Source organism: Mucilaginibacter sp. (assembly GCF_025362475.1).
GTDB lineage: Bacteria > Bacteroidota > Bacteroidia > Sphingobacteriales > Sphingobacteriaceae > Mucilaginibacter.
This window is the reverse complement of sequence record NZ_JANYGH010000072.1, coordinates 1-115,343: the sequence shown is the minus strand read 5'-3', so window position 1 is coordinate 115,343 and position 115,343 is coordinate 1. Positions and strand designations below refer to the sequence as shown.

The 115,343-nt window shown below is 41.2% G+C and carries 73 protein-coding genes (1 of these 73 running past the window's edge); 42 read left to right on the top strand and 31 right to left on the bottom strand.

Translation table 11 applies throughout. The features are described 5' to 3' along the window. The 4 genes in view from Q0R88_RS25145 to Q0R88_RS25130 are tightly spaced (at most 52 nt apart) and all read left to right on the top strand, a layout consistent with a single transcriptional unit that may run on beyond the window. Positions 1 to 419: the 3' portion of a hypothetical protein gene (locus Q0R88_RS25145; RefSeq protein ID WP_295721189.1), read on the top strand. It extends 325 nt beyond the left edge of the window; the window shows 419 of its 744 coding nt (coding positions 326-744); its start codon lies beyond the left edge, outside the window; the stop codon is at positions 417 to 419. A 1-nt stretch (position 420) separates the two neighbouring features. Continuing rightward, positions 421 to 3,192: a TonB-dependent receptor gene (locus tag Q0R88_RS25140; protein ID WP_295721188.1), complete on the top strand. Its 2,772-nt coding sequence runs from the start codon at positions 421 to 423 to the stop codon at positions 3,190 to 3,192. A 52-nt stretch (positions 3,193 to 3,244) separates the two neighbouring features. Further along, the gene (locus Q0R88_RS25135) at positions 3,245 to 4,429 is read left to right on the top strand and encodes a DUF4249 domain-containing protein (protein WP_295721187.1); all 1,185 of its coding nucleotides are present in this window, start codon (positions 3,245 to 3,247) and stop codon (positions 4,427 to 4,429) included. A gap of 13 nt (positions 4,430 to 4,442) precedes the next feature. Then, entirely contained in the window at positions 4,443 to 6,836 is a 2,394-nt protein-coding gene (locus Q0R88_RS25130) for a hypothetical protein (RefSeq protein ID WP_295721186.1), read from the top strand. A 57-nt stretch (positions 6,837 to 6,893) separates the two neighbouring features. Here Q0R88_RS25130 and Q0R88_RS25125 read toward each other — a convergent pair whose 3' ends face one another. Next, positions 6,894 to 10,457, bottom strand: a complete 3,564-nt coding sequence (locus Q0R88_RS25125; RefSeq protein WP_295721185.1) for a VCBS repeat-containing protein — start codon at positions 10,455 to 10,457, stop codon at positions 6,894 to 6,896. A 235-nt stretch (positions 10,458 to 10,692) separates the two neighbouring features. Between Q0R88_RS25125 and Q0R88_RS25120 the strand changes: the two genes are divergently transcribed. Next, a complete protein-coding gene (locus tag Q0R88_RS25120) occupies positions 10,693 to 12,015 on the top strand; it encodes a vanadium-dependent haloperoxidase (protein WP_295721184.1) in 1,323 nt (440 codons plus the stop codon). 4 nt (positions 12,016 to 12,019) lie between these two features. Here Q0R88_RS25120 and Q0R88_RS25115 read toward each other — a convergent pair whose 3' ends face one another. Continuing rightward, on the bottom strand, positions 12,020 to 16,006 hold the full coding sequence (locus Q0R88_RS25115) for a two-component regulator propeller domain-containing protein (RefSeq protein ID WP_295721183.1): 3,987 nt from the start codon (positions 16,004 to 16,006) through the stop codon (positions 12,020 to 12,022). A gap of 194 nt (positions 16,007 to 16,200) precedes the next feature. Between Q0R88_RS25115 and Q0R88_RS25110 the strand changes: the two genes are divergently transcribed. From Q0R88_RS25110 to Q0R88_RS25030, 17 genes are all read left to right on the top strand, one after another. Further along, positions 16,201 to 19,407: a TonB-dependent receptor gene (locus Q0R88_RS25110; RefSeq protein ID WP_295721182.1), complete on the top strand. Its 3,207-nt coding sequence runs from the start codon at positions 16,201 to 16,203 to the stop codon at positions 19,405 to 19,407. 23 nt (positions 19,408 to 19,430) lie between these two features. After that, entirely contained in the window at positions 19,431 to 21,326 is a 1,896-nt protein-coding gene (locus Q0R88_RS25105; protein ID WP_295721181.1) for a RagB/SusD family nutrient uptake outer membrane protein, read from the top strand. 19 nt (positions 21,327 to 21,345) lie between these two features. Continuing rightward, on the top strand, positions 21,346 to 22,044 hold the full coding sequence (locus Q0R88_RS25100; protein WP_295721180.1) for a DUF3823 domain-containing protein: 699 nt from the start codon (positions 21,346 to 21,348) through the stop codon (positions 22,042 to 22,044). An 83-nt stretch (positions 22,045 to 22,127) separates the two neighbouring features. Next, entirely contained in the window at positions 22,128 to 23,969 is a 1,842-nt protein-coding gene (locus tag Q0R88_RS25095; RefSeq protein WP_295721179.1) for a sugar-binding domain-containing protein, read from the top strand. Between the two features lie 8 nt (positions 23,970 to 23,977). Continuing rightward, positions 23,978 to 26,038 carry a beta-L-arabinofuranosidase domain-containing protein gene (locus Q0R88_RS25090; RefSeq protein WP_295721178.1) on the top strand — a complete coding sequence of 687 codons (2,061 nt, stop codon included), beginning with the start codon at positions 23,978 to 23,980 and terminating at the stop codon, positions 26,036 to 26,038. 101 nt (positions 26,039 to 26,139) lie between these two features. Next, positions 26,140 to 27,186, top strand: a complete 1,047-nt coding sequence (locus tag Q0R88_RS25085; RefSeq protein WP_295721177.1) for a glycosyl hydrolase — start codon at positions 26,140 to 26,142, stop codon at positions 27,184 to 27,186. Positions 27,187 to 27,216: 30 nt separating this feature from the next. Continuing rightward, positions 27,217 to 29,685, top strand: coding sequence for a glutaminase family protein (locus Q0R88_RS25080; RefSeq protein ID WP_295721176.1), 2,469 nt, complete (start codon positions 27,217 to 27,219; stop codon positions 29,683 to 29,685). Between the two features lie 24 nt (positions 29,686 to 29,709). After that, a complete protein-coding gene (locus Q0R88_RS25075; protein WP_295721175.1) occupies positions 29,710 to 30,867 on the top strand; it encodes a sialidase family protein in 1,158 nt (385 codons plus the stop codon). 18 nt (positions 30,868 to 30,885) lie between these two features. Then, positions 30,886 to 31,962, top strand: a complete 1,077-nt coding sequence (locus Q0R88_RS25070; protein WP_295721174.1) for a cellulase family glycosylhydrolase — start codon at positions 30,886 to 30,888, stop codon at positions 31,960 to 31,962. 171 nt (positions 31,963 to 32,133) lie between these two features. Then, positions 32,134 to 33,135, top strand: coding sequence for a glycoside hydrolase family 43 protein (locus Q0R88_RS25065; RefSeq protein ID WP_295721173.1), 1,002 nt, complete (start codon positions 32,134 to 32,136; stop codon positions 33,133 to 33,135). A gap of 11 nt (positions 33,136 to 33,146) precedes the next feature. Next, positions 33,147 to 35,252, top strand: coding sequence for a hypothetical protein (locus Q0R88_RS25060; protein ID WP_295721172.1), 2,106 nt, complete (start codon positions 33,147 to 33,149; stop codon positions 35,250 to 35,252). A 92-nt stretch (positions 35,253 to 35,344) separates the two neighbouring features. Then, positions 35,345 to 36,559 (top strand): N-acetylglucosamine-6-phosphate deacetylase, encoded by a 1,215-nt coding sequence (gene nagA, locus Q0R88_RS25055; RefSeq protein WP_295721171.1) that lies wholly within the window; start codon positions 35,345 to 35,347, stop codon positions 36,557 to 36,559. A 3-nt stretch (positions 36,560 to 36,562) separates the two neighbouring features. Next, positions 36,563 to 37,318, top strand: a complete 756-nt coding sequence (locus Q0R88_RS25050) for a glucosamine-6-phosphate deaminase (RefSeq protein WP_295721170.1) — start codon at positions 36,563 to 36,565, stop codon at positions 37,316 to 37,318. Between the two features lie 11 nt (positions 37,319 to 37,329). Beyond that, positions 37,330 to 38,877, top strand: coding sequence for a beta-N-acetylhexosaminidase (locus tag Q0R88_RS25045; protein WP_295721169.1), 1,548 nt, complete (start codon positions 37,330 to 37,332; stop codon positions 38,875 to 38,877). Positions 38,878 to 39,161: 284 nt separating this feature from the next. Continuing rightward, positions 39,162 to 39,482, top strand: coding sequence for a hypothetical protein (locus tag Q0R88_RS25040; protein WP_295721168.1), 321 nt, complete (start codon positions 39,162 to 39,164; stop codon positions 39,480 to 39,482). Next, entirely contained in the window at positions 39,472 to 39,867 is a 396-nt protein-coding gene (locus Q0R88_RS25035) for a hypothetical protein (RefSeq protein ID WP_295721167.1), read from the top strand. Before Q0R88_RS25040 ends, Q0R88_RS25035 begins: the two co-directional genes overlap by 11 nt. Before the next feature lie 211 nt (positions 39,868 to 40,078). Further along, entirely contained in the window at positions 40,079 to 41,860 is a 1,782-nt protein-coding gene (locus Q0R88_RS25030) for a DUF885 domain-containing protein (protein ID WP_295721166.1), read from the top strand. A 5-nt stretch (positions 41,861 to 41,865) separates the two neighbouring features. Here the strand turns inward: Q0R88_RS25030 and Q0R88_RS25025 are convergent, their stop codons facing one another. Both Q0R88_RS25025 and Q0R88_RS25020 read right to left on the bottom strand, forming a co-directional pair. Beyond that, positions 41,866 to 42,945 carry an aminoglycoside phosphotransferase family protein gene (locus tag Q0R88_RS25025; protein ID WP_295721165.1) on the bottom strand — a complete coding sequence of 360 codons (1,080 nt, stop codon included), beginning with the start codon at positions 42,943 to 42,945 and terminating at the stop codon, positions 41,866 to 41,868. A gap of 81 nt (positions 42,946 to 43,026) precedes the next feature. After that, entirely contained in the window at positions 43,027 to 44,052 is a 1,026-nt protein-coding gene (locus tag Q0R88_RS25020) for a LacI family DNA-binding transcriptional regulator (RefSeq protein ID WP_295721164.1), read from the bottom strand. 204 nt (positions 44,053 to 44,256) lie between these two features. Between Q0R88_RS25020 and Q0R88_RS25015 the strand changes: the two genes are divergently transcribed. The 9 genes from Q0R88_RS25015 (at position 44,257) to Q0R88_RS24975 (ending at position 62,025) form a co-directional block, all read left to right on the top strand. Next, positions 44,257 to 45,330 (top strand): aldose epimerase family protein, encoded by a 1,074-nt coding sequence (locus tag Q0R88_RS25015; RefSeq protein ID WP_295721163.1) that lies wholly within the window; start codon positions 44,257 to 44,259, stop codon positions 45,328 to 45,330. A gap of 122 nt (positions 45,331 to 45,452) precedes the next feature. Then, positions 45,453 to 46,763, top strand: a complete 1,311-nt coding sequence (locus Q0R88_RS25010; protein ID WP_295721161.1) for a DUF3472 domain-containing protein — start codon at positions 45,453 to 45,455, stop codon at positions 46,761 to 46,763. Positions 46,764 to 46,802: 39 nt separating this feature from the next. Further along, positions 46,803 to 48,155: a Gfo/Idh/MocA family oxidoreductase gene (locus Q0R88_RS25005; protein ID WP_295721160.1), complete on the top strand. Its 1,353-nt coding sequence runs from the start codon at positions 46,803 to 46,805 to the stop codon at positions 48,153 to 48,155. A gap of 462 nt (positions 48,156 to 48,617) precedes the next feature. After that, positions 48,618 to 51,671: a TonB-dependent receptor gene (locus Q0R88_RS25000; protein ID WP_295721159.1), complete on the top strand. Its 3,054-nt coding sequence runs from the start codon at positions 48,618 to 48,620 to the stop codon at positions 51,669 to 51,671. Positions 51,672 to 51,713: 42 nt separating this feature from the next. Next, the gene (locus Q0R88_RS24995; RefSeq protein WP_295721158.1) at positions 51,714 to 53,228 is read left to right on the top strand and encodes a RagB/SusD family nutrient uptake outer membrane protein; all 1,515 of its coding nucleotides are present in this window, start codon (positions 51,714 to 51,716) and stop codon (positions 53,226 to 53,228) included. A gap of 98 nt (positions 53,229 to 53,326) precedes the next feature. Continuing rightward, entirely contained in the window at positions 53,327 to 54,724 is a 1,398-nt protein-coding gene (locus tag Q0R88_RS24990) for an aryl-sulfate sulfotransferase (protein WP_295721157.1), read from the top strand. Positions 54,725 to 54,733: 9 nt separating this feature from the next. After that, positions 54,734 to 55,756 carry a c-type cytochrome gene (locus Q0R88_RS24985; protein WP_295721155.1) on the top strand — a complete coding sequence of 341 codons (1,023 nt, stop codon included), beginning with the start codon at positions 54,734 to 54,736 and terminating at the stop codon, positions 55,754 to 55,756. A gap of 155 nt (positions 55,757 to 55,911) precedes the next feature. Continuing rightward, a complete protein-coding gene (locus Q0R88_RS24980) occupies positions 55,912 to 58,899 on the top strand; it encodes a glycoside hydrolase domain-containing protein (RefSeq protein WP_295721154.1) in 2,988 nt (995 codons plus the stop codon). Positions 58,900 to 58,911: 12 nt separating this feature from the next. Next, positions 58,912 to 62,025 (top strand): DUF5107 domain-containing protein, encoded by a 3,114-nt coding sequence (locus tag Q0R88_RS24975; RefSeq protein ID WP_295721153.1) that lies wholly within the window; start codon positions 58,912 to 58,914, stop codon positions 62,023 to 62,025. Positions 62,026 to 62,107: 82 nt separating this feature from the next. Here Q0R88_RS24975 and Q0R88_RS24970 read toward each other — a convergent pair whose 3' ends face one another. The 7 genes from Q0R88_RS24970 to Q0R88_RS24940 form a co-directional block, all read right to left on the bottom strand. Continuing rightward, a complete protein-coding gene (locus Q0R88_RS24970; protein ID WP_295721152.1) occupies positions 62,108 to 64,297 on the bottom strand; it encodes a glycoside hydrolase family 3 N-terminal domain-containing protein in 2,190 nt (729 codons plus the stop codon). A 33-nt stretch (positions 64,298 to 64,330) separates the two neighbouring features. Further along, the gene (locus Q0R88_RS24965; protein WP_295721151.1) at positions 64,331 to 65,674 is read right to left on the bottom strand and encodes a vanadium-dependent haloperoxidase; all 1,344 of its coding nucleotides are present in this window, start codon (positions 65,672 to 65,674) and stop codon (positions 64,331 to 64,333) included. Further along, complete coding sequence (locus Q0R88_RS24960; RefSeq protein ID WP_295721150.1) at positions 65,674 to 68,988, bottom strand: VCBS repeat-containing protein; 3,315 nt, start codon at positions 68,986 to 68,988, stop codon at positions 65,674 to 65,676. The genes Q0R88_RS24965 and Q0R88_RS24960 overlap by 1 nt, the downstream gene beginning before the upstream one ends. A 121-nt stretch (positions 68,989 to 69,109) precedes the next feature. After that, complete coding sequence (locus tag Q0R88_RS24955; protein WP_295721149.1) at positions 69,110 to 70,696, bottom strand: SusD/RagB family nutrient-binding outer membrane lipoprotein; 1,587 nt, start codon at positions 70,694 to 70,696, stop codon at positions 69,110 to 69,112. Positions 70,697 to 70,702: 6 nt separating this feature from the next. Continuing rightward, entirely contained in the window at positions 70,703 to 74,086 is a 3,384-nt protein-coding gene (locus Q0R88_RS24950) for a SusC/RagA family TonB-linked outer membrane protein (RefSeq protein ID WP_295721148.1), read from the bottom strand. A gap of 172 nt (positions 74,087 to 74,258) precedes the next feature. Continuing rightward, positions 74,259 to 75,350: a FecR family protein gene (locus Q0R88_RS24945; RefSeq protein WP_295721147.1), complete on the bottom strand. Its 1,092-nt coding sequence runs from the start codon at positions 75,348 to 75,350 to the stop codon at positions 74,259 to 74,261. A 179-nt stretch (positions 75,351 to 75,529) separates the two neighbouring features. After that, positions 75,530 to 76,150 (bottom strand): RNA polymerase sigma-70 factor, encoded by a 621-nt coding sequence (locus tag Q0R88_RS24940; protein ID WP_295721146.1) that lies wholly within the window; start codon positions 76,148 to 76,150, stop codon positions 75,530 to 75,532. A gap of 463 nt (positions 76,151 to 76,613) precedes the next feature. Between Q0R88_RS24940 and Q0R88_RS24935 the strand changes: the two genes are divergently transcribed. The 3 genes from Q0R88_RS24935 to Q0R88_RS24925 are packed head-to-tail and all read left to right on the top strand — an operon-like array spanning position 76,614 to position 82,349. After that, entirely contained in the window at positions 76,614 to 78,050 is a 1,437-nt protein-coding gene (locus Q0R88_RS24935) for an alpha-L-fucosidase (protein WP_295721145.1), read from the top strand. Between the two features lie 51 nt (positions 78,051 to 78,101). Continuing rightward, positions 78,102 to 80,771, top strand: coding sequence for a glycoside hydrolase family 2 TIM barrel-domain containing protein (locus Q0R88_RS24930; RefSeq protein ID WP_295721144.1), 2,670 nt, complete (start codon positions 78,102 to 78,104; stop codon positions 80,769 to 80,771). 9 nt (positions 80,772 to 80,780) lie between these two features. Next, positions 80,781 to 82,349, top strand: a complete 1,569-nt coding sequence (locus tag Q0R88_RS24925) for a VCBS repeat-containing protein (RefSeq protein ID WP_295721143.1) — start codon at positions 80,781 to 80,783, stop codon at positions 82,347 to 82,349. An 86-nt stretch (positions 82,350 to 82,435) separates the two neighbouring features. Here Q0R88_RS24925 and Q0R88_RS24920 read toward each other — a convergent pair whose 3' ends face one another. The 12 genes from Q0R88_RS24920 to Q0R88_RS24865 form a co-directional block, all read right to left on the bottom strand. Continuing rightward, positions 82,436 to 83,341, bottom strand: coding sequence for a PepSY-like domain-containing protein (locus Q0R88_RS24920; RefSeq protein ID WP_295721142.1), 906 nt, complete (start codon positions 83,339 to 83,341; stop codon positions 82,436 to 82,438). A 138-nt stretch (positions 83,342 to 83,479) separates the two neighbouring features. Beyond that, complete coding sequence (locus Q0R88_RS24915; protein ID WP_295721141.1) at positions 83,480 to 84,568, bottom strand: hypothetical protein; 1,089 nt, start codon at positions 84,566 to 84,568, stop codon at positions 83,480 to 83,482. 144 nt (positions 84,569 to 84,712) lie between these two features. Next, positions 84,713 to 85,333: a tetratricopeptide repeat protein gene (locus Q0R88_RS24910; RefSeq protein ID WP_295721140.1), complete on the bottom strand. Its 621-nt coding sequence runs from the start codon at positions 85,331 to 85,333 to the stop codon at positions 84,713 to 84,715. Next, complete coding sequence (locus tag Q0R88_RS24905; RefSeq protein ID WP_295721139.1) at positions 85,321 to 86,508, bottom strand: hypothetical protein; 1,188 nt, start codon at positions 86,506 to 86,508, stop codon at positions 85,321 to 85,323. The genes Q0R88_RS24910 and Q0R88_RS24905 overlap by 13 nt, the downstream gene beginning before the upstream one ends. Continuing rightward, a complete protein-coding gene (locus Q0R88_RS24900; RefSeq protein WP_295721138.1) occupies positions 86,490 to 88,646 on the bottom strand; it encodes an urea transporter in 2,157 nt (718 codons plus the stop codon). Before Q0R88_RS24900 ends, Q0R88_RS24905 begins: the two co-directional genes overlap by 19 nt. Next, entirely contained in the window at positions 88,643 to 89,998 is a 1,356-nt protein-coding gene (locus Q0R88_RS24895; RefSeq protein WP_295721137.1) for a hypothetical protein, read from the bottom strand. Before Q0R88_RS24895 ends, Q0R88_RS24900 begins: the two co-directional genes overlap by 4 nt. Positions 89,999 to 90,008: 10 nt before the next feature. Continuing rightward, the gene (locus tag Q0R88_RS24890; protein ID WP_295721136.1) at positions 90,009 to 91,061 is read right to left on the bottom strand and encodes an ATP-grasp domain-containing protein; all 1,053 of its coding nucleotides are present in this window, start codon (positions 91,059 to 91,061) and stop codon (positions 90,009 to 90,011) included. Further along, the gene (locus Q0R88_RS24885; protein WP_295721135.1) at positions 91,061 to 91,309 is read right to left on the bottom strand and encodes a PqqD family protein; all 249 of its coding nucleotides are present in this window, start codon (positions 91,307 to 91,309) and stop codon (positions 91,061 to 91,063) included. The genes Q0R88_RS24890 and Q0R88_RS24885 overlap by 1 nt, the downstream gene beginning before the upstream one ends. 102 nt (positions 91,310 to 91,411) lie before the next feature. Then, positions 91,412 to 91,789 (bottom strand): response regulator, encoded by a 378-nt coding sequence (locus Q0R88_RS24880; protein ID WP_295721134.1) that lies wholly within the window; start codon positions 91,787 to 91,789, stop codon positions 91,412 to 91,414. A gap of 177 nt (positions 91,790 to 91,966) precedes the next feature. Beyond that, positions 91,967 to 92,665, bottom strand: a complete 699-nt coding sequence (locus Q0R88_RS24875; protein ID WP_295721133.1) for a LytTR family DNA-binding domain-containing protein — start codon at positions 92,663 to 92,665, stop codon at positions 91,967 to 91,969. An 8-nt stretch (positions 92,666 to 92,673) separates the two neighbouring features. Next, a complete protein-coding gene (locus Q0R88_RS24870) occupies positions 92,674 to 93,852 on the bottom strand; it encodes a sensor histidine kinase (RefSeq protein ID WP_295721132.1) in 1,179 nt (392 codons plus the stop codon). A 361-nt stretch (positions 93,853 to 94,213) separates the two neighbouring features. Beyond that, on the bottom strand, positions 94,214 to 94,675 hold the full coding sequence (locus Q0R88_RS24865; RefSeq protein ID WP_295721131.1) for an ester cyclase: 462 nt from the start codon (positions 94,673 to 94,675) through the stop codon (positions 94,214 to 94,216). 233 nt (positions 94,676 to 94,908) lie between these two features. Here Q0R88_RS24865 and Q0R88_RS24860 point away from each other — a divergent pair, with 233 nt between their 5' ends. Further along, positions 94,909 to 97,047, top strand: a complete 2,139-nt coding sequence (locus Q0R88_RS24860; protein WP_295721130.1) for a prolyl oligopeptidase family serine peptidase — start codon at positions 94,909 to 94,911, stop codon at positions 97,045 to 97,047. An 82-nt stretch (positions 97,048 to 97,129) separates the two neighbouring features. Here Q0R88_RS24860 and Q0R88_RS24855 read toward each other — a convergent pair whose 3' ends face one another. The 6 genes from Q0R88_RS24855 to Q0R88_RS24830 are packed head-to-tail and all read right to left on the bottom strand — an operon-like array spanning position 97,130 to position 102,348. Beyond that, positions 97,130 to 97,888, bottom strand: coding sequence for a 6-phosphogluconolactonase (locus Q0R88_RS24855; RefSeq protein WP_295721129.1), 759 nt, complete (start codon positions 97,886 to 97,888; stop codon positions 97,130 to 97,132). Further along, a complete protein-coding gene (locus tag Q0R88_RS24850; RefSeq protein ID WP_295721128.1) occupies positions 97,888 to 98,154 on the bottom strand; it encodes an HPr family phosphocarrier protein in 267 nt (88 codons plus the stop codon). Before Q0R88_RS24850 ends, Q0R88_RS24855 begins: the two co-directional genes overlap by 1 nt. Next, the gene (gene ptsP / locus Q0R88_RS24845) at positions 98,151 to 99,869 is read right to left on the bottom strand and encodes a phosphoenolpyruvate--protein phosphotransferase (RefSeq protein ID WP_295721127.1); all 1,719 of its coding nucleotides are present in this window, start codon (positions 99,867 to 99,869) and stop codon (positions 98,151 to 98,153) included. Before ptsP ends, Q0R88_RS24850 begins: the two co-directional genes overlap by 4 nt. Continuing rightward, positions 99,866 to 101,458, bottom strand: coding sequence for a PTS system mannose/fructose/sorbose family transporter subunit IID (locus Q0R88_RS24840; RefSeq protein WP_295721126.1), 1,593 nt, complete (start codon positions 101,456 to 101,458; stop codon positions 99,866 to 99,868). The genes ptsP and Q0R88_RS24840 overlap by 4 nt, the downstream gene beginning before the upstream one ends. 1 nt (position 101,459) lies before the next feature. Beyond that, positions 101,460 to 101,936 carry a PTS sugar transporter subunit IIB gene (locus tag Q0R88_RS24835; RefSeq protein ID WP_295721125.1) on the bottom strand — a complete coding sequence of 159 codons (477 nt, stop codon included), beginning with the start codon at positions 101,934 to 101,936 and terminating at the stop codon, positions 101,460 to 101,462. Continuing rightward, positions 101,929 to 102,348, bottom strand: a complete 420-nt coding sequence (locus Q0R88_RS24830; RefSeq protein WP_295721124.1) for a hypothetical protein — start codon at positions 102,346 to 102,348, stop codon at positions 101,929 to 101,931. Before Q0R88_RS24830 ends, Q0R88_RS24835 begins: the two co-directional genes overlap by 8 nt. A 459-nt stretch (positions 102,349 to 102,807) precedes the next feature. Here Q0R88_RS24830 and Q0R88_RS24825 point away from each other — a divergent pair, with 459 nt between their 5' ends. The 4 genes from Q0R88_RS24825 to Q0R88_RS24810 all read left to right on the top strand — a co-directional run bounded on the left by Q0R88_RS24825 (position 102,808) and on the right by Q0R88_RS24810 (position 108,875). After that, positions 102,808 to 105,786, top strand: coding sequence for a glycosyl hydrolase family 28-related protein (locus Q0R88_RS24825; RefSeq protein WP_295721123.1), 2,979 nt, complete (start codon positions 102,808 to 102,810; stop codon positions 105,784 to 105,786). Positions 105,787 to 105,905: 119 nt separating this feature from the next. Next, positions 105,906 to 107,732, top strand: coding sequence for a glycoside hydrolase family 9 protein (locus Q0R88_RS24820; RefSeq protein ID WP_295721122.1), 1,827 nt, complete (start codon positions 105,906 to 105,908; stop codon positions 107,730 to 107,732). A gap of 15 nt (positions 107,733 to 107,747) precedes the next feature. Next, positions 107,748 to 108,443, top strand: a complete 696-nt coding sequence (locus Q0R88_RS24815) for a thioredoxin family protein (RefSeq protein WP_295721121.1) — start codon at positions 107,748 to 107,750, stop codon at positions 108,441 to 108,443. 24 nt (positions 108,444 to 108,467) lie between these two features. Further along, on the top strand, positions 108,468 to 108,875 hold the full coding sequence (locus Q0R88_RS24810; protein WP_295721120.1) for a TlpA disulfide reductase family protein: 408 nt from the start codon (positions 108,468 to 108,470) through the stop codon (positions 108,873 to 108,875). 94 nt (positions 108,876 to 108,969) lie between these two features. On the opposite strand, the gene Q0R88_RS24805 is transcribed toward Q0R88_RS24810, so the two are convergent. Next, complete coding sequence (locus Q0R88_RS24805) at positions 108,970 to 111,885, bottom strand: triple tyrosine motif-containing protein (protein ID WP_295721119.1); 2,916 nt, start codon at positions 111,883 to 111,885, stop codon at positions 108,970 to 108,972. A 197-nt stretch (positions 111,886 to 112,082) separates the two neighbouring features. Next, complete coding sequence (locus Q0R88_RS24800) at positions 112,083 to 112,850, bottom strand: ThuA domain-containing protein (RefSeq protein WP_295721118.1); 768 nt, start codon at positions 112,848 to 112,850, stop codon at positions 112,083 to 112,085. A gap of 173 nt (positions 112,851 to 113,023) precedes the next feature. Here Q0R88_RS24800 and Q0R88_RS24795 point away from each other — a divergent pair, with 173 nt between their 5' ends. The 3 genes from Q0R88_RS24795 to Q0R88_RS24785 are packed head-to-tail and all read left to right on the top strand — an operon-like array spanning position 113,024 to position 115,105. Next, complete coding sequence (locus Q0R88_RS24795) at positions 113,024 to 113,566, top strand: DUF4468 domain-containing protein (RefSeq protein WP_295721117.1); 543 nt, start codon at positions 113,024 to 113,026, stop codon at positions 113,564 to 113,566. 15 nt (positions 113,567 to 113,581) lie between these two features. Next, positions 113,582 to 114,331, top strand: coding sequence for a ThuA domain-containing protein (locus Q0R88_RS24790; RefSeq protein WP_295721116.1), 750 nt, complete (start codon positions 113,582 to 113,584; stop codon positions 114,329 to 114,331). A gap of 21 nt (positions 114,332 to 114,352) precedes the next feature. Continuing rightward, the gene (locus tag Q0R88_RS24785; protein ID WP_295721115.1) at positions 114,353 to 115,105 is read left to right on the top strand and encodes a ThuA domain-containing protein; all 753 of its coding nucleotides are present in this window, start codon (positions 114,353 to 114,355) and stop codon (positions 115,103 to 115,105) included. Positions 115,106 to 115,343 lie beyond the last annotated feature (238 nt).

The window sequence follows — 115,343 nt, the reverse complement described above, 5'->3', positions numbered from 1 at the left end:
TATATAATCATGCTTCTCCATTCGCTTTAATACCCAATAAAGTTTCCAGCTTTGATCTTCACGCACGTCATTTTATTAGAGTGGCAGGCACCAATACCGGTATTAAAAGCGGTTTTTATGAACAGTTATATGGCGGCCGGTCGCAGGCTTTGAAAAAAGTAGAAAAAGTGATTAAATCCACTTCGGCGTCAACTGGAAGGGAGCGGTATTTTACCTTATTAAATGAAACTCCTGATTACTTTATTAAAAAAGGCAATACTTATTATAAGGTGAATAGCCAGGGCGCTGTGTTGAATTTGTTTGTTGATAAAAAGAAAGAACTTAAGCAATATATTAAGGATAAGCATATACAGTTTGATGGTCTTTTTGAGTTAGCGCTCACCTCAGTTGCAAAGTATTATGATAGCTTAACCAATTAATATGAAAAAAATCTACTTTACTATTATTCTTTTCTTAACGGTTAAATTATTACATGCACAGGGTATTTCAAAAACCATAAGCGTTAACTTTCAGCAGGCCACGGTTGAACAATTTGCAACTGAGCTTGAAGTAAAAAGCGACTACCATTTTTATTATGACCGTACACAATTTGATAGCTTAAAAATAACATTGCAGGCAAATGATCAGCCTTTAAATAATATACTCAGCCTGGCATTCCACAATACTGTTTATCATTATGCAATAGTCGCATCCAAAATGCAGGTTTTTTTAACCCGCGAAAAGGAGATCCTGACGCAACCGGCTGCCGGCTATTTTAATATTAAACCAGGGCAGGCACAGCCGGTTGTTTCATCGCCGGTAATTGACTTTACAACAACTCCTGTTAAAAAACCGGTAATTGAATCAACATTAGAAAATAAGTTATATGAAATAGGTATAAAAACCAATGATATAAAAGCCGGTAAGGCAACTATATCGGGGTATGTAAAAAGCGGTAAATCTGGCGGGGCTATAGCCGGGGCAAGCATTTATGTAAGCAATTCAAGCCTGGGTGTAACAACGGATCAGTTTGGCTATTATACCCTTGCATTACCTCGCGGCAAGCAACTTTTAATAGTTAAAGGGATAGGCATGAAAGATGCCCGGCGGCAAATTATGTTGTATACCGATGGGGAGCTTAATATTGAATTACAAGACCAGGTAACCAGCTTAAAGGAGGTAAAAATATCGGCCGATAAAGTAGCTAACGTGCGCAGTACCGAAATGGCGGTGAGCCGGCTGGATATTAAAAGCATAAAGCAGGTACCCGCGGTTTTTGGGGAAGCCGATGTTTTACGTATTGTATTAACCCTGCCGGGAGTGCAAACAGTAGGCGAGGCCACTACAGGCTTCAACGTTAGAGGAGGCGCTGCCGATCAAAACCTCATATTGCTTGATGATAAAACAATTTATAACCCTGCCCACTTTTTTGGTTTCTTTGCGGCCTTTAACCCCGATATTGTAAAGGGGATTGAGTTGTATAAAAGCACCATACCGGAAAAGTTTGGCGGTCGCTTATCGTCGGTGCTTGAGGTAACCAATAGGGAGGGCAACAAAAAAGTGTTTACCGGTTCGGCAGGCATAGGCTTGCTTACCAGCAGGCTTAATGTTGAAGGACCAATTGTAAAGGATAAAACATCATTCATATTTGGCGGCCGTACCAGCTATTCAGATTGGTTGCTGAAGTTATTACCCCAGGCGTATAAACATAGTCATGCTTCATTTTATGATCTTAACCTTGATCTTAGCCACCAGGTAAATAAGGATAATAACATTTATGTATCCACTTATATCAGCAGTGATAATTTCAGGTTAAACAGTGATACTACTTACAGCTATAGTAATAGAAATGCCAACATAAAATGGAAGCACAACTTTAACAGTAAGCTGTACAGTTTGTTAACCGTAGGTTACGATGGTTATAAATATGATATTGCAAGCAGTGCAAACCCAGTAAATGCCTACAAACTTAAATTTGGCATCAACCAAACCAATTTAAAAGCCGATTTTACCTATTACCTTAACAGGAATAATACCCTTGATTTTGGTTTAAGCTCCATTTATTATAAGCTAAACCCCGGCAGCGAAACGCCAAATAACGCATCCTCATTAATAGTGCCCGATAAGGTGGCTGATGAACAGGCTCTGGAAAGCGCTATTTACCTGGGCGATAAATATGATATAACACCAGATTTTACGATAAGCGCGGGCATCAGGTATTCGCTGTTTAATTACCTTGGCGCGCAAACCATTCGTAATTACGCGCCGGGCCTGCCGCGCACTCCTTTAAATGTGGTTGATAGTACAAACTATGGCGGTGGTAAGGTAATTAAAACCTATTCGCGGCCCGAAATCAGGATATCAGCGCGCTATAATATAGATGATAACCTGTCGTTAAAGGCCAGTTATAACACACTTGCGCAATATATTCACCAGCTATCAAACACAACTGCCATATCGCCCATTGACATTTATAAACTGAGCGACCCTAATATCAAACCCCAATATGGCAGCCAGGTATCATTTGGCGTATTTAAAAATGCGAAGCAAAATACCATTGAAACATCGGTTGAGGTATACTATAAGCATATTGACAATTACCTTGATTATAAAAGCGGTGCCAAGTTGATAATGAGCCATGCTGTTGAGCAGGAGGTATTAAACACCCAGGGAAAAGCTTATGGTGTTGAACTTTCTGTACGTAAAACAACCGGTAAGTTAAACGGATGGATTAATTATACCTACTCGCGCACATTTTTAAAGCAGGATGATGCTATTGCCGGCCAATTAATAAATGGAGGTGCATACTACCCGGCTAATTACGATAAGCCCCATAGCTTTAACTTTACGGGTAATTACCGCATTACGCACCGTTACAGCGTTTCGCTGGATGTAACTTATAGTACAGGCCGGCCTATTACGCTGCCTATTGCCAAGTATTACTCAAACGGCGCCGAGCGTGTTTTTTACTCAGGCAGGAACGAATACCGGATCCCTGATTATTTCAGGTCCGATTTTTCTATCAATATAGATGGCAATCATAAAGTTCATCAAACTTTCCATAACTCATGGACGGTGGGTGTGTACAATTTAACCGGACGGCAAAACGCGTATTCAACATTTTTTCAGCAGCAGGGCGGAGTTATCAATTCATACCAACTCTCCATTTTTGCCCGGCCGATACCGTTTATAAATTATAATATCCGGTTTTAATGTTGATACTAAAATATAAAAACTGATAAAAAAAGGATTTTGAATGAGTGCGATGAAGAAAATATTATACATTTTATTTGTGCTGGCAGGAGCAACAGCTTGTAAAAAGCAGCTCAACATTGCGCCTTCGGCTAAAGTAACCAGTTACCTGGTTGTTGATGGCAATATCTCGTCTGGCGATTCTACTACTATAACCCTGCGCCGTACGGTAAACCTGGATAGTAATTCAAGGGCTAACCCCGAGCTGGGCGCTACAGTAGCAGTTGAAAGTGCTGGCGGTGCAAGTTATAAGTTGAATAGTAAAGGCGGTGGAGTTTATGTATCTGCACCTTTAAACTTATCGTCCGGCGAAAAATACAGTCTTAAAATTACCACGTCAAATGGTGGTAAATATGCTTCGGATTTTGTACAGGTAAAAAATTCGCCCCCAATTGATAGTGTAAGGACTGCTATAAAGAATGATGGTCTGCAAATAAGTGTTGATACCCATGATGCGAGTAATAATAGCAAATATTACAGGTGGGAGTATACGGAAACCTACCAGATCCAAAGTGCATTTGAATCGCAGATTATTGTAGTTAAAAACGATTCACCGCCACCACCAGATATTCAGACTCCCAGAACTCCCGAAAAAAAAGTATACAATTGCTGGGTAAGCGATACATCTAACTCCATAATTACAGGGTCATCGGCAAAGCTTGCCGCGGATAAAATAAGCGATGCACCTATGGCGCTAATTACAGCCAATTCAGAAAAGCTTCGCCTCAGGTATAGCATATTGGTAAAGCAGTATGTAATCACGGCCGAGGCCTTTAATTATTTTGAGCTTTTAAAGAAAAACACCGAGCAGATAGGAGGGATTTTCGATCCCCAACCATCGGAGTTAACAGGTAACCTGCATTGCCTTAGTAACCCTAATGAGCCTGTTATCGGTTTTGTGACCGTGGGCCAGGTGGCGCAAAAAAGAATTTTTGTTGATAAGGCTAATCTTCCCGGAAACTGGGTGCCCGAAACTCCATATGGCAGCTGTCAGTTAAATACACTGCTATACGCGCGCAAGGTAACAAGTACTATTCCAACAATTCCACCAATATATGTCAATGAAGTAAATGATCTGATTTATGGGGGCTTTCAGTTAGCGGTTGATTATGCTCCGGGAGGGTACCTGGCATCAACACCATTATGTGTGGATTGTACATTACGGGGAACAAATAAAAAACCATCGTTTTGGAAATAAAAAATTATAAGCTATGAGAAAAATCAGTGTTGTTTTTTTCGCATTCGCGATGTTGACCTTAACCAAATCGTTTGGACAGGTATTGCCCGATGTGCAGAATAGCTTTAAAGAGTATACCTCAAATACCCTGCAGGAAAAGCTGTATGTACATACCGATAAAAACGGCTATACCGCAGGTGAATTGCTGTGGTTTAAGGTATACAACGTAGATGGCATTTTTATGAAGCCGCTTAACCTAAGTAAAGTTGTGTATGTAGAGGTGCTTGACGAAAAACAGAACCCTGTTTTGCAAACTAAAATAGCCATGAAGGATGGTGCCGGAAGTGGCTCTTTATATATCCCGGTTAACTTATCAACAGGTAATTTTGTGTTGAGGGCTTATACCAGCTGGATGAAAAATTTTACTCCCGATTACTATTATTCAAAAAAACTAATCATCATCAACCCGCTGAAAAGTCCGGATAAAGCAGATAAGAAAGCATTGCCAGCCTATGATGTTCAGTTTTTTCCGGAAGGTGGTAATTTGGTTAACGGTATTACAAGTATAATAGGCGTAAAGGCCGCAGACCAATGGGGTAAAAGTGTAGATTTTAAAGGAGCGATTTTAAATCAGAGGAACGACACCTTAGTGAGGTTTCAACCTCTTAAATTTGGTATTGGCCATTTTACTTTCAAGCCCGAAAATGGTGTGGCATACCATACTATTATAAACATTGCCGGTAAAGTAATCCAAAAAGAGCTGCCGCCGGTTTACGCCAATGGTTACGTAATGAATTTAAAAGATAATGGCAATGGTCAGTTAGCGGTTACAGTGCGTACAAACTTGCCATCAAAAAGTATTTACTTGTTTGCCCATACCCGGAACGTGATCAAGCTTGTTGAAACCGAGGTTAATGATAATGGCACAGCTACATTCACCATTGATAAGAATAAACTGGGCGAGGGTATATCACAAATTACCATTTTTGATGCCGATAAAAAGCCTGTTTGCGAACGCCTATATTTCAAGCGCCCAACTAAAAATATGGCTATTGAAGCCAATACGGACGCGCTGCAATATACTATCCGCAAAAAAGTTGCTGTTGCTATAAGTGCAAAGGATCAGGGCAATAAGCCTGTGGCTGCTGATTTGTCATTATCAGTCTATAGGCTGGATTCTTTACAACATAATGATCAGGAAAATATACTAAGCTATTTATGGCTAAGATCTGATCTGAAAGGAAATATTGAATTGCCCGGGTACTATTTTAAAAACACCAATGCCACGGCAGATGAGGCTTTAGATAACCTGATGCTTACACAAGGCTGGAGAAATTTTGCCTGGAATGATGTATTGAGTAAAAAAGCGCCGGTATTTAACTTTTTACCAGAGCTTAACGGGCCCATTATTACGGCTAAGATCACTAATAAATTAAATGAGCAACCAGGAAAAGATATTGTTGCTTATTTGGGTATACCGGGCAAACATATACAACTATACTCGGCAAAAAGCGATGCCCGTGGCCGGCTGATCTTTAACATGAAAGAGTTTTATGGGCAAAATGAGGTTGTTGCTGAAACCAATACTACTATTGACACCAATTACAGGATTGATATTTTAACTCCATTTTCTGAACGGTTTGCTCCTATAGCATTACCGCGCCTGGATGTGACCCCTGCTATGCAAACAACATTTGAAGATCAAACCATAGCCATGCAGGTGCAGAATATTTACAACGGTCCGCGGATGAAACAGTTTAACGAGCCATATGTAGATACCAGCGCATTTTATGGCCCACCGTTTAAAACTTATCTTTTAGATAATTACACCCGATTTACAACTATTGAAGAGGTAATGCGCGAGTATATCAGGGAAGTTAACGTATTTTATACGCGTAACCAGTTTAGGGTAAGGGTAGTTAGCGGGATTGGTTTCCTGGGCGAAGAAGACCCCATGGTGCTGATTGATGGTGTGCCATTTTTTAATATGAATAAAGTATTTGCTGTTGATCCGCTTAAAATTCGTAAGCTGGAGGATGTGCCTTTTAATTACTCCCTGGGTGCATCTTATGAAAAAGGGATACTAAGCCTCACAAGCTATAAAGGCGACCTTGGTGGTGCCGAAATAGACCCGCACGCGGTGGTGTTGGATTATGAAGGATTGCAGCAGCAGCGCCAATTTTATTCACCTGCGTATGATACCGATGAGCAAGCTGCAAGTCATATGCCCGATTTTAGGAACGTGTTGTATTGGGCTCCATCGGTAAATACAAGTGCTGCCGGTAAAAAGCAGGTGTCGTTTTATACTTCAGATCAACCGGGTAAATATATTGGCGTGATAGAAGGTATAAGCTCTAACGGCGAAGCCGGCAGCCAAACCTTTAGTTTTGAGGTTACACCCGGTTATTCAACACAGGTAAATAAATAAAATTGTTTTGATAAGATATTTAAATGGCGGAATTTTAATAAAACTCCGCCATTTGTATTAATTAGTCAAATCTCTTTTTTTGCCAGTATAGCCGGTTATGGTGATCTTTGCAACATCGGCATCAACCTCCAAATTACGTGAGGACTGCGATAGATAAGTAGAACCATAGTAAAACTCCACCCGTTTTTTGCTGTTGTTTTTATAAGTAATATCAGCATAAAAATCATCCGGTTTAAGTTTAATTAATTTCTTCGGCTTGGAGATATTTCCTGTTTGTTTATAAACTTTCAGGCTGTCCTGGTTTTGTGTAGCAACAAAAACCTCACCTCCATTTGCCGATTGCACTGAAGCTAATCCTTTAGCATCTCCATTAATAAATAAACCGCTTTGGGCTATGGATAGGGGGGCAAAGCCGCCTTTACCATTACCTTTCATATACAAGCCCATAAAGGCGTCATGGCGGCCGGTAAAAGGCTCCATGCCGAAATCATTGCCAACCATTATCAAGTCGAGGTTACCATCCTGGTCAACATCTTTAGCTACCATACCGTAAACCGGGGCCATTTGGGTAGCCAAAGGCATCGCGCTTATTTGGAATTTTCCGTTTCCTTTATTTTCGATAAAGCTGGTGTTCATATCGGTAGCTTTCATGATCACCGCGTTTTCTTTATCCTTATCGCTCCAAAGGTCATCCATGGTGGCGTGACCAAAGCCCCGGTAGCTCGGGTATTTTTTACGGATAGAAATAAGCTGACTAATTAAATCATCGCGGGTGTGCATCGGGAATGGTTTTTGCGAACCATCTTCGGCTTTCATATAGCAAAATATCATGGCATCAAATGAGCCGTTACCATCAAGGTCTTTCCCCATAATGGTCATAGGTTGCGTAAATGATGCTTTATAGTTGGAGTTTTGACCCAGGTTTCCCGCTATGTAGTCAATATTGCCATCATTATTAAAATCGCCGGCCACTATACTATTCCACCAGCCCACATGAGTGTCAATACCCGATTTTATTTTTTTAAAGCCGCTTCCATCGCCTTTGTAGAAGGTGATCGGCATCCACTCGCCAACTACAATCAAATCAACCTTGCCGTCCTTATCAAAATCTGTCCATAAAGCATCAGTGATCATTCCGCCGTGTACCAGGTCGGGGCAAAGCTGTGCCGTTACATCTGTAAATTTACCGCCATCGTTCCTGTATAAATGGCTCGCCGGTGATGATGGATATGCGCCAGAAACTGAACGCCCGCCAACAAACAGGTCGAGGTCGCCATCATGGTCAAAATCTGCAGCGCGAACGCAGGAACCGTTATCATACTCTACTGGTACAGCTCCAAAGCTTTTGCTAAACTGCCCTTTGCCGTTGTTAATGTACAAGCGGTCCTGTGCTGATGTATGGTCTTTGGGGAATTCATAACTACCACTCACCACATACAGGTCAAGGAAACCATCGTTATTGGCATCAAACAGAAGTGCGCCCATATCTTCTTCTTCCTTAAAGCTATCGTTTAAAAAACGCTTGCCGTCCATAGTAAATTTGCCATCACTACCCTGCATAAAAAATACACCCTTGTTGCCGGCAGATCCACCGATGTAAAAATCATCATAACCGTTATTATCAATATCGCCTACAGCAACCGATGGCCCGTACTGGCTTAGTTTATGAGGTAAAGTTGGCTGAATGTTGTAGTCAATCGCATCTTTTTCCTGGTGTATATATTTTATACCGAGTTGATTTTCAGCTGATTTAAAAACAGGTTTGGCATTAACCGGTATCCCCGCCGGGTAGCTGCCCGTGCTGTTTTTATATTGCAAAGTAAGGGTTTGGTTGACCTTAATGTTTTCAATTAATTGTGTTTTACCATCGGCCCAGCGGATGCGCAGCGAATCAACTTTATTTGCAGTGCCAATACCAAAATGTGCTTTGGCATCGTCGGTACTCATATACCCCCGGCAGGGCTGCTGGTCATAAAACTGCTGCTTACCCTGGTAATATACCCTAATAGTAGCACCTATGCCTCCAATATTTTTGGTATCGCCCTGTAAGGCAACTGTTAAGTAATTATGGGCTTGGGCTACCTGTGTTTTACTGTTCAGGGTATTTTCGTAAATAAAGGCATCGTCGTCAATATTGTTGATCATTAGGTCAAGATCGCCGTCGTTATCCAGATCGGCATAAACACCGCCTGTTGAAAAGGTTGGCTTAACTATGCCCCAGTCTTTTGACTGATCTGCAAACATATAACCACCCTGATTTTTAAAAGCGTAGCTGGCTGTTTTAACAACGGGAAATGAATCGGCAGCGGCCAATGTTCTGTTTTCCTTAACCGTGCGGCCCTGGTCATTGCTGTAAAGTGCGTGGTCAAGGTCGGTAACATCGCGTGGGTATCCATTTGTGATCACCATATCCCGGTAGCCATCGTTATCAAAATCAGCTACCAACGGTGTCCAGCTCCAATCGGTTTGATAAACGCCTGCCATGTAGGCAACATCGCTAAATTGAGGATGACCTAAAGGCGTTTGTCCCTGGTTTAATTGCAGCACATTACGAATGTATTGGTGCTCATATTTAAATTTTGTATTGTTGATGTAGGTGATATAGTTATCACCCATCAGCATTGTTTTTTTGCGCACGTTTTCTTCAGGAAGCATCTCTAATGATACCAGGTCGGGGAGGCCATCGTTGTTGATATCTACCATATCTGACCCCATTACCGACCAACCCGTATGCTTAAAATATTCGCCTGCGCGGTTGGTAAATGTTCCGTTTTTGTTGTTGATATATAACAGATCGTTCGATATAAAATCGTTACCCACATAAATATCCGGCCAGCCATCGTTGTTGATATCAGTAATAGATACAGAGTTGCCAAAACCTTCCATCAAAATGCCAGCCTCTTTGGTAACATTGGTAAATGTGCCATTGCCATTGTTGCGGTATAGCCGATCGTTGTTCTCGGCGCTGCCATCACTTAGTTTGGGGCGATAGGCAACCGGTGTTGTTTTACCCAAAAAGTTGGTAAGCAGGTACATATCCAGGTCGCCATCATGGTCGTAGTCAAAAAATATGGCCTGTGTGCTGTAACCATCGTCATCCAGGCCGTAAGCCTTTGCTTCATCCTTAAAAGTTGGAATGCCGTCTTTATTATTTCCCTGGTTTATATAAAGCATATTGCGGCGCTGTTCGGGGTTCGATTTGAAAGATGCGCACACATAAATATCCTGTTTTCCATCGTTGTTGATATCTATTACCGATACGCCTGCGCTCCATTTACCTTCGCCATTTACCCCTGCAATATCAGTAACATCGTTAAATTTCAGGTCGCCTTTGTTAATGTATAATTTGTTGGCAACCATATTACCGGCAAAATAAACATCGGGCAGGCCATCATTATTAAAATCACCTATTCCTACACCTGCACCATTGTATAAATAAGGATGATTCAGGATGTTGATACTGTCACTGGGGGTTAAAGTGTTTTTGAATTTGATGCCGGTTTGAGATGGATCCAACAGTTTAAAAAGGGTAGAGCCGCCCTGTTTGCGCGAACAACCCTGGGCCAAAAAAAGGAATAGTATTATAAACAGTTTAAACTGGATTGGTAAACTTTTTATCATGAAATTATCGCTACTAATTGAATATTGGTTTATGCTATGGTTAAGCTTTAACTTACTGGTGATTAAACAGTAAGCGTACGTAAAGAAAATGGATTTTGACATAAAGGATTCTGCAAATCATATCAATATTTCGTCAAATAGTATCGTGTAATGTTTGTTTATGTATTTACTATTAGCTTTGATTATTAACCCGTTAGTGCCAATTAACCTCAATTGAATTATTGTTATCCGTTATATGAAGAAATTTTACTTTGTTTTATTTATTGCCTCGCTATTAATTTCCTGTTCATCCAAACAAAAGGGATGGCAAAAATTAGCCGAAGATCCTAATTATATCCATCGGTCTGTTAGGGAGGTTACAGAAGTAATGCTGCATGATATTTATTCGCCCCCCGTTGCCAGTCGCATTTATGCTTATATCACCGTTGCCGGATATGAAGCGGCGGTTAATGGAAACAAAAATTACATCTCACTTGCAGGACAATTAAAAGGGCTCGATTCTATCCCCAAACCCCAAGCCGGTAAACAATACTGCTACTCTTTAGCTGCGTCACACGCTATTTTAACGGTTGGTAAGATACTGGTCATGTCGGAAGGTAGGATAGAGGGTTTTCATACTACGTTGATGGATGAATACAAAAATACAGGCATGCCCGATGATGTATACCAAAATTCCATTGCATACGGAAAGCTTATTGCGGATAGGATACTTAAATGGGCTGGGAAGGATAATTATAAGCACACAAGATCATTATCTAAATACGATGTGCAAACTGATGATGCAACCTGGAAACCTACCCCACCAGCCTACATGAAAGGCGTTGAGCCGCATTGGAACGAAATAAGGCTTTTTATTCTCGATTCGGCACAGCAGTTTAAACCGGCAAAAGCGGTTGATTTCTCTTTAAAGCCCGACAGTTATTTTTATAAACTGGCTGTAGCTGTACGCGAAGCAGGACTGCATTTAACTCCTGAACAAACAACGATAGCTAATTATTGGGACGATAACCCGTTTAAGGTGAATACCAACGGACATACCATGTTTGCCTCAAAGAAAATATCGCCGGGAGGGCACTGGATAAATATTACCGGCATTGTTTGTAGAAAGGTGAACGCAGATTATGTGCGCACTTCAGAAGCCTACGCCTGCATGGCGGTTGTAATTGCCGATAGCTTTATCAATTGCTGGGACGAAAAGTATAAAAGCAAAGTGATACGGCCCGAAACCTACATTAATCAATACATTGACCAAAACTGGATGCCCCTGCTGCAAACACCACCTTTCCCGGAGTATACCAGCGGGCACAGCGTAGTTTCAAATGCGTCGGCTATAGTGCTTGGCAAATTATTTGGCAGCAATTTGGCTTTTACCGATTCTACAGAAGTAGAATTTAGCATTCCGGCACGCCAGTTTAAATCATTTAAAGCAGCGGCTGATGAGGCTGCCATGAGCCGCTTTTACGGGGGCATTCATTATATGCCATCCATAGTTAACGGGGTTGATGAAGGCGTAAGGATTGGTGAGTTTGCCCTTACCAAATTAAAAACCCGCAGGTAGGTACTTAAAATGTTTTAATCTTACTGTTTCTCTTATTTTGCTGATACTCCGTTGGGGTAGTGCCAAATTGTTTTAAAAAGTTACGGCCCAGGTGCGATTGTGAGCTGTAACCAACCATATTGGCCACTTCATAAACTTTATAATCACCATCCTCCAGCAGTTTTGCGGCGGCTTTTAAGCGGGTAATATTGATAAGCTCGTTGATGGTAAGGTTTGATATAGCTTTAACTTTACGGTATAAAGTTGGCTTGCTCATATTCATCAAATTGGCAATGTGCTCCACATCCAGGTCCGGGTTTTGGATGTTGTGGTTAATAACCGCGTTTAGTTTATCCAAAAAGCTTTCATCAGGTTTGGAGTAAGCCATGGTTTTAATATTGGCCAGCGGCGAACTTGCGAAATGATCTTTTATTTTATTACGGTTGATAAGCAGATTGGCTATTTGCACCTGTAAATGCTCGGGCGAAAATGGTTTTTCGATATAGGCATCGGCACCAACTTCCAAACCTTCAATTTTACTTTGCAGGGTGTTTTTGGCAGTGAGTAGTATGATGGGGATATGGCTGTAATCAAAATTGGTTTTTATTCGTTTACACAGTTCAAATCCATCAATAACCGGCATCATTACATCACTGATGATAAGCTGAATGTTTTCAATTTCTATCATATCCAGGGCCTCCTGACCGTTGAAGGCTTTTATAACAGCATATTTATCGCTCAGGTCATCCGAAATAAAATCAAGGATCTCGGGATTGTCATCCACTAAAAGTATAATCGGCTTCATAAAATCAAAATTATCTTCTTTAACAGTATCGGTTAGTTCGTAATTGTCTGGAGTGTTGTGCAGGTCAAATTCTTTTTCCTGGTGTATGGGTAATGTGAGGTTAAAAATATTAAAATCATTAATTGATTTGTTTAAAACCAATAAGCCCTTGTGTAATTCGGCCAGCGAGCGTGAAAGCGAAAGCCCTATGCCTGTACCTATCTGCTTCTCCGATTCCTTCATCCTGAAAAAAGGTTCGAATATTTTTTCCCGCATTTCGTAGGGTACTATATATCCGTTATTCCTGATTTCGACGGTAAATGTACAATCGTTCGGTTCGCTCTTCAGTAGTTCAATCTCTACTGCTGATGTGCCGTACTTTATGGCGTTGTTGATAAGATTACTTATGATTTTGGTAAAAGCCTCTATATCCACGTAAGCATACAAGTTTTTGTCAACATGTTTTAGCGAATAACTTTGGTTTTTTTGCTCCGCCATCGGTTTAAATCTCGAAAACACCTCCTCAAGCAATTCGGCAATATCGGTTTTAACAAAACTCAGGCTAAATCCGTTGGTTTCGGTCTTCCTGAAATCCAGCAACTGGTTAGTGAGATCGAGCAAACGGTTGGTGTTTTTTTCCATTATTTTAAGATTGTTCTGGATATCCGGAACATGCTCGGCCCGTTTAATAACTTTCTCCATTGGCCCCTTTATCAAAGTTAACGGAGTGCGTATTTCATGGGCAACATTGGTAAAAAACTCAATTTTGGCATTGTAAATCTGCCTCTCTTTATCGCTTTCGAGTATTTCAATCAGCCTGTTATTTCTTAGTCGGTTGCGGGTATGATATTGATTCAGCAGGTAATAAATAGTCAAAATAATGAGTAAAGCATACAGTATATAGGCCCACACACTTTCCCAAAACGGAGGGGCAATATTTATTTGCAGTATGGTTTCTTTTGTAAGCCAGGCACCATTGTTGTTTGCGGCTTTAACTATAAAAGTATAACGGCCGGGTAATAATTGAGTAAAATAAACTTTCCGGTTCCGGTTCAGATCTGTCCACCCTTTATCAAGCCCTTTCATCATGTATTTATACCGGGTCATTTCGGGCGATGGAAAGCTTAGGGCTGCAAAATCAATGCTGAAAGATGACTGGTTATAATTTAAATTGATTTTTTTTGTGTAGATGATAGAGCTGTTGATTAATGAATCGCTGCCCTTAACCAAAATCTCCTGGTTATGTACCTGGAAACCGGTAATGTATACCGGGGCCACAAAATTATTTTCTTTAAATGCGGATGGATTAAAACTTACCATGCCTTTTACACAGCCAAAGTACATGGTGCCATCGGTATCTTTAAACGCCGAGTTGTAGTTAAACTGATCGCTTAGCAACCCACTTGCCTTGGTGTAAATTTTTATACCATCGTTTATAATGTTTAAACAAACCAGGCCACGGGTAGTGCTCACCCATATGTTTTTCTTGTCATCTTCCAGAATTCTGAAAACGTAGTTGCTGGGAAAGCCGTTGCTCAGGTCAAAAAATTTATAAGCTCCTGTATGCAGATTGTATTTCCATAACCCAAGTCCTTCGGTTGCAAACCATAGGTTATTGTTGCTATCTTCAAATAAACCATTTACCGTGGTGTTATTGAGGGTATTTTTTACAGTGTACCTGTAATTAAATTTACTGCCGGTGTTTTTATCCGGATCATAACAGTAAATACCATCATGTACAGTACCAACCCACACTTTGCCGTTATGATCTTCGAGCAGGGAGTAAACAAAATCGTGCTCGGGTACCCGGTCAATAAGTGTAAAATCCTTTTTCTCCGTATTATACCGGTACAGGCCTTGAGTTGTCCCTATCAAAATTGCGCCAGACCGTGTTTTGATGAAACAGATGATGAAATTACTTTTCAGATCATTTTTTCCCTTGCCTGCCAGGTAATAGCGTACTACCTTGCCGGTAGGTATATTCAGAATATCCAAACCGCGTTCAAACGTGCCTATAAACAGCTCATTACCATTGGCAAGTAAACCATGTATGTTGGTATTGGTAATACCGTTTTTTACCCCCGGAAAGTAATGTGTCCAGGTGGTTTTATCGGGGCTTAGCTTATTAAGTCCGTTATCTTCGGTTCCTAACCAAAGATTACCATATATATCTTTACAAATTTCGCGTACAACGTTACCATTCAGCGAATTTTCGGGACCCGGATAATACTTGTTAAAAGTAGAGTATTGTTTTGGATAGTAATTAAGCCCGCCAAAAAAGGTGCCTACCCAAATGCCGCCCTCCACATCCTTATAAAGTGTATATACCGCATTGTCGGAAATAGAATAGGGGTCGTTATACTTTTTTTTGAGATTAGTGAAAGTGCCTTTTGCTACGTCATATATAAATACCCCCGATTCTGTTGCTATCCAGAATTCGTTTTCGGTATATTTTACAAAATCCCTTACATAAACAGCCGTTTTATTGGTGTTATAGGTTAAAAGATCTTTATAAGTACCGTTACTGCAATCAAACTCCTTGAGTCCCTGGCTGGTGGTGCCAATAAATATTTTGTTGTTGCCAACTGCAAATATCTTTTCGATAAAGGTTGAGGTAACCCATTGAGAATTTTTAAATACATTAAAGCCTGTAAACGCGTGGGCAACGGTATCCAATTTATTTAACGTACCGGTTGTTGATGATACCCATATATCGCCATTGTTAATAGCTATTGAACTTGCTTCAAAATGCTGGTATGATTTATAATCGATTATTTTACCTGTTCTTTTCTCATACTTCATTAAGCTACCTCTTGATACAAACCAGCAGTTGCCATAGCGGTCGTTTACAATATATCTTATGGCGTTATTGTTTGTGGTAATGTGGGTGAACTTTTCGGTTTTTGGGGTGTAATTATCAAGGCCCTGGTCGGTAGCTACCCAAAAGCTGCCGTCTTTATCAATTGATAAAGCATGCACCATGTTACTGATGATGCTGTTTTTATCTTTTGGATTATGCCTGAAAACTTTAAAAGTATAGCCATCAAAACGGTTTAATCCATCTTTGGTACCAAACCATAAAAATCCCTGTTTATCCTGCAGGCTGCAGTAAACTGTATTGTTTGACAGGCCGTTTTCTACCTGGTAATGCCTGAAGTAATAAGGCTGCGCATTACAGATATTAAACGGAACAAGGAGTAATAAATAAAATAAATATATCGGTCTCAAAATGGTTCGCTTAGACAAATATAACCATTCTGATTAACGGTTTTCGTCTGAATAAAAATTGATACTTTTTGACTAATTATTGATATGATTTGGTTAATAAGGAGCACCCAAAATCCTCTTTCTTTACATCGTAATTTAAATATGTCATCCCTACATTTTTAAAAACAACAATTAACCAATAAATAAATAACTTTATGAGAAAATTTTTACTACTCAGGTATGAGGGGTTCTCCCACATGCAATGGCCGCCCAGTAAATGGCGCCAAAAAGTAACATTAGTTGTATTTTCCATCATGAGCTTCCTGCTTTTTTCGCTTGGTGCATCTGCACAGGTGAAGGTAAGCGGAACCGTATCTGATACTACGGGCGAGGCGCTTACGGGCGTGGGTGTACGGATACGCGGAGCGCAGGGAGGAACAACAACAGATGTAAAAGGACACTTCAGTATCACCGTACCTGATGCTAACAGCGTTTTGGTATTAAGCTACATTGGTTTTACAACTATCGATGTACCTTTAAACGGTAGAACCGTAATAACGGTACGTATGAAATCAAGTAACGCATCCTTACAGGAGATTGTGGTAACTGGTTACGGTTCGCAAAAAAAGGAATCTATTACGGGTGCAATCTCCAGCGTAACCAGTAAAGATCTTGATCGGGTGCATGCCGGTTCAACGGTAAGTACAGGTTTAGCGGGTAAAATTCCGGGTGTTACCTTCAGAATGTCAGAAGGTCGGCCGGGAGCAAGCGCCAACATCCAGATTCGTAACATGGGCTCGCCTTTATATGTAATTGATGGCATCCAGCAAGATGAAGGTCAGTTTAATAACCTTTCACCAAATGATGTAGAGAGCATTACTGTTTTAAAGGATGGTTCGGCGGCTATTTACGGGGTGCGTGCTGCAAATGGGGTTGTGGTGGTAACCACAAAGAAGGGTAGTGGTGACGCCCGCATCAATATTGATGCTTATACAGGCTATCAAAATTGGTTTAGGTTTCCCAATGTGCTTACCAACTCCTATGATTACATGCGCTATCGGGCCGAGGCAGAGGTAAATGACAATGGTTCAACAAGTATTACTCAGGCCGAACTTGATAAGTACAAAGCAGGTACTGATCCGGCTTACCGTAGTTTTAACTGGCGCGATTATGTTTTGAAAAGCAATAATAATGCCCCTCAAAACTCAGTAAATGCCAATTTTACAGGTGGAACAGATAGAGTTAACTATTATGTATCGGCAACAAATTTATATCAGAACTCACAATTGGGTAAAGAGTATAAATTTAACCGCTCAAATATCCAATCAAATGTTTCTGTTAAAGTGGCTGCCGGATTAAAAGTTAGCCTGGATATCAATGGGCGTATAGAAACCCGCGAAAATCCAGGTGTACCGGGAGGGGACGATTATTTCCTGGCCAAGTTTGCTGTATTAAGGAATACGCCGCTGGAGCGTCCTTTTGCAAATGACAATCCTGCTTATTTAAATGATATTGGTCACACCGAATCAAATTACGCGTTTTTGAACGATAAACTTTCAGGTGTATATCATAGCGATTGGCGTGTATTACAAACCAATTTTGGTGCAGAGTATCAGATACCAGGCATCAAAGGGTTAACGTTAAAAGGTTTATACTCCTATTATATTGCCGATTATTTACTAAACAACCAGGAGTATACCTACAATGCATATACTTACAGGCCTGCAACAAACACCTATGATATAACAGGCGGGAGCACCAATCCATGGAGAGAACGTGAACAACGTAAAGAATTTGCCAAGACTTTACAATGGCAGTTAAACTATAATAATACATTTGGCAAGCATACCGTAGGTGCTACATTTGTATCTGAGCGCATTGAGCTGCAGCACTTAAGGAACTGGATTCATGCATCACCGGTTTCAAATAACCTGCCGCTTATTTATTTCCCTACTGCCGATAGATATGAGGATAGCGATAACAAAGAGGCCCGTATTGGCTACATCGGCAGAGTCAATTACAATTACGATAACAAATATTACTTAGAAGCATCGGCAAGACGTGATGCATCATACCTTTTTGCACCAGATAAACGTGTTGGTTATTTCCCCGGTGTATCTGCCGGCTGGAGAATTACCCAGGAAGGATTTATGAAAAACCTGCTGGGAGATCACAGCGTACTTAATGATTTGAAAATTCGTGGTTCATATGGTGTATTAGGAGATGATAGAAATCCTAATAACTCAAGTCAGCCGATTATTGGTGCTTATTCTTATCTGCCTGGTTACAACTACAATACAGGTACTGCCATAATTGATGGTAATGCCGTTGTAACATCCAGAGATAAAGGTATAGTAACTACTAATATATCATGGTTAAAAAGTAAGATAACTGATGTTGGGATGGATTTTAGTTTCCTAAATAGCAGTCTTACAGGTACCGTTGATTATTTTTACAGGAAACGTACTGGTTTGCTTGGTACAAAAAATGACGTGATCTTACCTATAGAGGTAGGTTATGGATTGCCTCAGGAAAATACCAGCAGCGATTCGCAGCGAGGAGGAGAAATCGCACTTAATTATAATGGTAAAGTTGGCAATTTTACTTTTAATGTAGGTGGTAATTTTTCATACAGCCGCCAAAAGAATTTACAGTCATACAACCCATTGTTTTATAATTCATGGGATCAATACCGAAACTCAACAGAAAACAGGTACTCGCATATAGATTGGGGTTACCAGGTGATAGGTCAGTTCACGTCACAGGCTCAGATTAATAACTATACTGTTAACATTGATGGTAAAGGCAACCGTAGCTTACTACCCGGGGATTTGATATACAAAGATCAAAACGGAGATGGTAAAATTGACCAATACGATGATCGTCCGATTGGGTTTGGTTATGGCACACAACCTAATATTAACTTTGGGTTTACTTTGGGAGGAGCATACAAAGGGTTTGATTTTCATGCAGATTTCTCTGGTGGTGCAGGTTATACCTGGTTCCAGAACTGGGAAACAAGATGGGCTTTCCAAAACAACGGTAACTTAAATACAATATTTGAAGATAGGTATCATCATTCAGATCCATTTGATGTAAACAGCACATGGATTCCTGGTAAATATCCCGCAAACAGGGTAAATCCGGGCACCGGTCACAGCGATTACTCACATAATTCAACCTTCTGGTTACACAGTGTAAAGTATCTTAGAGCAAGAACTCTTGAATTGGGTTATTCATTACCTGCTAATTTATTGGCAAAGGTTAAGATCAGGAAAGCTAGATTTTATGTTAACGCGTATAATATGTTTTCATTTGATAACTTGAAGCAATACTCGGTTGATCCCGAAACAACGGACGATAACGGGCTTCAGTTTCCTCAAAGTAAGGTCCTTAACTTCGGTGTTAATTTAACCTTTTAATTAATCCCTTAAGTTTAAATTCAATGAAAAAAATAACAATAATAACTACGTTTGCTGCCCTGTTAATTACGGGATCATGCAAAAAAGATAGCGAGTTTTTAAACGTGCCGCCTAAACAGATTGTAACCGCCGATCTGGCGTTTTCAGATCCTAACCTGGTGCTTTCAATCCTGGGCGACCTATACAACCGAACAGTCGATTTTTCTGGTCTTGATAACGGCTGGTCTTCCTTTGCTGATTTTAGTGAGTCATTCCCTTCAGAAAATGGCAGCTCATTCTTTGTACAAAGAACCGGTTGGGGTTATGGCGAATGGGGTACCTGGGATTACACCTATGTTAGGGACCTGAACCTTTTTATTAAGCGCGCAACAACAGCAACTAAACTTACCGCAGCAGATAAAAATCAATTTATTGCCGAAGGCAGATTTCTGCGGGCCAATTATTATTTTGAACTGGTGAAGAGGATGGGTGGTGTACCACTGATTACCGAACCGCTTGATTATGATTTTTCGGGCAATGTTATTCCTTTGCAAATACCACGTTCAAAAGAATCTGATGTATATGATTTCATAATCAGTGAAGCTGAGGCTATTAAAGGATTATTACCGCCAAAACCTGAAGAAAAATCAAGAGCAACACCCGGTGCTATATTAGCTATGGAAGCAAGAGCGGCTTTATATGCAGCATCAATTGCTAAATATGGCGCTACAACTCCACAGGTTACTCTACCAGGCAACGAGGTGGGTATCCCTGCAAGCATGGCAACCGGCTACTATACTAAAGCTTTGGCAGCAGCACAGGCTATAATTAATGGCAGTGCCGGTAATTATTCATTGTACAAACAACTGCCTGATCCAAGTGACAACTTTGCCAATCTATTTTTAGATAAAGCCAGTTCAGAGTCGATATTTGTGGAGGATTTTAAAGCTAACGGAGGCAAAACCCATGGCTTTACTACCAACGATCAGCCTTATTCTATATCTGACGAAGGTTTAGATGCCGGCCGCTTAAATCCTTCATTAAACCTGGTTGAAGCTTTTGAAAAACTGGATAATACTTATGCGCCTTTGGCAACTAAAGATGGCTCTGGCAATCCAATTTATTATACAGATCAGCTTGATATTTTTGCCAACAGAGACGCAAGACTGGCGGGTACCGTACTTTTACCCAATGGTTTATTTAAAGGTAAACGTACTGATGTATGGGCAGGCTACCAGTTGGCCGATGGAAGCATACTTACCAGCGGTGATGCCGTTCAGTTAAAACCATTGCCGGGTACAACTACTCCCGTACAGGTGGTAGGTAAGGATGGACCGGTAAATGGTTTGGAATTCCGTACTCAAACCGGTTTTTATATTCGTAAGTATCTTGATCCAACTGTAGGTTCTGGTCGTCGTGGCCGTGGTAGCGATGTTAACTTTATTCGTTATCGTTATGCCGAGGTTTTATTAAACGGAGCTGAAGCAGCCTTTGAATTAGGCCAGGCAGGTGTAGCAGCTGGATATATGAATCAGGTGAGGGCCCGCGCAGGTTTAACCATACCATTAACAGCAGCCAACATTACATTTGACAGGATAGTTCATGAGCGCCGTATTGAACTTGCCTTTGAAGGGCATACATTATTTGATATGAAACGGTGGAGACTTGCTCACATAGTTTGGGATGGTAACCAGATGACAGTTGCTGATCTTGTTAGTAATATTGGCAAGGCTTCCAAACACAATACCCAGCCTTACGGATTATGGCCATACAAATATTATAATCCTGGTAATGCTAACAATGGTAAGTGGTTATTTAAGGAAGTTAAGCCAAGCTCGGTAACTGGCACCAACAGGTTTCAATTGGGTAATTATTACTCACAAATTGGGGATGATATATTGTCAGCAAACCCTAAAATTGTTAAACAACCAAATCAATAGTATTAATTAAATTACGATCATGAAAATAAAATTTCATCATATAATTATAGCGCTTTTACTTGCAACCACGGGTTGTAAGAAAGATAATTATGATGCGCCATCATCAACGTTTAGCGGGCGTTTAACTTACAAAGGCGATGCAATAAATGTGGAATATAACCAGGTGCCTTTTGAGCTTTATCAGCCGGGATTTGGTAAAACAGGCGCTATTGTGGGCACATTTGGCCAGGATGGAGTTTATTCAACACTTTTGTTTAATGGTAAATATAAGTTTACTATACCGCCAAATCAGGGTCCTTTCATGTGGAAGGAACTGAGTGCAGGTAAAAGGGATAGTTTGGCCATTACCATAAGCGGCAGCCAGAAAATGGATATTGAGGTAACTCCCTACTATATGGTACGCAATGCTAATATAACCGCTGGCAGTAACAAGGTAACAGCTGTTTTTAGTATAGAAAAGGTAATTACCGATGCTAATGCCAAAGGTATTGACAGGGTGAACCTTTATATCAATAAAACTCAGTTTGTGTCTAACGGAGATAATATAGCTAACTCGGAATTAGCGGGCTCGGCAATTACAAGCCTGAATAACATCACTATGAATGTTAGTATTCCTGGTATATCACCTACCCAGAACTATGTTTTTGCCCGTGTAGGTATTAAAATAAGTGGGGTTGAGGATATGATTTTCTCTCCTTTAGTAAAAGTGTCCTTCTAAGTTAATAATTGGTTGGGGTCATGCTATTCAGTATGGCCCCTTTTTTCTTTCCAATAATTTTATTGATCCTGCTAATCATACGAATGAAAAAACTGAATTTTTGCCTGTCTGTTTTAGTCTCTGCCTGTTTATCGGCCAATGCCCAGCAAGCTGGCTGGCATCTCATAAAAGATAAAATAACTACTCCCTGGGCCGAAAAGGTGGACCCTAAAGCACCGCTTCCGGAATATCCGCGGCCTCAGCTTGTTAGGGGAAACTGGCAAAATTTAAATGGTTTATGGAACTATGCTATCGTTCCAAAAACACAAACCAATCCATCGGCTTACACCGGTAAAATCCTGGTTCCTTTCGCTGTTGAATCTGCGCTGTCTGGCGTGGGTAAAACAGTTGGTAAGGATAGTATGCTATGGTATAAAACCACTATCACATTAAATAAAACTTTAAAAGGCAAAGATGTTTTGCTGCACTTTGGCGCTGTTGACTGGCGGACCGAAGTTTTTGTGAACGGCATAAGTGCCGGTAAACACGAAGGCGGCTTTGATCCTTTTACATTTAACATTACCCCTTACTTAAAAGGTGGTTCAAAACAAGAAATTAAAGTTAGCGTGTGGGATCCAACTGATGATGGTCCGCAGCCACGCGGTAAACAGGTTAAAACGCCCGAAGGTATCTGGTATACCCCTGTTACCGGGATATGGCAAACAGTTTGGCTGGAAGGTGTGGCTAAAACGCACATAGAAGCAACCAAACAAACCCCCGATATTGACAATCACACACTTACAGTTTCGGCTGAAGTTATAAATAGCCAGCCTGGCGATAAATTGAAAATAACCGCCTGGGACGGTAAAACCCTGGTTGATGAAAAAACTATAGAGGCAGGTGCAACTGCTGTTTTGGATATTAAAGACGAAAAATTATGGTCGACAACTGATCCTTTTTTGTATGACCTGCAGGTAGCTGTGATCAGGAATGGTAAGCCGGTTGATGAGGTGAAAAGCTACTTCGCTATGCGTAAGATCTCGCTTGGCGCCGATGCAAACGGCATACAACGCATGTTGCTAAACAATAAGTTTGTATTTGAATATGGACCGCTTGACCAGGGTTGGTGGCCGGATGGCTTGTACACTCCGCCAACTTATGAGGCTATGAGCTTTGATATTGATAAGTTAAAGGCAATGGGCTTTAACATGATCCGTAAGCACATTAAAGTTGAACCCGCCCGTTACTATAATTATTGCGATAAAATGGGAATGCTGCTATGGCAGGATATGCCAAGCGGCGATTTGGGTAACCATTGGGAAAATCGTCCCGGTGTTTTAGATAAGGCTACCGATCAACAGCGTACTCCAGAGTCTGAAGGTTATTACCGTAAGGAATGGAACGCCATCATGAACTCGCTTTATAACTATCCCTGCATTGTGGTTTGGACACCATTTAACGAGGCCTGGGGCCAATTCAAAACTGTTGAAATTACAGAGTGGACGATGAAAAAAGATCCATCACGCCTGGTTAACAGTGCCAGTGGGGGTAATTTTTATGATACAGGCAACATGGTTGATCTGCATAACTATCCTCATCCGGCAATGCCCCGTCCAGAAATATTTGGAAAAACCAAAGCTGTTGTTTTAGGCGAATTTGGAGGCTTAGGCTGGCCGGTTGATGGCCATACCTGGCAGGCCAACAAAAACTGGGGTTACCAGAATTTTAAAAACGGAGATGATTTACTTAAGCGATATATCACTTTTACTAATAGGCTACAGGAATTAATTAAGCTGGGCTTATCGGCAGCTGTGTATACGCAAACAACCGATGTTGAAGGCGAAGTAAACGGTTTCATGACCTATGATCGTAAAGTGATTAAAATGCCGGTGGAATTGTTACATAAAGAAAATGTAAAATTGTATGATCCGGCCTTAGCAAAATAATATATTTAATGATGAATAACTGGAATAGAATAGGTAAAGGGGCTTGCCTTATAAATGCATTCATATGTTTAGGCATTTACACCGTATCGGCACAAGTAAAAGGTACAATTGTAAAGGTTAATAATCAGCAGGTAAATGCCAATTACGTGAGTAACCGCGCCCCGTTACAAAGGGAATACTTTGAAAAGCTACCTGTAGGCAGCATAAAGGCCGGTGGCTGGTTAAAAAAAGTATTGGAATTACAGCGCGATGGCCTTACCGGCAACCTGGGCGAAATAAGTGTTTGGCTTTCAAAAACCAATAACGCCTGGCTTAATAAAGAAGGAAAAGGCGAATATGGGTGGGAGGAATTGCCTTACTGGCTAAAAGGTTACGCCAATATAGGTTACATGCTGGGTGATAAAAAAATAATTGCCGAAGCTAAGTTCTGGATCGATGCTGTGCTGAACAATCAGCGTGATAATGGCGATTTTGGGCCCGCCCGCACCAACAAAGGCAACCGCGACCTTTGGACAAATATGCCAATGCTTTGGTGCCTGCAATCGTACTACGAGTATTCAAAAGATCCAAGGGTTATCCCATTCATGACCAAATATTTTAAGTATGAGTTATCGGTACCTGATGATCAGTTTTTAGAGGATTATTGGGAAAATAGCCGTGGCGGCGATAACATGCTAAGTGTTTACTGGCTTTACAACCGTACAGGCGACAAATTTCTGCTTGATCTGGCTGCCAAACTTGATAAAAATACCGCCAACTGGCGCCAGGCCAATAATTTGCCCAATTGGCATAATGTAAACGTAGCGCAATGCTTTAGGGAGCCCGCTACTTTTTATCTGCAAAGCCACGATCCTAAAGATCTGGCAGCAACCTATAACGACTACAAACTAATTCGTGCTATATACGGTCAGGTTCCCGGTGGGATGTTTGGTGCCGATGAAAATGCCCGCAAAGGCTATGATGATCCGCGCCAGGCGGTAGAAACCTGCGGCATGGTAGAGCAAATGACATCAGACCAAATGCTGCTGGGTTCTACAGGAGATACATTTTGGGCCGAAAACTGTGAGGATGTTGCCTTCAATACCTTCCCGGCAGCCTTTATGCCCGATTACAGATCGCTTCGTTACTTAACCGCTCCAAACATGGTAGTAAGCGATGGTAAAAATCATAGCCCGGGTATTGCCAACGAAGGTCCGTTTTTAATGATGAACCCTTTTAGTAGCCGCTGTTGCCAGCATAACCACGCTGCAGGCTGGGTATACTATGCCGAGAACAGCTGGATGGCTACCCCCGATAATGGTTTAGCAGCACAGTTATTTACGCAAGGACAAGTATCAGCCAAAGTAGCCAACGGCACAGCGGTAAGCATAATTGAAACCACTAAATACCCTTTTGAAGATCAAATCAATTTTACTGTTAATACTTCAAAGACAGTAAATTTTCCACTATACCTGCGTATTCCCGAATGGTGTAAGGATGCAACTGTAAAAGTGAACGGTATTGCTGTGAAACTGGGCAGCACAACCGGCGACTATATAAAACTGGCTAAAACCTGGAAAAATGGCGATAAAATAACCCTGCATCTACCTATGCAATTAAAGGTTCGCCAGTGGGAGCAAAATAAGAATAGCGTGAGCGTAAATTACGGTCCGCTTACTTATTCCCTTAAAATTGATGAGCAATATACTAAAGAAGACAGCAGGGCTTTTACCCAGGGCGATTCGCACTGGCAAGCTACCGCCGATCCGCAAAAATGGCCCGCATATGAAATTCATGCAGCTTCGCCATGGAACTATGGTCTTATCATCGATGAAAAGCATCCGGAGAAATCAATAGAAATAATTCATCGTGCATGGCCAAAGGATAATAATCCTTTTACCAATGCCAACGCGCCTATCGAGTTAAAGGCAAAAGGTAAAAAGATTCCAGGATGGGCAATTGATCAGTATGGCCTTTGCGGCGTACTACCTCAAAGCCCGGTTAAAACCGACGAGCCGGTAGCTAATTTAACCTTGGTGCCGATGGGCGGCGCAAGATTAAGGATCTCATCATTCCCGGTAGCAGAATAAAAATTGCAGCATAGGTTATTGCAAACTGTGTGTTCCAGGTGTTCCTGAACACACAGTTTGTACATTATACAGGCTTTGTACTAACCAATAACAAAATATTGATGAAGGTTAAAAATCTAATAAATGGGGTTTTAGGATTGCTTTTGATGGGGCTAAATGCCGCAGCCCAGCCTAAGGATGGTGCTATAAATCAGCAACCGCCATCGCCACTTTATCGCGACCCCATTTATGATGGTGCCGCCGACCCTGTTTTGGTTTATAACCATACCCAAAAGGAGTGGACGATGCTTTATACCCAGCGCAGGGCAAATGTGCAATCGCCGGGCGTAGCTTTTTGTTATGGTACTGCAATAGGTGTCGCTATCTCCAAAGACCACGGCCATAGCTGGACGTATAAAGGCGCAATCAACCTGGAGCATGAGCAAGGCCAGAATACTTTTTGGGCACCCGATGTTGTTTACGAAAAAGGTGTGTACCACATGTTTGTGGTGTACATAAAAGGCGTATATAGCCAATGGGGAGGCGATGCCCACCTGGTTCATTACACCAGTAAAAACCTTTGGGACTGGAAGTATGAAGGGCCATTAAATTTGCCCGATCATAACATCATTGACCCAACATTAATGAAATTGCCCGATGGCAAATGGCACATGTGGTACAAAGATCAAAAATTGCAAAGCATCACCATGACAGCCGAAAGTACCGATTTCATTAATTGGAAAGTTGCAGATAAACCCGCAATTGGCGGTCAGGCGCATGAAGGGCCAAAAATATTCTGGTTTAAAAATTATTACTGGATGATAACCGATGAATGGCATGGGCAGCGGGTTTACCGCTCAAAGGATGCCCAAACCTGGGAGCGTCAGGGCCTTATACTGGATAAACCCGGCCATCGCCCCGAAGACACTCCAACCGGCGCACATGCCGATGTGGTGGTAAGCGGCGGGCACGCTTATATCATTTACTTTACGCATCCCGGCCGTAAAACACACCAGGATGATGGTGGTTTGGATAAGGATGGCACTTATTCATACTCAACTAAACGCACCTCCATACACGCTGCCGAACTGGAATTTGAAAACGGTACATTGCTTTGCGATAGAGATAAACCATTCAACTTTTGGCTTGATGATATTAATGACAAATAATTGCAGCATAGTTAACAACCAAAACAAGGAATGAAATTGAAAATTATTACAATCATGTTAATAGCAGGCCTGCAATATCTTTATGCTGCCGCGCAAAACTTTAGGGCACCTGCTTACCCGCTTATTACACATGATAGCTATTTCAGTATCTGGTCAACATCAGATAAGCTTACCGATTCACCTACCAAACATTGGACGGGAGCTAATCAATCCCTAACTGGTTTGATAAAGGTAGATGGCACTACTTATCGTTTTATGGGCAGCGAGGATAAAAACTATATTGATATTGTGCCTACCGCTAATTTGGCAAACTATAACTTTCAATATGTAGAAACTAAACCTGCTTACGGATGGGAGGGTACTAATTTTAATGATAACTCATGGAAAACCGGTGCTGCTCCTTTTGGCGATAATAAAGGGCAGGATAAAACCTATTGGAAGAGCGATAATATATGGGCCAGGAGAACTTTCTATCTTAAAAATCTCAATTTTAAAAAACTTTATCTTAAGATCAATCATGATGATAACATCCAGGTTTATTTAAACGGAGAGAAAATTTATAATAAAACGGGTTGGCTAAGCAAATTTGCCTGGTTTGAAATAAGCGGAGATATCATCAAAAAATTAAAAATTGGTAAAAATGTATTGGCTATGCATTGCGCCAACACTGCAGGCGGCACACACCTTGATGCAGGTTTATCCACCGATCCCCCCGAACCCAAGCGTAAAACTCCCATTTATGTTGCCGACCAAAAAAGTGTGGATATGAATGCCATACAAACCATTTATAATTTCACTGCTGGTAAAATCGATTTGACATTAACTTTTACCTCGCCTTTATTATTGAAGGATCTTAACCTGCTTTCGCGCCCTGTTTCTTATATAGCCTATAAGGTTAAAGCGAACGATGGCAAGGCACATAACGTGCAGGTATATTTTGGTGCATCTACCGATATTGCCGTTAATGAGCCGGCCCAGCCAGTAACCACAAAAAAATATGTTACCAGTTCTTTATCCATATTAAAGGCCGGCACTGTTGAGCAACCCATATTGCAAAAAAGAGGCGATGACTTGCGTATCGACTGGGGGTATATGTATGTAGCGGTACCTAAAAGCTATGGCAGCAGCCAGTATATAACTTCGGCAATAGATGCAATGAACAGCTTTTCGGCAATGTTGCCGATTGAAAATACAAAGGATGGAACCCATTTGGTATTGAATACTATTATCCCACTTGGCAATGTAAGCAGTGTGCCCAAAGAGCAATTTATTATGCTGGGTTATGATGATATTTATGCCATCCAATACTTTAACAAAAACCTGAAGGCCTGGTGGAAACTTGGTCAATCGAAAACTATGGAGACGGAGATGGCAGCCGCTGCAAGAGATTATAAAGCTATTATACAAAAGTGTAAATTATTAAATACCGGCATGGAAAGGGCAGCCGTAAAAGCGGGTGGTGTAAATTATGCAAAGCTTTGTGTTTTAGGTTACAGGCAAAGTATCGCTGCTCATAAACTTGTAAAAAGTCCGCAGGGAGATGTGTTGTTCCTTTCTAAAGAGAACTTTAGCAATGGCTGTATCAATACGGTGGACGTAACTTATCCTTCGGCGCCGCTTTATCTTACCTATAACCCTAAATTAATGGAGGGGATGCTTAACGGGATCTTCTACTTTAGCGAGAGTGGTAAATACAACAAGCCCTTTGCAGCACATGATCTGGGTACCTATCCCCAGGCTAACGGCGAGGTTTATGGTGAAGGGATGCCAGTTGAAGAATCAGGCAATATGCTGATCCTTACCGCTGCGATATGCAAAGCCGAGAGAAGCGCGGCTTATGCCAAAAAACATTGGAAAACTTTAACTACCTGGGCCGAATATTTAAACAAATCTGGGTTTGATCCTGAAAATCAGCTTTGTACGGATGATTTTGCCGGTCATTTGGCGCGCAATACCAATTTATCTGTTAAGGCTATAGTTGCCCTTGGCAGCTATGCTTTGCTTGCCGAGCAATTAGGCGATAAAGAAACCGCCGCGAGATATCGTGAAAGTGTTAAGGCGATGGTGCCTAAATGGATGAAACTGGCAGATGCGGGTGATCATTACGCGCTCACGTTTGACAATAAGAATAGTTGGAGCCAGAAATATAATATGGTTTGGGATAAAGTACTTGGTCTTAACCTGTTCCCAAAATCTGTTTATCAAAAAGAGGTTAAATATTATTTATCCAAACAGAATAACTACGGTTTACCACTGGATAGCAGGAAAACTTACACCAAAGCTGATTGGGTATTATGGACAGCAGGGTTGGCCGATAACCAGGCAGATTTTAAAGCCCTGACCGATCCGGTACTTAAATATTCGCAGGAAACAAGTTCAAGAGTACCGATGAGTGATTGGTATGAAACCACTACAGGTAAACAGGTAAGCGGTATGCAGGCGCGGAGTGTAGTCGGCGGATATTTTATGAAAATGCTTGAGGATAAGTTAACAAATTAATAAATACACTATTATAGATTATAGATGAGTAAGATAAGGATCTGGTTAATTTGCTTGTTTGCTCCACAGCTTTTATGGGGTCAGGGTAAAACTCCTGTTCAACAAAGTTCAGCTGCCATCAATATAGTATGGGATCAGTCATCTTTAAAACAGGTATCGGCCGGTGGTGGTGCCTATGCCCGTGCCATACAGCTAAAGGATGGTAGCCTGGTATGTGTTTATGAAGGCGATGGCGGTATTCAATGCACCCGGAGTACAAACCTGGGTAAAACATGGCTTGCACCTGTAAAAGTGGCATCATCGGTTAAGGGTGTTAATATGGCTGTTCCGGAGATACTTGAATTGAAAGATCATTCCTTATTGGTGTCATATAATCCTCGACCATATAAGATCAATGGTGTTTTGGATACTTCCAAACACTTTGCTATTGTTGTTAAAAAAAGCGATGACCAGGGTAAAACCTGGAAAAATGAACAGCTGATATACCAGGCCAGTTCAAAATTTGAAGATGGGTGCTGGGAACCAGCGCAGATACAATTACCATCGGGTGAGATTCAGCTATATTACTCAGACGAGGGTGTTTATACACATTCCAACGAGCAAAATATATCCATTTTCAGGTCGAACGATAACGGTTTGACGTGGACTAAAAAACCAGAGATAGTATCATTTACACCTGGCCACAGGGATGGGATGCCGGTGCCGATTATTCTTCACGGAACAAAAGAGATCCTGTTTTCTATCGAAGATAATGCAAACGGTCAGTTTAAGCCATCCATCGTCCGTAATAGTTTTAGTCAAAACTGGCAAAAAACGGTTGGCCCAAAAGATGCTGAACGAACTTACGCTTTAACACCCAGTTTGCCTGATACGGTTTATGCCGGCGCGCCGTATTTGCGTCAGCTGCATAGTGGCCAAACCATTTTATCGTACCAAAGCACTGAAAATAGGGGGAATAACTGGGAGCTGGCCTGCATGCGGGTGGCTGTAGGTAGTAACAAAGGGCAAGATTTTGTAAATGTAAACACACCTTTTACTGTGCCGGTAAATAAACATGGCTTATGGAATTCATTGTGTGTATTAAATGATGATACCATCGTAGCATTAACATCAACCGATGCGTATGGTTACAATGCCGTGTGGATGATAAAAGGGCACCTGGTAAATAAAAAATTGAAATAAACTATTAAACTCTTATACATGCAAACTAAATTAAAAGTATTGGCCGTGGCTTTATTAATGCCATTGAGCATGAGGCTGGCCGCCCAGCAAAAAGCAACAGCACAGGTATGGTCACAACAAAAGGCCAATACATGGTACGCTAAAAATCAATGGCTGGTAGGCAGCGATTTTATACCAAGCAACGCCATTAACCAGTTGGAAATGTGGCAGGCTGATACCTTTGATCCTAAAACTATCGATAGGGAACTTGGCTATGCACAAGGCATTGGCATGAATGTAATGCGTGTGTTTTTACATCATGTGGCCTGGCAGCAGGATCCGGAAGGATTTAAAAAACGGATGGATCAATATCTTGCAATTTCCAGTAAACACGGTATCAAAACCATGTTTGTGTTTTTTGATGATTGCTGGAACAAGGTACCTAAAGCGGGCAAGCAGCCAGAGCCAAAACCGGGCATTCACAACTCGGGCTGGATGCAGGATCCCGGGCAACCGGCTTCTGAAGAAATGGCCAATTCACCTGTTTTAGAAAAATATGTTAAGGACGTATTAAAGCATTTTGCCAATGATAAACGTATTTTACTTTGGGACTTGTATAATGAGCCGGGTAACTCTGGCAAAGAGAATAAGAGTTTGCCGCTTTTAAAAAATATATTTAAATGGGGTAGGCAAATAAACCCAAGCCAACCGCTAAGTGCAGGTGTATGGTCATGGAATTTGGAAGATTTGAACCGTTTCCAGATTGCTAATTCGGATGTGGTTACTTACCATGATTACTCGCCCGAGGCTGATCATTTAAAAACTGTGCAGTTCCTTAAAATGATAGGTCGCCCGCTGATTTGTACAGAGTATATGGCCCGCCCGCGCAATAGCCTGTTCGGTACGGTATTACCTATGTTGAAGAAAGAAAATGTAGGTGCCATCAATTGGGGCTTTGTATCTGGTAAAACCAATACCATTTATGCCTGGGATGCACCAATGCCCGATGGCAGCGAACCTAAATTATGGTTCCATGACATTTTTCGCCAGGATGGCACTCCTTACAAAACTGAGGAAACTGATTTGATTAAAAGTCTGACAGGTAGAGGGAAATAATTTAAAATACGCAGGTGCAGGTTAATACCAGCACTTGCCACGTTACGGGTTGTAAAAATCCTAACGCCGAAGATGAAATAACAAAGCGGTGAAAGATTTACGAAGTTTTAAAAACTTCGTAAATCTTGGCTTCTACAACTTGCAATGGCGGTTATTTATATTGATCTATCTATGAAAAACAAATTAAGATATTTAATGCTATTTGTAACTTTCGGCACTGCTGCATGCAGTCATGCACAGCCAAAGCCCGAAAAGCAGACCCAAACAAAACCGGGTGTTATCAGCGTTGTGCTTGATCGTGATTTTCCCGATCCTACCGTTATCCGGGTTGGTGCTAAGTATTACGCCTATGCTACCCAAGCTTCAAGTAATGGCCGGATGATTAATATCCAGGTGGCATCATCAACAGATCATGTGCAATGGACTTATGAGGGCGATGCCTTGCCGCAAAAGCCAACCTGGGCTTCCAATACTCAGAATTTTTGGGCTCCTGATGTTTTCTTTGATGCTAAGCTTAACAAGTTTGTGATGTTTTTTTCTGCCGATCCTAATGAGCTTACCGGTAAATGGATGGGAGTAGCTTATGCAGATAATCCGTTGGGGCCGTTTATTGATAAGGGTACCCCGCTAATGAAAGGCCCGGATTTTCACTGTATCGATCCCAAAGGCTTTGTTGACCCAAAAACGGGTAAGCATTTGTTGTACTGGGGATCAGATTTTCAACCATTGCGGGTAAGGGAAATGAAGGACGATTGGTCGGACTTTAAAGATGGCTCCGAAGCTACCGCGGTGGTATTTCCGGGAAAGGATAAAACTTACAGCAACCTTATTGAAGGATCGTGGCTTGATTACCAGGATGGTACCTATTACCTGTATTACTCAGGTGATAACTGCTGCGGCGACAATGCCAATTACGCGGTGATGATAGCCAAAGCAAGTGACCCATTTGGGCCGTTTGTACGATTGGGCGAAAGTGACCACACTTTAAATAGCACGATACTGGTAAAAGATGCTGCTTATACCGCTCCCGGGCACAACTCAATATTCGATGATGGAAATGGCAATAAATTTATAGCTTATCATGCAATCGAAATTTTGCATAAAGAAAAAGGGAGGGTAATGTGTATCAGCCCCATTCAATATAAAAATGGATGGCCGGTTGTCACCAGGTAATAAACAAAGGTATGAGTGTTAAAAAATGTGATTATTTATCAATAAAATCCGTTTTACTGATAATGCTGGCTGGCCTAAACAATAGCTTTGCCCAAAGTATCATTACCACAGATAAATTTAACACTAAGCCGGGTGTAACCGTTAGTGTAGCTGATACCCGGTTTACAATAACCTGGCCTGCGGGCAAAGCTGTTAAAGGCCGTCTGGTTTTAAATTTGAAAAACAACGAACCTTTATTTAGCAATATCCAGCTAAGTAAACATGGCATTTTTCAATCCATCATTCAAAATGTTGACCCACAGTTTATTCTTACCGAAGGAAAGCGCGACCTCATATCTCAGAATGGATGGAACATATTTTTTGATAAAGTACCGCTGAAACCACATCAATCCTACAAGGTAGATTTTCATAAAAAAGATATTAAAGTGAGTAGTTCAGGTTCAAGAACCCTGATCACACTTAGCGGGGTAGAAGCCCCGGGTTTTAAAGGCGAGCTACAGATAACGTTATATGATGGGCAGCCGCTTTTTAATGTGGCTGCAGTAATATCAACCCAAATTGATTCGACAGCTATTTTGTATGATGCCGGTTTGGTAGGCAAACAGAAGCCGGTTGAAAATATAAGTTACGCCGATGTATATGATCATTTGCAAACAGCCAAAATAAGTCAAGCCGATACGGCCCAAAATATCGCGGTAAAATACAGAACCATAACAGGCATAAATGATCAAGGCAGCATTGCCGTTTTTCCTGCGCCGCACCAATATTTTTATCCGCTGGATGAAGCATTTAACCTCAAATTTGTTTGGTGCGGTAACAACTACCGCCAAATGCTTAATGGTTATGGCCTGGGCATAAGGCAGGAGTTAAATGGCGATAAACGCTATGTACCCTGGTTTAACGCGCCGCCGGGAACAAAACAACGCCTTAATTTTTTCTGTTTGCTAAGTACCGATGGCGCAGCCGTATTGCTGAATAATGTTAAACGCTTCACGCATAACGATAGCTATAAGCCACTGCCCGGTTACAAAACCATGGCAAGCCATTTTCATAATGAATTTATCATGAACGTGGTACTTAAGGGAAAACCGGTACCCGATAGTCCAAGCTTTGTTAAAGTGTTCAAAAAGCTGGGTGTAAATATTGTTCACCTTGCCGAGTTTCATTATACCGCTCATCCCAAAGGACCGGATGAACAACGTTTACTGGAACTAAAAACTTTATTTGAACAATGTAGCCGCCTGTCGTCATCAAATTTCCTGCTTTTACCGGGCGAAGAACCTAACGAGTTTTTTGGTGGCCATTGGTTGGAGTTTTTCCCAAGACCTGTTTACTGGGTAATGTCGCGTAAGGCGGGCTCTCCATTTGTAAGTACTGATGCTGAACACGGTAAGGTTTACCATATTGGGGATAAAAATGATATGCTGGCCCTGCTTAAAGCCGAGAACGGTTTGGCCTGGACCGCTCATGCCCGCACGAAAGGCTCAACGGGTTTCCCGGATGCTTATAGGAATGAGGAGTTTTACCTGTCGGATAGGTTTTTGGGTGCCGCCTGGAAGGCAATGCCTGCAGATCTTTCACAGCCCCGGTTGGGTAAACGTGTGCTTGATTTGATGGATGATATGAACAACTGGGGGCTGAAAAAGAAGGTGCTTTCAGAAGCCGACCTGTTTAGTATTGAACCGGAAAACGAAATGTACGCCCACATGAATGTAAATTACCTAAAGCTGGATAAACAACCGAAATTTAAGGATGGCTGGCAATCAGTGTTAAATGTAATACAACAGGGGAAATTCTTCTCCACTACCGGCGAAGTTTTGATTAACGATTTTACGGTAAATGGCCACTCCACAGGCGAAACCATCGCTCTACCTTTCAATGGTCAATGTAATATTACCTTTAAAGCAGATTGGACCTTCCCACTGAATTTTGCAGAGATTATTTCGGGTGATGGTAAACAAGTTTACCGCAAACACATCAATCTTGATGCGACCGGGGCTTTCGGCACCCAAATATTTACCGTTAATACCAACCTGAAAGGCCGCAAATGGGCACGCTTAGAGGTTTGGGATGTAGCCGCCAATGGTGCTTACACGCAAACGGTATGGTTTAAATAGGATATCGGGCTTGCCCAAAGTAGCTGAGGCGGCTAATTTATTTGTCTTTTAAATGTTGATGCTCAAAGTTTAGCCAAAACAGCTTAACTTGTATGCCATATCAGCAAATGGATCAACAAATAAAAATCATAAACGGCCGTATTATTACACCATATCGAATTGTAAATGGTGGTACCGTGCTTGTAAGCGGCAATAAAATTAAAGCCGTAAGCGAGTGTGATATTGATGCACCAGGTGCCACTGTTATTGATGCTGCGGGTAAATACGTTTCGCCCGGATTTATTGATATTCATGTGCATGGCGGCGGCGGTCATGATTTTATGGATTGCAGCGAAGAAGCTTTTTTGGAGATAGCCCGTACACATGCCCGATATGGTACAACATCCATGGTACCAACAACACTTACTGCCGAAAAAGTAGACTTGTTAAAAACGCTTGATCTATATTCTCTTGCTGATGCTAAAAACACCATGGGCGCGCAATTTTTAGGGATGCACCTGGAAGGGCCCTATTTTGCCATGAGTCAGCGTGGAGCACAGGATCCCCGTTATATCCGTAACCCGGATGAAGACGAATACAAGGAGATCATCGCTTACTCAAAAGTGATTAAACGTTGGAGCGCAGCGCCCGAGCTACCGGGGGCGATTAAATTTGCCAAATATCTGCAGGCCAATGGTATCAAGGCCGCTTTAGCGCATACAGACGCCATTTATGAGGAAGTTGTTGAAGCTTTTGAAAACGGGTATACATTGGCCACGCATTTGTACTCGTGCATGTCTGGTGTTAGCAGGCGCAATGCATACCGCTATGCAGGTGTTATCGAGAGCACTTTTTTAATTGATAATATGGATGTGGAGGTAATAGCCGATGGCATCCACCTGCCTGCGCCATTGTTAAAATTAGTTTACAAAATAAAAGGACCTGATCATATAGTGCTTATTACAGATGCCATGCGCGCTGCCGGTATGCCCGAAGGCGAAAGCGTGCTGGGTAATAAGGAAACCGGCTTAAAAGTAATAGTAGAAGATGGCGTTGCCAAGCTGCCCGACAGATTATCATTTGCCGGGAGTGTTGCAACCTGCGACAGACTGGTAAGAAATATGATCAATATTGCAGGCGTACCCATAATTGAAGCTATAAGGATGATGACCAAAACACCTGCTACCGTTATGGGAGTTGAAAACTGCAAAGGCGCTTTAGTTGAAGGAAAAGACGCCGACATCGTAATATTTGACGATGAAATAAATATCCAAACAACTATGGTAAACGGCAAGGTTGTGTTTGAAGCAAATGAATTATTCAATTAAATAATGAAGGAATTTATTAAAGATAGCCTGGTAGTTAAGATTTTTGATAACAAGCATTTAATGGGATTGGCTGCCGCCGAATCTGTTGCCGAAAAGATAAATGAACTGTTAAAAACAAAGACTTTTGTAAACATAGTGTTTGCTGCAGCGCCATCTCAAAATGATTTTCTGGCGGCGCTGTTGAATCAGGATATTGAGTGGGGCAGGGTGAATGCTTTTCACATGGACGAATATTTAAAACTGGATAACGATGCCCCGCAGCGGTTTGGGCATTTTTTGCGGGAACGTTTGTTTGACAGGGTGACTTTTAATAGCGTGAATTACCTTGATGGCAATGCAGTTGAGGCCGATGAAGAGTGCCTGCGTTATGCAAAGCTATTGGAGCAATTTCCTGCAGATATTGTTTGTATGGGTATTGGCGAAAATACACACCTGGCATTTAATGATCCGCATGTTGCAGATTTTAATGATCCGGTATTGGTTAAAATTGTTGATTTGGATAATTCCTGCAGGGTACAACAGGTTAACGACGGCTGTTTTGCCCGGATAGAAGATGTGCCTACCCATGCATTAACGTTAACTATACCGGCCTTAACAAAGGCACCTTATGTATATGTAATTGTGCCCGGCGAAAATAAGGCCGAGGCTGTAAGGCAAACTTTGAATGCTGACATTACCGAAAAATACCCTTCAACCATCCTTCGCAAACATCCAAATGCCATCCTTTTTTTGGATGATAAAAGCAGCAGGCATATTTAAAATCTCAACCTATGAAAAAGATATTAGTTGTTTTATTGTTATTGGTTTGTTTAACTAATGCTTTTGCACAGGAAAACAAAACGTTACCTTCTTTATTTCCGGTAAGGGGTTTTCATCTCGATCTGCGTATACAGGTAATGACCATGCCGGCTCTTAGGGATTTCGCCCTAAAACTTAAGCAGAACGGCATGAACACTTTGGTGATGGAGTGGGAGGGCACTTATCCTTTCCAAAAACACCCGTTAATACCAAATCGTTATGCTTACAGTAAGGAGGAGATAAAGAGTTTTATAAAGTATTGCGATAGTTTGGGTATTGATGTAATACCCCTGCAGCAAAGCTTTGGGCATGTGGAATATATTCTGAGGCATGAGAGATATAAGCATTTGCGCGAAGACCAGAAAGATGTATCACAGGTTTGTCCGCTGGAAACTGAAGGCGACAAAGCCCTGTTTACTGATCTGTATACAGAATTGGCTGCTACCCACACTTCCAGGTATATCCATATTGGTGGCGATGAAACCTATTTGTTAGGGCATGATGCCAAATGCAAATTAAAGGCCGAAAAAGAAGGTAAATCCAAACTGTATACCGATTACATTAAAATGTTATGCGATATCGTGATCAAATTGGGCAAGCGCCCGGTGCTTTGGGCAGATATTGCTTTAAAATATCCTGAAGCCATTAAATCCTTACCCAAAGAAACTGTGTTTGTTGATTGGAATTACGGTTGGGATATGAGCCACTTTGGTAATCATCAAAAGCTAATGGAAAGTGGTTTTGAGATCTGGGGTTCGCCGGCTTTACGCTCAAGTCCGGATAATTATAATCTCACGCAATGGGAAAAGCACTTTAAAAACATTCGCGATTTTATCCCCGCAGCTGCAAAATTGGGATATAAAGGTATGATCATGACGTCGTGGTCAACATCGGGGCAATATTCATCTGTGTATGAATCTGAGGCAGACTTAGCGGAATTATATGCTATAAGGCATGTATACCCATTATCGGGTTTTAATATTTTGATAGCAGCTTATTTTGAGGCGCTGAAAAGTAAATCGCCATTAGCTATAACGCCCTTTGTTTATAAATACGCAATAGAGCAATTTGGATTGGATAAAACGGGGGCAGCCTTGTTTTGGGATGCACTTAAAGTATCGCCTTACGAAATTCAACAGGGTGAAGTAAAATCGCCGATACCTATGTCTGTTCAGCAACTATTGGATAGTTGCGCAGTAGCACAACAAAAGCTTTACGAACTGAAACCATTAAAAAATCAACAGGAATTTGAACATTTTAAGCTAATGGCCGATATCAGGGTATACTACCTGTCTTACCAACTGGTAGAAAAGCAGGTTAACCAACCAACATTTGATGATACACAAAGGCCGGCGGTTATTGATAAACTAAAACAGTTGTTAATAGATTCAAAAAGTCTTGATGAAAGATTTGCCCGGCTAAATAAAAATTTCTTATATCCAGCTGCTATTGATGCTGAAAATCAGCTAAGAAATATGAAGGTGATTGATTTATTACATCGCCTGTCTGGTAATAAATAGTAAAAATCAAATTCTCTCTTCAATTATTGCCGGCTCATGAGGTACGGCTTTGTTTCGTATATCTTAAAAACTCCTTACTAAATCATTTAACTGGTAACTACCGGGCTACGAAATATAATGACCATTATCATTAATAAACGATATAACGCTAATTTTTCTTAATGCTTTCGTTATTTAATTATCTGATAATTAGGTTGTTGTGTATTTGGCATGATGTTTACTATGCAATGCGTACGTCTGCAATGGTTTTAAAATGAAGTGTTTAAATTTTAAGGGGTGAAAAGATGAACAGGATAAAACAATTATTCCACGTACGGAAGCTTAATAGTTCACTGACCAACAAAGTGATTGAATTGCATAACACCGGTTATGATCATGATTTTCAATTACAGGGACAGCAACAGCTACTTTGCCTTCAGGATAACAGACTTTTCAATTTCGATAATGTACTTATCAGGCTTATTGATCAGGGCTATGATAACCTCAGTCATTCTTTTAAATATCTCCACACTATAGATACCGGTTGCGGGCAGAAAGGGATTTTAATGGCAGGAAAAATAGCTACCCTTATTGGTGAATCTAAATCCAAAGAAAATGTATCATAACAATGCAGGTAACCCATATATAGGAGATAGCGACCTGGTATCTTGCCTGTTGCGTGATCGGTTGGAAACAAAGTTATCAGAACTTTATTCAAACAGATATGAAGCTTTTTTTGATGAAGAGGCCGAAGTATTGAGTTATGAAGATAACACTGTTCAGGCATTAACAGCAATTGTAAAGCAGGAGCAAAACTGTTATTATGAATACAAACAAGCCTGGAGTATCTGGAGCACCATGCGGGTTGATGACAGGTTGTTTCTGCTGCAAACGTTTCAAAAGCATTTTAGTCAGCTCAGCAAACGCAATTCGGCTACTCGTAACATATTGGTTTTCTGCAAGGTGTTTATTAGCGAATTTGTTCCTATTATTGCTACTAATCGTAATTGACTCCGCGGAAACTGCTTCTCCCATGTTTTAGCAAACTATTTACCTACAGTCACCTTTTCCATAAAAACGGGGATTATTAGTAGTATTATAAGATGAGCCAGTAGGGTTTATTATTAAAGGAAAAGAGGCTTGTAAATATCAAAAATCCGGCGTGGTAAAAAATCAAAATATGTACTAAATTGCCTCTGTATTACATAATATGGAAATGTTTATGAAGAAGGTATCTGTACCAGGTTTTTTGTTTGTTTGCCTATCAACTTTAATGGTTAATGCTCAAACTAAACCTATTGATAACAGCAAAAACTGGGTTAGCCGTTCAGATAATTTTACTCAGATGCTCATCGCGTTAGATGAAAAATATTCTCCTGAATTTGGTTCGACAGAGGGCTTAACAATTTATGACAACCAAATAAGCGTACCTACACTGGCCAACCAACTGGCCGAACGAAAAGAAGAGGAAGCTTTGGTTGTTAAGTTTACAGATGCATTAAAAATAGAAAAAGACGCAAAGGTAGCACAGGACCTTAAAATCTTGATTGATCATTTAAACCTGGGTTTTCGTCAGCAGGATTTTGCAATGCAACGCCAGGTGCCATTTAATAATGCTGCAAATGCGGTTTATAGCGGCCTTGAAATTTTACTGGATGACCAAACCCCGGCTGAGCGACGCCCTGCTGCCCTGATACGTATTCGCAAATATGCAGGCCTTGAAAAAGGCTACCGTCCGCTAACGGCAATATACCAGGAGCGTGTTAACCAGCAAATTGCAAAAGGGAACATGATCTATCCATCAAAACAACAAATGGAGCTTGATCTTTCCCGTAATGCCAGCATTATGGATGGCATCCCGGAGCTATGCAAAAAGTTTAATCTCACCGGGTGGGAAGAGCCTTATGCGATATTAAAAAAACAGGTACAGGATTATGACCAATGGACACGTGAGCATGTGTTATCCAAAGCACGTACAGATTTCAGGCTTCCGGCCGAAGAATATGCTTTGAATCTTGAAGCTTATGGCATTGACCTCCCACCAGCTGAATTGGCAAAGCTGGCCCACGCGGCCTTTACCGATATCCAGGAGCAAATGAAACCTATTGCAGCGCAGATTGCTCAAAACAGGCATTTGGCATCGACTGATTACCGGGATGTGATAGCCATACTTAAAAAGGAACAGATTCATGGCGACTCTATCATACCGTTGTATCAACAGCATTTAAAAGATATTGAAGCTATTATTCGCGAACATCAATTGGTAACCTTGCCAAGCCGGCCGGCCATCATTCGTTTAGCAACTGCTGCCGAAACTGCACAAGGTCCTGCACCACATATGGTGCCGCCGCCATTTTTAAATAATACAGGTCAGCGTGGTGTTTTTGTTTTACCACTAAACATGCCTCCTGCACCAGGCGAGAAAAGCGGTGCTAAATTTGATGATTTTACGTTTGATGCCGCGTCGTGGACAATTACAGCACACGAAGCCCGCCCCGGTCACGAACTCCAGTTTGATAAAATGGTAGAAGAGGGCGTTTCAAAGGCCCGTGCTTTATATGCTTTTAATTCAACTAATGCAGAAGGCTGGGGACTTTATTCTGAGTACATCGTTCGTCCGTATATGCCTTTGGAAGGCCAGCTGGTATCACTGGATTATCGCTTGCTAAGAGCCGCCCGTGCATTTTTAGATCCCGAATTGCAGGCCGGTACGGTAACTCAGCAGCAAGCGCTTGATATTTTAATGAAAGATGTTGTTCAATCCCGTGCATTTGCACAGCAGGAGGTAGATCGCTATTCGCTAAAAGCTCCCGGCCAGGCCAATAGCTATTTTTACGGGTTTATTAAAATGCTGGCCTTACGCAAAGATGCAGAAGCCGCTTTGGGGGATAAGTTTAATGCCCTGCGTTTTCATGATTTTATCCTTTCGCAAGGTTTATTGCCACCAGCGCTGATAAAGGAAGCTGTTATGAATGAATTTGTTGTTGCAGATAAAAGCCGCTAACCATTTTAATCAGCAGCCGTCGTAAATTCCCGGTTAACGCTTGCAATCAATGTTTTAAATGATGATTCGGCGTTAATATATTTTGCAAGTAGTTTAAACTGGTTTTTTGCCCTGGTTAAGTTATGCCCCGGATATTGTGCGCCGTAATAAATATCATTATTCAAAAAATCGGTTAGAAAACGCAGTCCCTGCATATATATCATCAACTTGCCAGAGAAAATGAAAAGCTGCTTTTCGGTATCTGTAAGAATGCTGCCCATTTCAGACATATAGCCTTTGTATATGGTCCTGAAGAAATCTTCGCGGATATATATTTTATCAAGATCGGTTTCTTCTTCATTGGCGGGCGAAAGGTAGGTACGCATCATATCGCCTACATCGCTTAAATAATAGCCCGGCATAACGGTGTCCAGATCAACCAGGCAGAGCGCATGCTGCTTGTCATCAAACAAAACGTTGTTGATTTTAGTATCGTGATGAACAGCCCTTAACGGAATTTCGTTATTGGCAACTAACTGATTATAGGTCTGTAGAATATTATAGTGATTGTAAACCTCCTTTATTTCGGTATCAGCTTGTGCTAATTTAGCCGGGTCTGCATGTTGTGAAGCAGTTTTAAACTGATCGAACCGAAGTTTTAGGTTGTGAAAATCTGATAAGGTGTATTTAAGCAGGTTTATATCAAAATCATTTAACAGGTGGGTAAATCTGCCAAACTGCAAAGCAGCTTCGTAGGCTTCTTTTTTGTCTTCTAAAAAATTTACGGTATGCGAGCCATCTATAAATGGAAATAACCTATAAAATTTACCATCTGACGATTGAACAATAAATTCACCTGTAATAGTTTGCAGCGGCGCCACAAACAGATAATCTGGGTTAGTGGCATTTAAATATTCTTTTACCAATGCCAGGTTATTAACTATATGATCGGGTTTTTTAAAAACGCTGGTATTTATCTGCTGAAGGATATAGGCTCCACCATCGCCGCTAAGCTTGTAAGTAAGGTTTATTAAACCGGAGCCAAAAGCCTGGACATTGTATTCAGAAGCGCTTAATCCAAAGCTTATCAGTATATCATCAAACATATTATTCTGGTTAACTAATCAAACATACTTAATAGCTCAGTGAAACTGATGCGCAAACGTTTGAGTGTTTTTTTTGATGGTTTATTTCTTGTTCTCGACCAGTTGCGATTCTATAATGATCTTGTAGTAGGCACTTTGTTCATTGGTGCCTTTATCCTGGTGATGAAGCAGGTCCATAAGTATATCGGTAGCTTTTTGCCCCTGTAAATAAGGAAATTGTTCAACAGAAGCCGCAGGTATGTTCTCCATATAATTGATCAAAGGTAAATTGGCATAGCTTACAAACTCAAGATCCTGGTTTATTTTTATGTTAAGTTTTTGAGCATATTTGATAGCAAAAAGCGCTACATAATCATTAAAAGTTACAACGGCCGTAGGCTTTCTTTTGCTGGCCAGCAATTCATCCAACGCTTTTTTTGTGCCTTCTTCGGTCAGGTCGCAGGATACGATGAGCGATGGATCGTACTTTAACCTGTTTTTGGTCATGGCTTTAATATATCCTTCCTTTCTTTCGCCAGTAGCTACCATGGTTTGTGGTCCGTTTATCATACCAATTGCGCGATGCCCTTTTTTCAACAAATAGCTCACAGCCTCAATAGTACCTATTTCCATATTACAGGCTACGTAGTGGATGTTGGGCATGGGTGGTATCCGGTCAAAAAACACTACGGGGATATTATATTTCTTTAAATTCTCAAAATGCTGAAAGGAAGATGTGTTTTTACCCAGGGATACCAGCAATCCGTCAACCCGGTGATTTTTCATTTTCTCCACCAGCTGTCGTTCTTTTTGCTCATCATCATGTGATTGTGCAAGCAGTACGGTGTAGTTTTTTTTGTAAGCAGTATCTTCAATCGCGCTTATGGCCGATGAGAAAAATGCCTCAGAAAGCTCGGGTAAAATAACGCCTATGGTATGAGTTTTTCCTTTCTGTAAAAATATGGCAGTTTGGTTTGGCTCATAATTTAATTCGCCGGCAAGTTTTTTAATCTTGGCGCGGGTGGTAAGCCCTATGCTGGGATGATCATGCAAGGCCCTTGAAACTGTGGAAACCGATATACCCAGTAATTGCGCTATCTCTTTTATAGTAGTTGGTTTTGATTGCATTATCCCGGGGGCTATTAGTATGTTTTGTGAATTTAAAGTTAGGAGATTATTACGATATTATTGTCAGCGTGCGCCGCTTTGCAAACGTTTGCGTGTTGTTTAGGCATGTAAATCATTTTAATGCACCAGCTTATTAACTAATTTCATCACAGCTTAAAAATAGTCGCTGCTAATTACTATTTTAAATTTTTAATAACCTAAAATATGAGTGCTAATACAATAGCCGTTAAAAACTGGGGCATGGCAAATGGCAAGAATGTTGTGCTTTATGACCTTCATAATAAAAACGGTGTAAGCGTTTCGGTCACAAATTTCGGTGCATCAATCCAGGCAATCAATATTCCCGATAGAAATGGTAATGTGGCGGATATTGTTTTAGGGTATGACGATGTAGAAGGGTATATCAATGACCCATATTATACGGGGGCCATTGTTGGCCGTTTCGCTAATCGTATAAACGGGGGATTGGTTATGATTGACGATGAACAGCATCAGCTAACTGTTAAGCCCGGAGGCTTCCATCATCACGGCGGCGCTATCGGCTTTAATAAAAAAGTGTGGACAGCTAGGCATTTTACCCAAAAGGATAAAACGGGCGTAGTGCTGGAATATATCAGCCCAGATGGAGAAGAGGGTTTTCCGGGCGAGCTTACCACAACGGTTACATATACTTTAAATAATCAAAATCAGCTTATTGTTGATTTTGAGGCTAAAACCACTAAGACTACATTGGTTAATTTAACGCAGCACGCTTATTTCAACCTATCAGGCCAGGCCGGCAGTTCAATTTTAGAGCATGAGCTGATGATGCCCTTACAAGGTTATCTGCCTGTAAATCAAATGCAGGTGCCCACTGGCGAAGTTGCAAGGGTTGAGGGTACGCCTTTTGATTTTAGGGAGGCAAAGCAAATAGGAGAACGGATTGGACAGGAAAACGAACAACTGATATTAAGTGCGGGATACGATCATTCATGGGTAATTAAAGAAGCCGACTCAGATAAACTGCTCATGGCGGCAAGTGTAGTAGAGCCATTAAGTGGCCGGATACTCCATGTGTACACAACCGAGCCTGCCGTGCATTTATATACCGGTAATTTTATCGAAAATAATTCCCCAGGGAAAAATGGCGCCAAATACATGCACAGAAGTGGTTTTTGCCTGGAAACACAGCATTACCCTGATGCACCAAATCACTCGGAATTTCCATCTACAATATTAAAACCGGGCGATACATTTATAAGTAAAACAATTTTTGAATTTGCTATAGACACCAATTAATGGATAACTATGGCCAGTTTTCAAACGTTTGCGTTGAATTAATACCCTTTATTGTTTACTAAAATACTGAATGCGAGTACATTTATAAAACGGTAAGTTAATGCTTTACCAAAAGATCAACTATGAAAAAAACGATCAATAATTACACAGCTATTTTGGGTATACTATTTTTTAGCAGTACGCTTTTGGCTAAAATACCGGGAGCTACAGATACCACTTTACGCAAAATTATACCGGTAGGCGGCAACGCCTGGGTAGAGGCTCCGGCCACTATTACCGACGATGGTTTAACCCACTGGACAAGTGCCACATCTGTAAGCACTGTTTACTTTAGGGTTTCTGTAAAACAAACTATTCAATTGTTTTTAAGATTAAAGGTGCACCAGGGAACGAGCACCATAAGGGTAACTGCAGGTAATACTGTCATAGATAAAAAGATCAGCAATACAGCTTTTGATACCATCGCTGTTGGTAAAATAAATGTAACACATCCCGGCCATATCCGCCTAAAATTGCAGGGTATCAGCAAAACGGGTGATGTATATGCCGATGTAAGCGACGTAATCATTAAAACCCCAAAAGCCGACGACGATGTAGCTTATGTAAAGCAAGGCAGTTCGTTTTATTTTGGAAAAAGGGGGCCATCTGTACATTTAAGATTTGACGTTCCGCGTAATATAGAGAGTAAAGTAAAATGGTTTTATAACGAGATCAGGGTGCCTAAGGGCGGCGATATTATGGGATCATATTTTATGGCCGATGGTTTTGGACAGGGCTATTTTGGCATGCAGGTAAATTCACCCACAGAACGCAGGGTGCTATTTTCTGTATGGAGCCCCTATGAAACACAGGACCCCAAGAGTATTCCTGAAAATATGCGTATTAAACTAATCCATGGCGGCGAGGGCGTACATATAGGTGAATTTGGTGATGAAGGCTCCGGTGGGCAAAGTTATATGAACTATCCTTGGGTGGCCGGCCAAAACTATGCCTTTTTATTAAAAGCAGAACCTGATGTGGCTACAAATTCAACCACCTTTACTGCCTGGTTTAAAGATGTTAATGCTAATAAATGGATGCTGATAGCCAGCTTTAACCGCCCCAAAGTGGCAACATATTTAACCAACTTATATTCATTTGTTGAAAATTTTGATCCCGATTACGGCGATAAAACGCGCAAAGCATTTTTTACCAACCAATGGATAGGCGATACCGTTAATAACTGGCTGGAGTTAACCAAAGCGATGTACACCGGCGATGCAACAGCCAACGCTAACTACAGGAAAGATTATGCCGGTGGTGTCGATGTTACTGGTTTTTACTTGCAAAATGGTGGTTTTTTCGATGATTATAAGATGCTGCGCACCGTTATTGACAGGAAACCGCTTGGCGTAAAACCAATTATCGACCTGGATAAATTACCCTTAAAATAAACTATTGGCATACACGTGCCGCTAATTATAAAACAATAAATGGAAAGAAGAGAATTTATCAAAAACAGCGCAATAGTTGCCGCAGGATTTAGCATATTACCTACCGGCAGTTTGTTTGCTTCGGCATCAACTAAAGTAAGATTAGGTTACATAGGTGTTGGCGCCCGTGGCATGAGCCACATTGCAGAAGGTTTGCTGCGCGATGATGTTGAGGTGGTGGCTATTTGCGATACACAGGAACATTCGCTAAAAATTTGTCGCGAATACATCGCCAAAAAAGGACATGCCCCGGTAAAAGAATACACCGGCGGTTTGGATGCCTACAAAAAACTGTTAGACCATAAGGATATTGATGCTGTGATCATCGCTACACCATGGCAGTTTCACCACTCACAGGCTATTGATGCCATGAAAGCCGGTAAATATGTAGGCTGTGAAGTTATTGCAGGCCTTACGGTAGAAGATCACTGGGATATTGTGCATACATCCGAAAAAACGGGAATGCCATACATGACCCTGGAAAATGTTTGCTATCGCCGGGATGTAATGGCCGCGCTTAATATGGCACGCCAGAACCTTTTTGGCGAGATCATTCATTTGGAAGGTGGTTACCAGCATAATTTAAGGCCGGTATTATTTAATGATGGTAAAGGCAGTTACGGCAACGCCGGTGTTGAGTTTGGCCCCAACGCGTTAAGCGAAGCACAATGGCGCACCCAATTTAATATAGATGTTGATGGCGATATTTATCCAACTCATGGTGTAGGCCCATGTATGCATTATGCCAATATTAATGCCGGTAATCGTTTTACCAACCTCGTGTCTTTTAGTTCAAAGGCTCGCGGTTTAGGTGCTTACATAGAGGAGCTATCGCCGGGCCATCCCAATGCAAAGATCAACTACAAAAATGGCGACGTAACTACCACCATGATCAACTGCGCAAACGGGGAAACGGTGATGCTAAGCCATGATACACATTTGCCACGTCCGTATTCCTTAGGTTTTAGGGTGCAGGGTACAAAAGGACTTTGGATGGATGTGAACAAGAGCGTCTATATCGATCATCAATCTAAAGAAGATGATTCCTGGGATCCGGCAAAAGTATGGTTTGATAAATACGATCACCCGTTATGGAAGAAATATGAAAAGTTTGCCGAAGGAGCCGGCCATGGCGGTATGGATTGGTTTGTATTCAACGCCTTTGTTGAATCTGTCAAACAGAAAAAGCAAACACCTATTGATGTTTATGATTCAGTTACCATGAGTGTGATCACCCCGTTATCAACCAAATCCTTAAAAGAAGGCAACGCAAGTGTTAATTTCCCTGATTTTACAAAAGGTAAATGGAAGGAAAGGAAAAATACATTTGCGTTGGATGATAGCGGTTTTTAGGTAACAATCCGTACCCACATAGTAACTGTCATCGTTCTGTTCCAGCCTATGGCAAATTGTTGAATCTCAGACTTACGAAGTTTTTAAAACTTCGTAAGTCTTTAGCCACTTGTTATGTACTCTTCAGAGTATCAGGTTTGACGGGCGAAAGCTAATCTTTCCCAACTCCCTCAAAATCAAAAATTTCCGTCACCTTACCAAATTGGGAAGTTTTTGATCCAAAGCCCCCAAAATCTTCTTTAAAAATGGCTTAAATCCTTGCAGATCTGCGCTCCTTGCGCCATTTATTACCTGCAATTTGCTATTTATCAAACGTTTGCGTAATCAAAGTTTCTTCAAAACAAACGTTTGCGCTGTGTTTGCGTGGGCATTTTTAAGCCTATATCTCTAATTTCCAATATTCAAAAACAATCAAACCATTATTAAAACGCAACAATTAATTAATACTAACACCCAAAATGTATGATTAAAATTTACACACAACTTGATCCGGGTTCCTCAAAAAGTACTTTTTCAAAAAAGAAGCTTTATGGTACCCTTTTTAAAATGATCTGCTGTTATCTTTTTTTGCTGCTGCCAACACTGGCAAGTGCACAAACAGTTATCACCGGTAATATTATAGACAAAGGCGGTCCGATTATAGGTGCTACCGTAACGGAAAGGGGAGTTAAAAATACAACCTCTACAGATCTTAACGGGAAGTTTAGAATTACCCTTAAAGGGAATTCAAAAGTGTTGGTTGTATCATATATAGGATACAAAACACAAATGGTAACCTTAGGCAGCTCAAATGAAATAACGGTAACCTTACAGGAAGATCTCAACAAACTCAACGAAGTAGTAGTGGTAGGTTACGGCTCTGTTAAAAAGAGCGACCTTACTGGTTCTGTAAGTTCGGTAAAAAGTGATGACCTTAACCTTGGTGGTACTACATCAAACTTAGGCCAGGCTATACAGGGTAAGGCAGCTGGTGTGCAGGTACAACAATCAAGCTTTGCACCGGGTGGTACTATTTCTATCACCATCAGGGGTGGTAACTCTATTAATACAAGTAATTCGCCATTGTATGTTGTTGATGGTTTTATTACCGATAACGGTAACCAGATAAACCCTAACGATATTGAAGACATCCAGATATTGAAGGATGCGTCTGCAACAGCTATATACGGCTCACGAGGTGGCAATGGTGTGGTGCTTATCACTACTAAAAAAGGGAAAATAGGCAAGGTAGCTATCGATGCTGATGTATCAAACGGGCAGCAGTACTTAACCTACCATCCGTCGTTATTAAACGGGCAGCAGTATACCGATATTCAGAATGCTACAGCTATTGAAGATGGCAAACCGGCTATATTTCCATCAAACTTTCCGTTGGCTAATACAAATTGGTTAAAATCAGCTACACAAAATGCAACGGTGCAAAATCGTAACCTAAGCATCAGCAGTGCTGATAAGGACTCGAAAATTTACGTATCCGGTAATTATCTAAAACAACTCGGGGTATTAAAAAACACCAGCCTGGAAAGATACACTGCAAGAATAGGTGCCGAAAAAACACTTAACGAAAACCTAAAATTAGGCGCTAATTTTTACGGCGCAAGCTCAAACTCAACACTGCAATCTTATTCTGGCGATATTACTGCGCCATTGTTTGGCCTTTTAACTGCACAGCCCAACATCCCGGTTTATAATGCCGATGGTAGTTATTATGTATACCAGGGTAAAAACAATGCCCTGGCAAGTCTTTTGGAGCCAACCAACAAAAGCGGCAGCAAACTAATAAACGGTAACATATCTTTAGATTATACCTTATTTAAAAATCTTACCTACCACTTAGGTGCAGGTAGCGAATACAGCCAGGTTACAGCCGGGCAGTACACCCCAAGAACACTGGTAGCAGGTAAAGCAAACGGTGGTATCGCTAGCGAGCAAATGTCTACTGCCTTTAGATGGTTGGTTGAAAACTATTTGACTTATAAATATAACTTTAAAGACCATGCGTTTACTTTATTGGTAGGTAACTCCAACCAAAGGGATGTTGCTGAATCATTAAGTGCCGGTGCTAAAGGTTTCCCTACTGATGTGTTCCTGTATTACAATCTGAGCGCAGGTTCAACTGTTAACGGTTACAATAGCGGTAAATCAGAATCATCACTTACGGATTATTACGGCAGGTTAAACTATTCATACAAGGATAAGGTTCTGGCAACATTTACTTTAAGGGATGATGCTTCTTCAAAATTTGGTAGCAATTTCAGGCATGGTATTTTCCCATCAGGAGCTTTGGCTTATAAATTTACCGATGAGGATTTTATCAAAAACCTAAATACTTTTTCAAATTTAAAGCTTAGGGTGAGCTATGGTGTTACCGGTAACGACAGGATTAACAACTACCAGTACCTGAGCACATTTGGTAACTATAGCACTGTATTGAGTGATGGTGGACCGCTGCAGGTAGGTATTGAGCCTTCAAGCCTATCAAACCCTAACTTAAAATGGGAAAGTACGGCACAACTTGATGCAGGTTTAGATGTAGGTTTTGCCGATGGCCGTATCAACGCTACTGTTGACGTTTATCGTAAAAAAACCTCCGATTTGTTGATCAATATCCCAATTGGTCAGTGGTGGGGCTTTAGCACCCAGTTAGTAAACGGTGGTGCTATCGAAAACAGGGGTATCGAGCTTTCTGTAAACACGAACAATGTACGTTCAAAAGGCTTTGCCTGGAATACCAGCTTCAATATAGCCTACAACAAACAAAAAGCGTTGGATTTGGGTGGTATCAAAACAATTAGCAGCAATACTGCCAATCCAAGTGGAACCGTTTCTGGTCGTGAGTTTTCAAGACTTGAAGTAGGACAGGAGTTAGGTGAGCTATATGGTTATGTATACGCAGGAGTGCTAAAAACAGGTGAAAGCTATGCACCGCAGCCAAATTCAAAACCGGGCGATCCTAAGTATGCAGATGTTAACGGAGACGGTAAAATAACCCCTGATGATCAAAAATATTTAGGTAATTCAAACCCGCACTTCACTGCAGGTTTTGGCAACGATTTCCATTACAAAGGTTTCGATCTCAACATTTTTATCCAGGGAGCCTTTGGTTATAAATTATTTAACATGAACAGGCTGGTGTTGGAGTCAACAACAAGTACTGATGCATTGAACAGGTTTGTTGCCGGCAAAAACGAAAATACAGATATCCCGCGAGAAGGCTATTTCCTGAGCACTTATGGTGGTTATGTGAACTCCCGTTTTGTTGAAAATGCTTCTTATGCCCGCTTAAAATCAGTTTCATTGGGTTATAGCTTCCCTTCATCATTATTCCAGAACATTAAAATTGTACAGGGGATAAGGATTTATGCCGAAGCGCAGAACCTGATTACCGTAACCAATTATAAAGGTACCGATCCTGAGGTGAACGTTCACACTGGGAATACATCAGGCGGATTGGATTTTAACTCTTTCCCCGCATTCAGAACCTTCGCATTTGGTATTAAAGTATCTGTTCACTAATAAATAAGCATCCCTTAGCGGATCAACATAAAATTAAAGCAAATGAAAAAATATAATATTATCCTGATCGTAGCGGCGATGTTTTTGCAGTTATCCTGTAATAAAAATCTCGACCCAAAGGTATATAGCAGTTTAACCAGTATCAATGCTTTCCGTACACAGTCTGATGCGATAGCTGCGGTAAATGCAGTTTATGCGCGTCTGAAAGGCCCGGCTGTTGGCGATAACTTTGACTATTGGACGGTAAGGCACTTTGCACTTACGGATTTAACTACCGATGTAGGTCACTGTAGCTACAGTGGTGACCCAGGCCAGCTTTCACTGGTTCAATGGAACTCGGCAAATGGGTTATTAGCTGAGGATTGGAAACAGATTTACAAGCTGATAGCTGATGCGAACAACGCAATATATAATGTTTCGGCTATGACAACAATTGGAGCTGATTCGAAAAATCAGTTCCTGTCCGAAATGAAATTTTTGCGCGCTATTGCCTATCTGGATCTTACAGATGCCTGGGGACCTGTAGTATTAGTTACAGAAAAAGATGTGGCTAATCCTAAATATACCAGCCAGCCACCGGTTACACCTGTTGCGCAGATAGATGCCCTTTTAATATCTGACCTGGAAGCGGCCATAAACACTTTGCCTGTTGACTATAAAAGCAATAAAATTTACGCTACAAATGATGTTGGCCGTGCTACAAAGGGAGCAGCCATGACTTTATTGGCTAAATTATATTTACGCCAGCATCAATGGCAAAAAGCGGCCGACCTGACCAAGCAGGTTATGGATCTTAACGTTTACCAGTTATTTCCAACCTATGCAGGCTTATTTAAGGAAGATAACAAATGGTGTTCAGAAAATATCTTTTCGGTATTGAGCGATGCCAACGTTAATGGTACCGAATTATTAAACCACTTTGGCCCGCTTGATCACCCTGTATTAACCGATAGGTGGCAGTATTACGCCGTAACCTGGGATTTTTACAACAGCTACGATGATCAGGACGATCGTAAAAAAATGTTCTTTACAGAGTATGCTGGTGTTGATGGTTTAACCCACAAACAAGCACCAACTTTGGGTGCTACGCCACCGGCAGGTATTTTATACATGCCCGATGTGGCAACCATGAAATATGCCGATCCAAATGGCGCAAATACTTATTATGATGGCCACAGTGTTGATATTTTGCGGTATGCCGATGTATTATTAAGCAGAGCAGAGGCACTAAACGAACTTAACGGCCCCAATGCCGAAAGCATTTCATTAATAAACCTGGTAAAAGCAAGATCGCATGCTAAATTGCTGGTACAAAGCGCTTTTACACAGGCAACATTACGCGATGCACTTTTACAGGAACGTGGCTGGGAGTTATATTACGAAGGCAAAAGACGTGCTGATTTGATGAGGTTTGGTAAATATGCCGAGGTAGTAAATGGCTATCTTAAAAGAACCAGCCAAACGCAAACGGTGGTTATGCCTCGTGATCAGTATTTCCCTTATCCTTTAAACCAGGTTAATATTAACCCTAATTTAAGTAATGCGGGCAGGCAATAAGTATTGTTAGCTTATATCCAGCAACAAGAATATACAGCCTGTAAAGGTTGTATATTCTTTTACCATTTAAAGTAATGAACATTAAAAGCCGGTGTATAATGAAGTATAGGTTTGTGTGTATAGCAATATTGATTGTCGGGGCAATTTTTACAGGTTGTTCAAACAGCAATTTTGTTAAGGAGATACATGTTGGCTTGCACAACAATAATGAATTAAAAATTCAGGTTGATGTAACCACAACCGGGCCCGCCGATGTGTATGTGGAGTATTGGGCTGATAAAACTGACAAAAAATTCAGGTCGGTTCTGTCGAAAAATGCAGTTTCACATTCGCTTGTACTTTGCAATATCATACCCAATACAAATTACGCTTATGATATTGTTACCAGCCATAACGATGTTAAAAGTATAAGCAAAGTATATACTTTTAAATCGCATGAGCTGCAATTGTTTTTACAGGATCAGTTTAACGCTAAAAGCTTGCCTAAAGTACCGCTGCCTGCAGAGTTTAAAAATGGTTTAATGCTCATCAACAAACGCTTCGCACCGGGCGTGGCTTATTTGGTTGACTACCAGGGGCAAATTAAGTGGTATCATATGATTGATAGGCTGGGCTTTAAAGTGCTTCATTTTACAAAGGATAACACCCTGCTTTCTATTTTAGGCAGAAATGACGAGCCTACCAGCTATGGCAGCGAGATACTGGAAATTAATTTACTGGGCGATACGCTGCTGCATCTGAAAAAAGGTCAGGGTGATTTTAAGCAAACCATCCATCACGAGATATTAAAGAATGATAAAGGCCAGCTGGTAACCTTGTTTGTAGATCAAAAAATAATGGATCTGGGTTCCATTGGTGGCGGCAAAAAGGATACGGTAAACGGCGATGGCATTATAGTGATGGATAAAACCGGTAAGCAGGTATGGAAATGGAGTGTGTTTGATGTAATGGATCCTTTGAAAGATCCACATCTGCTTAAAACAAAAAAAGACTGGATGCACGCCAACAGTTTAAACTATGATACCGATGGCAACTACCTGATGTCGTTCTACAACAACGGCCAGATCTGGAAAATTGATTCAAAAACCGGTAAGGTGATCTATAAATTTGGCAAGGGTGGCACCATAGCTATGCCTGCCGAATGCAATTTTACCCAGGCACATGCCGCGCATATCAATCCCCAGGGAAATTTAATGTTTTTTGATAACGGCGTTGAGAAACACCAGTCGGGTGTGTTTGCCATGAAAATTGATGAGCAGGGCAAAAGTTCAAAAATAGCGATGCATTTTCAACTGCCTAAGGAGATTTTTAACGGCCGTATGGGCAGCGCATACATGATTAACGATACAACAACTTTAGTGTGCTGCTCAAAAAGGCACATTATAGTTTTGGCTAACAGTAAAGGCGTTTTACAATGGACGATGGAGACATCCGTACCAACTTACCGAGCCGAATTTATTAAATACAAGCAACTTGATCCTTATTTAAAACCATAGATCATTAAAATGAAAAAGAAATATCAATACATAACGTTCCTGCTCTTTTTGTTTGTTATTGCCAATGCGGCTCAGTTGTTGTCGTCATGTAATAGAGCTAAGGGAGAGCAAGCCAGTGCAGATTCATTAGCTACCAGGGCCGATACTTTGGTTAATATCGATACCTTGAAAATGCCACGCGGTAAATATGGCGCCGCGGTAAGGTATGGCCGCGAACTGATGCTGCATACTGCATATTACATTGGTCCTAATGGTGTCAACGGGCATTATACCGGCAATAAAATGAATTGCACCAACTGCCACCGTGATGCAGGTACAAGGCCCTATGCCTTTAACCTGGTCAGGTCTTTTCGTGATTATCCGCAATATCGGGCAAGGGAGGGGCGGATATTATCACTTGCCGAGCGAATAAACAATTGTGTAATGCGCCCAAATCTGGGCAGGCCTTTACCATTGGATGGTAAGGAAATGATTTCGATAATGGCTTATTTAAAATTCCTGAGCGATTCATCTCATATTGATAATCGTACTAAAGGATTGAAAAACATGACGGTAGAGTTGCCTGAAGTTGCCGCATCCTCAGATCGTGGTGAAAAGCTGTACGTTCATCACTGCGAGCGTTGCCATGCCAAAAACGGAGAGGGTAAAATGCTGGCAAATAATGTATCTTATGAATATCCGCCGGTTTGGGGTTTATTGGCTTACAGACCGGGTTCCAGTATGCACCGGGTGGTTAAACTGGCGCAGTGGTTAAAAAGCAATATGCCATATGATAAAACCACACCCGGTAATGCATTTTTAACCGATGCGGAATCATTGGATATTGCGGCTTTTATTAATGATGATAAAAAGCATAAACGTCCTGTTGCTAAAACAACCAAGGAGGAGGATTATCCTAATTACGAAGAAAAAGCCATAGATTACGATAAGGGGCCTTTTAAAGATCCCTTTACCGAGCAGCAGCATAAATATGGCCCCTATAAGCCTATCATTGATTATTGGGAAGGTAAGGGCATTACTCCGGCTATTTAAAGTAACAAAAACATAGTTCAAATAAGCCAGACCAATTTCGTAGAGACGCGTATTTGTGTCTACCGCTAAACAAGGTCGCCATAGTAACAAATAATGTAACGTTAAAATACCTGTCATTTATAGATAGGTGTACAGATACTGACTAAATTTATACCATGAAAAAACTTTCTTTTGCCATCATCTTCCTGTTAACCGGTTTTGCAGCTTCGGCGCAAAAAATACCATATACCAATTGCGAAGGTTGCTGGCTACCCGATTCTTTGGGAAACCATAGGGTGGTGTTAACCTTTAACGGAACCGGTAAAATTGCTAAAGTAATTATCCCCTGGAGACGCAGGGATACCGACCCTGAAAATAAACTTATAATAATTGAGGATGCTAAAACAAAGCAAAAAATAACCAACATAAAAACCGGATTGATAAACCGCGAAAGCGGCGAACTTTACTTTGAGCCAACATCTGGTAAGGGAACATACTTTGTATATTATATGCCTTATAAAAATGAGGGGCGCTCCAACTACCCTAAAGGCGTATACCTTAAACCAGAAACTAAGGCTTCTGCCGAATGGTTAAGCTTGGTAGGTGCAAATACCAATATTCCAGCCGCCAATGTAAAGGAGTTTCAATCTATAGATGCATTTAATAGTTTTTACCCTATGGAGGTGATAGCTACTAAAGCAGAGACAGACGCATTGATCAGCAAAAATAAAGCAGAACCATTTTTGGTTTTTCCTGAAGATAGGTTGAACTCCATCCGCATGACTAAAGATCTGCCTCAACGCTGGGTTGAGCGTGGGCCGCAGCATACTTATACCGGTGAAGCTGCCCGAGGCGAAAATTTCGCTTTCCAGTTGGGTATTTATGCCTTGCAAAATATCAAAAATGTAAGCGTTACTTTTAGTGGCCTTACTTCGCCAACAGGCAAATCCATCCCATCATCTGCTTTGTTTTGTATCAATACCAATGGTACTACCTATGATGCAAAGCCATTAACTAAAACGGTAAATGTAACGGCTGGCGAGATACAGGCTTTATGGTGTGGCGTTGATGTGCCAGCGAGTGCTTTACCTTCAATTTACACTGGCAAAGCTACCATCAGTATAGACGGAAAAACGGCGAAAATAGTTACGATATCCATAAAAGTTAACAACAAAATATCCAAAGATGGCGGCGTAAACGAGCCCTATAAAATGACAAGGCTTGGTTGGTTAAACTCCACCATGGCGCAGCAAAATACGGTTATAGCTCCTTATACACCATTGGCTATAACCGGTAATACCGTTAGCCTGTTGGGCAGAAAGGTAGAAGTAAATAAAGACGGTTTCCCTAAGCAGATCCAAACTTATTTTACGCCCGAAATGACGGAATATGCAACCACACCTAATAACCTGTTAACGGAAGGTATTCATTTCCATTTTATTAACGCCGCAGGTAATAAAATGAACCTGAAAAGCCAGGGTGTACAGTTCACTAAAAAGGAAGCCGGTACAGTGCAATGGACGGCAGTAAGTACCAACGATACTTTACAAATGACAGTGTCCGCGTCGCTGGAGTTTGATGGTTTTATAGCCTATACCGTAAAAGTGAAGGCCCTGCAGGATGTGAGCTTAAAAGACATCACCATGCATATCCCTTTTAAAAAGGATTATGCCAAATACATGATCGGCCTTGGTCAAAAAGGTGGCAATCGTCCCGAAAACTTTGAGTGGAAGTGGGATGTGGCCCATAAAAATCAGGATGGTGCCTGGGTAGGCAACGTAAACGGAGGTTTGCAGTATTCCCTGCGCGATGAAAAATATGTTCGTCCGCTGAACACCAATTTCTACCTGCAAAAACCATTAATCCTGCCATCATCATGGGGCAATGATAACAAAGGCGGTATCAAAATAGCTGATGACGGCAAGGCGGTGCTGGCTAACAACTACAGCGGCGAAAGAAACCTGAAAAAGGGCGAGGAGCTGTATTATAATTTCACGTTGTTAATTACACCGTTCCATACCATTAATACCGATTTTCAGTGGGTAACAAGGTTTTATCACGCTTACAAACCCATTGATACTATTAAAGAGGCAGGTGCAACACTTATCAATATTCACCATGCTACTGCTATAAACCCAACTATCAATTACCCGTTTATCGCCTGGCAAAAAATGAAAGCCTATGATGACTCGGCTCATGCAGCAGGATTAAAAGTTAAAATATATAATACCATCCGTGAGCTATCCAACCATGCTTATGAAACATTTGCTTTAAGGAGCCTGGGTCACGAGATCTATTCGCCCGGTAAAGGCGGAGGTTTCAGCTGGCTGCAGGAACACATAGGCGATGACTACATTGCCGCCTGGTTTGTTCCCGAAATTAAGGACGCGGCCATTATCAACAGCGGCATGAACCGCTGGCATAACTACTACGTGGAGGGCATGAACTGGTTAACCCAAAATGTAGGAATCGACGGTATTTATTTAGATGATGTGGCTTTTGACCGTGTTACCATGAAACGTGTAAAACGTGTGCTGACAAAGGATGGTCACCCCGGTATTATTGATCTTCATTCGGCCAATCAATACAACAAAAGCGATGGTTTTAATAACAGCGCAAACCTGTATATGGAGCACTTTCCATACTTAAACCGTCTTTGGTTTGGTGAATATTTTGATTACGAGAAAAACGATCCTGATTTTTTCCTGACCGAAGTAAGTGGTATTCCATTTGGTTTAATGGGAGAGATGCTGCAGGGCGGTGGTAACAAATGGCGAGGTATGGTTTATGGTATGACCAACCGCATGCCATGGAGTGATGGTGCAGATCCGCGCCCGATCTGGAAAGCCTGGGATAATTTCGGGATGAAGGGCACTAAGATGATAGGCTATTGGGTTGATGATAATCCTGTAAAAACCGATAACCCTAAAGTACTGGCTACTGTTTATAAAAAAGCAGGGGCGGTTATGGTATCTGTAGCCAGTTGGGAAAACGGAGATACTGATTTTCAGTTAAAGATTGATTGGGCGAAGTTGGGTATTAATCCGGCTAAAGCAACTATTACGGCACCAGAGATCAAAAGCTTTCAGCCTGCAAAAACATTTGGTTTGAATGAAAAAATTCCGGTTGAAAAGGGTAAAGGCTGGTTATTGATCATTAAGTAAAGCTTAGTTCTCATGAAAAAACGATGGTTGATAGCCGTATGCATTTGCATAGGCAACTTAAATGCTTTTGCCCAGCAGGACGCGAGCATTAAGGAATACAACAAAACTATAACTACTTATCCATTCGCAGATCCTAACCCAATCCCGGCGTTTACCAACATTTATCCCTATTTCCGTTACGATGGATTTACGGATAAGCCGGTGCAAAAGGAATGGAAGGTTGTGGAACTGGAAAACGAATATATAAAACTGACCATCTTGCCGCAGATAGGCGGCAAGATCTGGTCGGCTATTGAAAAGTCAACAGGTAAGCCCATTGTTTATGAAAATCATGTAGTAAAGTTTAGGGATATTGCCATGCGTGGCCCCTGGACAAGTGGAGGTATCGAACCAAATTATGGCATCATTGGGCATACACCCAATTCGGTTACGCCGGTTGATTACCTGGTGCGCAAAAATGCTGATGGAAGTGTAAGCTGTATCATTAGTGTACTTGATCTGCTAACCCGCACTACCTGGACTATGGAGGTTAACCTGCCCAAAGATAAAGCCTATTTTACTACAAAATCATTCTGGTATAATTCTACTCCAATAGAGGAGCCTTATTATCACTGGATGAACACCGGTATAAAAACCAAGGGAAACCTGCAATATATTTTCCCGGGCACCAATTACCTGGGTCACGAGGGAGAATATAGCGATTGGCCTGTAAACAGGCAAAACGGTAAGAATATATCCTTCTATGAGAACAATAATTTCGGCGGTTATAAGTCATATCATGTGTTTGGCAAGTACACCGATTTTTTTGGCGCTTACTGGCACGATGATGATTTCGGCATGGCCCGTTATGGCGGGCATGAAGATAAAGTCGGCAAAAAGATCTGGATCTGGGGACTGTCTGACCAGGGGATGATCTGGGAAAAACTGCTCACTGATCATGATGGCCAATACTCCGAGATCCAATCGGGCAGGTTGTTTAATCAAACTGCGGTAAAAAGTACATTTACTCCCTTTAAACACAAAAGTTTCGCGCCGGGCGCTTCAGATTCCTGGACCGAGTACTGGTATCCTGTAATGAAAACAAAAGGATTTGTACAGGCTAATAACTATGGCGCGTTAAATGTGATAGCTCATAATGGCTGGTTGAAATTATACTTCAACCCTGTACAAAGGATAGATGATGTACTGGAAGTTAAACAAGGGGATAAGGTTATTTACAACAAAAAACTTTCGCTAAACCCGCTTCAGGTCTTTGCCGACTCCATAAAGGCAAGCGCTGGAGATGTTGTTGTTTCATTGGGCGTCAACAAACTAACGTATCAATCTAAACCAAGTGCAGATAATTTAAATCGCCCGCTTGATTTGCCTAAGGATTTTGACTGGAACAGCGCATATGGGCTATACACCCAGGGTAAGGAGTTTATGGATCAGAAAATGTATCCATCTGCCGAAGAAAAACTACAGGCTGCGCTAAAAAAAGACGCTTACTTTTTGCCTGCCCTGGTACAAATGGCCGAACTGCAATTTCATAATATGCGTTATGCCGATGCTTTAAACTATGCCAAAACAGCATTGAGTATTAATACCAATGATGCCGCGGCAAATTATTATTACGGCATTATCAATGCGCAAATGGGCAATGTAGTTGATGCCAAAGATGGTTTTGATATGGCATCTTTATCGGTTGAATACCGTAATGCGGCGTACTCGGCTTTAAGTGGTCTTTATCTCCGGGAAAAGAATTATTCAAAAGCGTTGGAATTTGCTTCAAAAGCTTTGGATTTTAATCGGTTCGATATTTCGTCATTACAGGTACAGGCCATTGCTTACCGCAATTTAAATGATCACAAAAATGCCATACAGATATTGGATACCATATTAACTTACGAACCGCTTAATCATTTTGCAAGGTTTGAAAAGTATTTATGGCAATCATCCCAGGAAAATAAAACCAGCTTTACATCCATGATCCGTAATGAGCAACCTATTGAAAGCTATTTAGAACTGGCAGATAGCTATCATAAAAATGGCTGCTATGATGAAAGCGAAAAGGTTTTACAACTATCGCCTGCAAATGCTTTGGTTAATTATAAACTGGCTTTTTTGCAAAGTAGGGCGGGCAAACCATTTACACTGTTTTTAGATAAAGCGAATGCTTCAACAGCTGCTTTTGTATTTCCATTCCGCAACAGTGATGAAGAAGTATTGCAATGGGCTATGCAGCAAAACAATAACTGGAAACCGAAATATTTCCTGGCATTGTTATACAAGGATCGAAACCGCATTGATGAAAGCAAAAAGTTGTTTGCTCAATGTGCTTACGAGCCAGATTTTGCACCTTTTTACGCCGCCCGTGCAGCGATGTTAATGGGAGATGCAAATGATGTGGCTGATTTGAAAATGGCGGTAAAATTGGATAAGGGCTGGCGTTACAATAAATTATTAGGAGAATATTATGTAAGCCATAACCAATATGCAAACGCTTTGACTACCGTTGAGCCTTTTTACAAATCGCGCCCGGACAATTATATCATTGGTATTTTATATGCTAAAACGCTGCTGTTAAACAAGCGTTACCATGAATGCGGTATACTTTTATCTCATTTAGATATTTTACCTTTTGAGGGAGCAACCATTGGCAGGGAACTATACCGGGAAACCGAGCTGATGCAAGCCGTTCAAAAGATGGGGTCTAAAAGTTATAGCAGTGCTTTAAACTTCATTAATGAGGCAAAAAAATGGCCTGCTAATTTAGGTGTGGGCAAACCATATGCCGAAAATTTAGATGAGCGTTTAGAAGATTGGATGAGCTACCAATGTTATCTTAAAATGGGTAAAAACGATGAGGCAAAGCAATACCTGCAAAAGATCATCGCTTTTAATCCCAAAACAGAAAACACGGTAAGTAACTTTTTGCCGGCTAATCATTTAGTAACCGCATGGGCTATTGAAAAACAAGAGGGTAGGGACAAGGCATTAGCATGGCTTAATGAGGAGATTAAACAATACCCGGATGATTTAGTACTGCAATGGTGCAAACAAGTATTTGCTGGCGTTCAGCCTCAACAAACTGATATCAGCGATTCGGGGATCCGTATATTGGAAAGCTTAATGCAGGATAAATAAATATCGACTTTTCTAAACCTATATTACTATGAACAAAAACGGGCCCCAAAAGGCCCGTTTTGTTTGAAATGATCTTGTTTAATTATTTACCAGTGATCTTAAAGTCGGCTGTTAGCTTTTCGTCAGCCGAATTGCTACCCAAAATCAGCTTGTAATCGCCTGGATAAAGCTTCCAATTGTGTTTTTGCAAATCCCATTTCTGAAGTTCTTTAACCGGGATTTTTATGGTGACAAGTTGCTCATTCCCTTTGGAAACGGTAACTCTTTTAAAACCCTTCAGTTCTTTTATTGGCATCCTATCCAGATTTGGATACTTGATATAGGCCTGCACAACCTCATCTGCATCCATGTTGCCGGTGTTTTTAACCTTAACGGTCATGCTAATACTATCTTTCGCTGTGTATTGTTTTGGCAGCGCTGAAGCAGCCTCGTAGCTGAAAGTAGTATAGCTTAAGCCAAAGCCAAAAGGATATTGAACAGGTCCGTTAAAATACCGGTAGGTACGGCCTTTCATGCTATAACTTTCATATTTTGGCAAATCATTAACCGAGTTATAAAACGTAAGCGGCAGGTGACCAGACGGACTGATTTTACCGAACACAATATCGGCCAGTGCGTTACCGCCTTGTTCGCCGGGGTACCAGGCAAATATAATGGCATCAGCATATGGAGCAATAGCCGAAACATCTACATCGCTACCTGCAGTAATTACGGCAATGATTGGTTTTTTAACGCCCTTTCTAAGAGCCTTCATGAAGGCTATTTCGCTTGCGGGCAGGCTCAGGTTCTTTTTATCGCCGCCAGATTCGGCCAGGAAAGCATCGCCTGCTTCACCTTCCAACACGGGTGATAAACCAATTACGGCAATTGTAACGTCGGCATTCCCTGCACCCCAGATACCACCAAAGTGAGTTGTATCTCTATAATCGCAACCAAGATCATATTCCACACGGGTTGCCGGATCAACTGCGGCTGTGATGCCTTCTACAAAATTTACCACTTTACTGCTTACGCCATGGTAACTGCCTATCATCGCATCTAAAGCTGCGGCGTTGGGGCCCAGTACCATAAAGCTAGAGTATTGACCTGGTTTGAAAGGCAATATGTTATTGTCGTTTTTTAGCAACACCATGCTCTGTTGGGCAACTTTACGCGCCAGTGCTATATGCTGCGCGTTATGGATACTATCTGCACCATATGTTTTAAACGGACTTGCAGCCGCATCATCAAAAAAGCCAAGTTTAAATTGGGTTTTCAGCAGGTGGGCAAGGGCAACGTCAACTTCTTTTTCGGTTAATAATTTTTGCTGTACCGCCTTAACAATGTCATTCTGAAAAATGGATGAGCAATCAAGATCAATACCTGCTTTAATTGCGGCGGCAGCGGTTTCGGTTGCTGTGGGTATGGTTTTATGGGCCAAAAACACATCGTCTAATGCGCCGCAATCGGTTACTACGTGACCTTTAAAGCCCCATTCGTTCCTTAAAATGTCGGTAACCAAATTTTTGTTAACGGAGTTTGGTACACCATTAATGCTGTTATAGGCCGTCATTACCGATTCAACACCCGAGTTAACCAGGGCATGGAAAGCATACAGGTAAGTTTCGCGCATGTCTTTTTCATCAACAATGGCATCAAATGAATCGCGGGTAGCCTCTGGCCCGCTATGAGCTGCGAAGTGTTTTGCAGTAGCCGATGCTTTCAAATAACGGGGATTGGTTCCCTGCATACCTTTTACAAACGCCGAGCCAATGTGCGCCGTTAAAAATGGGTCTTCACCATATGTTTCCTGCCCACGGCCCCATCTCGGATCGCGGAAAATATTGATATTAGGCGTCCAAAAGGTGAGGCCCATGTATTGCAAATGACGATCCATGGCTGTAGATACATTGTATTTTGCCCTGGCCTCTGTTGATATCACGTTAGAAACAGAATCAACCAAACTTTCATTAAAGGTTGCCGCCATACCAATAGCCTGTGGAAATATGGTTGCTTCACCTGCGCGGGCTACACCGTGCAGGCCTTCGTTCCACCAATTATAGGCCGGGATGCCTAAACGTGGCACGGCTTTACTCCGGTAACCTAATAAGGAAACTTTTTCTTCTAAGGTTAATTTAGATATCAAATCCTTCGTTCTTGATTCAATCGATTGCGAGGCATCTTTATAAATAACAGTTTTTTGTGCCATAACCGGCAATGATGCCAACAAAAAAGCGCTGCCTAAAAAGCAGGCCGCACTCTTTTTTATTAATTTTTGTGCTGTACAATTCATTCTTTGGTGGATGTTTATGTAGATATAGGAAGATTATTTAGTTTGCGGCAAGATACCAGCTTTTTTTATTTTGACGATAATTCCGGCTGCAACTTCTTTACCTTGTTTGTTCCCTTTTTCAATACTTTCCATATAATGGATGCCGCCGTAAAACCGGGACATTGATGCCTCAGCTGCCGCCTCGCGGAATGATTTAAAATCGCGCTGACTGCTGCCGAAGGGGATTTCTGTATTATCGGTATAAGCAAAGTTATCACCCAGTAAATAGGTGAGCAATTCGGCAGATGCATTGGAGATAACCGCATGGCCGCTGGTATACTCCGGAAATGGGGGAGTTTGCAAAACGGGCTGCCATTTTACATCCATATACCGGTTAATATAAGTTTCGGGGCGGATGCGGTTACTGGTAAATTTTTCTTCCCAGCAGCTTATAAAGGCATCCATCAGTGTAACGCCTTCTAAGGCGGTTACCATTACAGCGTGATCAAAATCAAGGTGCGCTTGTTTGGTAACCAGTCCTGTTATATGCATCCAATGCCCACCCGGACTTATTTTTTTATAACCGATAGCCATATGGCCGGAGGTAGTAATGGCGAATGGGTTACAATCCCAAAACAATGCTATATTAATTTGTTCAGTTGTGAGATTTTTAGAGACCTGGTAAACTGCCTTTACCTGTTTATAAAATGCCGATGTGGTATCCTTGCTAAAAGGAATTAAAGGCGTTAGTTTATACTGATTGGCCGAATCAATCACCATAGTGCGGATGGTACGCCAGTTTGGTTCAACGGCTTCAAAATAACCCGGAGGCGTAGGATACCATTTACTTTCATCCTTTATAGGCGTATATCTTTTAAGTGCGCTAAGCTTGCTGTAATGGTCTGATTTTGAAAAACCTACCGCAACCTTAGATGCAAGTTCTGCCACTTTAACAGAATTGTCAATTATTTTTTGATCAACCTTGGTTTTTTGAAGCAGCTGAATAAACGCGTCTTCATCATCCTTGAGCATAAAGCCTGATGGCAGCATAAGTTTGCCGGTTTCCAGGATGCTGTAATAGGCGGCTATTTTATAATCATACCTGGTGTGGATAGTATCTAAGCTGTTGTTGGGTTTATAATCCTTAATGAATTTTTGCAATTCGGGTATGGTTTTATTGTTGGCGGCAACAATATTGTAAGCACCCAGCATTGAGTAGGCATAGTAGCGTGCAGCAACCGGCGGACTAACCACATCATGCACCATCACCATTGTTACGGCGTTCACCGCATGGTCTGGCTGCAAATAATCCGGATAATTATTCTTAATGTTTTGAGCGTAACACTGCTGAGCAGTTATAGCACAAAGCACAATAAATGATTTTTTTAAGTAATTCATTATTCTTTATAAAATTGAAGCGGCCCATCGCTTATGCCTATCAGCAAGTACGGAGTTTTGTTAACGTTGATCTCTACAGCCGATTTTACATCGCCCATAACCGAAAGTCCGGATGATGACTGATCTATATATATAAATCCGCCTTTGCCATCGCCTTTAAGCAGGCAGCCATAGTTGGCATCAATACTTCCAATTTTAAGACGATTGTCTGAATGATTACCTAACAATAGCAAATCTGTATGCCCATCATGATCAAAATCGCCGGTTATGATCTGGCTCACCGGTGCAAACTGTGCTTCCATTGGTAAAGCAGCAGCAGTAAGCTTGCCATTGGTATTGATGAAAAGCGTAGTTTTTATATTATTAATGACCAGCTTTCCGGCTTTGGCCAGGTCATCGGCACTAAAAATTTCATTAATGGTGGCGTCGGCGTACATCTTGTAGGAGTTGAACTTCCTGCGCATGGGATAAATCTGTTCGTTCAGTTCATCCCTGCTTACAAAAGGGTAGCTTTTGCCCAGGATATAAAAGTTAAAGAAAGGGTCGATAGAGCCATTGTTATCCAGATCGGTAAAATACATTTCGGCAGGTTCCTTATCAGTTGCCCTGATCTGGGTGTTTAAGCCCAGGTTGCCAGCTATCAAGTCGGGCTTACCATCGCCGTTTACATCGGCGAAGGAAATTTTATTCCAGAATCCTTTTTGAGGGGCATCAAAATAATCACTGGTTTTGTCTATGAATCCGTCTTTGGTATTTATAAAGATAGTTATCGGCATAAATTCACCGCATAATACCAAATCTTTGCGGCCGTCATTATTCATATCAATCCATTGTGCATCGGTAATCATTCCACTTTTGTTGAATGGGATAGGTGCGGCTGTGAATTTACCTTTGCCATCATTTACCAACAGATAACTTTGCGGAGCAACCGGGTATTGGCCCGGTATTACCCTGCCACCTACAAAAAGATCAATATCTCCATCGCCATCAAAATCGCAGGGTTTTACAACAGATTTACTGTTGGCATTAAGCACAGGTAAGGCAGTAGGCGAGAGTACAAATCGCCCGTTACCTTCATTAATATAAAGTTCATCCTGCAAATCGGCGGTATTGGGTTCATATAAGGAATAACCGCCTTTTGCAATGTACAGATCGGGTTTGCCATCGCCATTGGCATCAAAAAATGCCGCTGCCGATGTAGTGCCCATGTTATCAGTATTGCCGCGAATGATATCTTTGGTTACGTATTTGCCCCCTGCCTGTTGCAGAAACAATTTACCCGGACTATCCTTTTCTCCGCTGACAAACAAATCCTCCAGGCCGTCGCCATTTACATCGGCTTTTGCAATAACAGGAGCAGCTTTGGAGTACATGAACAGCATCAATAACTGGCGTTTAAAATCGTTAAGGGTGATCTCTTCGGGTTTAAAATCGATAATAGGCTCCGTATGTTTAAAAACGGTTTTCTTTACAATACTCCCCTGGTTAAATGACTTTTCTGTTGGTTGATAGTTAATGGTCAATAATTGATTAGCATTCACATCCCTCAGCAACTGCGAAGAATTATCGGGCCAGATGACGCGTACAGAATCGACTTTTTTGATATCGCCTAAACCAAAATTCAACGTAGTTGATACACATGAAAGATATCCCCGGTTTGGGTTTACTTCCTGGTACTGTATGTTTTTACCTGTGTAAACACTCACCTTGGCGCCAATAGCATTGGTGTTTTTACCTGTGCCTTTTAATTTAACAGCCAGGTAAGAGGTGTTGTTATTATCCCGGCTCATGTTTTGATAAACGGATGCGGGCTGATTGATGTTATTTACAACAAGGTCCAGGTCGCCGTCATTATCCAGATCCACGTACACAGCACCGTTTGAAATATTTTGTTGATTAAGACCCCACTCCACCTGTTTGTTGGTAAAGGTAAGGTCGTGGTTGTTTCTGAAAATGTAATCGGGTACGGATGTTGAGGGCATCGCCATTACCAGGTCCATCAGACGGAATGGTTCGCCGGCCACTGCTTTTTTTATTTTGTAATCGCCCCAATAGCGTAAAAAGTCTTTGTTGGTGTAATCTCTCAAATACCCGTTGGTGATAAATATATCCTTGTATCCATCGTTGTCAAAATCTGCAATGAGGGGGCACCAGCTCCAATCGGTATTGGAAACGCCGGCTAATTGTGCTATTTCGCTGAATGTGCCGTCGCCATTGTTAAGCTGTAGCATATTACGCATATATTGTTTGTAAAGTCCTTGGTTTTGCATTAGTGCAAAAGACTCATAGTTTTCTTCTAATTGTAATGATTTTTGCCTGTGGTTATCCTCGGGCAACATATCAAGGGTCATAATATCGGGCAAGCCGTCATTATTAAAATCGGCAATATCAACACCCATAGAAAAGTGCGACATGTGCCTGAGCATATCTTTTGATTTTTCGCTAAACGTACCGTCGTGGTTATTGATGTAAATGTAATCAGGTTCGTTATAATCGTTGGTTACATAAATATCGGGCCAGCCATCTTTATTGATATCGGCAATGGCCACACCCAAGCCAAAGGTGAGTGGATTTTGTACTATGCCGGCTGCTTTTGATACATCGGTAAAATGTCCGTTATCATTTTTGAAAAGTTTATTACTGGCCAAATCATCAGTTTGATTTTTATAGCGGGCCAGTTCCATATTATCTATTTTTTTGATGTTATGATTCAGCAGGAACATATCCAGGTCGCCATCATTATCATAATCAAAAAAAACAGCCTGCGTACTATATCCGGGGTCGGCCAGGCCGTAGGCTTTGGCTTCTTCCTTAAATTTGTTATTTCCCTGGTTTATAAATAATTGGTTGCTGCGGGTTTCGTTATCTGTTTTACCAGAGTAGCAAACATAAATATCTAACAATCCATCGCCATTAACGTCGGCCATGGTAACGCCTGTTTTCCATGAATCTGGTCTGCCACCCAATTCCGGGCTGGCATCACTGGTGATATCCTTGAATTTCATGTGTCCCAAATTCAAATAAAGCTTATTAGGCTTCATATTCCCTGTGAACATGAGGTCGGGCAAACCATCGTTATTAATATCGCCAACAGCTACGCCGCCACCATTGTAAAAATACTCATATGATAAAACGTTAAGCGATTCGGTCTCGTTAATATCATTGCTGAATTTAATATTGGTTTCTTTACTGTTCAGCAGTTTAAATAAGGGTTGCTGGGAGTAGGAGGTAAGAGATGACAAACAAAGTGCCGCAGTTGCTACAGCAACGGGGCTGAACATACCTTTAGGAGAATATAAATTAAAAAGGGACATAAGTACTTTAATAAAAACTCATGGTCGGGGATACGCAATTCTGTGAACAGAATTATATATAAAGGTAATAAAACAAACAGGGAGACAATAATGTCTCCCTGTTTGTTAAGGAAATTAAATTTTATTTATCCCAGTAAACACGTGTTATGAATGTGTCGCCACCCATTCTTGCAACAGCGGCAGCAAAATTTGCGGCGTTTGTTGATGATAAAGTAACAGGATAAGCGATTCTTCTTGGAATATCTGTAGCAAACTGATTTGGGTAAGCAACTTTAGTTAAAACAGGGAACCCGGATCTTTTCCAGTTATTCCAGTTTTCGTTAAAGTTGAAAACTGTTGCAGTTTCAACGTAGTACTCCATGTTGATTTGCTGTAGTGCAGTAGCCGGAACCAATGGATGTGTAGCAACATAAGCAGTTATTGCAGCAGCATCAACCGATGTTGTACCAAATTGAGATAAGGTTTGCATGTCTGCAGTTAACGCGTTAGCATAATGAGTAGCTGCAGTTCCTGTAGCCCATCCTCTAAATGCGGCCTCTGCTAATAAAAGTTCAGTTTCGCCATAAGTCAACAGGAAATTATAACGATTACGATCATCATACACTGCAAATTTAGGACGGGAGTATTTACCAACCGGGGCTGGAGAATCATCCTTAACCGATGGATCTGCAGGTGATGTACCTGGATACCCGGTAGCTTTTGAAATATCAGTTGAGCCACCCTTTAAGTCAAAACCATTAGGCATACCAGTTTGCAACGCGAAGGTGCTGATACCAACAGCTTTGTTTTCATTAGCTGTTTTGCCAGTGCCTGCAGAAATTTCTGCTATTGCGCTAACACGTGGATCTGCGCTGCTTTTCATAAAGTCAACCAGCGTTTTCCCCCATCTTACTTCTCTAAAGTCATCAGTAACCAATAATGCTGCTGCATCAGAGTTTCCGTTGCTGTTGCCATAGTCTGCTTTTACTTTCGCATTATCGGCGATGCCGGCCATTGTACCTCCTGTATATGCTTTTTCGGCATATTTTTGAGCGGTAGCAACATCAACTTTGGTTAAGCGCATAGCAGCACGAAGCATTAATGAGTAACCCAATTTTTTCCATTGTGCAACATTACCACTATAGAAAAGATCACTTGTAGGGCCAGCTTTTGAAACATCTAAGGCAGTACATGCTTTATCCAATTGGTCAAGCATAGAAGCATAGATATCTTTTTGAGCATCAAATACAGGTGTAAAAATTCCTGATTTTGCCTGCCCTTCCTGTGAAAATGGCATATCTCCATAAGCATCGGTAACACGCTCAAGCATCAATACGCGTAAAATGGTGCCACAGTTATCAAGGTTGCTATAATCTGCTTTGCCCTTTATCAGGTTTTTCATTTCGTCAATAAGAGTAGTTGCGCTGTAACCGTTGTTCCAGGTACGGGCTTTATAATCCTGAAAACTACCTGTAGCTACATATTTATCACCATTACCATAATAATCATAGGTAGATGAAAGCGCTTGCGACCACATACTTTGAAAAAGCAATTGATCATAACCAGTATTTGAAAACTGGATTTGTGCTTGTGCCATTAAAAAGTTTGGATTAAACAAATCAGCATTAACTTTGGTAGGGTTAACGTTAACCTGATCAAAGTTTTTTGAGCAGTTTGCAATAAGCGTAGCCCCGGCAAGCAAACAACTATATATATATCGTTTTTTCATCTTTTGTTATTTTTTAAATTTGAAGTTTAAGTTAAACCCATAAGTCCTAACAGCAGGAACGCTTGTGCCTTCAATACCGGCATAATTTATACCGGGAGCAAAATTTGATTCAGGATCGATATTGTCGGTATGCTTCATGATAGTCCATAAATTTCTGGCTACCAATGAGAAGGTAATTGAGCTAAGCGGTGTATTTGCCAAATAGTTTTTACCAAATGTGTAGCCGAAGGTTATTTGACGAAGCTTAATAAAGCTGCCATCAAGCACGTTTAATGCTGATACACCACGAGCTAAAGCCTGGTAATAGGTTTCGGCAGGTACATTTACTGTATTTGTTGCACCAGTTGCAGTAACACCTTGACCAACTACACCGGTTTCACGGCCTTCAAGCGTCATTTTATTTAAACCACGGAAGATGCTGTAGTAATTAGTTGCAGAAAGTACTTTGTTGCCAAAACGGTAATCAACAAGGAAACCAAGATTGAAGTTTTTGTAGTTGAAATCGTTGTTTAAACCACCATAAAATTTAGGGATAACACTACCCATCGGGATGCGTGCAGTAGCTGTTGGGATACCGTTTGCATCAAAAATGATCTTTCCGCTGGCATCGCGGGCGTAATCATTTGCTAATATTTGCGGACCTGCCAAGCCTTTAACAAACGCTGTAGTAGCGTTTAATGGACGGTATGTACCTAAGCCAATATTTGCACCACTTTTATCTGTTTCTAAAACTTTATTTTTTACGTAGGTAAAGTTAAATGAAGGAGACCAGCTAAAGTCGCTTGTTTTAAAAGGTGTACCATGTAACTCAACCTCAATACCTTTATTTTGTACAGAAGCGGTAGCTGCATAAGCATTTGTGTAACCTGTTGACCAGTCGATGCTGCCATTAACTATTTCATTCTTTGTTTTGCGATTGAAATAAGCTACATCTAACCCGAACCGGTCATTGAAAAACTTCATTTCAGTACCAATTTCAACCTCTGTTAAAGTATAAGGTTTTAACAAAAGGTTAGCTAACTGAGAGCTAAAACCACCGGCGTTAACACCGTTGATAGAGTTGTTAACGCTATAATAGATTTGGTTGGCATATGGATCTGCACCCGCGCTTGTTTTTGCGTACGCAACACGAAGTTTTCCAAAATCAAGACCATTGATATGTGCAAGGTCAGAGAAGATAAAGCTTGCAGAAACAGATGGTGTAAAGATACCCGGACCCAGGTCTTTTCCGATACTGCTATAGTAGTCATAACGGCCGGTTGTACCTATAACTAAGAAATCTTTAATAGCAAAATCAGCTGTGTAATATGCTGAATGTACTTCAAGTTTTTTAGGGTCAAGATTGCCACTGTTCCTGGTTGGCAAGTTTGATAAATCGTAAAAATAAGGGATAATAAAGTTACTACCACCGATAGTAGTGCCTGAATAGTCATTTTTACGCACGTTACCACCGAATGAAAGATCAAGATTCAATAAGTCTTTCACCAGGTCGTGTTTTGCCCCAAATAACACGTCTGCGTTGAACTCTGTAGTTTGAGACGTTTGGGTATTCATGTTACCATTACCACCAACATAAGCAGTACCTGTTGGTTCGATATTTAACCTGTTATCGTTAATTTTATCATAACCAATACGACCTTGCGCATAAGCCCATGGTGTAATAGCGTATCTTGCTGATATAGATGAGATTAAGCGCTCTCTTTTGGTATTGTTTATAAATTTGTAAGCTGCAAAGTAAGGGTTGGTTACATAAATATCATTGGTGAATGATGTTTCTTTACCGGCCGAGTTATAACCTGGCGCTAAAATGCTTTGAGCTTCGTTTGGTGCAAGGAACTGAACGTTGTTTGGGTTACCTGGTCCATCACTTAAACCAGAGCGGTTTTTCGCGTTGTCTATAATATAGTTAGCAACCAGGTTTATATCCAGATTTTTTATAACAGTTTGTGACCCGTTAAAGTTAAAACTTTTCCTGTTTAAACCGCTATTAGGCGTTATCGCATGGTTATTGAAATCTGATAAGGATAAACGGAAAGCTCCACTTTCACCGCCACCTGTTAACGATACAGTATTGGTAAAGGTACCACCGGTTTTATAAAATTTAGCGTAGTTATCACTTGTTTTTGAATATGCATAGTTTTTTCCATCAAATTGTATTACTGATGAGCCATCAAGCTTTGCACCCCATGCAAGGTTACCTGAACTTAATGCACCAGCAACAGTTGTTGGTTTAACGCCATTTTCTCCCTGGCCATATGCAGTTTGAAAATCGGTGTTATCATATACCTTATCCATCTGGTAATTGGTATTGTATTCAACACCAAAGCCCGAATTTTTCTTGCCTGATTTGGTGGTGATCAAAATTACACCGCCTGTTGCACGTGTACCATAAAGTGCGGATGCCGACTGACCTTTTAAAACGGTCATTGTTTCGATATCATCGGGGTTAATATTGGCAATACCGTCACCATAATCAGCACCTCCCCATTCGCCCGATTGGCCTCTTTGGGTGTTATCCATTGGTACTCCATTAATTACAAACAAAGGTCCTTGAGTGGTTCCTGTGCTGGTTACACCACGTAATAAGATACGCGCTGAAGAACCCGCGCCACCATTGGCACCACTTATACTTAAGCCTGCAACACGGCCCTCTAATGACATGGCAACGTTTGACTCTTTTGCCTTATCCATTACGCTACCGTTAACTGTAGTAACAGCGTAACCTAATTTTTTTGAATCCTTTTTAATACCTAACGCAGTTACTACCACTTCGCTTAAGCTTTTGGCAGACACGGTTAATTTAATAGAAAATTCTTTTTTGCCTGCAACTGCTACTTCCTGGGTTTCGTAACCTAAGAACGAAAATACAAGTATTGCATTATCGGGAGCATTTACAGAGAAATTACCATTTGCATCAGTAATAGTGCCGGTTGTAGTGCCTTTTACCCTTACTGAAACACCAGGAGCCGGAGTGCCATTTTCGTCAACAACCTTACCATGAATAATAGCTGCATTTATGATCTCATTTTTTTGAGAGATAACGATCAGGTTATTTTCCAATTGGGTGTATGTGAAATCAGAATTAGCCAACAGCTTGTTCAATACCGAAGTAACCTCTTCGTTTTGTACGTTAAGCGTGATCTTTTTTGTTGACGGGATCTTACGCTCGCTGAAAACGAAGTGGTAGTTGGTTTGCTTTTGAATGGCGGAGATAACTTTGTTAAAATCTACCGATTTTACATTAAAGGTGACTTTTTGTTGTGAGTATACTTTCGCCATGGTTTGCAGGCTAAAGAACACTGTTAAAATAAATGTCAATTTCATTATTAATATGGACTTAAATAGCCAATAGTTATCTCTTACACCCTTGGGGTGTTTAAAATATTTCATACTTTTACTTAATTAAAGGTGACTTGATTAAATGGCAATGTTCTGTTCGAGAGAGCATTGCATGATTAACTAACAGATCTTCATCTTCACGGGGATTACCATTGGTAATTCCCGTTTTTTGGGTATGTAAAGGTTACTTTATTTCATAGGCTTATTTAATTCAGTAGTTAGGTTAATAAATATATACGGTTTCATTTTTGTACTTATAGGAAAATGATTCAATCAATTGCAAAGCGCTTAACGCTTGTGTAACGCTTTCTTTTTCAAAAACACCGGTAAAATGATAGTCTTTTGCTGCTGAGTTTTTAAATTTCACTTTTATACCATACCAGCGTTCCATTTTGTTTGCTAATTCATTAAAGTCTTCGTCTTTAAAAACAAGCCTGTTATTTACCCAGGAGGTTTCAACAACTGTAGTATCGTTTGATCGCAGATAGGTAAGATTGGTTAAAGCATAGCTGGTTTTGGCAGTATCAGGAGTTTGGGCTACTAAATTTCTATTTATAATGTGTTTTTTAAAGGTGGTACTTTTTAAAATCAGCTTTTCATTTGGTTTTAAAATGATGCGGTCAGATGGTCTGTCGGCCAGGGTTACTTCAATAGCACCTCTAATGAGGGTGGTTTCGCTTGTTAAATCATTTTTATATGATTTAACGTTGAAGGCTGTCCCTAAAACTTTGATACTCATATTGCCCGCGTGTACTATAAACGGATGACGATGATCCTTGGCCACGTCAAAAAAGGCTTCACCATTAAGGTAAACCTCGCGGGTTGATCCTTTAAATGTAGGGGGATATTTCAATGTCGTTTCTGAGTTTAAAGTAACAATTGAACCATCGCTTAAATAGATCTTCGACTTAACGCGGCTCGGCGTTTTTTTTTGTTGCAAATCAGCAACTCTAAGATCTTTTAAATTATAACCCCAAAAATTGTACGCAGCGAATATGCAAACACCTGCAATAAGAATTGCCGCGATGCTACGTATCACTATCCGACTGCTTTTGTAACTATTTGCAATCACTCCGGTTTCAGTTTCTTCGGTATCTTTTTCCGGAACTTCAATTTTGCTCCTGATCCGTTGAAACATTAATTCGGTATTTGAATATTGTTCCTCGTTTTTAACCCAATAAATTTTAAAAAAATTATTTTGCTGCCTGCAAGCCTCGTCGTTCGCGATCAGGAAACTGAATTCTTCTAATTCTCCTGCATCGATCTCATCCGAGAGTTTTTTTGCGAGCAGTTCAATAAATCTTTCGTTAACCATTTAATTGCGTAAGCGGGCTTGTTTTAAGATAGGACAATACTTTTTTAAAAATTGCCTACAAGCTTTTAAAAAAAAATTAAAAAGAATTTTTATAAAAACAGAAAGGCTATGATTTGGCGATCGGAAGAGCTTTTTTTAAAATTACCTGTAAGCTTTAAAAAAAAATTTAAAAAGAATGACTATAACAACGGAAGCCCTATGATGTGGTGACCAGAAGAAGCCCTTTCAGACGATTTTGATGCTAACTGATGCCCCGAAAGTATGATGCTCAGTTTTTTCATTGATCTGAAAAGTTGTGTTTGAACAGTACGGGGAGATATGTTTAAAATTTCGGCAACTTCTTTGTACTTCATGCCATCCTCTTTAATGAGTTTGAAAATTATACAAGCTTGCTGCGGTAAGGATCCAATAGCTTTATCTAATAAAAAGTGAAGTTCTTTGCGTTCCAGTTCCTTTTCGGGGTCAAAGGTGTTTACAAACTCAATTTCGTCCGAAGCTTCTATCTGTACAAGATGGATATTGGAGAATTTTTTAAGGTAATTGAATGATTGATTTTTTACTGCTACAAATAAGTAGGTTTCCGGATTAGCAATTTCGGTAAGGTTTTTACGCGATTCCCAGCATTTAATAAATACATCGGATACAATCTCTTCTGCTGCCTCCTTTTGGCGGATGTAAAACACACAAAACTTTATAAGCCGGGTATTCAGCGCGTGGAACAGTAATTCAAATGCTTTGATATCGTCATCAAAACAAACTTGTTTCCATAAATCCGGAGTATCAGTTTTAGAGATTTTCAATAGCAAGTCAGTTATGTGTTTTCAGAACAGTTATTATGACGCAATGTAATAATTTGATAACAAAAAGAAGCATTTATTTTAATTTCGACAAGTAATTAATGAAAAATTCATTCTTCTCGAAATTTATTTACTTAGTGTGTAGGCAAATTGAATAAAAAAGTTGTCAATAGGGTGTTTAGATGCCATATTTAGCTATTTTAAAATGTAAAAATGACATTTTATATCTCAATTTATACTAAAATAGTAGAGTAAGTATAGTGTATGTATACTATTTTAGCATTTTAAATTTCAAACTCATCATTGTATTGTATACACTAAGTGCTGTTTTTGATGAATTATTACGCATTAAAAAGCATATAAAATGTTCGGATTTTATCCTTTCATTTACGAATTTTATCCAGAAGATTTTATTATGGCGGTTTAATTGGTTACCTATATAAAGAAACAAAAAATACAATTATAAATGAAAAAAATCCTTGTTTTTCTCGCATTCCTTTTGCCACTAAATAATCTGATGGCACAACAACATAATATGTCAAAGGATTATGTAATACCCCAAGACTCACTGGTTCAAAAGAAACTGCATAAATGGCAGGGACTAAAATTTGGATTATTTATGCACTGGGGCACTTACAGCCAGTGGGGGGTTGTTGAAAGCTGGAGTATTTGCCCCGAGGATGAGGGGTGGACACAACGCCGTGGCCCCTATGGCGGCGATTACTACAATTACAAAAAAGCTTACGAAAATTTGCAAACCACTTTTAATCCTACAAATTTTAACCCCGAAAAGTGGGTTGCTGCTGCAAAATATGCGGGGATGAAGTATGTGGTTTTTACTACCAAGCACCATGATGGTTTTTGCATGTTTGATACCAAACAAACCGATTATAAAATTACCAGCTCAAAAACGCCTTTCTCGGTCAACCCCAGGAGTAACGTAGCTAAGGAGGTATTTAACGCGTTTAGCAAGGAGAATTTTATGATTGGAGCTTACTTTTCAAAACCAGACTGGCATACAGAAAATTATTGGTGGCCATACTTCCCGCCTAAAGACAGAAACGTAAATTATGATCCTGCTAAATATCCAGAGCGCTGGCAAAAATTTAAGGATTTCACCTTTAACCAGATCCAGGAGCTTATGACAGGTTATGGAAAGGTAGATATTTTGTGGCTTGATGGCGGCTGGGTTAGACCAAAGAATACGATAGATGCAGCCGTGGATTGGCAGCGTACTATTCCGTATGATCAGGATATTGATATGGCAAAAATAGCCGCGGCGGCAAGAATAAAACAGCCAGGTTTAATAGTGGTTGATCGTACTGTTGCCGGGCAATATGAAAATTATACTACGCCAGAGCAACAGGTGCCGGATGCACCTTTGGATCATCCCTGGGAAAGCTGTATCACTATGGGTAATTCATGGAGCTATGTACCCGGTGATCATTATAAATCTGCCAATGAAATAATAACTTTATTGGTGAAAATTGTATCCCGTGGCGGTAACCTGTTAATGAATATAGGTCCCGGGCCTGATGGTGATTGGGATCCTGCTGCATATAGCCGCCTAAAACAAATTGGCGACTGGATTAAAATTAACGGTGAGGGCATTTATAATTCTGACGCGATAGCACCTTACTCCGAAGGAAATATATATTATACCAAGGCTGGCAAAAGCACATATGCATTTGTTTTGGCCGAAAAGGATAAAGAAGCCGTGGTTTTGCCTTCAAATATCTCACTACATCTAAAGGATGCTGATAAAATAAAAAAAATAAGTTTGCTGGGTATCAGCAAAAAACTGAAATGGACAGTGGCCGAAGGTGTAATTAAAATAAATATACCTGCATCTTTACAAACACAAAACGGTTTGGCGCATGCTGCCGTATTTAAAATTCAGTAGTTATCAACTTATATATTTACTATACATATAACACATCTATAATTAAATAAAATGCCCCAACTATTAATATTCAGGCCCGCTAAATTATTTTGTACGCTCATCTTATTTTTAATCGCAACCAATATATATGCGCAAAGCAGCTATGAGCTCAACTCCGGCTGGATGTGTGCACCTATAAGCAGCGTAAAGGATAACGGATTGGTACTATCAACAACCGCATTCAATAACAGCAGTTGGATGCCGGCTACAGTGCCGGGCACTGTTTTAACTACGCTGTTAAACAATCAAAAAATACCCGACCCGTTTTGGGGCATGAATAATGAGCATATACCTGATATTTACAAAACCGGGGCAGATTACTATACTTATTGGTTTACCAAAGATTTTAAAGAAGTACCGGCACTAAACGGTGGCCAGGTTTACCTTAATTTTAGAGGTATAAACTATAGCTGTGATATTTATTTGAATGGACACAAACTAAATAAAACCATTCAAAAAGGAATGTTTTTAAGGTTTACCTATAATATAACATCCTTTTTAGCCAAAAATGGCAACAATCGTTTAGCCGTATTAGTGCACCCGCCTGATGTATTAGGTAACCCGAATGGCGGTCAGGGTGGTGATGGTACCATCGCCAGGAATGTTGGGTTGCAATATACAGCAGGCTGGGATTGGATTCAGCCGATGAGAGATAGAAATACCGGGATATGGGATAAGGTTACCATCCAAAAAACCGGCGCAGTGCGCATTACCGATGAACATGTTATTACATTGGTTCCGGGAGTAAGGCTTCCTGAAGGTGCCCAACAGCCTGCAGTTATTAAAGTATCGGCCGCATTAAGTAACCCTACAACAGCACCCGTTAGCGGTACTTTAAGTTTTGAGCTGGGTGGTAAAGTAATTTCAAAAAGCATCAGTCTGAAACCAAATTCAACTGCTGATGTAAGTTTTAATGATTACAGTTTGCCTAACCCTAAACTATGGTGGCCAAATGGTTACGGACCGCAAAACTTGTATGATTTTAAGTTGAAGTTTGCGGTTAATGGCAAAGTGATATCTGATCAGCATTTGCTTAAAATAGGGGTAAGGCAATTAACCAGCGAGTATAATGAGCATACTGGCAGCAGGCAGATAGCGGTTAATGGTCAACGGATATTTATAAAAGGGGGCAATTGGGTTATATCTGACGCCATGCTACGCTTGTCGGATATGCGTTATGATGCCGAAGTTCGTTTTCATCGGGACATGAACCTAAACCTGATCAGGATTTGGGGAGGCGCGATGATTGAACGACCTGAGTTTTACGAAGCCTGTGATAAATATGGTATGCTGGTTTTCCAGGATCTATGGGGATCCGGCGATTGCAACGGCCGTTGGCAGGATCCTCAGAAACTTGATGATCAATGGACACGCCGCAAATACCCGGATGACCATGGCTTGTTCCTGCGTTCGGCAGTCGACCAGATAAAGATGGTGCGCAATTATGCATCGCTGGCTATATGGTGCGGTGGCAATGAAATTACTCCGCCCGAGGATATCCTTACTGCTTTACGGGATACCATTTTGCCTAAGCTTGATAATACCCGCTGGTTTGTTGATTATTCTAATTCAGATAGCATGTCGCACAATGTGCTGGGTGGTAATGGCGATGGGCCTTATGGTATTCAGCCTTTATCGGTGTTTTGGGAATATAAAACTTTTCCTTTTAATTCAGAGGTGGGTTCTGTTGGTGTAGGCGATTATGAATCATTGAAAAGATTTATCCCAACGGCTAACATGGTTCCGCCGGTTTATGATGAAGATACACACAAAAACAAAGTAGACAGTGTTTGGGATTACCATAAATACATTGGCTATGATACCAGTATCAATAAATATGGCAAAGCTAAAAGCGCTGCCGATTTTGCTATGAAAGCACAACTGGTAAATTATGATCAGTACCGTGGCCTTGCCGAGGGCTTTACCTCGCACATGTGGGATTGGTATACCGGTTTTATCATCTGGAAAACCCAAAACCCATGGACAGCCATGCGCGGGCAGATGTATGATTATTACCTTGATCCTAACGCCTGCCTGTATGGTTTACACAATGGCAGCGCGCCATTCCATATTATGTACAACCCAATTAATGGCAATATAATGGTAGCCAACAATACCTTTAAAGCCCGGCGCAGCATGATGATGGTGGTAAAAACCTATGATATGCAAGGTAAAGAAAATCTGCTGACCCAGGTTTTTGCTGATATAAATGCCAATACGGTTAAAAAATACTTCTCTGTTAAGGGGGCTGTTGATAAGCTTGCCGCCAAAGAGGGCGTTTTTCTGTCATTACAGTTATTGGATGAGGATAAGAAAGTTATAACGGATAATACTTATTGGATTCCGGATAGTAAAGGCGCGTTTTCTGGTCTGCAAAAAATGAAAACTGAAGAATTATCCGTTAAAGCAAAATATTTAAAACCAGGTAGGGTAGAAGTTACGTTAGTTAATAAAGAGAATAGTGTACTTGCTTTTTTTAACAGAGTTTCATTAGTGGATGCGGACAGTAAAGCAAGGATTTTGCCTGCATTTTACAGTAATAACTATATTACAGTTTTACCGGGGGAAGAAAAAAAGGTAATAGTTGAATACAATGCCGCCGCAAATAATAAAAAATTGGTGGTGAGTGTTGACGGTTGGAATGATGGAAATAGTCCCCAAACGATAAGTATTGATCAATAAAAATAAATTATGAATATCAGACTGATCATCTTAACGGTGCTTTTTGCGATAACGTTGATGATCGGTCTGAATTCATTAACCTATAGCCCTGTTACTGCAAGGGTGAAGCCGGTAAAGGCAGATGATGGGGGAAAGGCCTTGTTCACTACTTTTTGTGCTACATGCCATATGTTGCCAGATCCCACCAGTTTAACTAAAGATGTTTGGCGCTTGCATGTGCTGCCGGTAATGGCCGCCAGGATGGGGATCATTTATCCCAACTATGATCCGTTGCGCGGATTATCTGATGAAGAAAAGATAGTCGTAAAAAAAAATAACATCATCCCCGATGCCCCTGTTTTAAATTTGGATGAATGGAATAAGCTGGTAGCGTATGTGATCAGTTTAGCGCCCGATTCCCTTATTGCCGATGACAGCAGGCTAACCCGTAACAGCCCGCTAAAACAGTTTACCAGGCAGGATATTCAAATTGATGACCAGGTACCATCATTAATAACCGGGTTAGAGTATAACTCGGAAACTAATACCTTATGGATAGGGAATTTTCTTAACAAGGTTTATAACTGGAAATATAATATTGGCGTTACAAAAACAATAACTACAGAAAGCCCGGTAGTTGATTTTAATTTTTATAAAGGAAGCACTTATTTTACCGAGATAGGTAAACTATACCCAACCGAGCTAAGTTTGGGATCATATGTAAGCTATAAAGACAGTACCAGCTCCGTATTGCTAAGTGCCTTGCACAGGCCCGTTAATTCTCAACTAGTTGATCTGAATAATGATGGAGATCCTGAGATTATTGTTTGTAATTTCGGGAATAAAACAGGGGGCTTATCGCTGTTTAAAAAGAATAAAGCCGGCAAATATGTGGAAACTGTTTTACTGCCGCTTGCCGGGGCTATTAAATGCTATGTGAAGGATATGGATGGCGATGGCAAAAAGGACATTGTAGCTATGTTTTCGCAGGGAGATGAAAGTGTTTACATTTTCTATCAGAAAGATAATCTGAAATTTAAAGCCCAGAGAGTGTTGCGGTTTCCGCCCAACTATGGTACTACGGACATGACGCTGGTTGATTATAACCACGATGGACTTACCGATATTATAACCGTGCACGGCGACAATGCTGATTACTCACAGGTATTAAAAGCATACCACGGTATCCGGATTAATATTAACCAGGGCAATAACGTTTTTAAAGAGCAGTTTTTTTATCCGATATACGGTGTAACCCGTGTTTTGGCCGAAGATTTTGATAAAGACGGTGATATAGACTTTGCCTGTAGTGCTTTCTTTCCCGATTTTGGTAAACTGGTGGATGAATCTTTTGTATACCTTGAAAATACAAACCAGAAGAAGTTTACTTTTAAACCCTACATCCTGAAGAGCGAGATCCCCCTGAAGACTTTAACCCTGGAGAAAGCCGACATTGACGGCGACGGTGATATTGACATTATAGCAGGTAATTTTGCCCAAAGCCCCGGTGCTGTTCCTAAAGAGCTGGATGCTAAATGGAAAGGCGCAAAGTATGGCATCACTATTTTTATGAATCAGCTTTATCAGCCAAAGAAATAACCGGTAATAAAAAGAAACCTATTTTTTAAACAAAAACCCGGTATCTACCTAAAGATAACCGGGTTAAAATATACTACGGGAAGATTTTAATGCACAGCAAATGCTTTAACAAAAATGCCGCTGGCATCAAATACTAAAGCATATTTGGTACTGTTTGATGTAATTACTACATCATACCCTTTTAAGGTACCACTTACACTGTAAGAAAATGCCTTGTCAAGCACATAGCCTGGGTAGGTTGTTGTTAAGTAAGTTGTAATAGCAGCCGGCAAACTGGTTTCGGCAATTGCAGTGTGTTTGCCTGCATGTTTATCAATTTGGGTGCGTTTAATTAATGTACCGTTTGCTTTGATAGCAGTGGCAAACAAGCCGTTATTTTTACTGATGAGCACGTAGGCACTATCGGGAGTAATGGATGCATGCAGCAGCGTATCTGTTGAATAGGTGGTTTTGAAGTAGCTGGTCACCGCAGCAGGGAGAGCAGATATAGCGATAGTATCGCGGTGTTTGCCATCACGATTGTCAAAGGGGCCGCCATGGTGCCATCCCTGTCCCATCAAATCATGCCCGGCTCTCTGCTCCAATATACTTACAAATGTTCCATCAGCAGTAAATTTTAAGCCTACCAAAGCACTGTTGTATTTAATCACCACAATGTAATTGGTAATTGCTTTGGCGCTATCGGCTATTGAATAGGCTTTTTTAAAGGTATAACCGCTGTAGTTTGCAGTTAAGTAAGTGCCAATTGAGGATGGTAGCGCACTGGAAGCAACCGTGTCTTTTTTGCTATGCTTGCCATAGCAGCCAACCACGTAAACGGTATCTGTTGTGCCAGATGCCAAACTAACGGCGATAGCCCCTGTTGACGTGATGGTAGAGGAAGTTGTGGTGGTAGCGGAAGCTGATTTGGAAGCGTTTTCCTTTTTACACGATGCCAGGCACCCTGCAACACTCAACAATAATAACAATTGGTAAATTGATCTCATTTTCATCTGAATTAATTTTAAGTTGATGGTTAGTATGGCCTTGATGGCCATTTTTTCTTATCTAAAATTAACTCAGCAGCAGCAGCGTTGAAATTATGTGTCGATGAATAGCTATTATAAATCGATGAATAAAAATCGCCTCCTTTAATTGTTTTTTAACCCAATTTGGTGATTGTCATAATCAGTTAGGTATTCATTCTTTATAAAAAAGTCGATGCTTAAAATGGTACGGTAATCGGCGGTATTATTAGGGTTTTGTACCTCGGTAAGGTTGCCCGTATTTGATGTAGTGTAAGTGTATGTGAAACCCCTGTTGGTAGTTATTGTTACCACGGAATTTGCCGGCAGCGCCCCTATGGCGTTTGTGGCCAGCCTGTCTTCAATAGTAGTTACAGAGGGTGTTCCGGTATCAAACAGGAACTGTGCTGCAATTGTTTTTCCGCTGTAAGTTATTGTTCCGGGAATATTTGGCGAATAACCGCTGGTGGTATTGGTAAGCGGGTGCATAATAAAATTTGATGAGGAAAGGTCTGATGCTGTAAGGCCTATGGTAAGCAAGCCGGAAACGTAGGTGGGCGTACCTAAAAAACTGGTTGTATTTAAAGTGGCAATCTTAAAGCCGCTTGTAAGACCGGTGCCGTATTCAAAAAACCTTAATGGACTTGAAATTTCGCTCCGGGTGTTGCTTAAACCTGGCCCAACGCCAAAAACATCAGCCGAGTGGGCACTTAGTTGTTTGCCGGTTCCGTCAATTATTTTATAATATAAAAAAATGGGTACCCGCTTCAAATTCAGGCTTCCTAAGGAGTTGCCTACCTTAATGTTGGCATAAGCAAGGTTCCCGTATTCCTTAGTGGTACCGGTAGCATCGCCAAAACTTATAGTGGCAGTTTTGGGAGTTACAGTAATACCATTAACAACTGTAGAATCGCCGGTAACGGTGATTCCGGCTGAAGTGATCATGGATGCTGGAAGTATCCCTGTGGCATCTATGGTTAATCCCGGCGAGCCGGTATCAAATATAGTTCCATAATTTACCGTTTGCGTACCAACCTGGGTAATTGGGATAAGTACTCTTTTGTTTTGGCCGAGGGAGTATTCGTATAAGCCCAAAGTTACTGGCGTTGCGTTTACTACCGCAGGCGTGGTTTTGTCTTTTGTACAAGAACTGAATATTAAAATAAACGCCAAAAAACCAATGATTTGCGCTTTTAAATATATTTTTACTTTCATGTATATAGTATATACGGTTATATTAAATTGTTAGATTGAGTGGGAACTTAATAGTTTTAAATCATGATAAAATTGACCCAATCAAAAGTATAACATTATTCCCTGAACATTGCCAGGAATCGATAAATGGGCTTAATGACCCGATTAATTGCACCTGTTTAAACCATCGGTACTGGAAGCATCCGCGGGCTTAATGATTAATGCTCTTTCAAAAAGGGGTTTGGCATCTGCTTTTTTACCTGTCATCAGGCTACTCCAGGCCAGCATGTGGTTACCATCATAATCAAAAGGATAAAGGGTAACTACTACTTTAAAACACCGAATGGCCGCATCATATTGTTTTCGGTTATAATAAATTACACCAGCCCAATAATTGGCCTGCGCATTTTGAGGATCAATCCTCAATATGGCCAAATATTGTTCAAGTACTTTATCCCAGCTCTGTAAAAACGATAACGGCTTTACATATCCAAACTTTGCCTCAATAGCGCCCGGTTTTATACTGATGGCTTTTTGATAATAAGATTGCGAAGCAGTATAGTTTTTATTGAGATAATGGAGCCAGCCTAAACGGATATTAACCTCATAACTGTTATCACTAAGATAAGGATAAATATCATTAATAGCAGCTATATAATTTTTGTTCTGCTCATTGGCGTAGCTATTATGGAAAGCTTTTTGCAGCACAACATTGGTTTGCGCCTGCAATCTTATCACCAGTAAAATTAAAAATACTGCTATAAACGTTTTCTTTAAAATTTCCATGTTATACCTAACGTAACAGAATTTTGATTGTAATTTACAGCGCGGTAAACGTCTGTTTTATTTTCATAAATATAGTTCAAATCCAATAGCGCGTGAGAACTCAACTGGTAAAAAACGGTTTCTCCACATTTAAATTTTGTAGGATCGATAGAATTATAAACGTAAAGTCCATCAGCATCTAAGTAATCATCCTGGTTACCAAAAGTAGCCAATGTTTCAATCCAGGTTTTATTCAACACCTTAAACCCAATGGCCTGGCTATAAATAAAATTATTTGCTCCGCTTAAATTTAAAACGGACGCCCGGCTAATGGTATATAAGTTAAGATTACCTAAGGGATAAAAATCCATCCTGGCGTTATATTGTTTTAACGTTTTATTGATCAGTTTTCCAAAATTAATATCCCCCTGTAAATCAATATAACGTCCTGTGTATTTTATGCCTAATAAACCAAGGTTGCTGTTATTAATATTACTCCTGTAAGTAGTATATATGTAATGGTATGAGCCAACAATTGCCAGGTAGTTATTAAACGCAAATTGTGTTTTAATAAAATATTCCAGCTGTTTATCAGTTTTGCCCAATAGGTCTTTATTATTGTCTTTGTCTTTATATGATGACCGGAATATATTTTGGTTAAATGAAATTGCCGATTGTTCCAGTTGCAGGCGCCAGCCTAAACGATTACTGATGCCTATACGTTCAAAAAAACCATTATCGCGCTGGTTGTTATTGGGCAGCTTTATACCGCTTTCCGCATCGGCATCAACTAAGCCTAAAGCGGTAATTTTTATTGAATGCAAGGTTTCCTTATCAAGATAAGCTGCATGATATGATGCGCCTAAATCATTATTAAGATAAGTATTACAATAGTAAGCGTAGAGCCGTGCTGTTGAGTTAAAGGAATCCTTATTTAGTACCTGGGTAAACTGGCTGATGGCAGCTTTATAATTGCCGGTAACCATGTAAGCATATCCCATTTTAAAACGCAGGCCGGGGAAATCCAGGCTATCGGCAATTGATTTATTTCCAAAAACAATCAGTTGTTTCCAGTCGCCGGCATTGTATAGTTGCTCAGCAGTACTATCTGCCAGTGCAAATTTGTTGTCCTGCGCGTAAGTGGCAACATTGGCAAATATTAAAGCAAGAAATAATATTAGTTTTCTGTACTCCATTGTGCCTTAATGTGTTTCCCGTTTAAATTGATGCTCAAAGCATGTAAGCTATCATGATCTATACAAAGTGTTGCTTCCATTATCGGATTTTTTTTACCGGCAAATGCCATGTATTGTTCAGATCTGATACTTAAGCCCGTTTTTTTAACCTGGCTACTGTTTTGGTAACTTATATTGATAAACCTGTAAAAAGGTGCTACAAAATCCTGTAAACAAAGCAAGGCCTTATTGGTAGTTAGATGCACAGGAAAATCATCATTAACCAACATCGTTTCGGTATTATTAAAAATGATCTTGTAAGCAGCCAGGTAAAAGTAATATAGCAAAGATTGCTGATCGCCATAAAAGCTGGTGAAGTAAAACATAGCGCCATTATTTATAAAATATGCCACGGCACCTGTGGTTTTGCTGTAGATGCAGGCTTGGCCTAATTCATCTTTAAAAACTTCCCAATTCTCGGTTGCTCCGTTTTCGCGGGTAAGTTTTGCTGTATAACCAGGCTGCAGGTCGAAGGCCTTTTTAATTGATGGATTAACTTCGGGGTTACCAATTAATTCTCCTTCGGAGGGAACGCTATAGCTCACCAGGCTGTTTTTATTATCAACCCGGTTAAAATAATAAGCAAATGGATAGCTCAAAGTTTTTGAGCCAATATAAGGGGTGGCCTGAATTTGGAAATGTAAATGAGGCTGGGGCGAGCGGCCCGAATTACCGCAAAAGCCCAGGAGGTCGCCTTGTTTAATCACTTCGCCTGGTTTTACTTTGATGGATTTTTTTTTAAGGTGTGATACTTTTGAATATAACCCGGTGGCATGAAAAATAACTACCGTATTGCCCCAGTTATCTTTCATGTTTTGGTCGCCTATGGCATTATCCTCAATATGGTTAACTACCAGTTCTACAATGCCATCGCCGCAGGCTAATACGGGCTTATTGTAACAATAAAAATGCTCGGGCAGGGTGCCGGGATATTGAAAGGTGCTTTGTTCCTCATCGCAAATTACAAAATCCAGGGCCTGACCCCAGTCGCCTTTGTGCGTAATGGTGCCATTGTAACCCTGTGAAACTGTCCAATAGCCCATAAAAGGCAGGGTCAGTTTAAAGTATTTAAAATCGTTAAGTCGGTTTCGGAGGTTTAAAAACTGGTACAGGTTTCTTTCAGGAGCGTAATGCTGCACCCGCGCTAATTGCAGCTTACCAGCATATCTGCGTAGCGTTAAAAAATATAGCAAACTGATATTGACTATGCAAAATGGAAGCGAAAAAATTGGCAAAGCATGAACCGACATAAAGCCGGTAAGCGAATTGATGACGATAAAGCCCAGCGGGATACACAATATTGCCAGCAAATAGGAGCGCAGGGATGGTATGGTAAAAAAACTACCGATAGCCACAGATGTCATCATGAAATTTGCGCCTAAGTGATAATAGCTGATGCCTTCGGGATAGGTATGCGTTATATTGTTAAGCCCACAGGCAGCTATGAAGCTGATGATAAGTAAGCTAAAGGCAATGCGCGAGTGGATGAGCATGCCAATAGTTATCAGCATGCCCGCAAGAATATTATGCTGAAATAAAATGGCACTTAACGATCTGAAAAATAAGCTTACAAATGGAGGCACTACCAGGGCCAGGTAGCCGTCAATCCCTGCCAGGTTACCCGGGCCGGCATAAATTTCGGCTAAAAGGTAGCTGCTTTTTTGCAGCAAGCCCATATTAAAAATGCTGTTTGATGCCAGCAATATCATCCAGAATACCAGGATAAATGGGAGAGATAGCATAGGCAGGCCAATTTTGCCGAGGCGATGCGCAAAAATAACAGCAGCAATTATAACCAGTATGCAGGCAACAAGCAGCCATATAACAAATAGCAGGTTAACATGGTAAAATGCCCCAAAAGCAATGCCCAGTAATAAACTGTTAAAACTATAAATACCCCTTTGAAGGTCATCACCACCCAACTTGAGTAGTTTGCAAACCAGCAGGGAGAAAATAACGCAGCTTAATCCGGCAAATCCCGAAGTTGTGTTGAAAAAAGAAACCACCAGTAAAATGATCCCCAATACCCGGCTCTGCGAAAAAAACAGTACCGAATAGGAATTGATGACCGATTTTATAAATGATGGAATTTGCTTCACTTACTGGCTTTTAAATGGGTTGGAATAAGCTCCGGTTCCTGGGTATAATCAAGTGTTTCATTAGCGCGGATCAGGTGTGGATGCTGTTGCTCATCTATCAACACAACGGCGGGTCGCAGGGTGATAAACTGCATCCACTGGGTCATGTTATAGGCGCCTACTTTGTGCACCACTACCTGGTCGCCGGGGTTAAGCGGGGGCAGGTTGATGCTTTCTCTTATTACATCTATATTCATACAAAGCGGCCCATATATTACCATGTTTTCGCTGTGTGGCATAAAATCCTGCGCGGGGCTTATCTGGTGCTCATACCAAAACGAGGTGAATAAAATGTTTACGCCGAAATCCACAATGGTAGCCCTTTTTCCATTGCTTAATCGTTTGTTGGCTATAACGGTACCCAAAAGATATCCGGCGTCATCGATTAATACCCGTCCGCTTTCTAAAATAAGCATGGGGAGATATTCATTGGCAAAACCGAAGTTGAGCAGGGTAGAGGTTATTACTTCTGCAAAATCATCTATCGATGGTACGGTATCATTTCCCGGCAGGTAAGCGCCTTTTAAAGTATTGGTTGATGGAAAACCACCACCCATATCAATGTATTCAATTTTGTGGTTCAATTGGATTTGGCAGCGCATGGCCAGGTTGCACAGTTTAGTGGTTGCTATACCGTATGCATCTGTAGTAAGCATATAAGTGCCTATGTGGCAATGTAAACCAACTAATAGCAGCTTGCCCGAATCAATAACTTTTGATAAGGCCGTCCAGGCTTCGTCGTTTTCATAGTTAAAGCCAAAGCGATCCCAAAGGGGATATACACCGGTATCCATATTAACCCGGATAGCCACGCGCGGTTTATTGGTGAACTCCTTAGTTAAATTAAGTAGGTGGTTAAGTTCTTCAAAATGATCTATATGGATGAGTGAATCATTTTCGATCGCTATTTTTAAATCATCATTTGATTTACCAGGGCCGTTAAAAATGATTTTGTTGCCTGGTACGCCATTGCCCAATGCTTTGCGATACTCAAAACCTGATACCACTTCGGCCCAGCTGCCTTCCTGGTGAAATACCTGGCAAACTGCGTTGAGGTAGTTGGTTTTATAGCTCCATGCAAACTGTACTTTAGGGTAACGCGTGCTGAAGGCCCGGTATGCCGAGCGGTAATTTTTACGGATCTGCTTTTCGGATAATACAAAAACAGGAGAACCATAATTTTCAATCAGGCTTTTAACCGAAACCCCATCGATGCTTTTAACAGGCTGCACACCGGTACGGGTGCCAAACTTGTTCATAACACCGGCGTGCAGTTTTTTAATATATGGTTTTTCGTATTCCAGCTTTTTCATTGTAATCAAATTATAGTTCGCCAAATACCGAGAATTGTTGAAAATCGCTAATGTCGGTTACGTGGTCCCAGGAGTATCGCACAAATAATTTACCGGCCTGGTAGTCATCAAAAGGCTCAACAATATCTCCCAATGCCATTTTTACCAATGCTCCAGGTTGATTTTGCCCAGCCGCCGCTGTCAAATAAATCCATGCCGGAAAACGCGGGTTGATCTCCAGGATATATAAATGCCCGTCCTCGTTGCTCATGATCTCCATTTCATAACCACCTTTCCAACCGGTTGCCAGCGCGAAATTATTACCCAGTTCAATAAACTTTTCATCCTTAATGGTAACTCCCGCCCAGGCCTTTCCTTTATCGGTAATGTATAGCTTGCGCATGGCCACTATACTTGTGTTATTGCCTTTACCATCGCCAAGGGCAGCTATATTAATCTCGGTACCTTTTATAAACTGTTGCGCTATCACCGGTACACCCCAGGCCGCGTTTAACTGATGAAATGCTTTAATAGCCTGATCCATAGTGTAAACTACAGAGGCCTCATAAAACTTACCCTTTATTACCATGGGGAAGTTGAACTCATCCGCCGCTTTTTTTATATCATCTATAGTATAAAGTTTGTGATCGGCCGGCACGTAAAACCCATGCTTCAATCCAAAATCCTTTAAATTCACCTTATCCCTCACTGCCAGCTGCTGATGCGAGGGCAGGAAACTCGCGATACCAATTTGCATTAATTGCGGGGCTATCTTTATGAAATTAAACAGCTCCGAATCAAAATTGGGGATAATAAGATCCAGCTTTTCCTGCTGGTGTATGTAAGTGAGCCGTTCAAGTAAAGCGTTTGCTCCCTCGGTTGGATAGGGGATCTGGTAGGTTTTATTTACATGATCGCGCAAATAAATGCCCGGCTCCAATGGTTCATAAGATAAACCGATAATCCTTAGCCCTGCTCCAAAGCTCTCCTTTAGTGAACGGATAACGGCCATTCCCGGACCGGGATTGTCATTGGCATTTATACCGGTAATGGCAAGGCATAAATTAGCGTATTTATCTGCCATTATCCTTCGGTTTCAAGCAAATTTGCTTCCTTCAGTTGTATCATCCAATCTTCCCAATCGCGCTCCAGCTGGTCTGCACCTACATCATATTTGTCAAGAATATCTTTTTTGATCTCGTGCCCCGTTTTACCACTTTTCATGGCTATTAAAAGATGTGCTGCCATGGCATTACCAGAAAAGGAATCGCCGGTGGCCGGGTTAAAAATAAACCCATTTTCGCTGGTTGCTATGTTACTCTTTATCTTCATTTATAATTGCAGGGAATGTAAATAATAAAGGTTAAACTTAACTGGTTTAGGTGAGTTTTACAAAAGCAATACCCAATATGGTGTTTAATTATAAAGCCTTATTTATGATGCCATTAAATATTGCATCCGCGATGCCAGTAGTTCCATATCCAATGGTTTAACAAAAAGAGCATCACATTTATAGGATTCCAGCTGGGCCTTTTTTGTTTTAAAAGCAGTAACAACAATGATAGGGACACCCTTTAATTGCTCATCCTCTTTAAAATCCTGGCATACCAGGGCACAATCCATATCAAGTAATAAATATTCCAGGATAATAAGGTCGGGATGGATCAACTTTGCTTTATCGTAAATCGCATTGGGATCATAGGTTAAATGAACATCAAAATCACCATAATACATAATGTCATCAATTACTGATAACATCCTGCTGTTTTTATCAAGGATCAGGATCTTTTTTTTGTTTCCGGTAGTTTTCATGTGTTTAGGGGATAATTAATGCAGGAATCAAAGCAAATGTGCCTGTTGCCCTGGATATCAATATGGCTGGTTTTTAAATAGTGTTAACTCTGATATAAAATTGAGCTTATTTTATGCTGTATTAAACAATGTGTCGTTAAATACCATAAATGTGCCGATGAATGGGTTAATGCACAGCTATTTGGACCAGTCTTTAATGAAATCGGCATAGTTGGTGCCAACAGGCAACTCTATATTACGCAGTTTAACTTTTCGGTTATATATTGATCTTATCTGCGCTTTAGCAACCACAAAGCTGCGATGGATACGGATGAACTGGGCAGCCGGTATTTTTTCCATAATGCTTTTTAACGACATAAGGGTAAGTACCGGTTTTTCGGCACTTAGTAAATGGATTTTGATGTAGTCCTGCATACTTTCGATGTACTCAATATCCCTGATGCTGATCTTGATCACCCGGTACTCTGAGTGTACATAGATGTACTCATCTTCGTTGGTTTGGCTGGTATTCTTAAACTGGTAATAGTCAATAGCTTTATGTACTGCAGCGCCAAAGCGGCTACTGTTTATCGGCTTTAACAAGTAATCTAACGCTTCCAGCTCAAAACCTTCAAAAGCAAATTTTTTGTATGCTGTGGTAAATATGACCATTGGTTTTTCTGGCAGCGAACGCACCAGGTCAACACCCGTAATATCGGGCATATTAATATCAACAAAGAGTACATCTACTTTATTGCTTTTTAAATATTCCGCGCCGGAGATAGCATCTTCAAAAGTGTTTACCATTTTCAAAGCCGGGTAGTCGGATACATATTTTTTGATGATCTCCAGCGCTAGTGGTTCATCATCAATGGCTACACATTTTAACTGCATCATGGTGTTCTTTAACTATCAATTTCCAACTCCACCCGAAACGTAGTGCCATCCGAACTAATGTTGAGCTTGTGCTTTCCGGGGTAAATATGCTGCAGCCGCTGCCGGGTATTAGTTATGCCGATACCTTTACGGCTGGATGTGGGGCGGTTATCAAATATTGTATTCTCGCAGGTGAACAATATTTTACCATGGGTTACATCCAGGTTTATGTTAATCACAGATGGTGCATGTTTACTTACGCCATATTTAAATACATTTTCAATAAAGGTCATCAATACCAGCGGCGGTATTTTCTGCTGATCGATATCGCCAGAGAAATTAAAATTAAGCGTGGTTTTTTTACCCAGTCGCAGTTTTTGCAGGTCGATATAATCATTGATGCAATCTATCTCGCTTTGCAGCAGCACAAAATCTTCTGCAACTTCATCAGTAACATAGCGCATAATGTTGGAGAGTTTCATAATACTTTCCGAAGTGTGTTCGCTATCGGTTACAGATAGCGCGTATATATTATTCAGTGTATTGAACAGAAAATGCGGGTTGATCTGTGCTTTAAGAAATGATAGCTCTGCATGAGCCTTTTCAGCCTCGGCCCTGATCACCATTTGCTCGGCAAGCTGCCATTTTTGAACCGTGCTCATGGCAATACCTAAGCCGATAACAATGACGAAGATAAATAGGCCTACCATATCAATATTCGCCGATTGATGGATGAAAATGATTTGGTTTGACGGTTTCACCAGGCTTGGATCCTGCATCCGCAAATCTTCATGAGGCAGCGGGCCAAAAGGCATGTTTTTAGGTGCCGAGGTATCGCTATCCGCTCCAGTCATCGGCTGTGGCCCTATTGCGTTTGTAGTAATATGCTTTTCTTTGAGTAAATTATGCAGTAACAGATTATCAAAAGGCTGTAAAAAATACACACAACCCGAAAGTAAAAGCACAATAATCCCATACGCTATATATTTTTTGTGGAACACAAACCGTGGCACCAGGTACCAGGCATTAAAGTAAAACATAAAAATATAGGTAAGACAAAACAGCCAGTAATAGGGCGATAATATAACGTTATAGGTGCTGCCGCTGCTTTGTTGCGTACGGTTCATAAACAGCAGAGGGAAACCAAAAAATACCAGCCAGCCGGCAGCGTGAATAAATATGTTGGTGGCTTTTTTGGAAAGGATCATCTGGTTAAAAAATTTACTAAATATAGCAGCCGTTATGCTGCCAATTAATGATCATCTTAAATTAGTTAAACTTTCAAATAAAGCCCTTTTTCATTTGATGCCATCTGCTGATTTGTGCAGGTTTATAAATAAGCGCCCCATACATGTACAGGGCGCTTTAAACTTTATGAAAAACAGAACACAATAACCCAGCGGATGTCCCTATTCCTGAATCATTGGCTCAAAGGTGATGAATGATGGGGCCGCAACCAATGGTTTATCGGTGAACCGTGGTTTTGTATAGATGAATGGGGATATGCAGCTTATTTCATAGTTGAAAAACAGGTATGGATATATAAAATGAATTGAACACAACTGTTTATTATTCTTTAAGCGCATTATCCCAATGCTCGGCTATTTTACCATCCTCTACACGCAGCATTTCAAAGGAGGCGGTTGTGTATTTTTTGCCGGGTGCTTTTGGATCGGGGTGTTCCTCTCTAAAGCTCAGTACAACCCAATCGCCTTCGGCAACTATAGAGATCAGGTTTGCTTTAATAGTTGCACTGATTGGCAGTGGTTTGGCAAACTTGGAAAAGAAATCAATAAAACCCTGCCTTCCGGTAGGTACGTTTGGGTTATGCTGGATGTATGTTGGGAGAAGATATTTAGAAGCCAGGTCCAGGTGGCCACCTTCTAATACCTCGCGCCAGAAATCATAGACCAGTTTTTTGTTTTTGGCAAGCTTAGGGTCCTTACTGTAAAGCATCGCCTTTTGATCCTGACCAAAAGAATTAAAAGCCAATAAAAGTGTAAAACTTAACAACAGCAGTGCTTTTTTCATGTGATCAATAATTGGTTGTTTAAATTGGTTGTTTAAATATATTTAAATTTTTGCTCCGGTTAATTCTTTAATCATAAAACGCTGGTGATGCTTTTATAATAATCAAAGTTTTAATAAAGAATAAGTATTTGAACGTTAGTTGATTACGTGTTTTTACGCATTGTTGAATTTTTTGAAGTGAAAATAATTTAAGATAAGGAAATATTGCATAACTTGCTGAAAACCTTATAGTAATGAAGAAAATCGCCTTGCTTTTTGTGGTTGTGAACGTCACAGGAGCTGTGTATGCCCAGGTTCCGGCAACACCCAAAAAAACAATTGTTGATAATTATTTTGGTATGAAGGTAAGTGATAATTATCGCTGGCTGGAAAATACTAAAGATAGTACCGTTCAAAAATGGTTTAAAGCCCAGGCCGATTACACAAATAGTGTTATAGATAAAATTCAAGGCAGAGATAGCCTTATAAAAACACTAAAATACTATGATTCATTGGAACCCTTTAAAATTCGCGGTATAATTAAAAAGGGTGGCCGTTACTTTTACAAGAAAACCCTTCCTGCAGAGAATGTAGGGAAACTTTATTACCGTACGGGCGAAAATGGCAAAGAAATTCTATTGTATAATCCATTGCCAATCAAGGGTAAGCAATATTCTATAAACTATTTTCAACCGAGCGAGGATGGTAAAAAGATTGCCTTTGGTATATCTGTAAGCGGTTCAGAAACCTCGACCATCTATGTAATGAATGTCGATACCAAAAAGCTATATCCCGAAAAAATATATCCGTCGTGGTTTGGGGTAAGCGGGTGGTCGGCTGATAATAAAGGATTTATTTATACCATTCAAAATAGCGGCGATAATACGGCCATGAACTCTATGACGGATACCCGCAGTATGTATCATGTAGTTGGCACAAAGCCGGCTACTGATAAATTAATTTTTAGTCGTAAAAAATACCCTCATCTTGGTATAACGCCAGAGGATCTCTGTTTTGTAGGTTACTCTGAAGATCTGAAATATATTTTTGGCATTTTAGCAGGGGTAAACCGGGAAATTAATTGCTTCTATGCACCCACAACAGAACTTTTTAAATCTACTATCGGCTGGAAAAGGCTGTTTAAAATAGATGACCATGTTACAAATTTTGTTTTTAAAGGCGATGATGTTTATATGCTTACTTATGAAGGCGCTACTAAATTTAAGATCACCAAAACAAACGTGAAAAAATTTAGCGTTGCCGATGCGGAAACCATTATACCAGAGCAGCAGGCTACTATTGATAATATAAGCCGAGGAAAGGATTTTATGTATTTTACTACTAACGATGGCATCAATTCAAGAGCATACCAATATGATTTTGTAAAGGGAAAGTCGGAAGAAATAAAGCTGCCGGTTAGCGGTACAGCTTATGTTGGCCCTGTTGATATTAAAAGCAACGAGGTACAATTGGGTATAACCGCATGGAAGCAGCCCTTTACTATTTACGACTACAACCCGCTTACCGGTGTTGTAAAACCATCTGTATGGACGCCTAAAGTGGAGTATCCGGGTGTTGAAGATGTTGTGGTAGAAGAGAAAGAGATAAAAGGGCTTGATGGCACCACAATTCCCCTTACCATTATGTACAATAAAAATGTAAAACGCGATGGTAGTGCCGTTTGCTACATGACCGGTTATGGGGCTTATGGCATATCCTCAACCCCATATTTTAGCATCTATGAACTGGCCCTGATGAACAAGGGTGTAATAGTTGCCGAAACCCATGTGCGTGGCGGCGGCGAAAAAGGGCAGGATTGGTATAAAGCCGGTTATAAAACCACCAAGCCTAATACCTGGAAAGATTTTATAGCATCGGGCCAGTACCTTGTTGATAATCACTACACCAGCACCACGCACCTGATAGGCGAAGGAACCAGTGCCGGAGGGGTACTGATAGGACGTGCCATTACTGAGCGGCCCGATCTTTTTGCCGCGGCTATCAGTAACGTAAGCTGTAGCAACGCCCTACGAATGGAGAACTCGCCAAATGGATTAAATAACACCAAGGAGTTTGGCACCGTAAAAGATTCTGTTGAGGCAAGGGGGCTTTATGAAATGGATGCTTTTCAGCATGTAAAGGAGGGTACAGCCTACCCGGCAGTAATTTGCATTGGCGGGATGAATGACCCCAGAGTAATTGTATGGCAGCCGGGTAAATTTGCAGCCGCACTGCAAAACGCAACTACGTCTGGCAAGCCTGTTTTAATGTCTGTTAATTATGATAACGGCCACTTTACCGAAAATAAGGAGATCTCCTATCGTAATTTTGCTAATCAATACGCCTTTGCCTTGTGGCAGGCAGGGCATCCGGATTTTCAGCCGGCTAAATAAAAAACTTTAAAAATAATCTAACAGATATCTGAATACGCCAGGACGGAAGTTTTTAAACTTCTTGTCCTGGCGTATAATAAAACTAAAAAACAAATCCCCGTTGCTTTGCCTTTTCGTAAATTAACGCGCCGGCATCTGCATCCAACAAAATTTCGCAGTTGGGATGTAATTGAACTACCGAGGCTGGAATATCTGTTGAAACCGGGCCTAAGATGGCCTGCTCAATAATGCGGGCCTTGTGCGCGCCTTTGGCTATCAGGATAAGCTTACGGGTATGCATAATGTTTTTTATGCCGCGGGTTAATCCTCCTAATACCACATCATCAGGTACTTGTGTTTCCCGGCGTACACGGGCTTCAAAGTCGGGGTCCATTGGTGATACCCATGTTTCACTTTCAAATGGCGTACCGGGCTGGTTTATGCCTATGTGTCCATTGCTGCCAATGCCAAGCATCTGCAGGTCGGCGCCGCCACGTTCGGCAAGGCGTTGTTCAAATAGCAGGCTTTCGGCCTCAAAGTCATCACTCATGGTAGGGGGCATAATAAAGTTTTCATCAGGTATGCCCAGCGGCCCGGCAATCTGGTTCAGTATCATGGTATAACAGCTTCCTGCATATTCGCGTGGCAGGTTGGTGAGTTCGTCCACATTAAAAAGCGTAACGCGCGATACATCAAAAGGGTATTGGGTGTAAATATCAGATACAATACGGTGCATATCCATCGTAGTTTGGCCTGTTGAAAGACCTATCACAGCGCTCGGTTTTTCCAGCATTTGGCCTATGATGCGCCATGCCGCTGTCTCATTAAATTCACGTTCGTTTTTGGTGATCGTTATCTTCATTACAAATGTTTTAGTTCTTCGTGAAAAAATATATCAATGGCTACCATTGCGCTTACCTCGTCCTCACCTTCAATAATAATAGTAATGGTGTCATCGCCCTTTGTTGCCAGCGAAAGTATATTGAGCAGGCTGTTAAGCCTTACTGTACGCTCGCCCTTTTTCATGCTGATGGAAGATGTGAACTTTTTAGAGAGTTTTACTAACGCGGTTGCCGGCCGGGCGTGAATCCCCTCGGCAGCGGTGTTCTTATATTCTTTTGAGATCATTTATTTACCTCCTTTAAATATGCGGCGATAGCAATTGAATTATCCATAGCCATAACCCGTTGTTTTACTTGTTTTGCAAACTCCATATCGCTTTGAATAATCGTGTTTTTTATATGGGGTATGGATGTGGCGCTCATGGAAAACTCTTTTAACCCCATGCCTAATAGCAGCAGGGTGGCGTCGGGGTCCGATGCAAGTTCGCCGCACATGCCAACTTCAATATTGTTTTTGTTTGCCTCATCAATTACATAACTTATCAGCCTGAGTACTGCCGGATTATAAGGGTCATAAAGGGTTTTTACCTTCTCATTCATCCTGTCAACAGCCAAAGTATACTGGCAAAGATCATTTGTGCCGATGCTGAAGAAATCAACCTCTTTGGCCAACAGGTCGGCAGTGATAGCTGCAGAGGGGATCTCGATCATGATACCTATCCTGATAGTTTTATCAAAACCGATACCAGCTTTATCCAGTTCTTCCATAGCCTGGTTCAGTATGACTTTCGCCGCGCGGATCTCCTGCACATTAGCTATCATCGGGAACATGATCTTAAGCTTCCCAAATGCACTTGCCCGTAATATAGCTTTTAACTGTGTAATAAAAATATCAGTTCTATCTAAACAGATCCTGATGGCGCGGTAGCCCAGAAAAGGGTTTTGCTCGGCAGGGAAATTAAAATAGGGAAATTGTTTGTCGCCCCCAATATCCAGTGTGCGCACAACAACTGGTTTGCCTTTCGCTTTTAACGCTACTGCTTTATAAAATGTAAATTGTTCTTCCTCTGTTGGTAACGAATCGCGGCCCATAAATAGTAATTCAGTACGCAGCAGGCCGCTGCCTTCAGCTCCAAAGCTATGGGCATGTTCCATATCATCAGCATTGGCAATGTTGGCAAATAGTTGTACTAATGTGCCGTCTGTGGTTATTGCCGCTTTGTTTTTCTGCGACTTTAATAAAGCCGTTTCGGCAAGCCAGTTCTCCTTTTTTACCTGGTATTCAATAATAGTTTCCTCATCCGGGTTTATGATGATTTCACCGGTTTGGCCATCAAGAATCAGGTGATCGTTGTTTTTAATGTTTGCCAATGTGTCTCCGCAACCAACAACCGCCGGGATACCTCTTGATTTGGCAATAATAGCAGCATGCGATGTTTTGCTGCCGGCCTGCGTTGCAAAACCAATAACATGGGTAATATCCATGCTAATGGTATCAGATGGAGTAAGGTCTTCTGCGATAATTATAGTGTTGCGCTGATATATTCTTGCAGCGGTTTTGCCCGTAATATTTAAGTTTTTTAAAATCCTGTTGCCAATATCCTGTACATCTGCCGCACGGGCCTGCAGGTATTCATTGTCCATGCCTTTAAACATGGCTACGGCATCAGCAATTACTGCTATAACGGCGTCGTTTACGTTCCTCTTTTCGATCGCTATTTTTTGGGCAACATCCTCTTTAATTTGCGGATCGCTTAACAACTCTATATGAGTTTCCAATATTTCCAGGCCTTCGCTGCCATTGTCTTCATCATAACTATCAATCATGATGTTTATTTCTGTCAAGGAACTATTTACAGCTGTGTCGAATTTTTCAATTTCGAAGGTGATGGCCGAGTCATCAGTCAATATCAACCCTGTTAAGGCGGCTTCCTGCTTTTTAAGCACATAAGCATTGCCTATTGCAATTCCGGGGGATGCACCTGTGCCAGTTAAGATCATACAAATAAATGGATTATACTGCCTATAAAACCCAGCGCCAATAAGCCTAACAACAGCCAGGTGGTTTTAACCTGTTTTTTTACAAAATAATATACCAGAAAGGTAAGTGCAAGCGGTATCATGGCAGGTAATATCTGGTCAAGGATACCTTGAATCGACACCGCCGACGATGAACTGCCAATGTTCAGTGGTGTTTTGATAACCATTAGTGTAGCCGGCATAGCGCCGACCACCATTAGTCCTAAAATAGCCGCGCCTGCTGTAAGCCTGTCCATCACATTGTTTTTGGCAAGGTTCTGCAGAAATTTGGTGCCTGTATTGTATCCTATAAACGTGAGGTTATACCTCAATAGCAAATGAGGTACATTAAATATCAACAGGAAAAGCAGGGGGGCCAATATGTTACCTTTTATTGCCAGCGAAGTACCCACCCCGGCAGCGATAACCTTGAATGTACCCCAAAACAAAGAATCAAACACCCCGGCCAATGGCCCCATGAGGCCTAATTTTACCGAACTGATAGAATCCTCGTCAAAATCTTTATCTGCCTTATTTTGCTCTTCCATGGCTGCAGTAATACCTATGATTAACGTTGAGCCGTAGGGACTTGTGTTGAATAATTGCAAATGTCTTATAAGTGCTTTTGACATTTCGGCCTTGGTTTGATAGAGTTTTTTTAGCACGGGTATCATAGCAAATACAAAGCCTGTATTTTGCCATGTTTCAAAGTTAAAGTTGGCCTCTAATGTAAGCGAGCGGAAAAATAACTTACGCAATATGCCCTTGCTTAATTTGTGTTGAGGTTGTGCCGGGATACTTTCTGTTGGAGGATCGTCAAAATCAAATTCATTATCCGCGGCAGTTGCCGGTTTAGGCGGGGCCTGGGTAACTATCAGGGCTATAATTACACCAAGCCCTCCAATGGCAATTATGGGCAGCTTTAAAAAGGCAGCCAGCGTAAACCCCAGGAAAAAATAGGGGGCAACTTTTTTATTGAACATCAGGTTCATCAGCAGCGCGAAACCCAACGCAGGCAGCATATTGCCCGCCACCTGCAGGCCTGATTGTACCCATGCAGGTATGAGATTTAAAAATGATTTAATGGCGGTTGATCCTGTTTCGAGCGCTACAAAAACGATGATCCCCATGAGCAGGGGTTTTAACAGGCCGGATAGAATATGCAGCCGTTGAATACTTTCATAATCTCCATGGTCTGCATATTGTGCAAATTTTTTATTGTATATGGCCCGGAAAACAAACAGCCCGCTAATTACCATTTCGGCTAAAATGGATATCGGCACAGCCAAAGCCAGGGCGATGGCGGGGCCTTTGTGTGATAGAATGGCAAAAGCGGTGCCCAGCACACCACCGGTAATAATATCGGGAGGGATAGCAGCGCCCACCTTAATATTGCCCATGAAGATTAGTTCCAGCGTAGCACCAATCATTACCCCCTGTTTAACATCTCCCAAAACCAAACCCACCAGCGGCCCTAATACTAAAGGCCTGCTCAATAGGGTAGTTCCCAAAAAATCCTCCAAATGCCCAAAAACGGCTATCAGGGTAAGGAGAAGGAATGTTGTTAGCACTTTATTGGGTTATTAACGTTTCTATCATTACTTTTTTATCGGTAGGTACCTGTCTTACTTCCAGCTCAAGTCCCTTAGCCAGCATTTCTTTTATAATTAGGATATCTTCGTCGGTAAGGGCGATAGCTTTTGAAATTGATCGGGTGCCTTCCTTCGTACGGATGCCTCCAAAGTTTATCGATCTGATTTCGCTTATTTCATCAACCAAAACAGCCGCATCCCTAACAGAATTAACGATGAGTAAAATTTTAAGGTTTTGGGCGCGGGGATCATTTAAAAAGATAGCCGCATCAGCCAGTGATTTGATCAGCAACTTTGCCGATGCGGGCTTAGCCAGGCCGAGCGTCATTTTCATGAATTCGTCTTTTGCCACCTTATCATTGGCCACAACTAAACAATCAGCATCAAGGGCAGGCGTCCAGGTAAACGCTACTTGCCCGTGTACCAATCTGTCGTCTATCCGTATCAGTTTAATCATTGTCAGGGTTGTTTTGTTGTTCTTCTATGAGTTTATTGACATAGGCAAGCTGCGCTTTTGCGTTCTCAATGGCGCTTTCTATCACTTCGGCAACCGGGGTATCATTGTCGCTTAAAATAACTTCAATTAACAGCGGTAAATTAAAGCCCGATAAGATGTGTACATTTTCGCGCAGTGCTTCCCTTAGCATAATGTTATTTACGCTTCCGCCAAGCAGATCAGTAAAAATGATCAGTTCATCATCATCACTAAGGCTATCCAGGATAGGTTTCAGCTCATCTTCCACAGAAACGTTCTGGTCTAAATAAGCACCAATCAGGAATAGGTTTTCGGTTTCGCCAATGATAATTTCAAGGGAGGATTTTACCCCATTGGCAAAGGCTCCATGTGTAGCTATCAGGAATTTTCTCATACTTTAAAGGTTATAGCGGCTTATTGCAAGCCAACACCAGGCAGCAATAAAACCGTTTTATCAAACTTATGGGTAAGCGCTTTGGCTGTCGCTTAATTCAGGTTCTAATACGTTGCAAGTATGCTATAAAGTTAAACTAATTTATAGTTTGCGTGCACTACATTACCACTACATATAATTTAACAACCTTATTTAAAGGTATTTATCACTTAGTAAATGACGATTTACAGCACTACAGGTAAAAATAGTAAATGACTTTTTTAGCTTTCAATTTTGACCTGATAACGGATTGTTAACGGATATAAATTGGCGGCTGTAATATTTATATGGGTAGTGGTGATGTAGGGCTGTGCAAATTAGCAATGGAAAATACTTATGATGATTTTTGTTTGGAAGAAGAAATAGATATAACATCATTAAAATTTAAATACCAATTAAACCAACCTAATATTTACCAACGTGAAAAACACCCTGTTACTATTTTTATTATTGTTTTTAACCTGCTCTGCAAGCTTTGGCAAATCGCCTGCCAATCAACCTGGATTTGGTGCAGGCCGGTCATTTTACCAGCAGCGTTTGAATGATAAGGAGGCTGTTTATTTTACGCCCGATAAGTATGCTATTAAAGCGGATGGCAAAACTGATGTATCTAATGCTTTGCAGCAGGCAATTAATTATGTAAAGGATAAAAATAATTTTGGCGTGCTTTTTATCCCCGAAGGGAAATACCTTATCAGTAAAACCATTTTTGTGCCAAGGGCGGTACGGTTAATTGGTTACGGTAAAACGCGGCCAGTGATTATCCTGGCCAAAAACTCACCCGGCTTTCAGCAGGCCGATACTACAGATAAAGGGAAGGCAAAATACATGTTCTGGTTCGTGAATAATATTTCCAAACCGGGCGAAGAGATTTACGATGCCGGGGCATCTACCTTTTATAGTGCGCTATCAAACATCAACCTGAAAATTGAAGATGGCAACCCGGTTGCCGTTGCCCTGCGTACGCATTATGCCCAGCATAGTTTTATTGCCCATGTGGATATTGATGCAGGAAATGGCAAGGCGGGCATGTTTGATGTGGGTAACGAAATGGAAGATGTGCGCTTTTTTAATGGGGACTATGGCATTTATACCACCAAGCCATCGCCCGGCTGGCAATTTATGATGGTAGATACTTATTTTGAGGGTCAGCGTAAAGCCGCGATACGCACACAGGAAGCCGGGCTTACCATCGTACGCATGAATGTTAAAAACGTGCCCACGGTGATTAATATTAACCCAAACTATCATGAAAAACTGTTTATGGAGGATTGCAGTTTTGATAAGGTAAGCGGCCCTGCCATTATTATCAGCAACGAGGATAACGCTTTTAACCAGATCAGCCTGCGCAATGTGGTGTGCCGCGATGTGCCGGTTTTGGCCAGCTACCGCCGCAGCGGAACTCAGACAAAGGGAGTGGGGCCTATCTATAAAATAAGAAACTTTACCTACGGTTTGCAGATTGATGACCTTAACGCCGATCCAGCATATAAAACTACTAATGAAATTGAACCATTGCAGGTATTACCTCCGCCTGCAATTACAGATATACCGGATTTTCCCGCAATAGCCACCTGGGCAAACCTGCAATCGCTTGGCGCTAAAGGTGATGGTGTTACCGATGATACCAGGGCTCTGCAGGATGCTATTGATAAATATGCGACCATTTACCTGCCGCAAGGGCAATACCGCATTACCGAAACTTTAAAGCTTAAACCCAATACGGTACTCATTGGTTTAAACCCAATAGCAACCCAAATATTGATTACGGATAATACGCCGGCCTTTGGTGGTTTCGGCAAACCTGTAGCCATGATTGAAACCTCAAAAGGTGGCGCCAATATTATTACCGGTATAGGTATTTCTACGGGCAGGATTAACCCAAGGGCGGTGGCGTGTAAATGGATGGCCGGCGAAAAATCATACCTCAACGATGTGAAATTTTTAGGCGGCCATGGTGGGATGAATAAGCCCGGCGTAAAAGATGCTCCTGGTTTGTACCGCGGAAATGATAGTGATATGTGGGATACTCAATATTGGAGCCTTTGGATAACTGATGGAGGAGGAGGCACATTTAAAAATATTTGGTCGGCAAATACTTATGCTACTGCCGGTGTTTATGTATCTAATACCAGTACGCCCGGCAGAATTTATGCTTTGTCTGTTGAGCACCATGTACGTAACGAAGTACGGTTTAATAAGGTAGCCAACTGGAAGGTTTACGCTCTGCAATTGGAAGAAGAAAGTCGCGAAAGTACCGAGTGTCAGCCTCTGGAGCTGGAGCAAACCAGCGATATGATTTTTGCCAACCTGTATATGTTTAGGGTGATCAGGGTGAATAAGCCTTATCCTTATGCCATCAGGAGCTGGAACAACAAAAACGTAGAGTTACTGAACGTGCATAATTACAGCCAGATAAAATATACCACTACCAACCCCTTATATGATATTGGCACCAATATGGAGGTGCGGCCATGGGAGTTTGCAAGGCTTTTTATTAGCGGAACGCTGAAATCGACTACAGAAATTGGCAATGTAAAACAGTTGGCCAAAGGGTTTGAGTTTGCTAACAGCGTATGTACCGATAGCAAGGGCAATATTTATTTTAGTGAAGCCCGGATGCGCCGCATTTATAAGTGGGATGTAAATACAGAAACCATTAGTTTATTGGCCGATTATCCATGGGAACCACTTTCGCTGGCTTGCGATCAGAACGATAAGCTATTGGTGGTTTTTAAATATGTGCCCAAACCAGGCTATTTGATCAACGGCAAGCAGGAGGAGTTTAAGAATCCAGCTGACGCCGCCGGTACATCATTCAGCGGATGGGGAAACTCCGGTTTTGCCAGCATGGCTTATAGTATTGACCCTGAGAATCCGGATGAAACTATTAGCGCCCTTAAAAAAGAAGCGATGCCGATTGGCAAAACCGTTTATCGTGCATTGTATCCTGCATACCGCTGGAGGGACTATCATGATTTTAATGCCGTATCAGTAAATAAACCAACCGAATGTTTTGTAGCACCAGATGGGGTAACCATTATCCCGGTGGTATATGACCTGGCCCGCGCAAGCGCTTTAACGGCAGCATATCCGGGTAAACCGGTTTACACTACTGATGAATATGATAAGCGAACCGTTCAAATGGACGTGAGTAAAGAAGGTTATTTAAGCAATCTGAAATACTTTGCCGAGCGCGGCGAGTTTGCATCTGCCACAGACGCGGCTGGTAATGTGTTTATTGCTGATGGTGAAATTTATGAATACAATAGCGCTGGCAAACAGATCAACATAATAAAAGTACCTGAACGACCAACCGGATTGGCTTTTGGCGGTAAGGGTGGTAAAACGCTATACATCACCGGCCATAATTCATTATATTCGGTAGAACTAAAGTGATGTAACAAAAAAAAGCACGGGCAAGTGCGATTCCCCTCTCGAGAGGGGCGGGAGGGCTGTGTTTCTGAAAGCACCCCTCTATAGAAAAGATTTGAAATAGATATGATTAAAATAAGCATATGATCAATAAAAAAATACAATCTTTCCTCATAACGATAGCGCTGCCGGGCATTGCCCTGGCGCAAAACATAAAAGTAGTTACCAACCAGGTGGGGTACGAGGATACGAAGGCAAAAAAAGCAATTGTGGTAACTGATAAGCAATATTCCATCAACTCGTTTGAATTGTTGGATGAAGCTGATAAAACCGTATTTAGCGGTAAGCCTGTTTACAGTGGTAAGGTGAATGGCTGGAAAGGGCGGGAGTTTTATACAATTGATTTCAGTGGTTTTAACACAGATGGTACTTACAGGATTCAGGTAGATTTGCCTGGAAAAAAGATAAGTTCGTACCTTTTCAAAATCGGTAAAAATGTTTTGGAGCAGGCAACCCTATCGGATGTGGTTTATTATTTCAAAGGGCAGCGCAGCGCGGGGGAGATAGATAAGGCCGATCATCACCTGCTGCTGGCAGGTAAAACTACCGATACCGTTGATGCTCATGGCGGCTGGTACGATGCTACCGGTGATTATGGCAAGCATCTTTCGCATTTGTCGTTTTCCCTGTATTTTAACCCGCAGCAAATCTCGCTGGTGGTTTATAGTTTATTTAAAACCAACGAATTGCTTAATAAAAAAACGGTAACCGATTTTAGGCAGATCAACCGCAGGGTTTTAGACGAGGCTATTTACGGTGCAGATTACCTGGTACGGATGCAGGCAAAGGATGGCTCGTTCTATAGATCGGTATCGGCCCCTGGGCCTGGGAAACTGGCGAAAGACAGGGTGATCCGGGCCGAAGACGCATCATACCGCATCAAACAAACCAAAGATCAAACACTGAAAAATGACGCGCAAAACAGCGACTGGCATCGCTACCAGGCCAGTTTTCGATCGGGCGGTGGTATAGCGATAGCCGCACTTGCCATGGCATCGTCTGCTAAAGCAAGCGGCGATTTTACCAATGCCCAATACTTGCAGGCTGCCGAAAATGCCTTTAAATTTCTGCAAGCCAATAATAAGCTCATGACCTTTGATGGTAAAGAAAATATTCTTGATGACTACTGTGCCTTAACTGCGGCTACAGAATTATATAAAGCCAGCAAAAAGCCGGAGTATTTAATTGCCGCAACCAAACGTGCTAATAATTTAATAAATCGTTTATCCAACTGGGGTGATTATAAAAATTATTGGCGCGCAGATAGTACAGATCGCCCTTTCTTCCACCCGTCTGATGCTGGTTTGCCGGTAACCAGTTTAATTTATTATTACCCTTATGCCGATGCCGGCATGCAGGCCGCTATCAAAAAAGCCATTAAAAGCTCTTTTGAGTTTGAATTAAAGGTGACGCATGAGGTAAACAACCCGTTTGGTTATAGCAGGCAGTTGGTGCAGGATACTTTGGGTAAAAGGCGCACATCATTTTTCTTTCCGCAGGGCAGTGATGCCTCGCCATGGTGGCAGGGCGAAAATGCGCGTTTATCATCAATGGCTACCGCAGCAAGATTAGCTGCCGGTTTGTTTATGGACGATAAGCCATTTCATGATCAACTGGAAACGTTCGCCATCGATCAGCTGAACTGGGTATTGGGGCTCAATCCATTTGATGCCAGTATGCTGCAAGGCACGGGTCACAATAACCCGGCTTACGGTTTCTTCGGCACGTTTGAGTATACCAATGCGCCAGGTGGTATAGTAAACGGTATAACATCCGGCCTCAATGATGAGAATGATATCGATTTTAACCTGTCATATGCCCAGATTCACAAAGATTATGACTGGCGCTGGGCCGAGCAGTGGCTGCCGCATACTGCCTGGTACCTGCTGGCTGTTGCCTTACATGAATAATTAATTTGATGAAGCATGAAGCCAATTAAAAATGCCCTGCCATTGTTTTTACTGCTATTTGTAGCAACTTTTGCCACTGCGCAGGTAAGCCGCACCACACTGGCAACAGGCGCTTTGGCGCCAGATTTTAATTTGCCCGGCATAGATGGCAAAACGTATTCCTTGCAGTCATTTAAAGATGCCAGGGTGCTGGTTGTGGTTTTTATCTGTAATCATTGCCCCACATCGCAGGCTTATGAGGATAGGCTGGTGAAACTTACCGGCGATTATGCCGATAAAGGCGTAACGGTGGTTGCCATCAACCCCAACAATCCGACCTCGTTGCGTTTAGATGAATTGGGTTACAGCGATGTGGGCGACTCATTTGACGATATGAAAATAAGGGCCACGCAAAGGCATTTTAATTTCCCATACCTATATGATGGCGAAACCGAGATTGCCTCAAATAAATATGGGCCTGTAGCCACACCACATATTTTTGTTTTTGATAAAGATAGAAAGTTGTGCTATAACGGCCGGATTGATGATATGGAAAACCCGGCTAAAACGCCTAAATCACTGGATGCCCGTAATGCTATCGACGCTTTGCTGGCGGGTAAGGAAGTTGCAGTACCAGTAACCAAAACCTTCGGGTGCTCTGTCAAATGGGCCGAGAAGCAGGACTGGATCCAAAAAGCTGCCGTAAGCTGGGCCAACGAACCTGTTAAATAGGATACCGTAGATGCCGCGGGTATTGTGAACCTCGTTAAAAATAAAACCGATAAATTAAGGCTCATTAACCTTTGGGCAACCTGGTGCGGCCCGTGTGTGGCCGAATTTCCAGACCTGGTGACCCTGATGCACCTGTACCGCGACAGGGGACTCGAACTTGTAACTATCAGCGCCGATGATCCCGCCCGCAAAGATAAGGTCTTAAGCTTTTTGAAAAGCAAACAGGCATCGGGCCTCAATTACCTGTACATCGGAGATGATAAATACAAAATGATTGAAGCCGTTGACCCCAAATGGGACGGCGCTTTACCCTATACCATGTTAGTTGACCCGGATGGAAAAGTAGTTTACCGCCACCAGGGAGCCATCGACATAGAAGAATTAAAGAAGGTGATTTTTGACGATGCGACGATGGGTAGGATATACAAGTAGTTGATATTTAATCATTTGATGTCATTGTATTCCGCACTGTTTCGGACGACAGGGACAAATCCTATAAAAAGTTTAGGGGCAGATTAGCAGGTGTTTATTTAGTTATTTCGATCAGGAAATCATACAAATTAATCTCGGTAGTTAAAACCAGTTTTTTTCGTACCCGGTATCGGCTAATCTCAACTCCTTTGAGCGAAATGTTCATTAGCTGTGCTATTTCTTTAGAGGTAAGGTTGAGCCGCAGGTAGGCACAAAGCTTCAGATCGGTAGCACTGAGGCATGGAAATTTGGCCTTCATGGTGGTAAGGAAGTTATTGTGAACCTGGTCAAAATAAATGGCGAAGCTGTTCCAGTCATCATCTTTTTTCTCGGAGTCGGTCAGTAAACGAAAAACGCTCCTGAACTCGTGGGTAAGATCGGGTTGTTTTAGTTTTTTGATGATATTGGTTAATTCCTCTTTTAAATTCAGCAGGATGCGGCCCCGTTCTACCTGCTGCATGGTGATGGTGGCCAATTCTTTGTTCTTGAAGTTCAGCTCAGTCTGCAGGTTATCATTTTTAAGCGCGATGATCTCTTTCTCATTCCTATCCAGTTCCAGGCTGTGCAGGTAACTCAGGCGGCGTTGTTCTTCCTCATGTTTTTGTTGGTGCAGTTCAAAGCGTTTATGCTGTGCCTTGTAAGCATAATAAAGGGCATAAACCGCTAATAAAATGTAAAAGAAGTAAGCCAGGATAGTTTGATACCAGGCCGGCTCAACTATAAAAGTGTAGTTAACTGCTGGAGATGAGTTGCCCAGATTGTTACGCACCCTTACCGAAAAGGTGTATTTGCCGTAAGGCAGGTTGGTGTAATCTTTCTCAGTTTTTATCGACCATTTTGACCATTCGTCATCAAATCCTATCAGTTTATAAGTAAACTCCTCATTGCTTTTTTGTGCGAACAGGGTAGATGAATATTCAAAATGAAAAGAGTTCCAATGTTTGGATACACTGGTTATCTGCCTGGTGTTTTGCGAGTTAGTGATACGGTCGCCTTTCATAAAGTAGCCCCCGAAGATCAAACTATCTTTTTCGGCAATGGCTTTTACTGAGGTGAGCAACACATTTAGTTTGGTTTCTGATTTAACATACTGACGATAATTGAGGTGGAAAATGCCATTATTTGAACCGATGAAGATATTCTCCATATCATAGGGATACAAATAGGCAGCGCCTTTAATAGTCTGCCCCGCGAGCTCAGGAAAATAGATCACGCTGTATGGTTTACCTGCCGATGGCTTGCTGAAATCCATTACCCCAATCCGTTGGTCATTAACAAACCAGATGTTGCCGTAGCTGTCTGCTGTCAGATTTTTTATGGCCGAAATGCCAAAAACAGGCTTAAAGTAGGCCGATTCTTCAAATTTATTGCTGGCGGCATTGTATTCGTAAACGCCCTTTTCGGTAGCAACCAGCACTTTGTTTTTAATAAAGTACACCTGGTTATTTAATACAGACGGCAATCCGTTTTTATCAGTATACTGGGTATAACGGATGATCTTTCTCCGATCGGCAGAAAGCTGGATTTTGTAAACGCCCCTATAGGGATGCGATGCCCATATCACATTGTCATTATCCCTGGCTAAGTTTGATAGCGACTCATAAATGCCTTCAATTTTACTGTCATTTTTAAATTCTGCACCGTTATTTTTGAGTAACTGCAAGCCGGTATAAGTGCCTGCGATGATATCGGGTGATGAGGGGATAGCAACAAACTTCCAGGCGCCTTGTCCTGTAGTGATAGGTTCAGCCTGGTTACCTTTAATTACAAAAGCCCCATCTTCATGGGCCATTAAAAGGTAGTTGTTTACCTGTGCTAAGCTCCAGACCTGGCCCCGGGTATTCTGTACTTCTGTAAATAAGCTTTTACTATTACTGAAATCTTTTTGCTGCTTATCTAATGAGGCACTAAACAGTCCGTCGGATGTACCAACGTATAGTTTGTAATTAAATATGCCAATGGCGTTACTTTTTACCTGGTTTTGTTTGCTTGCGTAAATGTGTTTTATAGCTGAACTGTAATTAATGAAATCCAAACCATTCTCTAATCCAAGCCATAGATTTTTATCTTTATCGGGGAGTAGCGTAAGGATATTGTTGCTCTGTAAGCCATCTGCGGTAGAAAATCTTTCAATAAGCTTACCTTTTTCGTCAATAATAAAAAGCCCCTGGGCTTTTGTGCCGATGGCATAACGGTTATTATCTATCTTTCTGGCACAACTTACCAGGTCGTTATTTAAAAATGGATCAATGTCCGTTGTTTTTTTGATGAGGGTATTACCAGTAAGTAGGAATAGTCCTTTCTTTAAGGTTGTTACTAAAACGGTATCCTTTTTATAATCCATTACCCCAGTTATATGCAATTCTGCAGTAAGCAGGTTTGTTTTGCATGGCTGCCATTGCGAACCTTTAAAAGTCATCAGGCCCTCATCCTTATCCTCTGCAAGTAACTGCCCCCCTGCATATTCAAGTAAGCGCCAGCCGCCGGGTGCGTCAAAAGTTTTTATTTCATTATTACTGTACTCAAACACACACTCGATAGTGCGGAAGAAAACTTCGTTTTTGTAGAGTACTATGCCCCAGATATCCGCAAACTGCCTTGCTTTTTGCGGCATGAGTTGTTTTATGGAGTGGAAATGTAAAATACCATGAGCATCCGGAAAAAAGTAACCAATCTCGTCCTGTCCGCCGGCAAAGATCCGGCCCGATGGATCAATAGCTAATGATTTTATAGCCGCTTTGTTGGGCAGAGGATAAATTTTCCAGTAACTGCCATCGAAAGTGAGTAACCCATCGTTATTTGCAAAATATAAGATTCCGTTCCTATCCTGCTTTGCATCGTAGATTTCGGTACTGGCATTAAAATCGGCATGTGTGTAGTTTTTAATTGCCGGTATTCCGATGGTAGTTTGCCCTATCACAGTAAAAATAAAGGCATTGTAAACAAGAATAAGCAGGGCAATTTTTTTCATCAACAGGGTTATTAGGGCTTATAAGGTAATCTGGATGAAATTTAATTAAAGATTTTCAGATAACGAACGTTAGAATAAAATGTAGGGGATGAATTAGCTATAAATGATATTGTTTGTAGTATTTATGTAGGGGAGTTGTTGATGTCATCATTAGCGCTCACCCCGCGATAAGGGTGAAAGAGAACTGTTTAAGCTGGTTATTTTTTTACTGCCCAAAATATTGAATTTATCACGAGTGTGGTAAAATTATTATCCTGAAAAAGTTCTGGAAAATGCCCCATCGCAATATAGATGTTTTTGGCCTTAAGATGGTCATTGGTCCAGATCACGGGATGATCTCCCATTTTAATGTTGATGTTTGGCACAAAGGAATTTTCGTCAATACTGGCCAGTACGTGCACATTGGCGCGCGGGCTTTTATTGTAAGTATACCATTCATCTTTAGTGCTAAAGGTAGCAGGTAAACCTTTTAAGGCGGGGTGGTTTAAGTCTTCTATTTTAAGGGAGGCGGTAGTACCGCCATGAATACAATCTTTAAACTCGATGCCACCCATAAATTGCGAGTACCACTGCCACATAGGGTAGCCATCAAAAACACCCAGCAAGGTGGGGTGATGAAAACCTATCCAGCCGCCTTTGCCATGTTCCAGGTAGTTTTTAAAAGCCTCCTGAGCTTCCTTTCCCCAGGGGTATGGCGGATAGTCTAATTGGATGAAGAGTTGGTATTGCTTCAAAAAAACTTTGGTGATAGGTTTGGTATCACTAATGTAATCGATTGTGAAATTACTGTCGATAGCCAGTTTATTGAGCCAGATGCGGGCAGCCGTATCAAACCGGGCATGGCCGCCACCTGTTTCGGCAATGGCAATAGCTTTAAAACGGGGTTTAGGGGTTTGACCTAAGAGCGTATAACTGCTGAAAAAGATGATTAGAAAGGTAAAAAGTGATAAGGTTAAGGTTTTCATAATTGCAGCATTGTTGCTAACTGAAAACAATTATAGGCGAAACTTTTTAATCAGAAACAGCAAACACCTCATCGTAGTGGTAAAGTAGGGCGTTATCCCGGGCTTTTTGTAATAGTTAATATTGATATTTGAAATGCAGATACAGCGCACAGTATAAACCTTATACCCAAATTATGAAGCAAAAAATAAGATCCGGGCTATTGCTTTTTACTTTATATATACTGACTCCATTGGCAAATTATGCCCAACAGGATACCTCCAAAATATCCATCCCAATGAAAAATGGAAAGATCAATTACGAGCAAGCGTTCACCACAAATAAAAGTAAAAGCGAGGTATTTGCACGCGCCGAAAAATGGTTTGCCAAAACTTTTCCTGATGAACCACCAAAACTTTATTCATCTGATAAAAATACCGGAGAGATAAAAGGTATCGGCATGTTTAAAGTGATCACCAGCAACACAGGTAATTATTACTGGCTTAAGTTTGATGTAAACATCAGGGTAGCAGAGTCGGGTTACGCTATAGTAACCAATAATTATTATGAAAAACCTATAGAGAAAGGTATCAGTAACGAATATTCAAAAATATCATACCGCTGGTGGGATTATCGTCAGGGCCATCCATGGTCTGTTGAGGATAAAAGGCTGTTTACCGGGCTTGATCAAAATACATTGCAACTCATATCATCATTAAAACAAAGCATCGACCAATAATCATATCAAATACAAATGAAAAAATTACTGTTTCTCATCTTGCTTTTGGCTTCATTTAATTTGATGGCCCAGCCCAAACATTTTAAGGTATTGGCATTATATGAGAATGGTGGGCACCATATTGAGTTTTCAAAACGGGCCAAAGTATGGCTGGATAAGCTGGGGGCCGAAAAGGGTTTTACCATTGATTATATCCAAAACACTGATAAAATAGATGACGCCTTTTTAAGTCAGTACCAACTTTTTCTCCAGCTTGATTATGCACCATACGCCTGGACAGATAAAGCAACGGCTGCTTTTGAAAAATACATTGATGAGGGAAAAGGGGGCTGGGTAGGGTTTCACCATGCCACATTATTGGGCGAATTTGATGGCTATCACGAATGGCAATGGTTCTCGGATTTTATGGGGGGCATAAGCTGGAAGGCGTACATAGCCACGTTTGCTAAAGGAAAAGTGAATGTGGAAGTTAAACAGCATCCCGTAATGAAGGGCGTTCCTGCTTCTTTCCTGGTTGAGCAAGAGGAATGGTATACTTACGACAAAAGCCCGCGTGCCAATGTACATGTACTGGCCAGTGTGGATGAATCAACCTATGAGCCACAAGGTGACGTTAAAATGGGTGATCACCCGGTTGTTTGGACCAACGAGCACGTTAAAGCCCGCAACGTATATATTTTTATGGGGCATTCGCCAAACCTGCTGGACAATCCTGCATGGGTAAGGTTGGTTACCAATTCAATTTTGTGGGCCGCCGGTAGGTAATTAATATTAGAACAAAAGACTATGTTAAAGAAAATTTTAAGCCTGATCACAGCTGCGTTGCTATGCTCATTAGCGCATGCCCAAACTCCTAAATTTAGGGTGTTGGCGCTTTACACCACAACGGTGGAATCGGATCACGTGGATTTTGCCAATGATGCCATTAAGTATTTTACAACCCTCGCTGCTAAAAAGGGTTTTGTGTTGGATACCACCACCAACTGGAAAAATGTAAATGATGAATACCTCAAAAAATATCAATTAATCATCTGGCTTAATGATTTTCCGCAGAATGAATTGCAGCGCGCCGCTTTTGTAAAATATATGGATAATGGCGGAGCCTGGCTGGGTTTTCACGTAGCGGGCTACAATGATAAATACACCAAATGGCCCTGGTTTGTGGACTTTTTGGGTAGCGCTGTATTTTACAATAATAGCTGGCCTCCATTGCCCGCAAAACTGATAGTGGATGATCCCAAACATCCAATTGCAAAAGGTATACCGGTACATTTTGTATCGCCCATAAATGAATGGTATGGATGGTTGCCCAGTCCGCGGTTAAACAAGGATGTAAAAGTGTTGTTAACGCTCGATCCTGCTAACTATCCTTTGGGAAAAAAGGATATCCTGAGAGGGGGAGATATCCCTGTAGTTTGGACTAACACCAAATACAAAATGCTTTATATCAACATGGGGCATGGTGATATGATCTTTACATCCGATATACAAAATAAGTTGTTTGAGAACGCCGTAATGTGGTTGGGGGAAAAGAAGTAGTATTTAAGCTAATAAATATTAAAAGAGTTTTTGTCATCCTGAACGCAGTGAAGGATCTGTTATTCGCCATGCTTCTTCGCCCTGTAAAGTCTGCGATTAGATCCTTCACTGCGTTCACTGTTGTCCGGTAAAGATTGGCTAATCAAGAAAAGATGTTGATTAGTGTATGTTTTAACGGTTTAGGTTTTAAATCCGATTTCTAAGCCCCCCAGTTTTAGCTGAGGGGATCGACTATCGG

Excerpts from the sequence above, each read along its gene's own strand:
- Q0R88_RS25140 (WP_295721188.1), top strand. The coding sequence starts at position 421 with ATGAAAAAAATCTACTTTACTATTATTCTTTTCTTAACGGTTAAATTA.
- Q0R88_RS25135 (WP_295721187.1), top strand. The coding sequence starts at position 3,245 with ATGAAGAAAATATTATACATTTTATTTGTGCTGGCAGGAGCAACAGCT.
- Q0R88_RS25130 (WP_295721186.1), top strand. The coding sequence starts at position 4,443 with ATGAGAAAAATCAGTGTTGTTTTTTTCGCATTCGCGATGTTGACCTTA.
- Q0R88_RS25125 (WP_295721185.1), bottom strand. The coding sequence starts at position 10,457 with ATGATAAAAAGTTTACCAATCCAGTTTAAACTGTTTATAATACTATTC.
- Q0R88_RS25120 (WP_295721184.1), top strand. The coding sequence starts at position 10,693 with ATGAAGAAATTTTACTTTGTTTTATTTATTGCCTCGCTATTAATTTCC.
- Q0R88_RS25110 (WP_295721182.1), top strand. The coding sequence starts at position 16,201 with ATGAGAAAATTTTTACTACTCAGGTATGAGGGGTTCTCCCACATGCAA.
- Q0R88_RS25105 (WP_295721181.1), top strand. The coding sequence starts at position 19,431 with ATGAAAAAAATAACAATAATAACTACGTTTGCTGCCCTGTTAATTACG.
- Q0R88_RS25100 (WP_295721180.1), top strand. The coding sequence starts at position 21,346 with ATGAAAATAAAATTTCATCATATAATTATAGCGCTTTTACTTGCAACC.
- Q0R88_RS25095 (WP_295721179.1), top strand. The coding sequence starts at position 22,128 with ATGAAAAAACTGAATTTTTGCCTGTCTGTTTTAGTCTCTGCCTGTTTA.
- Q0R88_RS25090 (WP_295721178.1), top strand. The coding sequence starts at position 23,978 with ATGATGAATAACTGGAATAGAATAGGTAAAGGGGCTTGCCTTATAAAT.
- Q0R88_RS25085 (WP_295721177.1), top strand. The coding sequence starts at position 26,140 with ATGAAGGTTAAAAATCTAATAAATGGGGTTTTAGGATTGCTTTTGATG.
- Q0R88_RS25080 (WP_295721176.1), top strand. The coding sequence starts at position 27,217 with ATGAAATTGAAAATTATTACAATCATGTTAATAGCAGGCCTGCAATAT.
- Q0R88_RS25075 (WP_295721175.1), top strand. The coding sequence starts at position 29,710 with ATGAGTAAGATAAGGATCTGGTTAATTTGCTTGTTTGCTCCACAGCTT.
- Q0R88_RS25070 (WP_295721174.1), top strand. The coding sequence starts at position 30,886 with ATGCAAACTAAATTAAAAGTATTGGCCGTGGCTTTATTAATGCCATTG.
- Q0R88_RS25065 (WP_295721173.1), top strand. The coding sequence starts at position 32,134 with ATGAAAAACAAATTAAGATATTTAATGCTATTTGTAACTTTCGGCACT.
- Q0R88_RS25060 (WP_295721172.1), top strand. The coding sequence starts at position 33,147 with ATGAGTGTTAAAAAATGTGATTATTTATCAATAAAATCCGTTTTACTG.
- nagA (WP_295721171.1), top strand. The coding sequence starts at position 35,345 with ATGCCATATCAGCAAATGGATCAACAAATAAAAATCATAAACGGCCGT.
- Q0R88_RS25050 (WP_295721170.1), top strand. The coding sequence starts at position 36,563 with ATGAAGGAATTTATTAAAGATAGCCTGGTAGTTAAGATTTTTGATAAC.
- Q0R88_RS25045 (WP_295721169.1), top strand. The coding sequence starts at position 37,330 with ATGAAAAAGATATTAGTTGTTTTATTGTTATTGGTTTGTTTAACTAAT.
- Q0R88_RS25040 (WP_295721168.1), top strand. The coding sequence starts at position 39,162 with ATGAACAGGATAAAACAATTATTCCACGTACGGAAGCTTAATAGTTCA.
- Q0R88_RS25035 (WP_295721167.1), top strand. The coding sequence starts at position 39,472 with ATGTATCATAACAATGCAGGTAACCCATATATAGGAGATAGCGACCTG.
- Q0R88_RS25030 (WP_295721166.1), top strand. The coding sequence starts at position 40,079 with ATGAAGAAGGTATCTGTACCAGGTTTTTTGTTTGTTTGCCTATCAACT.
- Q0R88_RS25025 (WP_295721165.1), bottom strand. The coding sequence starts at position 42,945 with ATGTTTGATGATATACTGATAAGCTTTGGATTAAGCGCTTCTGAATAC.
- Q0R88_RS25020 (WP_295721164.1), bottom strand. The coding sequence starts at position 44,052 with ATGCAATCAAAACCAACTACTATAAAAGAGATAGCGCAATTACTGGGT.
- Q0R88_RS25015 (WP_295721163.1), top strand. The coding sequence starts at position 44,257 with ATGAGTGCTAATACAATAGCCGTTAAAAACTGGGGCATGGCAAATGGC.
- Q0R88_RS25010 (WP_295721161.1), top strand. The coding sequence starts at position 45,453 with ATGAAAAAAACGATCAATAATTACACAGCTATTTTGGGTATACTATTT.
- Q0R88_RS25005 (WP_295721160.1), top strand. The coding sequence starts at position 46,803 with ATGGAAAGAAGAGAATTTATCAAAAACAGCGCAATAGTTGCCGCAGGA.
- Q0R88_RS25000 (WP_295721159.1), top strand. The coding sequence starts at position 48,618 with ATGATTAAAATTTACACACAACTTGATCCGGGTTCCTCAAAAAGTACT.
- Q0R88_RS24995 (WP_295721158.1), top strand. The coding sequence starts at position 51,714 with ATGAAAAAATATAATATTATCCTGATCGTAGCGGCGATGTTTTTGCAG.
- Q0R88_RS24990 (WP_295721157.1), top strand. The coding sequence starts at position 53,327 with ATGAAGTATAGGTTTGTGTGTATAGCAATATTGATTGTCGGGGCAATT.
- Q0R88_RS24985 (WP_295721155.1), top strand. The coding sequence starts at position 54,734 with ATGAAAAAGAAATATCAATACATAACGTTCCTGCTCTTTTTGTTTGTT.
- Q0R88_RS24980 (WP_295721154.1), top strand. The coding sequence starts at position 55,912 with ATGAAAAAACTTTCTTTTGCCATCATCTTCCTGTTAACCGGTTTTGCA.
- Q0R88_RS24975 (WP_295721153.1), top strand. The coding sequence starts at position 58,912 with ATGAAAAAACGATGGTTGATAGCCGTATGCATTTGCATAGGCAACTTA.
- Q0R88_RS24970 (WP_295721152.1), bottom strand. The coding sequence starts at position 64,297 with ATGAATTGTACAGCACAAAAATTAATAAAAAAGAGTGCGGCCTGCTTT.
- Q0R88_RS24965 (WP_295721151.1), bottom strand. The coding sequence starts at position 65,674 with ATGAATTACTTAAAAAAATCATTTATTGTGCTTTGTGCTATAACTGCT.
- Q0R88_RS24960 (WP_295721150.1), bottom strand. The coding sequence starts at position 68,988 with ATGTCCCTTTTTAATTTATATTCTCCTAAAGGTATGTTCAGCCCCGTT.
- Q0R88_RS24955 (WP_295721149.1), bottom strand. The coding sequence starts at position 70,696 with ATGAAAAAACGATATATATATAGTTGTTTGCTTGCCGGGGCTACGCTT.
- Q0R88_RS24950 (WP_295721148.1), bottom strand. The coding sequence starts at position 74,086 with ATGAAATATTTTAAACACCCCAAGGGTGTAAGAGATAACTATTGGCTA.
- Q0R88_RS24945 (WP_295721147.1), bottom strand. The coding sequence starts at position 75,350 with ATGGTTAACGAAAGATTTATTGAACTGCTCGCAAAAAAACTCTCGGAT.
- Q0R88_RS24935 (WP_295721145.1), top strand. The coding sequence starts at position 76,614 with ATGAAAAAAATCCTTGTTTTTCTCGCATTCCTTTTGCCACTAAATAAT.
- Q0R88_RS24930 (WP_295721144.1), top strand. The coding sequence starts at position 78,102 with ATGCCCCAACTATTAATATTCAGGCCCGCTAAATTATTTTGTACGCTC.
- Q0R88_RS24925 (WP_295721143.1), top strand. The coding sequence starts at position 80,781 with ATGAATATCAGACTGATCATCTTAACGGTGCTTTTTGCGATAACGTTG.
- Q0R88_RS24920 (WP_295721142.1), bottom strand. The coding sequence starts at position 83,341 with ATGAAAATGAGATCAATTTACCAATTGTTATTATTGTTGAGTGTTGCA.
- Q0R88_RS24915 (WP_295721141.1), bottom strand. The coding sequence starts at position 84,568 with ATGAAAGTAAAAATATATTTAAAAGCGCAAATCATTGGTTTTTTGGCG.
- Q0R88_RS24910 (WP_295721140.1), bottom strand. The coding sequence starts at position 85,333 with ATGGAAATTTTAAAGAAAACGTTTATAGCAGTATTTTTAATTTTACTG.
- Q0R88_RS24905 (WP_295721139.1), bottom strand. The coding sequence starts at position 86,508 with ATGGAGTACAGAAAACTAATATTATTTCTTGCTTTAATATTTGCCAAT.
- Q0R88_RS24895 (WP_295721137.1), bottom strand. The coding sequence starts at position 89,998 with ATGAAAAAGCTGGAATACGAAAAACCATATATTAAAAAACTGCACGCC.
- Q0R88_RS24890 (WP_295721136.1), bottom strand. The coding sequence starts at position 91,061 with ATGGCAGATAAATACGCTAATTTATGCCTTGCCATTACCGGTATAAAT.
- Q0R88_RS24885 (WP_295721135.1), bottom strand. The coding sequence starts at position 91,309 with ATGAAGATAAAGAGTAACATAGCAACCAGCGAAAATGGGTTTATTTTT.
- Q0R88_RS24880 (WP_295721134.1), bottom strand. The coding sequence starts at position 91,789 with ATGAAAACTACCGGAAACAAAAAAAAGATCCTGATCCTTGATAAAAAC.
- Q0R88_RS24875 (WP_295721133.1), bottom strand. The coding sequence starts at position 92,665 with ATGATGCAGTTAAAATGTGTAGCCATTGATGATGAACCACTAGCGCTG.
- Q0R88_RS24870 (WP_295721132.1), bottom strand. The coding sequence starts at position 93,852 with ATGATCCTTTCCAAAAAAGCCACCAACATATTTATTCACGCTGCCGGC.
- Q0R88_RS24865 (WP_295721131.1), bottom strand. The coding sequence starts at position 94,675 with ATGAAAAAAGCACTGCTGTTGTTAAGTTTTACACTTTTATTGGCTTTT.
- Q0R88_RS24860 (WP_295721130.1), top strand. The coding sequence starts at position 94,909 with ATGAAGAAAATCGCCTTGCTTTTTGTGGTTGTGAACGTCACAGGAGCT.
- Q0R88_RS24855 (WP_295721129.1), bottom strand. The coding sequence starts at position 97,888 with ATGAAGATAACGATCACCAAAAACGAACGTGAATTTAATGAGACAGCG.
- Q0R88_RS24850 (WP_295721128.1), bottom strand. The coding sequence starts at position 98,154 with ATGATCTCAAAAGAATATAAGAACACCGCTGCCGAGGGGATTCACGCC.
- ptsP (WP_295721127.1), bottom strand. The coding sequence starts at position 99,869 with ATGATCTTAACTGGCACAGGTGCATCCCCCGGAATTGCAATAGGCAAT.
- Q0R88_RS24835 (WP_295721125.1), bottom strand. The coding sequence starts at position 101,936 with ATGATTAAACTGATACGGATAGACGACAGATTGGTACACGGGCAAGTA.
- Q0R88_RS24830 (WP_295721124.1), bottom strand. The coding sequence starts at position 102,348 with ATGAGAAAATTCCTGATAGCTACACATGGAGCCTTTGCCAATGGGGTA.
- Q0R88_RS24820 (WP_295721122.1), top strand. The coding sequence starts at position 105,906 with ATGATCAATAAAAAAATACAATCTTTCCTCATAACGATAGCGCTGCCG.
- Q0R88_RS24815 (WP_295721121.1), top strand. The coding sequence starts at position 107,748 with ATGAAGCCAATTAAAAATGCCCTGCCATTGTTTTTACTGCTATTTGTA.
- Q0R88_RS24805 (WP_295721119.1), bottom strand. The coding sequence starts at position 111,885 with ATGAAAAAAATTGCCCTGCTTATTCTTGTTTACAATGCCTTTATTTTT.
- Q0R88_RS24800 (WP_295721118.1), bottom strand. The coding sequence starts at position 112,850 with ATGAAAACCTTAACCTTATCACTTTTTACCTTTCTAATCATCTTTTTC.
- Q0R88_RS24795 (WP_295721117.1), top strand. The coding sequence starts at position 113,024 with ATGAAGCAAAAAATAAGATCCGGGCTATTGCTTTTTACTTTATATATA.
- Q0R88_RS24790 (WP_295721116.1), top strand. The coding sequence starts at position 113,582 with ATGAAAAAATTACTGTTTCTCATCTTGCTTTTGGCTTCATTTAATTTG.
- Q0R88_RS24785 (WP_295721115.1), top strand. The coding sequence starts at position 114,353 with ATGTTAAAGAAAATTTTAAGCCTGATCACAGCTGCGTTGCTATGCTCA.